The sequence below is a fragment of the Curtobacterium sp. ER1/6 genome (assembly GCF_001742745.1).
Classification (GTDB): Bacteria; Actinomycetota; Actinomycetes; order Actinomycetales; family Microbacteriaceae; genus Curtobacterium; species Curtobacterium citri.
On sequence record NZ_MJAK01000001.1, the window covers coordinates 457655 to 572433 of the forward strand.

The following is a 114779-nucleotide window of genomic DNA, read 5'->3' on the forward strand; positions in this document are numbered from 1 at the left end:
TCACGGACGAGTGCCAGGGTGCTGTGTGCCTCCAGGCCGTCGAAGCCGGGGGTGACGAGCACGACGTCGGCGGTGTGGACGGCGAAGGCGACCGCGTCCGCGCGGTGGGCGAGCGCGAAGACGGGGGGACGCCCCTGCGGCGACCGCGGCACGATCGACGCGCCGTGCACCGAGACGTGCTCGCCGACGAACTCGGCGCCGTGGATGCGGTCGCGGTCGATGAAGCGGCCGGTGGTGACGTCGCGGATGATCGCGTCGTCGTCCCAGCTGTCCCAGAGGCGGCTGACGACCTCGGCGACCTCGCGTGCCTCGGCGAAGAGGACGGTCGTGTCGTCGCCGCCGGGGCGGCGGCCGAACAGCGCGGCCTCGCGGGTCGTCGGGCTCACCTGGATCCGCCACCCGGCTCGCCCGAGCGAGACGTGGTCGAGGGTCTGGAGGCCCGTGGCGACGTGGAAGGGCTCGGTGTGCGTCACCGAGACGGTCGGGACCAGCCCGATCGAGCGGGTCGCGGGGGCGACCGCGCTCACGACGAGCAGGGCGTCGAGTCGGCCGACGACGGTGCTGGTGTCGAGGTCGCCGCTCGCGTCGACCGGGCCGGCCGTGAAGGAGTCCTCGACGGTGACGGCGTCGATGCCGAGGCGATCCTGCTCGACGATCACGTCGCGCCAGTGGTGGAGACCCGTGGGCCGCGCGGCGGCAGCCCCCGGCACCCGCCAGGCGGCCGGGTGCCAGCCGCTGCCCTGGAGAGCGGTGACGAGGACGGTGCGGTCGGGCATGGGCTGCGTCCTCCGTGCGGGGCGGTCGATCACACGGCGACGCTACGTGGGCCGGCCCGCGCGGTCGACGACTGTTGCGGCGCGTGAACGGAGGTTGCGCCGTGTGACGTCGACCGGCAGGCGGTCGTGTCAGCCGCGTCCGGACGCCCCTGCGACCTCGTGCTCACGCCGGTCGAGCTCCGCCAGCATGACCTCGGTGTTGCGCAGCACGCGCGGGGTCGTGACAGCCGTCGCGACCCCCACGCCGACGAAGAAGACCGCGCCGATCCAGAACACCGGCTGGCCGGTGACCGCCAGCCACACCGCGAGTGCGGTCATCGGCAGGTAGAGCAACGGAGCCGCCCACCGCAGCGGCCGGTACTGCCGACGGTGGTGCGTCAGCGCGCGGCGCCACTCGTCGACGTCGGCGTCGGGCGGGAGGACGCCGCGCCGGACGGATCGTGCGAATCCCGGCCGACGGGCCGCCGCGCCGTACCGGCGGCGGTTCCGTCCGAATAAGAAGCCCATGCCGACCCCGTACAGGGTCCCGACGAACGCCGAGGTGAGCGCCCGCGCCCCGAGGCCGGTCTCCGGCGTGGTGAGGAACGTGGTGCCGAACCACGCGACGGCGAACGCGACCGCCATCACGAGCCCCGCTGTCCACGTCGGCATGCGCTGCATCCACCCCATGGGGCCAGCCTGCCAGGACCACCGTGGTGACCGCTGGCAGACTGGGACCGAGGGACGGCGCGACGGTCAGTGCACGCTGAGCTCGTCGTAGGTGGCGGTGTCGAGCTGCTCGACCGCGCCGCCCGAGGCGGGGACGCGCACGAGCCCGGTGTTCGGGCCGTCCGTCGGCGAGACGAACACGTCACCCGCGCTGTCCGCGGCGGCCTCGGCGTCGGATCCGATGTCGAGCCCGCTGATCGGCACGGTGGTCACGCTCCCGGACGCGGTCCGCTGCCACAGGGAGCTCACCCGCGTGTCCGGGGTGCACGAGCCACTGGCTCGGGACGGCGCGGCGCACCACGTCGTGGTTCGCAGTGCACTGAGGACGTCGGTCCGGGAGAGGGCGACCACACCGTCGGGTTCGAGCAGGCTCGTCAGGGACGACGATCCCGACGGGGCGACGTCCACCGAGAAGTAGCCGCTCCCGCCCGTCGACCGGTTCCTGATGTAGACGTTCCCGGAGGTGTCGACGCCGAGGGCGACCAGGTAGTTGTAGACCCCACCCGGGATGCTCTGCCAGACACCGGACGGGTCGTACACGAGCACGGCCGCACTCTTGGTCTGCGCAGTGAGCCACCCGTTCGGGCTGACTGCCACGACGTCACCCGGTCCCACCGTCCGGGTGGTGGCCGACCCGTGCGGCAGTTCGATGATGGACCACGACTGGGTGAAGAACAGGTCTCCGGCGTCGTCGGCGAGCAGCGCCCGGCCTGCCACCGAGACGCCGGTCGCGACCACCTTGCTGCCACCGCTCTCGGGGTAGGCGGTGATGGTGCGCCCGTCGGCGCTGGCGACGTAGGCGGTCCCCGCTCCGTCGACGGCGTACCCGGAGCCGGACCCGGTGATCGTCTGCCACGTCCCGCCGGCGACCGGGCGCCGGACCAGCGCACCGGCCTCGTTGATCGCGTAGAGCGACTCGACGTGCGCAGCGGGTCGGGTGTACCGGACCGAAACTGGAGCGCTCAGCGTGCGACCGCTCTTCGCGCGCACGGTGAACGTGTAGGTCGTCGCCTCCGCGAGGTGTCCGAACCGGGCCGAGAACGTCCGCGGTCCGACGGTCTCGGTGCTGTGGTGTCGGTGTCTCGCCGTCGGCGTCACGGACACGGTGTACCCGGTCACGTGCGCTCGCCGGACCGGCGGACCCGCCGACCAGGTCACGGTCGCGGAGTCGTCCTGACCGGTGACCGCCACGTGCGCGGGCGGTGACGGCTGCGAGGGCGCGGCGTCCGCCGGAGCGGCGGTCGTCAGCACGGCGACGGCGATGAACGCGGTCGCGACGGCGAGCAGAGTGGGTCGTTGCATGGTCTCCCCGATGGTCGGTGCTCGACCTCCGTCGGTCGCGCCCGGGACGAGGGTGGCACCAGGACCGGCTCGACGGAACACCCCTGAGGCATCCGTACGGAACACCGCAACGACCCAGCACCGCACGGTCCTCGTCCGACCGACCGACCCGTCGGTACCGTCCGACCGCGTGCGGCGTACGCTCGCCCACGTCAGCACGCTCCTCGACGACGAGAGCAGGTCACACCGTGCGCCGACCCATGCAAGCGATCCTCACCGTCGCGACGGTCGCGGCGCTCGCCGCCACGTTCCTCCAGGCCGGTGCCGCCACCGCACCCGCGGTCGCCAGCACCACGTCGGCACGTGGTCCGGCCGCGCCGGACCACCAGAACCCCATGACGCTGTCGCTGCCGGACGGGCAGACCGCCGCGAGCTGCGCCGACCCGACGGTCGTCCACGGCGTGGGGCGTGACCGGAACTGGTACCTCTACTGCACCACTGACGCGCTCACCGCGACGGACAAGACCCCCGACGGGTCGCTCGTCCAGCACGTCGTCCCCACGTACCGTTCGACGGACCTGTCCCACTGGACGTACTTCGGTGATGCCTTCACCACGAAGCCGGCATGGGTCGGGGACGCGAACGGCGTCTGGGCACCGGACGTCGTGTACCGCGACGGCCGCTGGTTCCTGTACTACGCGGCGTCGGACACCCCGACGGCGATCGCGCCCACGGGTGGCGGGTCGGCCGTCGGTGTCGCCACGAGCTCGAGTCCGACCGGACCGTGGACCGACTCGGGCGGCCCCGTCGTCGCTCCGCAGGCCGCGCCGAACGGCACCGGGCAGCGATGGGAGTTCGACCCCGAGGTGATCACCGACCGAGGAGCCACGTACCTGTACTTCGGCAGCTACTTCGGCGGGGTGAACGTGCGACGCCTGACCTCGGACGGGCTGCGCTCGGTGCCGTCGAGCGAGCGCGAGATCGCGATCGACAACCGCTACGAGGGCACCTACCTGATGCGCCACGACGGGTGGTGGTACTTCATGGGGTCCGCCACGAACTGCTGCAACGGTGCCCTCACCGGCTACGGCGTCTTCGTCGCCCGGTCCCGCAGCCCGCTCGGTCCCTTCACCGACCGCGACGGTGTCGCGATCACGGCGACCCGGGTCGGCGGCACCCCGCTCCTCGCGCAGAACGGCAACCGCTGGGTCGGCACCGGACACAACACGGTGGTCACGGACCTCGCCGGCCAGGACTGGATCGTGTACCACGCGGTCGACCGCGACGACCCCTACTACGCCGGACAGGGCACCTACACGAAGCGTCCCGTGCTCATCGATCCGCTCGACTGGATCGACGGGTGGCCGGTCGTCCGCGGCGGCGCCGGTCCGTCCGACACCGTGCAGCCCGGACCGGTCGCCCAGCCCGGCGAGCGGCCGACCTACCGACCGAGCCGTGCTGCGACGGACGTACCCGGCCGACTGCTGCGCTCCGCGTCGACGTCCTTCGACGGCTCCTCGCTGCCCTCGACCCTCTCCTGGGTCCGCGAACCCGACCCGGCCACGTGGACCGTCGGCGGCGGGGAGCTGCGCTGGCAGACCCAGGCCGCCGACATCCACCCGCCGACGACACCCCTCGCGTCCGTGCTCGCCGAGCCGGCACCGAGCGGGGACTACGTCGTCGAGACGACGGTCGCGGTGGACACCCCGGCGACCGGCGACGGGGTGAACTACGTGCAGGGCGGCCTCATCGTGTACGGCGACGAGGGCAACTACGTCCGCCTCACCTCGAACTCGATCTTCGACACCCGGCAGACCGAGTTCGGCAAGCAGGTCTCGCCGCAGCCCGCCGGGTCGCCGACCTACGGCAACATGGTCGTCGGACCGGTCGGTGACCGCACCACGCTGCGGATCGTGCACCGCGTGGTCGGCGGCCAGCACCGGTACACGGCGTACACGAGCGACGACGGGCGGCACTTCGTCCGGGGCGGCACGTGGACGGCGGACCTCGGGGCGCACCCGCGCATCGGCCTGATCTCGCTCGGTGGTTCCGGGTTCACGAGCACGTTCGACGACCTGCGCGTGAGCACCGTCCGGAGCGTCCACCGCTGATCCGCGGACACGCGGACACAGCCGCGGAAAACACGAAGACCCCCGGTCTCCCGGGGGTCTTCTCGTGGTGGGCGATACTGGGATCGAACCAGTGACCTCTTCCGTGTCAGGGAAGCGCGCTACCGCTGCGCCAATCGCCCAGAGGAGTGTGGAACTGGAGGTGGGGACGGGATTCGAACCCGCGTGGACGGCTTTGCAGGCCGCTGCCTAGCCTCTCGGCCACCCCACCATCGAGGTTCACGTCTCCGTGAGTACCCGAACGGTGGGATACCCTCTGGTGAGTCGTGGTCGTCCGAGGACTCCCACACTCGAGCGGATGACGAGATTCGAACTCGCGACCCTCACCTTGGCAAGGTGATGCGCTACCACTGCGCCACATCCGCACTTCGAGAGCCCCGCTGATCTTGCCTGGCCGGGCCGCTCCTGTCTGCCCGCTGTCGCGGCGACGAGAAGAACTCTATACGAACCGGGACCCATCCGCCAAAATCCTCCCCGTTCACCGGGCGTGTCCCCCGTGTTCACGCCGATCGGGGCCCTCGGGAGCGCGGGGCGGACGCATGCCGGCGCCCGTTCCTTCCCATGACGACTGCGATGCCGAGCGGGAACGGGCGTACCTGGCGATCCCGATCGACCAGGTGTGCCCGGATCGACCAGGGATGCCCGCTCCGACCAGGCACCCGGACGCCCGGATCGACCAGGCACGCCCACTCCGACCAGGCACCCGGGACGCCCGCCCGCGACGGAGCACGAGCCCGCTCCGACCGCACCCGAGCGACCGCGCCACACCCGGGGCGCACGCCGTGTTCGGTCGAGTGCCGAACGTCCGCTACTATCGACTGGCACGCAAGTGCAGGGGGCGATTGGCGCAGTTGGTAGCGCGCTTCGTTCACACCGAAGAGGTCATCAGTTCGAGTCTGGTATCGCCCACGTGCTCATCCAGAGCCTGAAGAACACCCAACAGGAGCCCGGCGCCCACGCGTCGGGCTCCTGTTGTTTCTCCGATCACACGCACCACCCAAGGACCCATGACCGACGTCGACCTCGAGTTCTCCCGCGTGCGCGCGGTGCTCGACCGCCCGACCCTCCGGCTCATGTCCCGTCCCACGAGCGCCGCCGTCATCGCTGTGTTCCGGACGGTGTTCGACCGCGACGTGCAGTACGTCCCCGCGGACCGGATGCACCTGCAGGTCGAGGAGCACGTCGCCCGGCTGCAGGCCACCGGTGCCCGGGTCCCGGCGAGCGACCAGGCCGAGGGCGACGTCGACGCGCGTCCGAACGGCCGCGCGCTCTGCCGTGACTGGGTCGCGGCGCAGTGGCTCGTCCGCTCGAACTCACCCGACGGCGACGAGCAGTACTCGCTGACGAGCCACGCCCTCGAGGCCCTGAGCCTCGTCGACGCCCTGAGCGCCGACCGTGCCCTGATCAGCGAGAGCCGCCTGGCGATGATCGTCGACGCGGTGCACCGGTGGGCCGCCCGCGCCGAACCCGACCCCGAGGTCCAGGTGCGGCGGCTCGACGCGCAGATCGCCGAGCTGCAGGCCGAGCGTGACCGGCTGGTGCGCGGCGAGGTCGTCGAGGCGGTCGACGACGCCCGGATGCGGGACGGCTACACGAACATCTCGGACCTCATCCGCCAGCTCCCGAGCGACTTCAAGCGCGTCGAGGAGGCGGTCGCGACCATGCACCGCTCCATCGTCGAGGACTTCCGGCAGGAGGTCCGGCCGATCGGCGAGATCCTCGACGACTACCTCGCCCGCACCGACGACCTCATGCAGGCCACGCCCGAGGGCCGCGCCTTCGAGGGAGCCTTCGAGCTGCTGCGCGACGACGCCCTGCTCGTGCGACTCCGCGACGACATCGCCGTGATCCTCGCGCACCCGTTCGCCGAGTCCCTCGGCGCGGGCGAGCGGCGGGCCTTCCGGAACACGGTGAGCATCCTCCGCCAGGGCATCGAGGACGTCCTGGCCCAGCGCCGTCAGCTCACCGCGACCCTCCGCGACCAGATCGTCGCGCACGACGTCGTCCGCGACCGCGAACTCGAGGCCGTCCTCCGGTCGGTGAACCGCGGGCTCGCGGCGTGGATCGACTCCGGGACCGCCCGCGACCGCGTGCCGCTCGGCCTGCTGCCCGCCACCGCCGAGGTCGGCACGCTCCGCGAGCGTCTGCACGACCCCGACAACGACACGGTGCCGCCGCCGATCGAGGAGCCCGACGACGACGTCTTCGAGGAGCTCGACGTCGAGTCGCTCCGTCGGCACGGCGGCCCGCTGCTCGCCGAGCTCCGAGCGGCCCTCGGCAGCGCCCCGGACAGCGCGGCGGCGTTCCACGCCCTCCCGCCGGAGCAGCGCCGTCCCGTCGAGCTCTTCGGCCTCGCGCACCTGCTCACCGGCAACGACGACTTCGAGACGGCCGCGCACGTCGTGCCGCACCGCACGGTGCGTCCCGACGGCGAGACGGTCACCTTCCACATGCCGGTCGCCGCACTGACCCCCGCGCGGCCGGACGACCAGCACGACGACGACAACGGCCTGGAGGCACGGTGAGCGACACGACGCCGGCTCCCGTCGACGAGACGGACCCCGACACCATCGACGCGGCCCCCGCGGACGGCTTCCGGACGGACGACGTGGACGACGAGCGCGACGAGACCAGCTTCGCCCTCTTCGAGGGCGACGAGGGACGGCTCGACGAACCGCAGCGGCGCGCCCTGGTCGCGCTCCTCCGGCACACCTACGTCAGTGCGCGGACGCACGCTGACGAGTGGCGCGCGATCACCGACGGCGAGCACCAACTCCGGTCGCGGCTCAACGACCTGTTCCTCGAGCTGCACGTCGACCGCGACCGCGAGGTCGCGTGGAAGCGCCAGGCCCGCTCGGAGAGCCAGCGCCGCGCGTTCCCGACGCTGCTGCGCGACGTGCCGTACACCCGCGAGGAGACGATCGTCCTCGTCTGGCTGCGCATGCGGTTGCGAGCCGACACCCGTCCCGGCCTCGACCAGGTCGTCGTCGACCGGTCGGAGATCCTCGGGCACGTGTCCGGCTTCCTCCCCGCGACCACCGACCGCACCCGCGACGAGGCCCGGGTCGCGAAGGCCGTCGAGCGCCTCGTCACGGCCCGGATCCTCATCCGCACCACCGACCCCGACCGCTTCCGCGTCGCGAGCGTCGTGGAGGTGCTGCTCCCCCTCGAGCAGCTCCGCGAACTCGACCGCTGGCTGACCAGCGCGACCACCGACCGTGGCGAGCCGACCGACGGCGGCGACCCGGGCCTCCCGGCCGACCCGACCGACACCGACGACGAAGGCGAGACGGACGCATGACCGACACCGCGATCGACGGCTCCGTCATCCCCGCGCTGTTCGACACCGTCGCGCAGTGGCGCGCGGAGTCGATGCAGGTCGTCAACTGGGGCGGCTTCCACGGCCACCGGCACGTCGAGCTGTCCGGCACCGCGACGCTCATCTCGGGCGCCTCGGGCACGGGCAAGTCGACGCTCATGGACGCCTACCTCGCCGTCATGATGCCGTCGGACGTGCCCTTCAACGGGGCCTCGAACGACGCGACGACCGGCCGCGCCCGGAGTGCCGACCAGCGCAACCTGCTGACGTACCTGCGGGGCAAGGTCGACACCCGTCGCGACCCCGAGACCGGTGCACTGCGCGACGTGAACCTCCGCGGCGACGACCAGACCACCTGGGGCGCGGTCGCGGTGACCTTCCGCAACGACGACGAGCGGCGCTTCACCGTGCTCCGCGCCTACCTCGTCCCGAAGCGGGCACGCGGCGTCGGCGACATCCAGATGACGATGGCGACCGTCGACGACACCTTCGACCTGCGCCGGCTCGAGGAGTTCGTGCCGTCGCGGTTCCACCACCTCGAGCTGACCGGCCGGGTGCCGGGGCTCGTCGTGCGCGACACCTACCAGGAGCTCGCGTACACGCTGCAGACGCGGCTCGGCATCGGTGACTCGGGTGGCGGCAACCGGGCGATGCGGCTGCTCGCCCGCATCCAGGCGGGGCAGCACCTGCCCACCGTCGACGCGCTGTACAAGTCGCTCGTGCTCGAGACCCCCGGTACGTACGAGGCCGCCGACCGGGCACTCGCGCACTTCTCCGCGCTCGACGAGGCGTACGAGGCGATGGACACCGAGGAGCGCAAGGTACGCATCCTCTCGCCCATCGTCGGACTGCACGACGAGATCGCCCGCGCGAAGGCGGCCGCCGACGCCCTCGACGGCATCGCCACGGGTGCCGAGGTGTCGCCGTTCGCGCACTGGACCGCCTCGCGGAAGCGCGCGCTGCTCGACGCCGAGGTCGAGCGGAACGGCCGGGAGCGGACGGCGGCACGCGCCGACGTCGCCGCGACCGAGGCACGCCACGGCGCACTGGAGGTCGAGCTCCGGGAGGCCGAGGGACGGCTCCGCGACCAGGGCGGCAACGCCCTCGCCCAGCTCGAGGACCGGATCGACCGCCGCACGCGCGAGCGGGACGTCGTGGCCCGGGCACGGCGGACCTTCGACGAGCGCACGGCGACCCTCGACCTGTCGCTCGCCACCGAGGCCGACTTCACGCGGGCGCAGGGCGCGTCGCACGGGTTCCTCGGGGCGTACGCCGCGGCCCGTTCCGAGCTGGACGACCGACGCGACGCCCTGACCCGCGAGGAGTACCCCCTCCTCGACCGCGAGCGGACCCTCCGGCAGGAGCGCCGGTCGCTCGAGCACCGGCAGGGCGCCATGCCGCTGCCGATGCACGAGGCCCGGCTCGCGATGGCCCGGGCCGCCGGGATCGCCCCGGAGTCGCTGCCCTTCGTCGCCGAGCTCCTCGACGTGCTGCCCGCCGAGGAGCAGTGGCGCACCGCGATCGAGTCCGTCCTGGCCCCGGTGGCCCGCACGCTGCTCGTCGACGCCGACCAGCTCTCGGCCTTCAGTGCCGCGATCGACTCGCTCCAGCTGCCCGTGCGGGTGCAGTTCGAGGGCGTGCCGACGGGGCCGCACCTCGACCTCGACGGCGACCCCGCGATGGTGTCCGGCAAGCTCGCGGTCAAGGACTCGCCGTTCAGCACCTGGGTGCGCGAGCGCATCGAGTCCGACCGGATCGACGCCCGGTGCGTCGCATCGGCCGCCGAGCTGGGCGGCGAGGGTCGTCGGGTGACGCTGTCGGGCCAGCTCCGCGACGGGCGTCGCGGCGCGCACGGTGACCGGCGGCAGTCGAACGTCATCGGCTTCACCAACGAGGCCCGGGTCGCGTCCGTCGAGCAGGAGCTCGCGGCGATCGCGCAGGACCTGACGACGCTCGAGGCCCGCCGCACCGACGTCGCCCAGGACATCGCCGCGCTCGACGCCCTGCGCGCCGCACACCAGCACGTGGTCGACACGACGTGGGACGGCATCGACGTCGTCGGCATCGAGGAGTCCCTCGCCCGGCTCGACGCCGAGCGCCAGGCGCTGCTCGCCGCCGACGACGGCCTCCGCACCCTGCGCGAGTCCGTCGCCCGGCTCCGACGCTCCCTCGACGAGGCGGCCGACCGCCGCGCGGCCGCACGGCTCAGCGTCACCCGGCTCGAGGAGCGCCACGCCGTGCTCGTCGACGGGCAGGACGCCGCGGCCGAGATCCTGGCGCGCTTCGAGGACACCCCGGAGTCGCTGCCGGACGCCGAGCAGTCGCGGCTGCTCACCGAGACGTTCGCGGAGGTCGGCGCCCCCGACGGCATCGACGGCTTCGACGACGCCACCCGCCGGCTGCGCCGACGGCTCGAGGAACGGCTCGCGCAGGCACTCGACGGCGCCGCGGCGGCGTCGACCGCGCTCACGCTGACGTTCCAGCGCTACCAGGACGCGTGGCCCGACCCGAACCTCGGCACCGGGGTCGCCTCGTACCCGGACTACGCCGCCATCCTCGACCAGATCGTCGCGACGGGCCTCCACGCACGCCGCAGCGAGTGGCGTCGTCGGCTGTCGCAGTGGAGCGGCGAGGACCTCGTGCCGCTCGCCGGGGCCTTCGACCGGGCGGTCGTCGAGATCGAGGAGCGGCTCGAACCGGTCAACGAGATCCTCCGCGAGCTGCCCTTCGGTGCGAACCGGGACCGCCTGAAGATCCAGATCCGCCGGGTCACCCGCGAGGACGTCACCGCCTTCCGCCGGGAGCTCCGGGCGCTCTCGGCCTCGGTGGACACCGAGCTCACCGACGACGTGCTCGAGACCCGGTTCCGCCGGCTCCGGCGCTTCATGGCCGTCATCCGGCCCGAGCCCGGTGCCGCCCGCGGGCGCACCACCCAGCGCGACGCCGTGCTCGACGTCCGCCGGCACATGGAGATCACCGCGGTCCGCTACGACACCGAGGGCAACGACCTCGGCGTGTACTCGTCGCTCGGCGACAAGTCCGGCGGGGAGACGCAGGAGCTCGTGGCGTTCATCGTCGGGGCGGCACTCCGCTACCAGCTCGGCGACGAGACCCGGCCGCGGCCCCGCTTCGCGCCGGTGTTCCTCGACGAGGCGTTCATCAAGGCGGACTCGGAGTTCGCGGGGCGAGCCGTGACGGCGTGGCTCCGGCTCGGGTTCCAGCTCGTGGTGAGTGCCCCGCTCGACAAGGTCACCGCGCTCGAGCCGTCGATGGAGCGCCTGCTGTCGATGCGGAAGCACCCCGAGACGGGCCACTCCTCGATCACGGAGATCGCCCGGGCGTAGGGCGGCGCGGCGGGGCCGGGTGGCGGAGGCGGAGCGAGCGGGCAGGATCCGTCACGCTCGACGCAGTCCTCCGACAGAAGCCGCCCGCTCGACGGACCGCGCGCGGCGTGTCCCGCCCATCTGCCGGACGGGAGGCGCGGTGCCAGCCCGCCCCGCGCCTCCCGTCCGTCGCGTCGCCGGTGCCCCGCCGCGGACCAGCGAGCGGGCGATTTCCGTGACGCTCGACGCACCCTGGCGACGGAGAACGCCCGCTCGGCGGACCGGCCGCGGCGCGTCCTGCCCGCTCGCCGGACGGGAGGGGCGGTGCCAGCCCGCCCGGCGCCTCCCGTCCGTCGCGTCGCCGGTGCCACGGCGAGTCCCGGCGAGCGGGCAGGATCCGTCACGCTCGGCGCAGCCTGGCGACAGGGAACGCCCGCTCGGCGGGACGCGCGCGGCGTGTCCTGCTCGATCGCGCGCCCGGCGGTGTGGTGGCGGCGGCGGCGGCGCACGGTACGGTGGGCGCGTGTTCGGACGACGCTCCCCCGGCCCCCGCCCCGACGACTCCGGCGGGCTCGGCATCGGTGCCCTCGTGCAGGTCGTCGCCCTCGAGCACGGCGGCGAGCAGTGGGCGGACGAACCGATCGGGGTGATCGTCGCACCCGGCGGCGTGCAGCTCGGCGGCCTGCAGCGCACGTGGACCGTCGCCTTCGACGAGCCCGCGTACACGCAGGACGGCCGCGGCCCCTTCGAGCGCGCGACCGTCCTGGGTCGTCAGTTGGTGCCGGTCGAACCGGCAGCGGTGGACGAGGCCTAGTACTCCTCGTTGCCGCTCTTGAGCATGGCGGCGACCGCCATGCAGAGGCCCACGCCGCCGAGCACGCCGACGCCGATGATGATGCCTGCGATGAGTTCGAGCATTGTGACTCCTTGCGTTCCGGGGCCGGTGTGGCGGTGGCCGTCCTGGCCGGTGTCCAGGCTACCGGATCACGCCTCCGGCACCTGGACACGACGAGCCGTCAGCGGATGCCGCGCATGAGCCGCAGCACGGGCTTCGCGCAGAGCAGCAGGACGACGCCGACCGCGACCGCGACGAGGCCGAGCACCGTGAAGTAGGGCGCCTCGTTCGTGGGCGAGTAGTACTGCGAGAGCACCCCGGTCGCCGCCGTGCCGAGCGAGACCGAGAGGAAGAACAGCGCCACCATCTGCGTCTGGAAGCGCGGCGGCGCGAGCTTCGTCGCCACGGACTGCCCGACCGGGGACAGCAGGAGCTCGGCGATCGTGAAGACGAGCAGGATCGCGACGAGGGCGAGCAGCGGCGTGCCGTTCTCGCCGGTGCCGGTGAAGGGCAGGAACAGCAGGAACGCGATGCCCATGATGCCGGTGCCGAGCGCGAACTTCGTCGGGGTCGACGGCTGGCGGTCGCCGAGCTTCGTCCAGATCGCCGCGGCGACCCCGGAGAGCACGATGATGAACACCGGGTTGATCGACTGCACCCACGACACCGGCATCTCCCACCCGCCGAGGGACCGGTCCAGGCGCTGGTCGGAGTACTGCGTCACGACGGTGAACTGCTGCTGGTAGAGCGACCAGAAGACCGCGCTCGCGATGAACAGGGGGATGAACGCGAGCACGCGGGAGCGCTCGTCGGCAGTGATGCCGCTGGTGAGGATCACGACGAAGTAGGCGATGGTCGCGACCACGACGACGGCGACCACCACGGTCGGCAGGTTGCCGACGTTCAGCAGACCGGTCAGCACGGCTGCGACGACCACCGCGAGGGCGACGACGACGAGTCCGCCGACGAGCGGCAGGCGACGACGCTCGACCGGGTTCGTGACGTGCCGCACGGACTCGGGCAGCTTCCGGCGGCGGATGCCGTACTGCACGAGGCCGGCGGCCATGCCGACCGCGGCGAGGCCGAAGCCGAAGTGGAACCCGAGCGTCGACTGCAGCAGGCCGGTGAGGAGGGGGCCGGCGAACGCGCCGAGGTTGACGCCGAGGTAGTAGAGCGAGAAACCGGCGTCCCGTCGCGGGTCGTCGCGGCTGTAGAGGCCGCCGACGATCGTCGTCGCGGTGGCCTTGAGCCCGCCGGACCCGAGGGCGATGAGCACGAGCCCGACCCCGACCCCGGTCACGCCCGGGATGAGCGCGAGCGCGATGTGCCCGGCCATGACCACGACGGCGCTGCCGAACAGGGTCCGGTCGGCACCGATCAACCGGTCGGCGACCCAGGCCCCGATGATCGTGAAGAGGTACACGGCTCCGCCGTACGCGCCCATGATGCCGTTCGCGATCCCCTCGTCGATGCCGAGACCGCCGCGCGTGACGGTGTAGTACATGTAGATGAGGACGATGCCCTGCATCCCGTAGAACGAGAACCGCTCCCAGAGCTCCACCGCGAAGGGCGTCGACAGCTCGAAGGGCTGCCCGAAGAAGGTGCGTGGCTGCGCCGGAGCGCTCGCCGGGGTGGTGCGGGACATCCCTCCATCGTGCCCCGCCCCACCGCCGACGGGCCAATCGGGTCGGGGTCCGCACAACCCGGCTCCGGCGGGTCTTGGAGGGTTCCCACGACCGTGGTCGGGGTCCGCCCGTCCCGCTTGTGCACCCGCACGGCGTTCGACGAACACACGGTCGCAGTGCCTAGCGTGTGGAGTGCAACACGGTCAGCGCAGTCCAGGAAGGCTCCCCCATGGTCGACACCGCTCCCGCACACCTCACCTCGACGCCCGCGGCCGAGGCCCCCGACGCCGACGCCACCGGCGACGCGGCGGCGGGCACCCCGGTCGGCGCGACGGACACCGACGTCCACATCGACACGACGCTGCTCGGCGAGCTCCTGCTCGGACGCTGGGCCGAGGACCGCCGGATCTCCCGTCGGCTCACCCTCGACCCGGGCCTGCACAAGATCGAGGGCCAGCCGGTCCCCGAGCACCGCGCCCGCACGCTCGAGCAGCTCCGCGTGCTCGTCGACGCGGGGGCGATCCAGCGGCCGTACCCGACCGAGTTCGGCGGTCAGGAGAACCACGGCGGCAACCTCGCGGCGTTCGAGGAGCTGACGACGGCGGACCCCTCGCTGCAGATCAAGGCGGGCGTGCAGTGGGGCCTGTTCGGCTCCGCCGTCCACCACCTCGGCACCGAGCGCAACCACCGGGAGTTCCTGCCCGGCATCATCCGGTTCGACGTGCCCGGCTGCTTCGCGATGACCGAGACCGGGCACGGCTCGGACGTCCAGAGCATCGCCACGACCGCCACCTACGACGCGGCGACGCAGGAGTTCGTGGTCCACACGCCGTTCCGCGGCGCGTGGAAGGACTACATCGGCAACGCCGCGCTGCACGGCCGGGCGGCCGTCGTGTTCGCGAAGCTCGTCACGCAGGGCGTCGACCACGGCGTGCACGCGTTCTACGTCCCCCTGCGCGACGACGCGGGTGCGTTCCTGCCCGGCGTCGGCGGCGAGGACGACGGCGTCAAGGGCGGCCTGAACGGCATCGACAACGGCCGCCTGTGGTTCGACCACGTGCGGGTCCCCCGGACGAACCTGCTGAACCGCTACGGCGACGTCGCCGAGGACGGCACGTACAGCTCGCCGATCGCCTCGCCCGGTCGTCGGTTCTTCACCATGCTCGGCACGCTCGTGCAGGGGCGGGTGTCGCTCGACGGTGCCGCGGTCGTGGCGCAGAAGCTCGCGCTGCAGATCGCGCTGACGTACGCCGCGGAGCGTCGGCAGTTCCCGACCGGTGGCGGTGACGAGGGCGTCCTGCTCGACTACGGGCGCCACCAGCGTCGACTGATCCCGCGCCTGGCCACGGTGTTCGCGCAGTCGTTCGCGCACGAGCAGCTCCTGCAGACGTTCGACGACGTCTTCAGCGGACGGAAGGACACGCCGGAGCGCCGCGAGGACCTCGAGACCCAGGCGGCGGCGTTCAAGTCGATGTCGACCTGGTCGGCGCTCGACACCCTGCAGGAGTGCCGCGAGGCCTGCGGCGGGGCCGGCTTCCTCGCCGAGAACCGCCTGACCGGGCTCCGTGCGGACCTCGACGTCTACGTGACCTTCGAGGGCGACAACACGATCCTGCTGCAGCTGGTCGGGAAGCGACTGCTCACCGACTTCCGCGCCCGGGCTCCGCGCGACGCCGCATCGACCGCGCGGTTCGTGGCCGCCCAGGCCGCGTCGAAGCTCGCGGACGCGTCCGGCCTGCGACGACTCGGGCAGACCGTCGCCGACCGCGGGTCCCTCGCGGCGAGCGTCAGCGACCTGCAGGACCCGCGCACGCAGCGCGCCCTGCTCGCCGGCCGCGTCGACACGATGGTCGCCGAGATCGGCATGCGCCTGGCCTCGGCGGGCAAGGACCGCGCCCGCGCCGCGAAGCTGCTGAACCGCTCCCAGCACGAGCTCATCGAGGCCGCGAAGGCGCACGCCGAGCTCATGCAGTGGGACGCCTTCACCGAGGCCATCGAGTCGGTCGCCCCCGGGGACACCCGCCGTGTCCTGGTCTGGCTCCGTGACCTGTTCGCCCTCGGGCTGCTCGAGCAGCACCTCGACTGGCACCTCCTGCACGGTCGGCTCACGGCGCAGCGCGCCCGTGCGGTCTCGGCCTACGTCGACCGCCTCGTCGCCCGGATCCGTCCGGTCGTGCCGCAGCTCGTCGAGTCGTTCGGCTACGCCCCGGAGCACGTCCGCGCGCCGATCGCCCTCGGCGAGGAGCGTGCCCGGCAGGAGGAGGCCGCCGCCTGGTTCGCGGCCGAGGCAGCAGCGGGACGGCTGCCCGAGCAGGAGAAGAAGCCGCGGCCGTGATCAACCCCGGAGGGTTGATACCGCCGGAATCAACCTTGTAGGGTTGACGGTGGAGGCGATGTGTACGCGGTGACGGTGGACCAGGTGGGGAGTCGCTCGGACGACGACCGTGTCGAGACGGCGATGCGCTCGGTCCGCGACGTCGTCCGCGACCGGTTCGTCCTCGCACCCGAACGCACGGCGGGCGACGAGTTCCAGTTCCTGCTCGACGACGCGGCCGCCGCGCTCGACGTCGTCCTCGCCCTGTCGCGTGCGGGCGGCTGGAGCGTCGGCGTCGGCATCGGGGACGTCGAGGAACCGCTCCCGGAGTCGACGCGGGCGGCCCGGGGCGAGGCCTTCGTCCGGGCGCGCGACGCGGTCGAGCGTGCGAAGGAGGTCCCCGAGCACGTGGCGCTCGAGGTGGCGGGTGACCGGCGCCTCCGCACGGCCGACGTCGAGCCGCTCGTCGCCCAGACCGTCCGGGCGCGCGAGCGCCGGTCCCCCGAGGGCTGGGAGCTGGCCGACCTCGTGCGCGACGGCCACTCGCGGACCGAGGCCGCGCGACTGCTCGGGATCACCCCGCAGGCGGTCGCGAAGCGGTGGACCGCCGCGGACCTCCGCTCGGACGACGCCGTCCACGCGGCCCTCGTGCGCCTGCTCGCCGAAGCGGACCAGCCCGCATGACGCCCTGGATCGTCGGGTCGGTCGTCCTGTTCGTCGTCGCCGTCTTCAGCGTCGTGCACCGCGTGCCGCCGCTCGTCCGGGCCGTCCCGGCGCTCGTCGCCGTCGTCGTCGTGCTGGGCGGGCACCTGCTCGAGCTCGTCCCCGCCGCCCCCACGACGGCCGTCCGCGTGCTCGCCGTCACCGCCGTCGCGGCCGTCGGGGTGCTCGCGGGCAGTGCCGTCACCGGGGCCGTCCTGACGCTGGCGGTCCGCGACGGGGTCGAACGCGGTCCGCACGGGGGCATCCTCGTCTCGCGTGCCGACGAGCCGGCCGTCGCGCGCCGCCGTCCCGAGGTGCTCCGAGGCGGTGCCGCGATCGGCTTCCTCGAACGCTTCGCGGTCGTCGGCGCCGTGCTGGTCGGTCGGCTCGAGATCGTCGCCGCGGTGATCGCGGTCAAGGGCCTCGGGCGCTTCAGCGAACTCGACTCGGCGGAGGCGCGGGAACGGTTCATCGTCGGCACGCTCACCAGCATCTGCTGGGCGGGCCTCGCCGCCTGGGCGGCGATCGGTCTGCGGTAGACCGGATCAGGCGTCGTCGCGGCGCCGACGCTCACCGAGCGCGGCACGCAGGCGCGCCTCGGCGTCGTCCGCCCCGACCGACCCGGTCCCGCTCGCGGCGGCCGCAGCGGCCTCGGCGTTCGCCTCGATCACGGCGCGGACGACCTCCTCGCGCTGGATCTTCACCCCGCGCGGCGCGTCGATGCCAATCCGGACGCCGTCGCCGCGGCTGTCGAGCACCGTGATGACGATGTCGTCACCGACGAGGATCCGCTCGCCGACCTTCCGCGTGAGTACCAGCACCCCGTCAGCCTAGCGACAGGACGGGCACCCCCATCAGGTGCACCGACTCCGGCGTGGCGGTCTCCCCCGCCCCGATCGCGACGACACCGGCGACCGTGGTCCTCGCGGCGACCGCGGCGACCATGCTCCGCGTGTCCTCGGGCTTCCGTCCGACGTCGACGACGACCCACACCTGGTCGGCCGCCAGCCCCTCCGTCGTGGCCGCGTCGTCCCAAGCGGCGACCCCGAGCAGCGCGTGGCCGTTCCGGACCCCGTCGGCGCGCGCGAGGATGCCCGACCGCCGGTCCGCGGCGTCGGTCGGGCGCAGGCCGTACCGTCCGGCGAAGACGCCGGCCGCCGCGTCGACGTCCGTCGGCCGTCCCACCAGCAGGACGAGGTCGCCGTCCGCGGCGAGCACGGCCGGCAGCGGAAGCACGGCCGGCAGCGGGAGCACGGCCGGCACCGGGAGCGCCTGCACCGGGAGCGCCGTCGGGACCGGCGGGACGGGCAGCACCGGCGGCAGGGCGGTGACCACCGGCACGTCCGTCACGGGCGCGGTGACCGGCACCGCGCCTCCCGGCAGCTCCGTCCCGTCCTGGAGGCGCGCCCCACCCCCGTCCACCCGGCCCGCGTCGGCGACGGCCCGGTCGGGGCGCGGGGCGCCCGTCGTGATCCCGTCCGCCGCGAAGCCGTCGAGCACCGACGCGAACGCGTCGGCCCGCGTCGTCGCCGTGCCGTCGCCCGCGGCGATCCGCGCCTCGGCGGCCTCGGCGTCGGCGAGGAGCGCCGCGATGCCGACGCGCACGACCGGCCCGTCCGCGATCGCGACGCGTGCGGTCGGCGGGTCGAGCGGGTCCGGGACCTCGACGACGGCCTCGACGTGCGACCGCCGGAACATCCCCCCGATGCCGGGCGACGTGACGCGCTCGGCGGAGACGATGCGGGCGCCGGCACCGAACTCGGCCCGGACGGCGTCGCGCACCGCCTCGAGCGTCGGGCCCTCACGCAGCGATCGGATCGGCGGCACGGACCACCCCCACGGTCTCGATGGTGGAGCCCGCTGCGGTGGCCTCCTGGTACGACAGCACGGGCAGCCCGTTCGCCTGCGCCGACACCATCCGGTGCACGGCGGGGCGGAGCTGCGGCGCGCAGACGAGGACGGCGGACAGGCCCTGCTCCTCGACGCTGCGGACGGCGTCGCGGAGCGAGCCGAGCACCTGCTCGATGCGGTGCGCGTCGAGCACGATCTGGCTGCCCTGCTCGGACGGGCGGAGTCCCTCGAGCATGGCCTGCTCGAGCAGCGGGTCGATCATGATGACCCGGAGCGTCCCGGCCTCGGCGTGCCGCGCGGGCAGCGCCGGACCGAGGGCGGCACGGGCGGCCTCGACGAGGCCCTCCGGGTCGGTGGAGACCTTCGCGCGGAGCGTCAGCGCCTCGCAGATGCGGCCGAGGTCGTTGATCGGCACGCGCTCGACGAGCAGCCCCTGCAGGACGCGCTGGACCTCGGCGAGGGAGAGCATGCCGGGCACGAGCTCCTCGACCGCCGCGGGGTTGACCTGCTTGACGCCCTCGGTGAGCACCTTGACGTCCTCGCGGGTGAGCAGTCGGGCGGCGTTGTCGCCGATCACGGCCTGCAGGTGCGTGACGAGCACGGAGACGCGGTCGATGACGGTCGCGCCGGTCATCTCCGCGGCGTGCCGGAGCTCGGCGGGCACCCACTTGCCGGCGAGGCCGAACACCGGCTCGACGGTGACGGCGCCGGGGAGCCCGTCGAGCTGGTCGCCGAGCGCCAGGACGCTCCGGGCCGGTGCGGTGCCCCGACCGGCCTCGACGCCGGCGATGCGGATCGCGTAGGTCGACGGCGGGAGCTCGATGCTGTCCCGGGTGCGGACCGGCGGCACGACGATGCCCATGTCGACGGCGATCTTCCGCCGGAGCGCGCGGACCCGGCCGAGGAGGTCGTCGGACGAGCCGGACACCATGTCGACGAGGTCGGGGGCGAGCAGGATCTCGAGGGCGTGCACGCGCATCTGCTCGAGGAGGTCCTCCGGCGAGTCCGACGAGGGCGCGGCGGCCTCGAGGGCCTGCTGCTGGGCGGCGGCCGCCTCCCGCTCCTTCGCCTGCCGCGACAGCCGCCAGCCGGCGAACAGGAGCCCGGCGCCGATGAGCAGGAACGGCACGATCGGCATGCCCGGGATGAAGCCCATCGCGATCGCGGCGACACCGGCGATCATCAGCGCGTTCCGCGACTGCGTGAGCTGCGTCGTCGCGGAGGCACCGATCTCGGTCTCCGCGCCGGACCGCGTGACGATCATGCCGGTCGACACCGCCATGAGGAGCGCGGGGATCTGCGTGACGAGGCCGTCGCCGATGGTCAGGATGCCGTACTTCGACAGCGCGTCGGTGACCGAGAGCCCGTTCTGCAGCATGCCGATCGCGATGCCGCCGACGAGGTTGATGACGATGATGAGGATGCCGGCGATGGCGTCGCCCTTGACGAACTTCGACGCACCGTCCATCGCGCCGTAGAAGTCGGCCTCGGCGGAGACGGCCGCGCGGCGTTCCTTGGCCTCGGCGTCGGTGATGAGTCCGGCGTTCAGGTCGGCGTCGATCGCCATCTGCTTGCCGGGCATCGCGTCGAGGGTGAAGCGGGCGCCGACCTCGGCCACGCGCTCGGCGCCCTTCGTGACGACGACGAACTGGATGACGACGAGGATGAGGAAGACGACCGAGCCGATGATGATCGACCCCGACACGGCGACGTGCCCGAACGCCTGGATGACGTCGCCGGCGAAGCCCTCGCCGAGCACCAGGCGGGTCGACGCCACGTTGAGGCCGAGGCGGAAGAGCGTCGCGACGAGCAGCAGCGACGGGAACACCGAGAAGTCGAGCGGCTTCTTCACGAACAGCGTCGTGAGGAGGATCACCAGCGCCAGCAGGATGTTCAGGATGATGAGCACGTCGAGCAGGAACGACGGCACCGGCAGGATCAGCAGCAGGACGATGCCGACGATGAAGACCGGGACGGCGAGCTTGGGGAGGTCCTTGCGGTTCATGCGGGTGCCCCTTCGGTGGACGGGCTGGTGGAACGGTCGGTGGGACGGGGTGCGCGGAGGCGCCGCGGGCGGGCGTCGCCGCTCAGCGTGGCGGGGTCGAGCACGGTGGCGACCTCGTCGGGCGTCGTCGGGCGCGGGGCCGCGTGCGTGCCGGACGCGGCACCGCGGGCCTTGAGGGTCATCACGAAGGACAGGACGCGGGCGACGGGCGTGTAGAGGTCGACCGGGACCTCCTGCCCGAGGTCGCACGCGGCGTGCAGCGCACGGGTGAGCGGGACGTCGCGGACGATGGGCACCCGGCACTCCTCGGCCTTCGCGCGGATGACGTCGGCGACCGGACCGGCGCCCTTCGCCGTGACGCGGGGAGCCGACTTCCCGGGCTCGTACCGGAGCGCGACGGCGAAGTGCGTCGGGTTCGTCATCACGACGTCGGCGTCACCGATCGCCGCGACCATCCGGTTGCGGCTCATCGCGAGCTGTCGGGAGCGTCGCTGGGACTTCACGAGCGGGTCGCCGTCGGTGCGCTTCGACTCGTCCTTGACCTCCTGCTTCGTCATCATCGTGCGCTTGCGGTTGCGGCGCACGACGACGAGCACGTCGATCGCGGCGAGCAGCAGACCGGCCGCGACGGCGGCGCGGAGCAGGGTGCCGGCGCCTCCCTTCGCCGCGTCGAGCACGGACGACAGCGGCAGGGAACCGCTGGACATGAGGACCGGGACGAGCGACTGCACGGCGAACCAGAGCACGAGGCCGACGACCGCGGTCTTCAGCAGGGCCTTGACGCCGTTCCAGAGCGCCTGCACGCCGAACACGCGCTTCACACCGGCCACCGGGTCGAAGTGGTCCGGCTGCGGGGCCATCCGTCGGAAGTGCACGCCGCCCTGCGCGACCGAGACCGCCGCGACGGCCACCGCGACGACGGCGAGCATCGGGCCGATCGTCCCGCCGATCGAGGCGAGCGCGTCGGCGAGGGCCTCGCGCACGGCCGGCACCGTCGGGTCGGCGATCACCCGCTGCACCACGCGGAGCTGCTGCTCACCCGCACCGGCGGCACTGCCGATCGTCGCGGGCATGACGAGCGCCGCCACCGCGATGCCGATCCAGGCGCTGAGGTCCTGCGACCGGCCGAGCTGCCCCTTGCGGTGCACCTCGCGCATGCGCTGCTGGGTCGCCTGCTCGGACCGCTCGCCGCTGCCACCGTCGGACACGTCGCCTCACCCCCGCCCGGTGATCGCGGCCACCGCGTCGCCCGTGAGCGAGGACACGACGGCCGGGAGGGCCATGAAGAGCGCACCGGCGAACACCACGGTCAGCCCGATCTTGATCGGGAAGCCCATCTGGAAGGCGTTCAGCGCGGGGGCGACACGGGTGAGCAGACCGAGCCCGACGTCGGCGAGGAAGAGCACCACGACGAGCGGCCCGGCGATCTGCAGGGCGGACAGGAACATCTGCCCCGCCGCCGCGACCAGGACGGACGCGAAGCCGCCGAGCGCGAAGGTGCCCGGGCTGCCGTCGGCGGTGACGAGGGGCACGGCGTCGAACGACCGCACGAGCCCGGCGACGATGAGCTGGTACCCGCCGCTGGCGAACAGGAGCGCGAGCGAGGCCATCTGGAACAGGCGGGTGAACTGCGCACCGTTGACCTGCGACTGCGGGTCGTACGCCTGCGCGAGGGTGAAGCCGCCGAACAGGTCGACGAGCCCGCCCGCGGACTGCACGGCCGCGAACACCAGGTAGACGAGGAAGCCGAGGCCGAGCCCGACGACGAGCTGGGTGAGCAGGGCGAGCAGGAAGCCGGCCGTGTCGAGCGACGTGTAGCCGAGCCCGACGCGGGGCGCGACACCGATCGCCAGGCCGAGCCCGAGGATGATCTTCACGGTGCCGGGGAACGCCTTGTACGCGAACGGCGGCGCGATAACGAAGAAGGCGACGAGGCGCACGCCGGTGAGCATCGTGGCCTCGATCCGGTCCGCGTCGATGACGAGGTCCACGGCTAGGTCCCCAGCAGCTTCGGGATCATGTCGAAGGCGACGTGGGTGAACGCCACCATCTCCGCGATCATCCAGTTGCCGCAGACGACGAGCGCGATCGCGACGGCGACGGCCTTCGGCACGAACGAGAGCGTGACCTCCTGGATCTGCGTGACCGACTGGAACAGCGAGATCGCGAAGCCGACGACGAGCGACGTGACGAGCACCGGCGCCGCGAGCTTCGCCGACACCAGGAGCGCCTGGAGGGTGAGGTCGATGACCGCCTGCTGGTTCATCAGCGCACCACCTGGTAGCTCTCGATGAGGGACGTGATGATGAGTCCCCACCCGTCGACGAGCACGAACAGCAGGATCTTGAACGGCAGCGAGATCATCACCGGCGGGAGCATCATCATGCCCATCGACATGAGCGCCGCGGAGACGACGAGGTCGATCACGAGGAACGGGATGAAGATGACGAACCCGATGATGAATGCGCTCCGCAGCTCGGAGATGACGAACGCGGGGATGACGGTGGTCATCGGGACGGCGTCCAGGTCCTTCGGGTTCGCCTGACCGGCGGCGCGGGTGATGAGCGCGACGTCCTCCTCGCGCGTCTGGTGGAGCATGAACGTCCGCAGCGGCTTCGTGCCGACCTCGACCGCCTTCGCGAAGTCGATGTGCCCCGCCAGGTAGGGCTGCAGGGCGTCGTCGTTGATGTGCCCGAGGACCGGCGCCATCACGAACAGCGACAGGAACAGCGCCAGTCCCGCGATCACCTGGTTCGGCGGGATGCCCTGGAGGCCGAGGGCGTTCCGGGTCATCGCCAGCACGACGAAGATCTTCGTGAACGACGTCATCATGAGCAGCAGGGCCGGGGCGACGCTCAGCAGCGTGATGCCGAGCAGGGTCACGATCGCGGACGACGGCGCGCCGTCGGGGCCGTTCACGCTGACGCTGAAGTCGCCGTTCGTCGGGGCCGTCGGCGTCGCGGGTGCGGTCGGTGCGGTGACACCGGCGGCGTGCGCACCGCCGGCGGTGAGGAGCAGGAAGCCGGCGACCATCGCCAGCCCGAGGACGACGAGGGTGAGGGTGCGGCCGGTCCGCAGCGCGGCCGTCACCCGGCCCGCCGGCCCCGGAGCGCGGCCGCGGCCTGCCGCCACGTGTCCGCGGACAGGACGGAGCCATGCAGCTGCTGCGCGGTGGGCACGACGGCGCGGCCGGGGCGGCGGGCCGATCCGCGGGGGCGCATGGGCAACGGCGTCGCCGTGTCGGCCGGGAGGACCGTGGCGGCCCGGTCCTGCCGCTCCAGTTCCGCGCCGAACCGGTCGGCGGACGGGGCCGCGGGTGCGGGCTCGGGCGCGACGGGTGCGACGGGTGCGACGGTCGGCAGGACGACCGGACCGGTGACGATGCTGAGCTCGGGGGCCGGGGTCGGGCCGCTCCGCAGCAGCGAGACGCTCTGCTCGGAGACGCCGAGCACGAGGCGCTCGCCCTCGACGTCCACGACGACGACGCTGGCCTTGCCGCCGATGCCCTGGCGACCGACGACCTCGACCGCGGCGGACCGACGACCGCGGCCCTTCGCCGCGGCCCCGAGGCCGCCCTTCGTCGCGCGACGGTGCAGCACCCACATCAGGGCGAGCACGACGCCGAGCGAGACGGCGACCCGGAGGGCCATCCAGAGGGTGTCCACGGATCAGACCGTCTCGGCGACGTCGAGGATCTTGGTGATGCGGACCGCGTAGTCCTGGTCGACGACGACGACCTCGCCGTGCGCGATGAGCCGGCCGTTCAGGAGGACGTCCGCGGGGGCGCCGGCGCTCCGGTCGAGCTCGACGACGGCGCCGGGCTCCATGCCGAGGACGTCGCGGACCGACATCCGGGTGCGCCCGATCTCGACCGTCAGGGTCATCTCGACGTTGTTGATCCGGCCGAGGTTGCCGGTGGGCAGCGCCCCCGCGACCGCCGGTGCCGACACGGTGCCGTTCTCGCGGACCCGGATGCCGAACCAGCCCCCGGCGACGCCGCCGGCGGTGAGCTCGAAGACCACCGTCTCGGGGTCGGCGAACAGGGACGCGGCGGACTCCCGCCGGGCGTCGCCGAGCACCCCGACGCCGAGCACGCCGGCGGCGGCCTCGAGCGACGGACGGAGCACGTCAGTCACGTCGACCAGGGCGGCGTCGGCACCACCGGCGGCGACGACCGCGGCGAGGTCGGTGAGGACCAGCGCGAGGTCCGCGGAGAGCCCGCCGACGAACGACGCGACCACGCCGTCCACCGCGGCCTCGAGGGCGACGGGAGCCGCGCCTCCCGGCAGGAGGACGGCGGTCAGCGGGGCGGCCGTCGGGAGCTGCGCCGCGAGCGACTCGGCCGCGGTGGCGTGGAGGGTGGTGGTGGCGCTCATGCGTGCTGCTCCGGATCGGTGGTGGTGACGACGATGCCGGCGAGGCACGAGCCGTTCGCGCCGACGGCGGCGGTGCCGACGGGTTCGCCGTCGACCGCGATGGTGAGGGGGCGGTGCTGCGGGTGCGGCAGCGGCAGGACGTCGCCGACGGCGAGCCGGAGGACCTGCGTCGGCAGGACCGCGGCCGGCGCGAAGTGCAGGCTGACGCCGACGGGCACGTTCGCGAGCTGGGCGTCGAGCAGGACCTTCGCGTCGGCGGCGGAGACGCTCGTGGTGTCCTCGCCGAGCTGCGGGAGCACCGCCTCGGCGGGCAGCGCGAGCGTGCCCGGCGCCACGCGGTCGCCGACGCGGATCGAGAAGGACGCCACGATCATCAGGTCGCCCTTCTGCGCGGCCTGGGCGAACTGGCTGTTGAACTGGAAGCCACCGGTCGTGACGTCGTGCGCGAGGAGGCCGCCGAACGAGTACCGGAGGTCGTCGAGGGCGTCCTCGACGATCTTGCGGACGAGGGCCTGCTCGATGGGGGTGAAGGTGCGCTCCGGGGTCGGCAGCGGCTTCGACGCGCCGAGCGCGTGCGACACCCACGTGAGCGCGGCGTCGAGCGGGACCTGCAGCACGCCCTTCGGAGCCGTCTCCGCGATCGGCAGCAGCACCATGCCGGTCAGGGCGGGCAGGGAGGCGGCGTACTCGTCGTACGTCGTGAGCTCGACCTGCTCGCACGTGACCTGGCTGACGGCGCGCACCTTGGCCGTGAGCTGCGTGCCCCACTGGCGTGCGAACGTCTCGAACGCGAGCTCGAGGACCCGTGCGTGCTCGCGGGCGAGCGTCGACGGGCGCGCGAAGTCGTACACCTCGGGCGCGGGCAGGGTCTCGGTCACGGGTGCGTCTGTCGGCCGCTGTGCATCGGCCGTCAGTGCTGTACCCCGTACTGGGGCGGTGGCGACACGGGTGCCGGTACCGCCCCGACGCGCGGCGCGGCGGGGTGGGAACGGGTGGTGCGGATCCTGTCCGCGAGCGGTCTAGCCCTGTCGTGCTCCGTCCTGCGCCTTCGCCAGCGCCGGCATCAGGGCGCTCACGTCCTGGTCCTGGTTCGACAGCACGACGATGTCGACCCGACGGTTGAGCGTGTTGTCCGCGTCGCTGACGCCCCGGGCCAGCGGGCGGCTCGACCCGAAGCCGACGCTCTGCACGTGGTCCGCGGGCATCCCGCCGCGCTCGACCAGGTCACGGAGCACGCCCGTCGCCCGGGCTGCGCTGAGCTCCCAGTTCGTCGCGTAGGGCGCGGTGGAGTTCCGCTGATCGGCGTGGCCCTCGACGCTGACGTCGTGGGCGCTGCTCTTCAGCACCGGCGCGATGGCGTCCATGATGCGACGCGCCTGGTCGGACAGGTCGGCGCTGTTCGTGGCGAAGTACGTCTCGCTGCCGACGAGGCGGACGGTGAGCCCGCGGTCGTCCACGGCGAACTGCACCTTGGACGACTCGCCGGCCTTCTGCAGGTTGCCCTGGATCGCCGCCTCGATCGCCTTCAGGTCGTCGAGCTCGGACTGCGCCGCCGCGAGGTCGGCCTTCGTCGCGACCGGGGGCACCGCCGTCGACGCCGGGTCGACGTTCGTGTCCTCGGCACCCGACGCCGCCGTGGAGTGGTCGGCGTCGGACTTGTCGGTCGCGTACCCCTTGCCGTCCTTCGTGACCTGGGACTTCGACACGATCGTGCCCGACGCGGTGTCGACCTTCTCGGACTTGACCTCGCCGAAGCCGGTCGCGAGCGAGTTCTTCAGCGCGATGTACTTCTCCTGGTCCACCGACGACATGGCGAACAGCACGAGGAACATGCACATCAGGACCGTGATCATGTCCATGTACGACGCCATCCAGCGCTCGTCGGGGTGCTCGGCCTCGTCGTGACCGCCCTTCTTCCGACCGCGTCCACGCCCGCGGGGGTTCGCGCTCACGGTCAGGCCGCCAGCTGCTGGTCGTCGACGCTGGCCTTCGCGCCCTTGCCCGCCTTGCCGGCCGCACCGCGTGCCGCCGGCGGCACCATGGCCGTCAGGCGCTCACCGAGCAGGCGGGGCTGGCTGCCGGCCTGGACCGCGAGCAGGCCCTCCATGAGCAGCGTCTGCCGGTCCGCCTCGAGCTGCGCGAGCTTCCGGAGCTTCCCGCCGAAGGGCAGCCAGAGGAAGTTCGCGGTGAGGAGGCCCCACAGCGTCGCGACGAACGCGCTCGCGATGAGCGGGCCGAGCTCGTCGGGCTTGCCGAGGTTGGCGAGCACGTGCGTCAGCGAGACGACCGTGCCGATGATGCCCACCGTCGGGGCGAAGCCGCCGAGGCCCATGAAGAAGGCGCTGGCGCTCCGCATCGGCGCGGCGTTCGACTCGATCTCGTCCTCGAGCAGGATCCGCAGCTCGTCGCCGTCCGTGCCGTCGGCGATGTTCTGCAGGGCCTTCTTCATGAAGGGGTCGTCGTGCTTGTCGGCCTCCTGCTCGAGCGCGAGCAGGCCGTTCGACCGCGCGGTCTCGGCGAGTCCGACGACGTCGTCGATCACGGTCTGGGGCGGGGTGACCTTGCCGGTGAACGCCTTGGGCACGGTCTTGAACGCGGCGAGGGCGTCCTTCATGGTCGTGCTCGCGACGCCGCAGCCGATGGTGGCGACGAACACGAGGAGCATCGGGGCGGGCAGGAAGAGCCCCGCCATCTCGACGTGCTCCATCTGCGCCATGCCGAACAGGGCGCCGAAGGCCAGCAGGATCCCGACGATGGTCGCGATGTCCATCTCAGCGCCCCCCGTCCAGCGTGCGGGCACCGTCGCGACGGCCGGTCGCGACCAGCGGGGCGACCGGGGCGAGGGTGGGCTGCGGGCCCGTGACGTTCGACGGGAGCTCGGCACCGTAGGCCATGCCGACGATCCGGGCGCGGTAGGCGGCCACGGCGTCGATGACCTCGGCCATGGACTCGCGGACGATGTACTTCGCACCGTCGACCATGATGAGCGTCGTGTCCGGCGTCTCCTGGATGCGCTCCACGAGGTCGGGGTTGACAGCGAATGCGCTGCCGTTGAGTCGTGTGACGACGATCATGGCCCGTCCTGGTTCTCGATCGTCCCGCCGCCGTCCGTGGGGCGGGATGCAGACCCGTCCGTGGGTGTGCACCGGTGCCTATCGGCGCGGCGGGCCGACGCGTTAGCGGCGGTGTGCAGACCGACGGTCGCCGAGGTCTCGGGAACTCATGGATGAGTTGAACCGCGGTCGTACCTGCGAAGAAGCCGTGACCGGGACGCTGTTTTATCTCACCACCGTGTTACCGTGGCGTCCATGTCCGACACCACCACCGTCGTCACGCCCGCCGACCCGGCGGCCGCCACCTCGGCCGCCGCGCCCCTCCGCGAGGTCGGCGCCCTCATCCGCGGTGCCCGCAAGGGCCGCAGCATGACCCAGTCCCAGCTCGCCGAACGCGTCGGCACCAGCCAGAGCGCGATCAACCGGATCGAGCAGGGCGGCCAGAACCTCTCCCTCGAGATGCTGACCCGGATCAGCGACGCCCTCGACCAGCAGATCGTCTCGATCGGCGGCGCCCCGCAGCGGGCGCACCTGCGTGTGCAGGGGGGTCGGAAGCTCAGCGGGTCGATCGCGGTGAACTCGAGCAAGAACGCCGCCGTGGCACTGCTCTGCGCGTCGCTCCTCAACCGCGGGGTGACCCGCCTGCACCGCGTGGCCCGCATCGTCGAGGTCGACCGCATCATCGACGTGCTCCGCAGCCTCGGCGCGACCGTCACGTGGTCGGCAGACGGCGAGACGCTCGAGATCGTCGCTCCGGCCGACCTGCACCTCGACGCCATCGACGCCGACGCAGCCCGTCGCACGCGCAGTGTCCTCATGTTCCTCGGTCCGCTGAGCGGCCGCTACGGCTCCTTCCGCCTCCCCTACGCGGGCGGCTGCGACCTCGGCACCCGCACCGTCGAGCCGCACCTCATCGCGCTGCGCCCCTTCGGCGTCGACGTCGAGGCGACGTCCGGCTGGTACGAGGTGGACGTGGCGAACACCGCCGTGCCGACGAAGTCCGTCGTCCTGACCGAGCGCGGTGACACCGTGACCGAGAACGCGATCCTCGCCGCGGCCGCCCGCGACGGCGTCACCACCATCCGGAACGCCAGCCCGAACTACATGGTGCAGGACCTCTGCTTCTTCCTCGAGCTGCTCGGCGTGCAAATCGAGGGCATCGGCACGACGACGCTCCGCATCACCGGCAGGAGCCGCATCGACGAGGTCGTGGACTACTGGCCGAGCGAGGACCCGGTGGAGGCGATGAGCCTGCTGACCGCCGGCATCGTGACGTCCTCGACCCTGACCGTCACGCGGGCGCCGATCGAGTTCCTCGAGATCGAGCTCGCGACCCTGGCCGAGATGGGCCTGCGCTTCGACGTCAGCGAGGAGTACCCAGCGGCGAACGGCCGCACGCGCCTCGTCGACATCACCGTGCACCCGTCCGAGCTGCACGCGCCGATCGACAAGATCCACGCGATGCCCTTCCCCGGCCTGAACATCGACAACCTGCCGTTCTTCGTCGTGATCGCGGCGATGGCCGAGGGCACCACCCTCGTGCACGACTGGGTGTACGAGGGCCGGGCCATCCACCTGCTCGACCTCACCCGCCTCGGCGCGAGCGTCACCCTCCGCGACCCGCACCGGCTCGACGTCACCGGGCCGACGCACTTCTCGGGTGCCGAGGTCAGCTGCCCGCCGGCGCTCCGCCCGGCGGTCGTCATCCTGCTGGCGATGCTCGCCGCGAAGGGCGAGAGCGTGCTCCGCAACGTGGGCATCATCGCTCGCGGGTACGAGCAGCTGCAGGAGCGCCTGAACTCGCTCGGCGCGTCGATCGAGACGTTCCACGACTGACGCCACCGGCACGGTCGTGCCGGCCACCGCAGCCTCCGCGTCCGGCGCACCGACGGCCCGTCCCCGCAAGTGGGGACGGGCCGTCACCCGTCCTGCGGAACGCACCGGTGCCTCCAGGCCGTCTGCCAGCCCGGACGGACACGTCGTCCAGGTGCCGCGGGCTGCATGGGGTGATGGCCACGAGATCGCTCCTGACCCTGCCGCTCGTCCTCACCCTGTCGGCGGCCGCCGTCGCGTGGGTCGTCCTCGGCCCCGCCGCCGCCCTGGCGTTCGCGGCGCTCGCGCTGCTCGAGATCGCGATGGCGGCTGACTCGTCCGTCCCGATGGCGGGGATCGCCGGCCGCCTGCACTCCCCCGCACGGCGCCTGTTCCTGTCGCTCGGCATCGTCGCGGGCGTCCTCGCGATGCGACTCGCCCTGCCGCCGGCGGCGGTCGCCGTGGGCGGTGTGACCGACCCCGCGTCGGCGGTCGACGAGGCGGTGTTCGCGCCGGGGTCGTTCACCGCGCACCTCGCCGAGGTCCGTCCGGCCCTCGCCGCCTTCGGCGCCGCGTTCATCTGGCTCGTCTTCGCCGAGTACCTCTTCAACACCGACCGCCTGTCGCGTCGGTCCTGGTTGGGCGGCCTGGAAGCGCGGCTCGCCCGGGTCGCGCGTCCTCGCGTCTGGGCGCTGGTCACCGCCGTCGCCGGGGTGCTGGTCACCACGTCGCTCGTCGGAGCCGAGGACGGCTGGTCGGTCACCACGGTGCTCCCGGTCGCCCTGGGCGGGGTCGCCGGCACCGGCGCATACCTCGGGTCGAAGCGCGTCGCCGCGTGGTCGTTGCGCGGCCTCGGTGGGACCGACACCGGGTCCGTCGCGACGGCAGGTTCTTGGCGCGTCCACACCTACGCCTCGACGGTCGTGTTCGAACGCGGGCTCGTCGTCTTCATGCTGTTCGAGATCCTCGACGGCGTGTACAGCCTGTCCGGCTCCGGGCTGCTCGGCGGTGACGGGCTCGGCGCGCTCGAACAGGCGACGGTCGCGGTCGCGGCGATCGGCGTCGGCGCGGTGTTCCTGGCGCGGCTCACCTCGCGGCTCGACCAGTCGGCCGGGCTGCAGCGGCTGCGGTACCTGAAGGCCGGCGCCGCGTACGTGCTCGGCGTCCTGGCGGTGCTGCTCTGGACGAGCCTGCTCGTCCCGGTCCCCGGGATCGTCGTCGCGTGGTTCGGCAGCGTCGTGATCGGGCTCGCGCTGGCCACCTCGCTGCCGTGGCGGGCGTGGGCGCGACGGCTCCGACGACGACGGGTGGCCGCGGGCTGAGTCCCGAGGACGCGGATCGGGAAGGTCTCGCAGTACCGGCGGCGTTGACTGACGCGTCCGACGAACCGCGAGGAGATCCGTGCTCGGTCCTGAACTGGTGGTCGCCCTCGGCCTCGCCATCGCCCTGACGGCGGCCGTCGCCGACCGCATCCGGGTGGCCCCTCCCGTGCTGCTGCTCGTGATCGGCGCGCTGCTCGCCTTCGTGCCGACGTTCGCCCGCGTCGAGCTGCCCGCCGACGCCGTCCTCCTGCTGTTCCTCCCGGCGCTCCTGTACTGGGAGAGCTTGACGACGTCGCTCCGCGAGATCCGCAAGAACCTGCGCGGCATCGTCCTCATGGGCACCCTGCTCGTCGTCGTGACGGCCGGGGTCGTCGCCACCCTCCTGCACCTGCTCGGCATGCCGTGGGGGCCGGCCTGGGTGCTCGGCGCGGCGGTCGCGCCCACCGACGCCACCGCCGTCGGCGTGCTCACGAAGATGCTGCCGCGACGCAACGTCACGGTGCTCCGCGCGGAGAGCCTGGTGAACGACGGCACGACGCTCGTCGTCTACGGCATCGCGGTCGCCGTGACGGTGGGCACGCAGGAGCTGACGTTCTGGAACGTGTCCGGCATGCTCGTGCTCTCCTACGTGGGCGGCGTGGCGGCCGGGCTGCTCGCCGCGTGGCTCGGGTCGCTCGTGCTGCGTCGCGTCGACACCGTCGTGCTCGAGAACATGGTCACGCTGCTCGTGCCCTTCGCGGCCTTCCTCGGCGCCGAGGCGATCGGTGCCTCCGGCGTGCTCGCCGTCGTCGCCGCCGGCATCGTGGTGAGCCAGGTCGCGCCGAAGCTCGACCGGGCGGAGACCCGCCAGCAGGTCCGCGCCTTCTGGTCGTTCCTGACGTACCTGCTCAACGGCGCGTTGTTCGTGCTCGTGGGCATCGAGGCGATGGTCGCCGCGCGGCAGCTCGAGGCCCGCGAGCTGTGGACCGGCGTCGGGCTCGTGCTCGCCGTGTCCGTCGTGCTCGTCCTCGTCCGGTTCGCCTTCGAGGGCGCCCTCGGCGGCACCGTCTGGCTCGTGACCCGACGGTTCGGCGGCGAGCCCCGCGAGGGACGGCGCGACCGGCTCGTGAGCGGGTTCGCCGGCTTCCGCGGCGCGGTGTCCCTGGCGATGGCGGTCGCGGTCCCCCGAACGCTCGAGTCCGGCGGGGCCTTCCCCGACCGCGACCTCATCGTGTTCGTCACCGCCGGTGTCGTCGTCGTCACGATCGTCGGGCAGGCGCTCGTCCTGCCCGCCGTGCTCCGTCGCGCGGCCCTCCCCGAGGACGAGTCGGTCGGCGAGGAGCGCCGCTACGCCGAGCGGACGGCGGTCGAGGAGGCGCTCGACGCGCTCCCTCGACTCGCTCGCAAGGCCGGGGCCGACCGAGCCGCGGTCGAGCGGGTGCGGAAGGACCTCGAGGCGCACCTCGACGTCATCCAGGCCCGCGAGGAGGACGACGACGACCACCCGGCGCTGCAGCGGCACGACACGACGGTCGCGCTCGAGCTCGCGCTGGTCCGGCACAAGGCGGCGACGCTCCTGCGGCTCCGCGACGCGGACGAGATCGACGACCTGGTGCTCCGGCAGGTCCGTGCGGGATACGACGCCGAGGAGGCGCGGCTCGAGGGGTCGACGCCGCCCTGAGTCCGCCACGGGGCGGCTCGAGGTCGTCACGGGTGTCCGTGTGCCGCGGCGCCTCAGATGTCCAGGACGCCGTCAACCGCGGCGTCGCGCGACGGGATGTGACAGGATGCGACGTCCTCCTCGAGGTGCACCGTCACGTAGGGCCACGAGAGCGGTCGCCCGGTACCGTCGAACACCCGGTACCGGCGGCGCAGTCGCAGGAAGGGCACGGCGCTGTGCTCGAACGACACGACGAGCGCAGTGTCCGGCCCCGCTCCCTCGACCTCGACGACGACGTCGCGGTAGTCGCTCCGGCGGCGCCGGGTGTCACCGGTCGCCGGCGTCCAGACCAGGTCCGGTCGATCGAGGCCGACGAACTGCGCCCGCAGTCGCCCGACCTGTCGCTCCACCCAGACCGCGTCGGCGTCGTACCTCGGCCAGGTGGAACCGGCGACACCGGCGAGGTCGAGGCGGTCGATCCACCGTGCACGACGCGCCTCCCGTTCGCCCACTTCGCGCTCCCAAGCGTCGTCCGTCGCCTCCACCACCGCGAAGGACGGCAACGCCTCGGTGGTCACCGTCGCGGGGAGCCCGGCCGAGACGTCGACGCGGACGGTCCGCGGCTCGTACACGACGCCCCAGCCGTCGGGGTCGCTGCGCGGCCCGGAACGGTGGAAGCGCAGCGTCAGAACGGCGTCGTCGAGCCACACGCCGTCAACGAGGTGGTCGACGTGCACGACTGAGCGAGAGCCGTCCGGCGCGATGCGCACGACGTCGGTGGGCCCGGTACGGCCGGGTTCCGGCGGGTCCCACGCAGCGGCGGCATCGGCGAGGAGGTCCGGGTCACCGAACTCGATCGACCACCCTGCAGTCGTCGCGCCCGCGTCCTCGTCCGCGTCGTCGTCCTCGTCCTCGTCCTCGTCCGCGTGTTCGTCCTCGTCCGCGTCCGCGTCCCGTCCCACCGCGGGCTCCGGATCGTGGTCGGCAGACTCGGTCCACGTCGACGGGTCCGGCCAGAACGGTCCGGCGTCGATCCAGTCGAGGGACTCCTCGTCGGCGACGGAGAAGCCGGTGTCGTCTTCCTCGGCGCCGTCGTCGTCGCCGACCGGGAGCCCGTCCCATGCCGAGGCGTCCCGCGGGTCACCGACCCACAGTCCGTGGTCATCCGCCCCGACGGGCTGCCGATCACCGAGGGTGACCGATCCGCTGATGCCGTCCGGGCGGACGAACACGGCAGTCCGGGTGACCTCGTCGATGTCGTCGGATCGGTACACGATCCACACGCCGGTCGACGTGGCCCACGCCTCCGCCTCCTCGATCGCTCGTTCCGGGAGCAGAGCATCCGGCCACGTCAGCCACTCGACCACGTCGGGGCCGCCCGCTGCGAGCACCACGGCGGCGACCGGTCGGAACGCATCGGGAACGAGGAGGTCGTCGCCGACCCGGACGACGTCGAGCGGGAGGAGGTGATCGGGTTCGACGGACACGGGCCGAGGCTACTCGAGCAGTCACGCCCGCCGGAGGTGACCCCGAAGTACTCGGGGTCGAGGACGTCAGCGTCCGCAGCGGCACCGGCCTTCGCGACCGATGACCGCCCGTCGTCTGGTCACGTCTCAGCCACGACCGTCCGACCGTTCCGACGTCCCCGCCGGCCAGTGGTCGCGCGCGACCTCGGTCATCGGGGCGTCCCGCCGGTCGCTCGCGTTCGGGTCCTTGCCCTCCGCGGTCCAGAGCGGCGGGTACATCGAGAAGCCGCGGTCGAGCGCCAGGGCAGCGACGTCAGCAGCCCACCCGTCCCACCGGAGCGATCCGTGTAAGTGCCCGATCGCGTCGGTGAGCATCGCCGTGAGGAACTCGCTGTGCGTGAGGTCGAGGCCTTCCCACCGGAGGCTGTCGGGGGCGAAGTAGTGCACGCGCCCGTCCCCGACACCGAGCGAGCCGCCGTCGAGCGCGAACACGCCACCGAGCACGTCGAAGCCGACGACGCACCGTCCCGACGAGTCCGTGTTGGCGTCCAGCACCGACGGGAGCCGTCCCCCGGCACCGCCGAGGAGGCGGAGCCAGCCGTGGTCGACGGTGATCCCCCCGGTGTGGGTGATCAGGGCGCCGAGGTACGACCGTTCGGTGAGGCCGAGGTGTGCCCGGTCTGCGGCCGACCCGCCCTCGAGGACCTGCGCGGCCGGTGCCGCCGCGATCAGGCCGGACAGTTCGGGCCAGGCGTCCTGCGAGAGCTTCGTCACCCAGGGATCGTCGCACGGAGCCCGGGACGCATCGGTGTGATCAGGTCCCGTGTAGACACGCAGTCGTGAGGAACGACGGAACGGGGCCGGACGGCCGCTGGGCGGTATCGCTGCGCCGCGTCTTCCCCTGGTGGTACCTGATCGGCGCGGCGGCGACGATGGTCGCGCTGGTCCTGCTGGACCCCGAGGGTGGGCAAGCGGTCATCGCCCTGTGGGGTCCGGCGGTCGGCATCACCATCCGCGACCGCGAGAAGGCCGCGCGCGAGCGGCTGGACCAGGGTCTCCCCGTCGACCGAGCATCGTTGCTGTCGCCGCTCTGGCTCGAACCGGTGTGCGCAGCGCTGATCGCCGGGTTCGCCATCGGCATCGGCCTCCTGCTCGATGCACTCTTCGGCCACCGGACGTTCGTCACGGTGCAGGTGGGGCTGAGCATCCTCGTCAGCAGCGCGGTCGGGTTCGTGCTGCTGCTCGTCATCCTCCGCGCGCGCCGTCGGCGGAGAAGGACGACCGTCTCAGTGCCGGATCTTCCGCTGCACGCTCCGCAGGAGCGTGAGTGCGACGGCGTCAGGGACACCGGTCGTCGTCTCCCAGTCGACCCCCGACCCGACGACGTCTGAAGCGAAGGCCACCTCCGTCGCCAGGAGCGCCCGACGCCAGTCGGTCGGCGGCAACGCCGCGCCGCGTTCGAGCGACTCCCGGATCCTCCGGCTCTGCTCGAAGAAGTCCGTTGCACCCGCGAAGCCGAACGCCCGGGCCAGGGTCTCGGTGAGGTGTGCTGGTCCGCCCCATTCCCGCAGGCCCGCGAGCACGAGCTGTACTTCGTCCTCGATCAGTCCGAGGTCCTCCGCAGATGCCACGGCGTCACCTTCTCACGCGGACGTCAGTGCTCCGACTCCGCAGTCGTCGGCCTGCTGAACAGGTTGACGACGTTGCCGTCGGGATCCCGCACGAGTGCCGAGCGGTTGCCCCACGGCATCGTGGTCGGTCCGAGGACGACGTCCTCCGCCGCGGGCTGGAGCCGGGCGAACTCGCCGTCGACGTCGGCGACCTCGAACTCGATGAACACGGAGCGGTTCGTCGCCGGGACGAGCGTGCCGCCGAGCATCGCGACGGTCGCGGTGCTGGCGATCGCGAGGACCGCGCCGGTGTCACCGAACTGCGCGAAGACCGGAGCGGGGCGCTCGGCGTGCTGGCCGGTGAGGTTCTCGTAGAACGTGACGAGACCGTCGAGGTCGTCGGTGACGATGCGGACGGATGCGAACGACATGGGGCTCCTTCGGTGGTGCTGATGGTGTCCCACCAGCGTCGCCGGTCGTCGCGACACCGTCCTGTCGGTGTTTCCGGGATGGGTGTCGGTGATCAGTCGTCGACGACGGATCGGAGCCGTCCGTACTGGATTGCGAGGTCCTCGGCGCGGAGGGTGCGCGTCTGCGGCCGCTCGTCGGTCACCGTGATCGAACGCATCCGGTCTGCACGGAAGGCCCGCACCCCGTCACGGAGGCGGCACCAGGCGATGAGGTACCACTGCCCGTCCTTCTCGATCGACCCCAACGGCTCGACGTCGCGACTGGTCTCCGCACCGGCGGCGTCCAGGTAACGCAGCTGCACGACACGGTCGGCGCGCAGGGCCTCGGCGAACTCGACCGGCGCGGTCGGCTCCTCGTCGCGCTCGAGGAAGTGCACCCGGGACGCGAAGGCGCTGGCGCGTGCCGCGTCCGGGTCCGGCATGACCGCGAGCAGCTTCCGCGCGGCGGTCCGAGCGGAGTGGCGGAAGGGGCTGTGACGGAGCGCGCCGAGCCCGATCAGCACCGCGAGGGCTTCGTCCGGCGTGAACCCCGCCGGGCCGAGCGTCGCCGACGCGTCGATGACGTAGCCGCCGGTCCGTCCGGGTTCCGCCCAGATCGGCAGCCCCGACTCCTGCAATGCCGCGAGGTCCCGCTCGACGGTCCGGACGGACACCTCGAAGCGTTCCGCGAGTCGTCGCGCGCTCCGTGGCCGCGGTGACGCGGCGCGCAGTTCCTCCACGAGGCCGTAGAGACGATCGGTCCGGTTCACCGACCCATCATCCGACACGGCGACCAGCGCGGCGTCGGGACCACCCCGACCGCTGCCACGAGCACGAACTGACCGGCTCCCCGAAGGAGGTGACGACAGCCCCTCCCGGCGGCCTCCCCGCAGTCGTACGGTCGGGACATGACCGCCGAACCTGCAGCCCAGCGTGAGCGCGACGAGGAGCCCGCATGACCGACGAGACGTTCGAGCAACCGTTCCCGATCGGCGAGGAGAACGCCGCCTACGCCCAGTACTTCACCGGCCGGAGCTACCTCGCGCCCCTCACCGACGGTGTACCCGTCGTCAGCAACGTCACCTTCGAACCCGGCTGCCGCAACGACTGGCACGTGCACCACGGCACCGACGGCGGCGGCGACCAGATCCTCCTCTGCACCGCCGGCTCCGGCTGGTACCAGGCCGAAGGCTCCGACCCCGTCAGCATGACCCCGGGCACCACCGTGCGCGTCCCTGCCGGGACCAAGCACTGGCACGGTGCGAAGGCGGACTCCTGGTTCTCCCACATCGCCTTCACCACGCCCGGTCCGGACGTGCGCAACGAGTGGCTCGAGCCGGTCGACGAGGACACCTACGGGCACCTGCCCGCCACCTCGGCGCCCTGAACACGCCGACCCCGACACCACTCACGCCGAGGAGGCGCTGCTCGCCGACTCCGCGCCACCCCCGGTCGGCGGGACGGTCGAGTCCACGCCCCTGCCGCACCCCGTTCGACGAGCGCACCCATCTCCGGGTCGTCCTCCACCACCAGGATGTCCGCCACGTGCGCTCCTTCCGTGCGGCAATCATGCCCGACACCGCTGCCGCCCGCAGCGCGCGGCACCGAGCACGACCGGGTCGGCCCCGGGACACCGACCGCGACCGGGTCAGCCCCGCGGCACCTGGCCCGCCCGCAGCATCGCCCGCTCGAGCAGCTCGAGGTCGATCCCCACGTGCCGACGGGCCACCACCCCGGCGTCCCCCGGACGGCCGTCGCAGACCGCGTCGACGAGCTCCTCGTGCTCCCGGAGCGCCCGCGCCTCCATCTCCGCCATGCCCTCGGCCGTGCCCCACAGGTGCGCGGGTGCGGCGATGGACACCTGCGACTCCAGTCCGGCGAGCGTGGCGGCGAGCACCTCGTTGCCCGCGGCGTCGATGATCGTGCGGTGCAGGACGGCGTCCGCCTGCTGCTTCTCGAACCCGGAGGTGGCCGCCCGGAAGGCGTCCAACCGGTCGCGGAGCGCCGCTCGTCCGTCGTCGTCGATGCGCTCGGCGGCGGCGGTGGCGAGCGCACCGTGCAGCAGTGCGATCGCGTCGGCGGTGTCGCGGATGCCCGCCCAGCGTGCCAGGAGCGTCCGTCCGACGGCGTCCGACGACGTGTCGGGCCACTGCGTCCTCACGAAGGTGCCGCCGCCGCGGCCGCGGCGGGTCTCGAGCAGGCCGCGGTCGACGAGCCGGGCGAGTGCGGCACGGACGGTCACGCGTCCGACCCCGAGGAGCACGGCGAGCTCACGCTCCGGCGGGAGCCGTGACGCCGGCAGGTACTCCCCGACGGCCACGGCCGTGACGAGCCGGTCCTCGACCTCGTCGACCCGGGTCTCCGTCGCGCGATCTGGCACTCCTGCCCCTCCCTGCGTTTCGTCCACGTTACGGGACCAGGAAAGGTATTGCAGGGAACCTTTGGGCGGGCCATGCTGTGCGTCATGTCCCGCATCACCGAAGGCACGATGCCGTTCCGCGACGGCCACACCTGGTACCGCGTCACCGAACCGGACACCCCGGTAGCGGGTGCGCTGCCCCTCGTCGTCCTGCACGGCGGTCCCGGCATGGCGCACGACTACCTCCGGAACCTCGCGGCCCTGGCCGACGAGACCGGCCGGACCGTGGTGCACCACGACCAGTTCGGCTGCGGCCGGAGCTCGCACCGCCCGGACGCCCCGGTCGACTCGTGGACGCCGCAGCTGTTCGTCGACGAGTACACCGCCCTGGTCGAGCACCTCGGGCTCGGCGAGCACCACGTCCTCGGCCAGTCGTGGGGCGGCATGCTCGGGTCGGAGATCGCGGTCCGCCAACCGGAGCACCTGCGGTCGCTCGCGATCTGCAACTCCCCCGCGTCGATGCAGCTCTGGGTCGACGGCGCGGCCGAGCTCCGGGCGCAGCTGCCGCAGGACGTGCAGGACGCCCTCACCCGCCACGAGGACGCCGGCACCGTCGACGACCCCGAGTACCTCGCCGCCACGGAGGTCTTCTACGAGCGCCACGTCTGCCGCGTCGTCCCCATGCCGCAGGACTTCGTCGACTCCGAGACGCAGATGGAGCAGGAGCCGACGGTCTACCACACCATGAACGGCCCGAACGAGTTCCACGTCATCGGCACGATGCGCGACTGGACCGTCGTCGACCGTCTCGACCGCGTGGTCACCCCGACCCTCGTCATCGCCGGCGAGCACGACGAGGCGACCCCCGCCACCTGGCAGCCCTTCGTCGAGCGCATCGCCGACGTCCGCCAGCACGTCTTCCCCGGCGCGAGCCACTGCTCGCACCTGGAGCAGCCCGAGGAGTTCCGCCGCGTGATCGCGGCCTTCCTCGCCGAGCACGACGACCAGCCCACCGGCTGAGCCGACCGACCCGCCGGCCGGGAGGCGCGCACCCACCCCGCCACGCGCCTCCCGGCCGCCGCCCCTCCGGACCCGACCGGCGCGCCCACCCAGCCACGCGCCCGGCGTCCGGCATCCCCTCCCACGCACCGTCTCCCCGAACGGAACCACGATGTCGCAGCAGCACAGCGAGCTCTCTGCACAGCACCAGCTCGAGGCCTACGGCTACAAGCAGGAGCTCAAGCGCTCCGTCTCCACCACCGACCTGCTCGTCTACGGGCTCGTCTTCATGGTGCCGATCGCCCCGTGGGCGATCTTCGGCACCGTCTACAACGCCTCGAGCGGCATGGTCCCGCTCGTGTACATCGTCGGCCTCGTCGCGATGATCTTCACCGCGCTCGCCTACGCGCAGATGGCGAAGTCGATCCCCCTCGCCGGCAGCGTGTTCTCCTACGTCGGCCGCGGCATCCACCCGACCGCCGGGTTCTTCGCGGGCTGGGCGATCCTGCTCGACTACCTGCTCGTCCCGACGCTGCTCTACGTGTTCGCGGCCGAGAGCATGGTCGGAATCTTCCCCGGCACGCCCCGTTGGCTGTGGGCGCTCGTGTTCGTCGCGATCAACACGGTGATCAACCTGCTCGGCGTCTCGTCGCTCAAGGTCGCGAACCGGGTGTTCCTGCTGATCGAGCTCGTGTTCGTGGCGATCTTCGTCGTCATCGCGATCGTCGCCCTGACCGGCGGCACCGTGCCCGGCGCCTCGTTCAGCACCGACCAGGTGTGGGACCCGTCGAAGGTCTCGGCCCCGCTCATCGCCAGCGCCCTGTCGATCGCGGTGCTGAGCTTCCTCGGCTTCGACGGCATCTCGACGCTGTCCGAGGAGTCGACCGGTCGCCGCGGCGGTGCCGGGACCGCGATGATCCTCGCGCTCGTGATCGTCGCGTTCCTGTTCGTCCTGCAGACCTGGCTCGCCTCCGCCCTCGCCGCCGGGCGGGACGCGTTCCCGGAGGGCGAGGCCGGCAACGCGTTCTTCACCATCGTCGAGCAGGCCTCGTCGAGCGGGTGGGCGACCGCGTTCTTCGCGGTGAACGTCCTCGCGGTCGGCATCGCCAACGCGATGGCCGCGCAGGCCGCGACGAGCCGCCTGCTCTTCTCCATGAGCCGCGACCGACAGCTCCCGGCGTTCCTGCACAAGCTGAACGGCCGGCTCGTCCCGCAGAACGCGATCATCGTCGTGTCGGTGCTGTCGGCGATCCTCGTGCTGTTCTTCGTCGGGCAGATCGACACGATCTCGTCGCTGGTCAACTTCGGCGCGCTGTTCGGCTTCATGCTCCTGCACGTGTCGGTGTTCGTGCACCACGTCGTGAAGGGTCGGTCGCGGAACTGGCTGCTGCACCTGGTCGTACCGCTGATCGGCTTCCTCATCATCGGGTACGTGCTGCTCAACGCCGCGGTCGAGGCGAAGGTCGGCGGGATCATCTGGCTCGTCGTCGGTGCCGCCGTCTTCCTCTACTACCGCTCGACCGGCCGATCCACCGAGGTCGGCTCCGAAGGAGACCCCGCATGACACCCGACCACCACCTGCCGAACACCCTCGGCGTCCCCGGGTTCGACCCGGCCCGCGAGCCCGTGCTCCGCATCACGCCAGGCACCGGCGAGACGATCGGCTTCGAGACGACCGACGCCGTCTACGCCGAGCTCGACCGGCACCACGACCTCGCGAAGCTGGAAGCGCCCATCAACCCGGTCACCGGGCCCGTCTGGGTCGAGGGGGCGATGCCGGGCGACACCCTCGCCGTGCACATCCACGACATCCAGCTCACGACCCACGGCTGGTCGGTCTCCCTCCCCGGCTCCGGCGCGCTCCAGCACGTCATGCCCGAGGGGGTGTTCGCGCGCCGCTGCCCGATCGAGGACGGCGTCGTCCACGTCACCGACCGGCACGCGTTCCCCGTCCGGCCGATGATCGGCTGCATCGGCGTCGCACCGGCAACCGGGACGAACTCGACGATCATGCCGGCGTACGCCGAGGGCGGGAACATGGACGTCACCGAGGCCCGGCCCGGCTCGACCGTGTACCTGCCCGTCCGGGTTCCCGGCGCCCTGCTGTCGATCGGGGACGTCCACGCGATCATGGCCGAGGGCGAGTCGTCCTTCGTCGCGATCGAGGCGCAGGGCACGGCGATCGTGTCCGTCGACCTCGTGCAGGGCGGCCCCGTGCTCCGGGCACCGCGCATCGAAACCGACGACGAGTGGCTCTTCGTCGGCCTCGGCGACCCGGTGCAGGAGAGCGTGCGGCGCGGGTACGAGGACGCCTTCGCGTTCCTCGTCGACGAGCACGGGTGGAGCGCCGAGGACGCGTACGCGGTGCTCAGCGCCGTCGGCGACTCGAAGCTCGGCGGGCCGACCGGGTCGGGCGACCCGGACCCGCTGCACCCCTTCGCGGCCGTCGGGGCGGTGACGCTGCACCGGGTGCCGAAGGCGGTGCTGTAGCGCGACGAGGACGGACGAGAGGCGCGTGGCGGGGCCGCCACGCGCCTCCCGTCCGACGAGCGGTCGGGCTGACCACGACCGCTGCGCGCTCAGTCGTAGCCGAGCACCACCGTCAGGTCCTCCGGGTCCGGGTCGACCGGCCCGGTCGCCGTCCCCACGACGGCGGTCACGAGTGGGCCGCCCGACGGGTCGTCCGCGCGCGGGAACGATGATCCACTCGCTGCGGCCGAGCGGGCATCGCCTCCCAGACCTGCCCCCAGATCGCCTCGTACTCGACGCGGGAGAGCTGCCCGCGCCGCACGGCGGTCTCGGCGAGGCAGAGCAGGTCGAGCGAGGTCTCGAGGAGCCGCACGTCGCCGTGCACCTCCGGGCGGCCGTTGCCGTGGAAGACCGTCACCGTCAGCGTCCGGACGTCCGGACGGAACCGACGGGTGGCCCGGGCGAGGACCGCGAACCCGGCGACGTAGGCGACGACCGCGAGCGCGACCCCGACGACCGGCGCTTCGTGTGCCGCGACGACGACCCCCACCGCGCCGACGGCTCCGCCGACGCCCCACGCCTGCAGGGCCCGCAGCAGCAGGTGCTCGCCGGTCGTGGTGCCCGGCGGGTGGACCTCGAGCGTGCGGCCGCTCCACAGGGCGCGGGTGACGGGCTGCACGGCGCAGCGGCCCCAGGGGTGCCAGCCGGTCCGTGCGACACGGTGCGGCGGTCGTTCTCGGTGCATGTCCACGACGGACAGCCTCGTGCAGCGCGCGCCGCACCGTGCCGGTCCTGACGGCTCCCTGACGGACGACCGGCGCTTCCGAACGGCACCCGTGCGCCCCGCCCGGTCCGAGGGACGGTGCCCGGTACCGTGACCGGATGGACGACCACGCCCTCGCCGCCGCCCTCGTGACCGACGCCGCCCGACTCGCCGCCGAGATGCGCACCACCGGCACCGAGGCCGAGCGCAAGACCTCGGCCGCCGACCTCGTCACGGCAGCCGACCGTGCCGCGGAGGACCTCGTGCGCCGGCTGCTCCGGGAGCACCGGCCCGACGACGGAGTGCTCGGCGAGGAGGGCGCGCAGGTCGAGGCGGCCACCGGACGGCGTTGGACGGTGGACCCGATCGACGGCACGTTCAACTACGTCGCCGGACTGCCGGCGTGGTGCAGCGCGGTGTCGCTCGAGGTCGACGGCGTGCTGCGCGTCGGTGCGGTCCGGCGGCACCTGCCCGACGAGACCTGGGTCGCGTCCGACGGCCGGACGACGCGCGACGGTGAGCCGGTCCCGGACGTGCCCGACGTGGCGCTCGGCACCAGCAGCGTCGCGACCTTCCTGAACGCCTCCCACCTCCGCGACGACGCGGCTCCCACGGTGTTCGCGCTGCTCGGCGCCGCGGCGACGATCCGGATCAGCGGATCCGGGTCGTGCGACCTCGTCGACGTGGCCGCGGGCCGGATCGGGCTGTGGGTCCAGACGGACTGCGCCGACTGGGACTGGTTGCCCGGGCGGGCGCTCGTCGAAGGCGCCGGCGGGGCGGCGACGGTCGTGACGGCGCACGGCCACGACTGGCACCTGGCCGGCGCGCCGACGGCGGTGCGGCAGGCGGTCGCCCTGCTGACGGCAGGGTCGGACGGCGCCGCCTGACACCAGGGGCCGCCCCAGCCACCCCACCCGGCGGCTCCGGTGCGCCAGGATGAGCACGTGACGACTGCCGCCCAGCCGCCCGCCCGCGGCCTCGCGCCCCTCTACCTCGCCGGCTACACCACCGCGTTCGGCGCGCACGGCGTCGGGAGCGTCCTCGGCGCCGAGACCGACGACCTCGGCCTGACGCTGGTCGGCCTGGGCCTCGTCCTCGCCCTGTACGACCTCGCCGAGGTCGTGCTGAAGCCCCTGTTCGGCGCACTGAGCGACCGCATCGGCGCGAAGCCGGTGATCGTCGGCGGCCTGGTCGGCTTCGCGCTCGCGTCGCTGCTCGCCCTCGTCCAACCCACGGCGCTCGTCCTCGCACTCGCCCGGCTCGGCCAGGGCGCGGCGGCGTCGGCGTTCTCCCCCGCGTCCTCGGCGGCCGTGGCGCGGCTCGCCGGTCGGGAGCGCCTGGGACGGTACTTCGGCCGGTACGGCGCCTGGAAGAGCACCGGCTACGTGCTCGGACCGGTCCTCGGCATCCTGCTCGTGCAGGGCGTCAGCCTGCAGGCGCTCTACGTCGTCCTCGCGGTGCTCGCCGCCGGCGCCGCGCTGTGGGTCGCGCTGTCGATGCCGGCGCTGCCCGTGCAGCCACGCCGCCGGACCACCGTGGTCGACCTCGTCCGCCAGACCGCGGACCGCGCGTTCCTCGTCCCGACGGCACTGCTCGCGACGACGACCGGCGTGCTCGGCGTCGCGGTCGGCTTCGTCCCGCTGCTCGCCGTCCGCCTCGACCTGCCCGCCGTGGTCGGGGCCGTCGCGATCGCGGCGATCGCGGTCGTCTCGTCGGCGCTGCAGCCGCTCACGGGTCGGTTGCGCGACCAGGGGCGGCTCGCGACGCGCGGGGGCAGCACCGCGGGGCTCCTCGTCGCGGCGGCGGGTCTCGCGGTCCTCGCCGCGGCTCCCGGCGCGGTGACGCTGTTCGTGGCGGCGGTCGCGATCGGCGTGATGCTGGGGACCGTGACCCCGCTCGCCTTCGCGCACCTCGCGGCGTCGACCCCGGACGACCGGATGGGTCGGACGATGGGCAACGCCGAGCTGGGCCGCGAGGTCGGCGACGCCGGCGGCCCACTGCTCGTCGGGGCCGTCGCCACCGCGTGGACGCTCCCCGGCGCGATCGCGGTGCTCGCGGCCGCCACAGCCGCCGCGGGTGCGGTGAGCTGGCGGGCGCTCCGCGCGCCGACACGTCCCTGACCGCCGCTCCGCCCGCCCACCCGCTGCAGCCGTGGCACCGATCGCCGGGCTGCTCCGCTGCGTCCCGACGGCCGTCCTGCTGGACACACCCTCAGCCCCGCCGGCCACCGTCCCGGCTGCCTGGCGGCCGGTCGCGGGAGGCTGCGCGGCGTGAGCCAGCCCGCGTCCCCGTCGCCGTCCACCCCGCCGCAATCCACCCCGCCGCCGTCAGCCGCGCCGCACGTCGGCCGGACCCGCCGCTACCGGGACCGCCTCGTCCTGATGGTGGTGGTCGGCGCCGTCGTCGCGGGCGTCACGAGCGTCACGGTCGGTCCGCGCTGGGCGGCGTCGATCGGGTGGGCGGCCGCGTGCGCGGTGTACGTCGTCACCGCGCTGCCCCTGCTCCGGGCGGACGCCGACCGGACCGCGCGGCTCGCCTCACGGGAGGACCCGCGGCGGACGGTCTCCGACCTGCTGCTGGTGGGCGCCGCCGGTGCGAGCGTCGTCGCACTCCTGGTCGTGCTCAGCATCGCGAAGGGGCTGCACGGTCCGTCGCAGGACCTCGCAGCGGCACTCGGTGTGGTCAGCGTGGCCCTGTCCTGGCTGCTCGTGCAGACCCTGTTCACCCTGCGCTACGCCGAGCTCTGGTACAGCGGGACCCCGGGCGGCATCGACTTCAACCAGCAGGAACCCCCGCGGTACTCGGACTTCGCCTACTTCGCCCTGACGGTGGGGATGACGTACCAGGTGTCGGACACCTCGATCACGGAGAGCAGGATCCGGGTGGTGACGCTCCGGCACGCGTTGCTCTCGTTCTTCTTCGGGACCGTCGTCATCGCGAGCGTCGTCAACCTCGTCGCAGGACTCGGCAACTGAAGGATCCGAGCAGTGGCCTGAGGATGTGCTCAGCCGCGGGTGCCCGCTCCCAGCCTGGGGAGTGGGGCGAAAGGGGGACCGCGCAGGGGTGACACGACACCTTCTTCCCCCCGTTCGGGGGTGGTACAGGAGGTACCGTTCCGCCGCGCTTCACCCCACCGGAGGGCCGCGCACAGGGAAACGACAGGGAATCAACTACTCACATGAAGAACGACACACGGAACACGAGCGGGCGACGGAAGCGTCGCATCGCCACCGGCGCGGCGTTCGCGGCGGTCGGCGCACTCGTCATCGGCATCACGCAGCAGGCGGCACCCTCGGAGGCGGCGACGGACTCGCTCACCGCGATGCCGAAGGGCGACCTGTACTCGAACGGCCGCACCTGGAAGCAGTCGTACGCGGAGGACTTCGACCGCGACGCCCGCCTGGGCAGCGTCCTGCGGGAGTACCCGGAGATGCAGGCCTACTCCGGCTACTCGGACACCAGCGGGCGCGGGTACTACGACCCGGACAAGGTGCTCAGCGTCGCGAACGGCAACCTCGACTTCCGACTGCACACGGAGAACGGGCGCCCGCTCGTCGCCACCGTGCTGCCCGACGGGTACGCGCCGCACGAGACCGGTCGGGTCTCGATCCGGTACAAGACGACGGACACGCCCGGCTACAAGTTCGTCGGCATGCTCTGGCCCACCGACGACGACTGGAACAAGGGCGAGATCGACTGGCCCGAGGGTGACCTCAACAGCACGGTGCGCCCGGCAGCGGCGATCCCCGGGACGTGGTCCCGGGGCATGATGCGCTTCGACTCGAGCGTGCAGCGGCACACGTCGACGACGCAGAGCAGCGGCTACCACGTCGCGACGACCGAGTGGGACCACGGCGTGGTCCGCTTCTACTGGGACGACCAGCTCGTCTCGCAGACCTGGTCGGGTGTACCGAAGGACCCGATGCGCGTGACGCTGCAGGCCGAGACCGCGATCACCGGTGACGTCCCGTGGTGGGCCGACGGCCACGTCGACATCGACTGGATCTCGATCTGGGACTGATCGCGTCCCGACGCGACCGGTGACGGACGGGAGGCGCGTGGCGGCCCCGCCACGCGCCTCCCGTCCGTCTGTCGGTCCGCTCCCGACGACGTCAGGCCGGCAGCTCCGCATCCTGCGCGACGGAGTCCTGCTGGACGGCGAACTGGGTCCGGTGCAGCTCCTCGTACCGGCCGCCCGCGGCGAGCAGTTGCTCGTGCGTCCCGCGCTCCACGATCGAGCCGTCCTCGACGACGAGGATGAGGTCCGCACTCCGGATGGTCGACAGGCGGTGGGCGATGACCATCGCGGTGCGCCCCTCGAGCGCCTCGCTCAGCGCGGCCTGCACCGCCGCCTCCGACGTGGAGTCGAGCGCCGCGGTCGCCTCGTCGAGGATCACCACGCGCGGCTGGGCGAGGAGGAGGCGCGCGATCGTCATGCGCTGCCGCTCACCACCCGACAGGCGGTAGCCGCGCTCCCCCACCATGGTGTCCAGCTGGTCGGGCAGCGACCGGACGAGCGGCTCGAGCCGTGCCCGGCGGACGGCGTCCCAGACCTCGTCGACGGTCGCCTCCGGTCGGGCGAGCCGCAGGTTGGCGAGGATCGTCTCGTGGAACAGGTGCCCGTCCTGGGTCACCATGCCGAGGGTGCGACGCATGGAGGCGAAGCTGACGTCCCGCACGTCCGTACCGCCGAGCCGGACGGCGCCGCTGTCGACGTCGTAGAGGCGCGCGAGCAGCTGGGCGACGGTCGACTTGCCCGCCCCGGACGTGCCGACGAGGGCGACCGTCTGTCCCGGCTCGATCCGGAACGAGACGCCGTGCAGCACCTCCTCACCGCCGCGGGTGTCCAGCGTCGAGACCTCCTCGAGGGAAGCGAGCGACACCTTGTCCGCCGACGGGTAGGCGAAGCGCACGTCGTCGAACTCCACCGCCACCGGGCCGTCGGCGACCGTGACGGCGTCCGGCTTCTCCGTGATGAGCGGTCGGAGGTCGAGCACCTCGAACACCCGCTCGAAGCTCACCACCGCGCTCATGATCTCGACGCGGGCGTTCGCCAGGCTGGTCAGCGGCGCGTAGAGCCGGGTGAGCAGGAGTGCCAGGGTGACGACGTCGCCCGTGTTGAGCTGCCCGCCGAGTGCGAGCGCGCCGCCGAGCCCGTAGACGAGCGCGAGGGCGAGCGCGGCCACGAGGGTCAGCGCCGTGACGAAGACGAACTGCAGCATCGCCGTCCGGACACCGATGTCGCGGACCCGTGCCGCGCGGACGCGGAACTCCTCGGCCTCCTCGTCGGGGCGTCCGAAGAGCTTGACGAGGGTCGCGCCGGGGGCCGAGAAGCGCTCGGTCATCTGGGTGCTCATCGCCGAGTTGTGGTCGGCCGCCTCGCGGCGGAGCGCAGCGAGCCGGGTGCCCATCCGGCGTGCGGGGACGAGGAAGAGCGGGAGCATGACCACCGCGAGGACGGTCACGAGCCACGACGTGCTGAGCATGACGGTCAGGGTGAGGATCAGCGCGACGAGGTTCGTGACGACGCCGGACAGGGTCCCGCTGAAGGCCTGCTGCGCGCCGATCACGTCGTTGTTGAGCCGGCTGACGAGCGCCCCCGTGCGGGTGCGGGTGAAGAACGCGATCGGCATCTTCTGCACGTGGTCGAACACGGCCGTCCGGAGGTCGAGGATGACCCCCTCACCGATCCGCGCCGAGTACCAGCGCGTCGCGAGCGAGGCACCGGCGTCGGCAACCGCGACGACGGCGATCAGGACGGCCAGCGCGACGATCGTGCCGAGCGCCCCGCGGGCGACGATCACGTCGACCACGCGACCGGCCAGGACCGGTGTCGCGACCGCGAGGAAGGCCCCGACGACCGACAGCAGGATGAAGACGACCAGTTTCGACCGGTACGGCACGGCGAACGTCATGATCCGTCGGAACGACTCGCGCGAGAACCCGCGACCGCTGTCCTTCGCCGACGAGATCTTGTACAGCGAGCTCCAGGCTGCGCCTTCCATGCTCATGGCAGTTCCTTCCCGGGGCGCCGGGCCCGGTTCGACGGGCGTGGGCCCGGTGGTCACGTCACGGCGACCGTGCGCCGCGGACCCGAGCCAGCCTACGTCCGCGATCAGTGCTGCGGATGCGTCGTCCGTCCGCGGTCAGCGCTGCGGTGCGTCATCCGTCCGCGGTCAGTGCTGAGGGTGCGTCCCGAGGAGGAGGTGCGCATCGAGGAGCGGTGCCGCCGTGGCGGAGCGGACCAGCGCCTCCGCTGCCCGTCGCACCGCCCGTCGTTCGTCCTCGGACATCCGGCGGAGCGCCCCGCGGAACTCGGCGGCGCGGCGATCGAGCACCTGCTCGACGAGGGCGGTCGACGCGGGCTGGGCCGTGACGGTGACCTCGCGTCCGGACACCCGTCTGCTGACCCAGCCGTCGCGGACGAGCCGGTCCACCATCCTCGTGATGCCGGACGGCAGCAGGCCGAGCTCGTCGGCCAGGTCTCCCGCGCGCATCGGGCCGCGGGTCACGAGCAGCACGAGGATCCGGTACTGCTGCAGGGTGACGTGCTCGAGGGCCGGGGCGAGCGAGCGCAGCACGATGCCGAGCCCGACGACCGACGCGTCGACGACGACCGACTCCGTCCCTGCTGCGGACTCCTCGGCACTGGTCACCGGGTCAGCCTAACGGCGTCCCGCGCTCGTCCTCGAGGAACGCTCGTCGTGGACGACCACGCTCACCGGTCGGTGCTGCGGTGGTCCGGCCGGAACCCGTTCTCGGTCCCCCAGAGCACGGCGTCGACCCGGTTCTCCGCCCCGATCTTGCTGTAGAGCGTCCGGATGTGGGTCTTGACCGTGTTCGGGCTGAGGTGCGTCAGCTCGGCGATCTCCGTGTTGCGCTTGCCCTGGGTGATGAGCGCGAGGATCTCGGACTGGCGGTCCGAGATGCCCTCCGCGCGACCGGGCCACCGCACCCCGGGACCGCTCGGCACCCGTCGTCGGGGCGACTCGAGCACGCGCTCGCCGGCAGCGACCCGCTGGAGCCCCTCGGCGAGGTGCTCGGCGGTCGAGCTCTTCGCGAAGTACCCGGTCGCGCCGCGCGCCACCGCCGCGTCGATGAGGTCCTGGTCCATCTTCCACGTGAAGACCGCGACGGTCCGGATGCGCGGGTTCGATGCGAGCCGGTCGATGTCCTCGTCGTCGGGTTCAGGCTGCGCGAACGTGTCGTAGAGCGCCACGTCGACGTCCACCGTGACACGGCGTCGGGCGTCGAGCTGCACGACGTCGATCCGGTCGGCGAAGGGCGCGAGCATGTCCGCCAGCCCACGCAGCACGAGCTCGTAGTCGTTGACCAGGGCCACGCGGATGCGGTCGGACATTCCGTTCCTCTCAGGACCACCCCTGGGGGTGAGACGAGCGCCGGACGGCGCTGATTCGTTCGGATGTACCACGCTACTGACGCCGTTGTACCCCGATCCGAGCACCCGCTGGGAACAGGGATGGTTGCCCAGGAGCAAGTTTCTCTGGTCGGCGACGAACCGCCACCACCACCCACCGGAAGGACCCCCATGTCGGACGCACTCGCTCCGTGGAACGCGACGCTCTCGCTCGCGGAGCACTCGATCATCGTCTACGCGCTCTCCGTCGCCGGACTCGCGCTCTTCGCGTTCTTCGTGAAGTCGCTCGTGTCGACCAACGAGGTCAGCGGCCGGTACCGCGCCGGCGTGTACGCCGGCATGACCATCACCGGTATCGCCTTCCTGTCGTACGTGCTCCTGGTCGTCGAGTTCGCGCTGGGCTACGAGCGCCGGGGCGACTCGTGGGTGCCGAACGCGAACGCGATCCTGTCGTGGGCGCCGCGCTACTTCGACTGGACCGTCACGGTGCCGCTCCTGGTGATCGAGCTCCTCGCGGTGGCCACCCTCGCCGGCGCGGCGGCCCGCCGTCTCCGCGCCGTCGGCATCGCCGCGGCGTTCCTGATGATCAGCACCGGCTTCATCGGCGGCGTCGCCGTCGACTCCGGCACGAACACGGGCGCGCTCTGGCTCTGGGGCGTCATCTCCGGCGTCTTCATGGTGATCCTGTACGTCCTCGTGATCTACGTGGTCGTCAAGGGCGGCCGTGACCTGGCGGGCACCCCCGCCGCTGCGACGCTCCGCAACGCCGGCATCCTGCTCATCGTGACGTGGCTCGCCTACCCGATCATCTTCGGCCTCCAGGGCTGGGGCCACGGCGGTGCGGTCATCACCTGGATGCAGGTCGTCCTGTCGGCCGCGGACATCGTGGCGAAGGTCGGCTTCGGCTCGATGATCCACAAGATCGCCAAGCTCCGTTCCGCCGAGGACGTCCGTGCCGGCGTCGACACCCTGCCCGAGGCGCTCTGGATCTCGTCCGAGAAGCTCTCGGACGGCGTCCTGCCCGGCACCGTCGCCGTGGACGACACCGCGCTGTCCGGTCGCGGCGAGCGCCGTGTCCGTCGCTGACACCGGCACGACGACGACACCGGGGGCCGGAGCGCGCGTCGCTCCGGCCCCCGGCCCGGTCCGGACGACCCTGCCGGAGCGCGTCGACGTGGCCGTCGTCGGCGGCGGGTGCTCGGGGCTCTCGACAGCCGTACGGCTCGCAGCGCTCGGTGACCGTTCCGTCCTGGTGCTCGAGGGCCGGGCAACCCCGGACCCGCGGTCGTGGTGCTCGTGGGACGACGGCACCGACCCGCTCCCCGAGGCCCGCTCGGCGTCGTGGGACCGGTGGGAGGTCCGGACCGAGGACGGGACGAGTGTCGGCTCGGATCCCGACCACCCGTACGTCCTGGTGCGGGCGTCCGACCGGTCCGCCGCCGTCGCTTCCCGTGTCGCTTCGGACGGGCGGCTCCGCATCGTCCGAGGTGTCCCCGTCGCAGCGGTCCGACGCAGCGACGCCGACACGACCGACGACCGGGACGTCGTGGTGCACACCACCGACGGTCCCGTCCGGGCCGGCCGCGTCCTCGACGCCCGCGGACCCCGGTGCCCCACGGACGTCCCGGCCGGTCGGGTGCTGCTCCACCAGCGCTTCGTCGGACGGTGGGTCACCACGAGCCGCCCGGTGTTCGACACGACGACGGTGACGCTCATGGACTTCGGCGGCGAGGAGCCGGGCGGTCCCGTCCGGTTCGTCTACGTGCTGCCGGTCACACCGACCGAGGCGCTCGTGGAGAGCACGCTGTTCACGCCCGACCCCGCGGACGCGTTCGACCACGAGGACCACGTCGCCCGCTACGTCTCGCGACGGTGGGGTCTCCGGGCGGACGAGTGGCACGTGACCGACGAGGAGCGCGGGTGCATCCCGATGACGGACGCCCCCGCGCCGCCGGACGCCCGGTGGGCCGCTGCGGACACCGTGACCGGGACCACCCGTCCCAGCAGTGGCTACGGGTTCGCGCGGAGCAACCGGCACAGTGCGGTCGTCGCCCGGCACCTCGTCGACGGCACACCCGTCCCCGCGTTCTCCGACCGGTTCCGCACGCGCTTCCTCGACGCGGTGTTCCTCCGGTTCCTGCGGGACCGCCCCGAGCAGGCCGCGGAGGCGTTCCGTCGCCTCTTCGCGCTGCCCGGTCCGCTCGTCGTGCGCTTCCTGTCGGAGCGCTCGTCGGTGGCGGACGACCTCCGGATCGTGCTCGCCCTGCAGAAGCGTCCGTTCCTCGCCGCGCTCGTGCGGACCCTCGCCGACGCCGTCGCGCGCCGGCGCGAGGTCCGGCCGTGACGGCGGAGACGGCGGCGACGGCCGTCGACCGGAGCACGGACGTGGCGCCGGACGCGGCGGTCCCGCCCGCACTGCGGACCTGGGTCACCGACCGGGTCCTCGCGCCGGTCACCACGGCCCTCGCCGCGGTAACCCTGACGTGTGCGGTGCTCGACCTGACTGGCGTGGCCGTCCCGATGGCCGTGCAGCTGGTGCCGTTCGCCGTGAGCGTGCTCGTCTTCGGGCTGCCGCACGGCGCCCTCGACCACCTCGTCCCGGCACGGCTGCGCCCGGGGACGAGCACCGTGCGGTCCGTCGTCGCCGTCGTCGTGCTCTACCTGGTGGTCGGCACGCTCACCGCGGCGCTGTGGGTCGTCGCCCCGCTGCTCGGCTTCGCGGTCTTCGTCGGCATCACCTGGTTCCACTGGGGCCAGGGTGACCTGTTCGTCGACCGGCTGCTCGGGGACGGTGCGCCCGGTCCGCTCGGGTCCGTCCTCACGGTGGCCCTGCGCGGTGCCGTGCCGATGGTGGTCCCGTTCGTCGTACAGCCGGACGCGGCGCTCCACGTCGTCGTCGACACCGCGGCGGTCGTCGGCGGCGGGAGCGGTCCGTCGGTGCTGACCGTCGCCCCGGGCGTCCGGATCGCCGGGGCGGTCCTCGTGGTCCTGCTCGTCCTGCTGCACGCCGCTGTCGTCCGCCGGGCGGGCGGTCCCCGCTGGCGGCAGCTCTCGGAGGACGCCGTCCTGGTGCTGTTCTTCGCGGTGGTCCCGCCGGTCCTCGCCGTGGGCCTGTACTTCACGCTGTGGCACGCGGTGCGGCACGTCCTCCGCCTCGAGCTCACCGACCCGACCAGCGCCGAGCTGCTGCACCGCGGTCGCCTGCTCGCGCCGTTCCTCCGGTTCCTGCGGCAGGCCTGGCCGATCACGGCGATCGCGATCGCGGCCCTCGTCGTCCTCGCCGTCGTCGTCCGACGCGCGGACCTGGGGGTCTACCTCGCGCTCATCGCCGCGCTGACGACCCCGCACACCGTCGTCGTCACCTGGATGGACCGCGTCCAGCACACCTGGGGCCGGACGCCGTCCGACCTCGTCCCGTCGCCCACAGCCCCGGAGGGCACCCCGTGACCGTCTCGAACCCCGCCCCTCGTCCGTCCGGGCTCCGCACCGGTGCCGTCTTCGCCGGACGGGTACTGGTGATCGCCGCCGCGGTCGGCCTGGTCGGGTGGATCGCCGTCACCCTGGCCAACGTCGTCGTCCCCCTGCTCATCGGGCTGGTCGTCGCCGCGCTGCTCGTCCCCTTCAGCGCCCTGCTGCAGCGGCACGGGGTGCCGAAGTGGCTCGCGATCGTCCTCGCGCTGCTGTCGCTGGTCGCCGGCGTCGCCCTGCTCGTGTTCCTGGTCGTCTGGCGCGTCAGCGAACAGTTGCCGAGCCCCGAGGACCGGACGGTCTCGCTCATCGCGAACGTCCAGGAGCTGCTCCGGCACCCGCCGATGGGGCTGCCGTCGGTCGACCTCGACACCGTGTCGACCGATGCCCGGACGTTCGTCGAGCGGCACGCTGCCGACCTGCAGCGCGGGGTCGTGGTCGCCGGCGCCACCCTGGTGCACCTCGGCGAGGGGCTGTTCATCGTCACGTTCGTCACGATCTTCGCGCTCACCGGCGGACGGCGGATGTGGGAGTGGGTCGTCTCGCTCTTCCCGCGGGCCGCACACCACCGACTCGGAGTGGCGGGCGAGGCCGGGTGGACCACCCTGACGCACTTCATCCGCGTGCAGGTCGTCATCGCCGCGACCGACGCGATCGGCATCGCCCTCGGCGCCGCCCTGCTCGGGGTCCCGCTCGCGGGGCCGATCGGGGTGGTCGTCTTCGTCGGGGCGTTCATCCCCGTGGTCGGCGCGTTCGCCGCGGGAGCGGTCGCGGTGCTCCTCGCCCTGGTGTTCCAGGGCTGGGTGGTGGCCCTGGTCATGCTCGGGGTCGTCGTGCTCGTGCAACAGTTGGAGGGGCAGGTCCTGCACCCGTTCCTGACCGGGTCGGTCGTCGCCGTCCACCCGTTGGCGGTGCTCCTCGCCGTGATCGCCGGCACGACGATCGGTGGCATCGCGGGCGGGTTCTTCGCGGTGCCGCTCGCGGCGACCGCGAACTCCATGATCCGCGCCGCGCGGCAGGACGGCCCTGACGTCGAGGTCGCCCTGCCGATCCCGCGGAGCGCCGAACCCGCGGCGTGACGGCGGCGGGGCCATGCTGGCAGCCGTGAGCGAAGCCTTCGACCTCGGACCCGTCCCGCAGCGCGTCCCCGTCGACGCGCAGCTCGTCGCGACGCTCGTGGCACGGCAGTTCCCGCAGTGGCGCGACCTGCCCGTGCACCCGGTCGCGGACGACGGCTGGGACAACCACACCTTCCGCCTCGGCGACGCCCTGTCGGTCCGCACACCGAGTGCGGCGGCGTACGCGCTGGCGGTCGAGAAGGAACACCGGTGGCTCCCCCGGCTGGCCCCGCAGCTGCCGCTCCCGGTCCCGGTGCCCGTCGCCACGGGCCGACCGGACGCCGGGTACCCCTTCCCCTGGTCCGTGTACCGGTGGCTGGCGGGCGAACCACTCACCACGGCACCGGTCGCCGACCCCGGACGACTCGCGGAGGACCTCGCCGGGTTCCTCCTCGCCCTGCGCGCCGTGGACCCCGAGGGAGGCCCGGGACCCGGTCTGCACGACTGGTTCCGCGGTGGACCGCTGCGGACCTTCGACGGTCTGGCGACCGAGGCCCTGCACGTACTGCGGGGTCGGGTCGACCTCGACCTCGACCTCGCCCGGGCGGTCTGGACGGATGCACTCGAGACGCCCTGGGACGGCGTCCGGACCTGGTTCCACGGCGACCTCGCCCCGGGCAACCTCCTGGTGCGGGACGGCCGGCTCGGTGCGGTCATCGACTTCGGCACCTGCGGCGTCGGCGATCCCGCGTGCGACGTCGCAGCCGCCTGGACCCTCCTCGACCCGGCCGGGCGGCAGGTGTTCCGCGACCGCCTGCAGCTGGACGACGACACGTGGACGCGCGGACGCGGCTGGGCGCTGTGGAAGACGCTGACGACGGTCGCGAGCAGCACCGGCCGCGACGACGGGACCGCTGCCCGCTCCCTGGCCGTCCTCGACGGCCTGCTCGAGGACGCCCGGTCCCCACGCTGACAGCGGTCGGACACGCGCACCGGTGGGACGGACGGGAGGCGCGTGGCGCAGCCGCCCCGCGCCTCCCGTCCGTCAGCGGGCCACGTCGGTCGGTCGCACCGTGACCGGAGCCAGCCAGCGGGTGAGGCACACCGCCGTGCAGGCGCCCGCGGCCGCGATGGCCGCGAGGACGACGATCTGGAACCGACCCGCCTCGATCGGGGACAGCCCGCCGAACACCGCACCGACGAAGGCGCCGGGCAGGGTCACCAGCCCGGTCGTCTTGGTCTGGTCGACCGTCGGCACGAGCGCCGCGCTCACCGCTCGGCGCACCAGACGCTCGGTCGCACGTCGCGGTGCGGCCCCGAGTGCGAGCCGACCCTCGACCTCGTCCCACTGGTCGGACACGAGCTCGCGGAACCGGCGTCCGCTGATGGTCGCGATCGTCATGGCGTTGCCGATCACGATGCCGCCCACCGCGAGGGCGTAGCGGGGGCTCAGCTCGATGGCGCCGGTGCCGAACACGACGACCCCGGTCACGACGATCCAGGCGCCCATCGACGCCCCGACCGGCAGGGCGGCGCCGGCGATCCCGCCGAGGCGTCGGGCGGCCGTCAGGACCGCGACCGTGAACATCACCAGGAGGGCGACCGCGATCAGCGCCGGCGAGCGGATCACCCCGGACAGCACGAGGCTGACGACGGCCAGCTGCGCCGCGCCGCGGACCATCGCCAGGGCCGGTGCCCAGGGCGCCTCGGCCCGCGCCAGCGCGAGCACCGCCGTCGCGACGCCGATGAGCAGCAGGACGCCCGACAGCGTGGGCACCAGGTGACCGGTCACTCGCACCCCTCCTGCGCCGGTCGCACCCCGGCGCGCCGCCGTCCTCGTCCTCCCAGTCAACATGACCGGCGGACCGACGGACCGGCGCGCTGCGAGCACGGCCGACGGATCGGCGTCGGCGACGAGGGACGCGCGAGGGCGACCGTCGGCGTTCGGGTCGGTGACGGTCGCCCTCACGCGTGGACGACTCGGCGGCGCCGTCTCGGTGAGGGCTCGTTCGTCGTCGAACGTGGGCGACGGTTCGGGTCCGTGCAGCTCCCCCACGAGGAGGGTACGACAGCGACGCGACGGATGCTCATGGATGACTCGGCATCGTGCGGGAACCCGCACGGCGTCCGACCGGGGGCTTGCCGACACCTGGCGCGACACGCCGCCGAACAACGGGAGGCACCCCGCACCACGGAATCCCGTGGCGCGGGGTGCCTCCCGTTGTGCAGACCGCGACCCGCCCGGCCAGCCGTGCCCCGACCAGCCCGACCCGCCCGACCCGCCCTACCGCTTCAGGTTCGTCAGCTCCTGCAGCACCTCGTCCGAGGTCGTGATGATGCGCGCGTTCGCCTGGAACCCGCGCTGCGCCACGATCAGGTTGGTGAACTCCTGCGACAGGTCGACGTTCGACATCTCGAGCGTGCCCGAGGCGAGCGAGCCGATGCCGGCCGACCCGGGGACGCCGACGTTCGCGTTGCCCGAGTTCGCGGTCGCGCGGTAGCCCGACGCCCCGGTCTTCTCGAGGCCCGCGGGGTTGGCGAAGGTCGCGAGGGCGATGCGGCCGATCGCGAGCGAGGACCCGTTCGAGAAGGAACCGACGAGCGTGCCGTCCTTCGAGATGGAGTAGCCCTGCAGCGAGCCGGCCTCGTGGCCGTTCTGCGACGAGATCGACGCGGTGTTGAGCGTCGCGAAGCCGGACAGCTGCGTCATGTCGACGGTGATCCCACCCACCTGCATGGTCTGGCCACTGGTGATCTTGCCGTCCGCGCCGAAGGTGATCGCACCGGTGGCCGAGGTGCCCTGCCCGTTCGAGGCGGAGACGGACCAGCCGCCGGCGGTGCGGGTGTAGCCGAGCGACAGCGTGTGCTTGGTGCCGTACTGGTCGTAGACCGTGGCGTCGCGGTTCAGCGTCTGGCCGACGGCGGTGTCCGACGGCAGGTTGCCGCTGACCGTCGCCGAGCTCGTGGCGGTCGCCGGGGCAGCCGCGTCGACCGGCAGCATGATGTCGCTCAGGCCGCCGCCGTCGTTGACGACGCCGTTCGTGGCGGAGTAGCCCTGGACGATCTTGCCGTCGGCGGTGACCAGGCGGCCGTTCGCGTCGAAGTCGAACGCACCGGCCCGCGAGTAGACGGTGTCGTTGCCGAGGCGCGTCACGAAGAACCCGTCGCCCGAGATCATCAGGTCGGTGGCCTTGCCCGTGGCCTGCGCCGAACCCTGGGCGAAGTTGGTCGAGACGCCGGCGACCTGCACGCCGAGGCCGATCTGCGCGGGGTTCGTGCCGCCGATGCCGGTCTGCGGTCCCCCGGCGCCCTGGGTCATCTGCGACAGGGTGTCCTGGAAGACGGTGGTCGACGACTTGAAGCCGACGGTGTTGACGTTGGCGATGTTGTTGCCGGTGACGTCGAGCATCTGCTGGTGCGAACGGAGACCGGAGATGCCGGAGTAGAGCGAGCGGAGCATGGTGCGACCTTTCGTGGAAGGAAGACGAGGTGGGGAAGAGGGAGGAGGGAGCGGGTCAGGCGGACTTGATACCGGAGATCACGTCGAGGTCGACCTCCTTCCCGTTCACGGTCACGGTCGGCACGCTCGCGGCGTACGACACCGCGGTGGCGGTCCCCGAGACCGCGGTCCCGGTCGTGGCGTCGGTGTAGCTGACCTGCTTGCCGACGAGGTTCGCGGCGGCCATGCGCATCTGCAGCGAGAAGTTCTCGTTGGCCGTCGTGGTCTGGTTGCTGACCTGTTCCATCATCGCGAGCTGCGTCTGCTGGCTGATCATCTGGTTGGTGTCCATCGGCGACGACGGGTCCTGGTTCCGGAGCTGCGTGACGAGCAGCTTCATGAACACCTCGGAGTCCATCGTCTGGGACTTCTTCGCGCTCGCGGTCTGCGCGACCGCGGCGGCCTGGGTGGCCGCGTCCACCGATCCGGTGATGCCGTCGAGGGGCATGGTGGTCCTCCTTCGGTCCGCGTCAGGCGAGGACGTCGAGTCCGACGGATCGGACGGTGGTCGGGCGGGTGGTGACCGGTGCGGTCGTGGTGGGGCGGGCCTCCGGGCCGGCTTCCGGTCGGAACCCTCCGGGCGTCCGCCGGTCGTCACGGCCGGGCTGCGCGTCCGGGTGGTTCTGCGACGACAGGTCGAGCGTGGTCGCGACCGTGCTGCCGGCGGCGTCGCGGCGGAGGTCGGGCAGCACCTGGCGGACCGCGTCACGGCCCGCGTCCGACGCCGCGAACAGCTCGACGTGCATCCCGTGCGCGGTGACGTGGGCGCGCACCGTCACCGGACCGAGCGCGTCGGGCGAGACCTGCACCGTCACGACGTGCTCCCCCGGGCCCGCCTGCGCGAGCGTGAAGAGCGGACGTGCGAGCTGTTGTGCGAGCGGGGCCGGAGCGTTCGCCGTCGCGGAGCCCGCGACGGTCGCCGGCGCAGCCGATGCGGGGGTGGGGACCACGAACGGCGTCTCGCCGCCGCGGGTCGGGAGCACGGCCGGGAGGCCCGGGTCGCCCTGCCCGCTCGGCCCGCGGTCCGCCCCGTGGCCGGTCCTGCCCCCGGTGGCCGGTCCGGTCGACACGACCGGGGCCCCGGTGGTCGCGGCCGTCGCCGCCGCGGCCGGCTGTCCCGGACGGACGGCCTCCGCGGCGTCGCGTTGCGGAGCGGCGGCCGGGAGTCCGCCACCCGGCGTCGGGGTCGCCGGGGCGGCGGCGAGGGCGGGTGCATCCGCTGGGGCGTCGGCCGGGGCCGGGGTCGCCGGACCGACCGGCTGCGCCGCGGGGACACGTCCGGGCATCCCGGTCGCGGTCGTGAGGGGGCTGCTCGTCGCCGCTCCGCTCGCCGCTCCGCTCGCCGCCGGGGCGGTGCTGCTGCTTGGGGTCGAGGGCACGGGCGCCGGCGCCGGGGGCACCGACGCGGAACCGGCGCTGCCGGCGATCTCCTCGGTGGTCCGGCCTGCGGCCACCACGCCGAGGGCGGCGACGGCCGCGCCCGCGGGTGCCGGAGCGAGGGCTGTGGCCCCCGCCGCGGGGGCGGTCGGCGCGCCCGTCGCGGAGGCAGCAGCGTCGACGAGGTCGGTCGGCGCCGGGGCCGGCACCGGGAGCGCCCCGAGCAGGGCCGGGTCGACGAGCGAGGCCGACACGGTGACGATCGGAGCGGCGACGGTGGGAGCGGTCGTGGTGGCGTCCTCCGTGCCGGCGCGATCCGGGCCGGGCTGCTGCGCGGAGTCCGCTCCGGTCCCGGTGACGGCGGCGAGGGCTGCGTCGAACGGCACGGACGACGTGCCCGCACCGGAGTGCGCGCCGGCGGGGCCCGCAGGAGCGGCGGGGCGTGCGGGAGGGGCCGCGACCGTCATCGTGCTCACGCGGCGCTCCCCGATCGCATCATCGACAGCAGGGCCGCCGTCTGCAGGTCCGTCGCGGACTGCAGTGCGGTCGCCGACGAGGCCGTCGGGACCGCAGCGGGTGCGGCCGCCTCGCTCGGGACGATGCGACGGATCGTCGCGATGTCCGAGTCCTTGTACCAGTTGTCGACGATGCGGACGTCCTTGCCCGGACGCGGTGCGTGCAGGACCTTGCCGTCGCCGACGTAGATGACGATGTGCTGCTCGCCCTTCGGGATGATGAGGTCGCCGGGCTTCGCGTCCGCGAGCGACCCGACCGGCACGCCCATGTCCGCCTGGTCCGGCACGACGCGGGGCATGGAGACCCCGAGGTCCTTGAACACCGTCTGCACGAGGCCCGAGCAGTCCATCCCGGAGCGGCTCTCCCCACCGAACACGTAGGGCACCCCGAGGTACTTCTTCGCGGCGGCGACCACGTCGGACCCGGTGGCGCCGCTGCCGGTGGCGAGGGTGCCGCGCCCGGCGTCGACCGAGGTCGCGGGGGCGGCGGTCGCCGGTGCCGCACCCGCAGCGGTCGCGGCGGCGGATGCGCCACCGGGAGCGGACGCGGTGGCGAGGGCGTCGGCGAACGCGCCGGTCGTCGCCTCGGTCGAGGCGGTCGAGCCGGTCGTCGGGCCGCTCGTCGAACCGTTCGTCCGGGCGGTCGACGGTGCGCGCAGGGCGTCGATCTGCGTGCGGATCTCGGCGATCCGGGAGAGCACGGCGTCCACGCTCATCGGGCACCACCTTCCGTGCGGCGTCGTGCCGCGATCTCGTCGAGGGCGTTCTGTTCGGTCCGCAGGTCCTCGGCGGCCTGCTCCCGGTCGTGGTGCGCCTCGAGCTTCTCGAGCCCCAGGGCGGCACGCCGCGCGGTGTTGTACGTGGTCTGGGCCTCGTCGGCCTCGGTGCGTCGCGACCGCGCGACGGCGTCGAGCTCCTCGAGCATGCCCCGGGTCGAGGCGCGCGCCGCGGCGAGGGCACTGAGCGTCGCCGCGTCGGTCACCGCGCTGGTCTCCTCGCGGTCGGCGAGGTTCCGGCGGGCCGCGATCCGCGCGTCGGCGGCGTCCCGGACCCGGTCGTTGGCGGCGGCGAGGGCGGCCGCCGCGCGGTCCTGTTCGGCGTGCCGGAGGCGGAGGAGCCCGGCGAGGGGGAAGCGTCGGGCCATCAGGCGGCCACCCCCAGCCGTGCGACGAGGGCGTCGAGCGCGCGCCACGACGTGTCGGCGTCCGCCTGCTCGTCCATCCCCTGGCGCAGGAACGCGTCGATGGTGTCCTGGTGGTCCACGGCGGCGTCGACGAGGGGGTTCGATCCGCGCTGGTACGCCCCGACGTCGAGCAGGTCCTGGGCGTTCCGCCGGGCCGCCATCACCTTCCGGAGCGCCGTCGCCGCGGTGCGCTGCCACGGCTCGGTGACCTTCGAGGCGACGCGGGAGATCGACCCGAGGGCGTCGACCGACGGGAAGTGTCCGGTGACGGCGAGCTTCCGGTCGAGCACGACGTGCCCGTCGAGGATGCTGCGGGCACTGTCGGCGATCGGCTCGTTGTGGTCGTCCCCGTCGACGAGCACGGTGTACAGCCCGGTGATGCTCCCGACGCGGTCGGTCCCGGCGCGCTCGAGCAGTCCGGCGAGCACCGAGAACGTCGACGGCGGGTACCCCCGGGTGGCCGGTGGCTCCCCCACGGAGAGGCCGATCTCGCGCTGTGCCATCGCGACGCGGGTGAGCGAGTCCATCATCAGCACGACGTCCTGGCCGGCGTCGCGGAACGACTCGGCGATGCGGGTCGCGACGAACGCGGCGCGCAGGCGCATGAGGGCGGGCTCGTCGGAGGTCGACACGACGACGATCGAACGGGCGAGCCCCTCGGCGCCGAGGTCGTCCTCAAGGAACTCGCGGACCTCGCGCCCGCGCTCCCCGACGAGGGCGATGACGTTGACCGCGGCGTCGCTGCCCCGGGCGATCATCGACAGCAGCGACGACTTGCCGACACCGGACCCGGCGAACAGGCCCATGCGCTGCCCGCGCCCCACGGTGGTCAGGGTGTCGAGCACCCGCACACCGAGCTGCATCGGCGCGTCGATCCGGGTCCGCGCCATGGCGTTCGGGGTCGGGTGGTCGAGCGGCACCCAGCCGTCGGTGTCGAGCGGCCCGCGGTCGTCGATCGGTCGGCCGAGGCCGTCGAGCACGCGCCCGAACAGCCCGGCACCGGTCGGCACGAGCACCGGACGACCGGTCGGACGCACCGGGGTCCCGGCGGTGACGGCGACGAGGCGGCCGAGCGGCATGCACCGGACACCGGTGGCGTCGGTGGCGACGACCTCGACGGCGGTCTGCGGGCCGTCGTCGGCGCCGACGGTGACGACGTCGCCGATGCGGACGTCGAGGCCCGCGACGGTGAGCCCGAGGCCCACCGCACTGGTGACGACGCCGACGCGCTGCGGGCCGGCCTGCGCGACGGCCTCGTCGAGGCCGCGCGGGCGAAGGAGCGTCGCGGTCACCGGGTCACCCCGAGGGCGTCGCGGGCGCGGTCGAGCGCGGCGCCGAGCCGCGCGTCGAGCATCCCGTCCGGCAGGTCGACGACGGCGTCGCCGTCGCGGAGCGACGGGTCGCCGACCACCGGCACCGCGAACCCGGCGTCGGCCACACGCGCGGCGTCGGCGGGGCTGACCCGGACGGCCAGGGCGACCGTCGCGTCGACCGCGGCGAGTGCGCGCCGGACGGTGGCCTCCGCACCGGGGGCGGGCAGCGCCTCCCGGCCGTCGTCGACACCGTCGGCCGCCGACCTGGCGGTGCGGACCGAGTACCCGACGACGGCCTCGGCGAGGTCGAGGGACGCCTGCACGAGCGACTCCTCCGCGTCCCGCAGGACCGGCACGACCTGCGACAGCAGCGCCGCGGTGGCGGCGTCGAGGACCTGCACGCGACGGACCGCCTCGGCGTGCAGCGCGGCGAGGCGCGCGGCGTGCTCGGCCTCGAGCCGAGCGCGGAGCGCGTCGGTCTCGGCCTGCGCGGCGCGGAGCCCGGCCGCGTAGCCGGCGGCGTGCCCCCGGACGTCCGCGGCGGCGGCGAGGTCGCGCGTGGTCGCGCTCCCGAGGACCGGGAACGCGACGCGCTGGACGACGATGTCAGTCAACGAGCTCGTCCTCCTCGGCGCGGTGGACGGTGATCGTGCCCTGGGCCTCGAGCTCGCGGACGGAGCGGACGACCTCGGCGCGCGCCTCCTCGACCTGCGACACGCGGACCGGCCCCATGTTCTGCAGCTCGTCGTCGAGCACCGAGCGGTTGCGCTCGGAGACGTTCGCGCGGATGGTCTCGACGACCGGCGCGGGTGCACCCTTCATCGCGGTCGCGAGCAGCTTCGAGTCGATACCGCGCAGCACCTGCTGGATGTCGCGCGACTCGAGCTTGACGATGTCCTCGAAGGTGAGCATCCGCGACCGGATGTCCTCGGCGAGCTCGGGGTCGCGCGCCTCGAGTCCCTCGAGGACCGCCTTCTCGGTCGCGACGTCGGAGCGGTTGATGATCTCGACCAGCGGCGCGATGCCGCCGACGACCTCGATGCTCTCGCGCGGGGACACGACCGCGCCGGCGCGCTGCCGCAGCACCCCGGCGACGATGCCGACGGCCTCGGGTGTGGCGGTGCCCATCGTCGCGAACGCCTGCGCGACGTCCGTCCGCGTGCGGTCGTCGACGCCGGCGAGCACGGCGCTGGCCTGCCCGGGCTTCAGGTGCGCGAGCACGAGGGCGATGGTCTGCGGGAGCTCACCCTCGAGCAGGCTGACGACCTGGCCGGGTTCGGCGTCGTCGAGGAACTCGAACGACTGGCCCGCGAGGTTCGACGCGAGCCGGTCCATCACGCCTGCGGCGCGTTCGGACCCGAACGACGCCTCGAGCAGCCCGAGCGCAGCGTCCTTGCCGCCGCGCTTCTGCACGCGACCGCGCTGGGTGATGCGGTGGAACTCGGACATCGTCCGGTCCACGACCGTGTCGTCGACCCGACGCATGCGGACGATCTCGGCGGAGATCTCCTCGGCCTCGAGCTCGGTGAACTGCTTCATCACCTCGGCTGCACGCTCGGTCTCCATCTGCATGAGGATGAGCGCGACCTTCTGCGAGCCGGTCAGGGCGCGGTCGGCGGTCCCGCCGCCCGCGGGGACCGGGACGAGGGCGCTCACACCGAGGTCCGGTCGTCGAGCAGCCCGCGGAGGAGGTCGGCCGTGCGCTTCGGGTCGCGCTCGGCGAGGGCGGAGATCTCCTGGCGGCGACGCTCGGCGCTGATCTCGTCGGTCGTGAGCACCTCGGTCGGGGCGTCGTCGTGCGGCAGGGTCGGCAGGGCGACCGTCGGCGCGTCGACGTCGCCGAGTGCCAGGTCGTCCTCGACGCCGAGCGGCAGCTCGAACGTCTCACCGGCGAAGGCGTCGAGCTCGCCGACGTCCACCGCCTCGCGGGACTGGCGGCGACCACGACGGGCCAGGACGATCGCCAGCACGACCGCGGCGGCGAGGACCGCGGCGACGATGCCGGCCGTGCGGATGGTCGACCACATGGCCTGCTGCTGCTCGTCCTGCTGCTGCTGCTGCAGTGCCTTCGCGGCGTCCTTGGCGGCGGTGTCGTCGAAGTCCATCATCGCGACGCGGACCTGGTCGCCGCGGGTGTTGTCCGCTCCGGCCGCCGCCGACACGAGGTCGTTGATGCTCTGCAGGTTCGCGTTCTGCACGGACTGGGCACGGGAGTTCAGCGCGACCGAGATCGTCTGGCGCTGCACGCCACCGGCCGGGATCTGCGTCGTCTCGGTCGTCTTGTCGACGGCGTTGTTCTTCGTCGCCGACTCGTTCTCGTAGCCGCCGTCGCCGGAGGCCGTGGTGCCGTTCGTGCCGTTCGCGGTGCCGTTCGGCACGGCGATGTTGTCCGGGCCGAGGACCCCGGTCGCACCCGCACCCGCGCCGGACCCGGAGCCGTACTGCTCCTTCGTGCTCGACTCGTTGAGGGCGACGGGGCCGCTCGTGGGCTGCGCGAAGCTCTCCGACGTCCGGGTGCCGGACTCCTGGTTCATGGTCGCCGAGACGACCACGCTCGCGTTGCCCGGGCCGAGCGTCGTGTCGAGCAGGTCCTGGATCTTCTGCCGCGTCGTGGTGTCGTAGTCGGCGGCCTGGTCGGCCCCGCTGCCGGTCGCGCCGGTGCCGACGGCCGAGAGGGTCTGCCCCTTCTGGTCGACGACCGACACGTCGGTGGGCTGCATGCCCTCGACCGCCGCGCTGGTCAGGTGCACGATCGACTGCACCTGGTCCGTCGTCAGCTGGGTCCCGTTCTCGGTCGCGACGAAGACCGACGCGGTCGGGTCCTTCTCCTCGGACACGAACACGGTCTTCTCCGGGATCGCGAGCTGCACGGTGGCGGTCTTGACGCCGTCCATCGCCGAGATGGTCTTCGCCAGCTCGCCCTCGATCGCCCGCTTGTACGTGACGTCCTGCTGGAACTCGGAGCTCGTGACGCCCATCTTGTCGAGCAGCGAGTAGCCGCCCTCGTTCGACGACGGCAGGTTGTTCGACGCGGCCTTGAGCCGCTCCGAGTACACCTTGTCCTGCGGCACGAGGATCGTCGCGCCGCCGTCCGTCAGCTGGAACGGCACGCCGTCGGTCTGCAGCTGGTCGGTGATCGAGCTGGCGTCCGCCGCGGCGAGGCCCGTGAAGAGCGGCGCGTAGGACGCCTTGCCGAGGAAGCTCGCGAGCGCGACGCCACCGAGCACCAGCGCGGCGATGCCGATGACGGCGATCGTGCGCTGTGCGGCGGAGAAGCCCTTGACGTAGCCCGTCAGGCGGGCCCACGCGTTCTGCATCGCGGCGGGCATCAGGCCTGCATCCGCATGATCTCGTTGAACGCGTCGACGCCCTTGTTGCGGACGGCGGCGACGAGCTCGAGGGTGACCTGGGCGCGCGTGGACGCGATGGTGGCGTCGTGGATGTCGTCGAGGTTGCCCGTGACGGCCTTGAGCGCGAGGGTCTTCGACGTGCTCTGCAGCTCCTGCAGGCCGTCGACCGCGTTGGTCAGGCTGCTCGCGAACCCGTCCCCGGTCGCGGTCGCGGCGCCGGTGCCGGTGGTGCCGGTCGAGGGCGCGGTGCCGGTGACGTCGGTCCCGCCGAAGGCGCGGGTCATCGCGTTCGTGGTCACACCGTTCAGTGCGTCGATGGGCATCAGTTCTTCCCGATCTGCAGTGCCGCCTCGTAGGCGGTCTTCGCACGGTCGACCACGGCGGCGTTCGCCTGGTAGCCGCGCTGGGCCATGATGAGGTCCGCCATCTGCGTGCCGAGGTCGATGTCCGGCATGCGGACGTAGCCCTCGGCGTTCGCGAGCGGGTTGTCCGGGTCGTACGTCACGCGGCCGGCGGCGCTGCCGAACGCGGCTCCCTTGACGTAGGCGCCCGAGGTTCCGGCGCCCTCCTGGACCTCGACGTAGCGGGCCTGGAAGGCGGAGTCGTCCATCGACCGGACGGTGTTGACGTTCGCGATGTTGTCCGAGATCGCGTCGAGCCACTTCCGGTGCACGGTGAGGCCGGTGCTCGCGATGCCGATCGCGTCGAAGGTCGTCACGAGTTCGTCCGCATCGCCGTGCGCAGGCTCGTGGCCTCGCCACCGACCGCCTGCGTCGCGAACTGGTACCGGAGCACGGTGTCGATGTTCGACAGCGTCTCCTGGTCCAGGTTGACGTTGTTGCCGTTCGTGTTCGTCGGCTCGAGGCTCCGGGCCGTCGTCGCCGTCGCGTGTCCGTCGCCGTGCACGATCGAGTCCGCGAGGGCGTCCTCGAAGCGGACCTTCTCGGCGCGGTAGTTCGGCGTGTTGATGTTCGCGATGTTGTTCGCGATGGTGCGCTGTCGCAGCGACAGCCCGTCGAGCGCACTCTGCAGCGCGACGCTCGTCACGGAATCGAACACGTGGGACCGGTCCCCTCGGTGCGCGACGTCGTCCGACGTCGCCGGGTTGGAGGTGGCCGATCCGTGGCCGGGAGTGGTGAGCGATCCGTGCTCGAGGTGCGCTATCGACGGCGGCCGTCGGCGGCGTAAGTGCTCGCCCCGAACGGGGGGCCGGGTGCGCTCGCGCGTTGTCGGCGCGCGTCCTGCGACACAGCACGTGTCGATCGACACGCGCACCGTCGCGGTCCGGTCAGGCGGAGGCGTCCAGGTACACGGACCCGCGCGGCTCGTCGGTCGCCGCGACCCGGCGGAGCGCGCCGAGGTGCTCCAGCGTCCGCCGTCGCTCCGTCTCGAGGTCGGCGGAGCGGTCACGCTGCGCGGCGAGCAGCCGGGAGGCACGCCCCACCAGGTCGCGCGGCACCGGTCCCAGCCCGGTCGGCTCGGTCCACCTCGTGGTCGCGTCGGCGGACAGGTCGCGTTCGAGCACGTCCAACGTCGCGACCCAGGCGTCGTGGGCCGCGGCCTCCTGCTCGTGCACCGGTGCCGACACGGGCGCGGGCGTCTCAGGCGACACCGAGCGCTCCCCCGGTGCCGGTCGACACGGTCTGCGCCGCCGGCAGCGCCGCGGCGGCCTCGTGCCACGACTGTCGGAGCGGTTCGAGGATCCGGATGCAGTCCCGCGTCGCCTGCACGTCACGGTGCACGTTCGCGGTGATGAGCGAGGTGGACGCGTAGTTGTAGATCGCCAGCAGTCCCTCGCCGCCGTCCCACACGTCGATGCGGAGCGTCGAGGACAGCTCGCCGACGATGGCCTGGGCGTGCAGGAGCTGCTCGCGCGCGGTCTCCCAGTCGGACGTCGTCTGCGCGGCCTCGGCACGGTGCAGGTCGAGGAGCAGGCGGTCGTACAGCATGGTCACGAGCTGCGCCGGCGTCGCCGAGAGCACGGCCTCGTTCGTGTACTGCGCGCGACGCTGGTCGGTCACGGTGCGGGGCTGGGCGGCCTGCCGGAAGGCGGCGGACTGCAGGTCGAACGCGTTCATGGTCGTTCCCGTCACTTCGACGTCGCCGCCAGCTGGCCCGAGAGCCACGCCGACTGGGACTGGAGCTTGCTGAGACTGGTCTCGAGGGCCGAGTACTGCGCCTGCAGCGTGGCGCGGCGCAGGGTCAGCCGATCGGTCCAGCTGTCGATCTGGGTCGTGAGGTCCTTCGCCACGGACTGCTGCCCCGTGATGGACGTCGTGATCGACCCGTTGTACTTGTCGGACGCGGCCGTGGCGGCGGCCCCGACGTTCGCCGCGACGCCGGACAGGACCGCCTGGGTGCCCGCCGGGTCCGACGCGAGCGCGTTCTGGAACGCCGTGGCGTCGAAGGTGAACGAGCCGTCCTTCGTGATGACGATGCCGATGCTCGACGGCGACTTCCCGTTCACCGGCGCCGACATCGAGGCCGTCAGGCGCTGCACGACGTCGCGCGTGGTGCCGTCGCCGCTGAGCACGCCCGCGGTCGTCGAGGTCGTCCCCGTGGTCGGGCTCGTCGTGCTCGTCACCGCGGTGTTCGACGCGTAGTACGAGCTGACGGCGTTCAGGGCGTCGACGAGACCTGAGGCGACCGACTGCGCCTTCGCGGTGTCGCGCGCGACGGTCACGGTGACCGGGTCGGTCGTGGGCTGGGACACGGTGACGTCGACACCGGGCAGCAGGTCCGTGAAGGTGTTCGACGCACTCGTGATGGTCTGGGCGGCGGCGGTGCCGGCCCAGAGGGTCACGCTCGCGTCCTTCGCCGGCGTGACGACCGCTGCTCCCGGCTGGGCGAAGACGTCGGTCGCGGTGCCCGCCGTCACCGCGTCGCCGGTGCCCCGGTAGAGCGAGAAGGCGCCGGCTGCGCCGGTCGTCGTGGCGGTCAGCTGCAGCCGGAACGTCCTCGTGCCGTCGGCGGCGCTGCCCGAGGCGACCTTCGTCGCGGTGACACCGGCGCCGGCCTTGTTGATCGCGGCGACGGCGTCGTCGAGGGACCCGGACGCCGGGGTGAACGTGGTCTGCTTGCCGTCCGCACCGACGAGGGTCAGCGGCTCGGCGGCGGACGACCACGTCGTCGACGCCGCGGTGACCGCGACCTGCGCGGAGGCCGTGGAACCGACCTGGAAGCTGAGGGAGCCGGCGCTCGCGTCCGCGCCCGTGGTGACGCTGACGCCCGCCGACGAGCTCTTCGCGGAGAACACGTCCAGCGAGGCGGCCTTCGACGCGTCCCCGGCCTTCGTCGCCAGGGTCTGCACCAGCGAGTTGATGGTCTGCAGCGACGAGATGAACGAGTTCGTCGAGGTGAGCTTGCTCTTCAGCAGGGTCTGCGGGACCTGCTCGATCGTCATCAGCGAGTTGATGAGGTCGGTGGTCTTGAGACCGCTGACCAGGCCGTCGATCGCGAGACTGTTGCCCGACACGGACGACGTCGACATCGGTGGCTCCCTGCCGTGGGGTGGTGGACGTGGTGGGGGTACGGCGACGCCGCCGCCCGGAGGACTCGAACTCCCCCGGACGACGGCGTCAGGTCCGCTAGCGCAGGAGCGAGAGCACGCCCTGCGTGCTCTGGTTCGCCTGCGCGAGCATCGAGGTGCCGGCCTGGCTCAGGATGTTGTCGCGGGTGTACTTGACCATCTCCTGCGCCATGTCGACGTCCGTGATGCGCGAGCCGGCGGCCGTCAGGTTCTCCTTGGCCACGTTCGTCACGTTGATGGCGTGGTCGAAGCGGTTCTGGACCGCACCGAGGCTCGAACGAGCCGACGACACCGCGGAGATCTGCTGGTCGATCAGCTTGATCGCGGCCTGGGCGTGCTCGGCGGTGTCGAACTGCACACCACCGGCGACCGCGGTGCCCTCGACGGCAGCGCCGAGACCGTTGGCGGTCGCGTTGTCGGCCGTCTTCAGGGTGCCGCCGTCCTTCGCGCTGACGACGATGCCGGTGCCCTGGCCGTTCGCGTCCTTCTGCACGCTCACGGTGAAGTTGGCCGAGAACGCCTTGTCGCGCTGGAGTGCCGCGGCGTAGTCGTCGACGCTGGTGAACTTGGCCGTCTGGGCCGTGCCGTCCGCCTTCGTGAGGGCCGCGGTGTTCACCGTGGTCTTCACGCCGTTGGCGTCCGTCGAGACGAACTTCGACGAGGCGGTCGGGTCGACGGCGGTCAGGTCGACCGTGAAGGAGCTGCCGGTCGCGGCGGTGGAGCCCGAACCGAGCGTCTTGGCGATGTCCGAGACGTTCGCCGCCGACAGGTCGACGACGATCTGGCTGCTCTTGTCGCCGTTGGCGCCGACCTGGAACGCCAGCTTGCCGGTGCCGCCGTTGGCGGACCCGTCGAGCAGGTTGATGCCGTTGAAGTTCGTCGACGACGAGATGCGGCCGAGTTCCTTCTGCAGCTCGCCGACCTCGGTGGAGATCGCCTTGCGCGAGGCGTCGTTGTTCGAGTCGTTGCCGGCCTGGACGGCCAGGTCACGCATGCGCTGGAGGATCGAGTGGGTCTCGGTGAGGCCACCTTCAGCGGTCTGCACGACGGAGATGCCGTCCTGCGAGTTGCGGGCCGCGACCGTGAGGCCACCGACCTGCGACTTGAGCCCCTCGGAGATCGACAGACCGGCAGCGTCGTCGGCAGCACGGTTGATGCGGAGACCGGTCGAGAGCTTCTCGAGGGACTTCGACAGGTCGTTCTGCGTGGAGCTGAGGTTCCGGTACGTGTTGAGTGCCGAGAGGTTGGTGTTGATGGACATACCCATGGTGGTTTCCTCCGTGAATCCTTGGGTGGTGGTGCCTGCCCGTCCATGGGCTGACATCCGGGACTCTCGGCCGTCGGGCCGAGGTCGTTAGGGGATCGGCGAGATTTCCCTCGCCGAAGGGCTAGCCCGCGGCGACGGCCGTCGGCGCAGCGGCGTCGTGCACGGCCCGCGCGACGCCGGCGGCGGCGTTCGCGGCGACTCGGGCGAGGTACGCGCTGCGGCGGGCGGCGGTGGTGCGGGAGACCGGCTCGACCGCGGTGCCGTCGCCGTAGTGCTCGGCCAGGCCGTCGCGCAGGAGCCGCATCGCCTCGGAGCGCTGCTGCGACACGGCGGAGTGCGTGATGCCGAGCTCCGCGGCCACCTCGGTCACCGAGCGGTCGCCGAAGTACACGTTCTCGACGACGTACCGCATGCGCTCCGGCAGCGCGGCGACGGCGGCGCGCAGGTAGCGGCGCTTCTCGGCCTCGAGCAGGTCCTCGCCGGGGAGCGGCTGGTCGGTCGCCACGGTGTCGTGCACGGTCTCGTCGATGGGGCTGACGGTGCGGGCGGCGTCGGCCATCGCGGCGGCGGCGGTGTCGCGGTCGACGCCCATGGCATCGGCGATCTCCTGCACGCCGACCGACCGACCGAGTCGGGCGGAGAGCGCCTCCTGCGTGGCGAGGGTCTCGCGGATGCGCTTCCGGGTGCCGCGGGAGGCCCAGTCGGCGGAGCGCATGTCGTCGGCGATCGCGCCGTTGATCCGGGTGCGGGCGTAGGCACCGAACGGCACGCCGAGGTCCGGGTCGAACGACTCCGCTGCGGCGACGAGCGCGAGGGACCCGACGGCGGCCAGGTCGTCGCGGTCGAGGTGGGTGGCACGCGCCCGGACGTCGGCGACGATGTAGCCGACGAGCGGCAGGTGCTCCACGATCATCGCGTTGCGTGCGTTGCGGTCCATGTGTGTTCCCCTGGTCGACCTGCTGACTGACCCGTCCGTGGGCACGACGGACACCGGCCCTCGGGAGGCCGGCGCGGTCGTCGAAGAACCACCCGGATCCTCCGGGCGGTGCGTCCCGCGTCCCTGCGACGCGGTGCGGGGTGTCCCCCGCGGTGCGGTTCGAATGTATCGGCTGGGAAAGTCCCCGGGGAGGCTGGGAACGTCCCCAGTGCGGGGGGACGGCGGGCCAGAGCGGTCCGCACTTCGGCGGACATCCGCCCCGGAGCCGCCGATCTTGTCCCCCGATCTGGGTCCGGTACGGCCGGACGGGAGGCGCGGCTCGGCCGGGTCCGGATCGGCGCGCTGTCCGGAAGCCGCTTACGTCGCGCCCCGCCGGACCGATAGTCGTCGGTGTCCACCGGAAGGCGGACCGGAACGACCCGAACGTCGCCGACACCGAACCCGTACCGGGAGGAGCCATGAGCGTGAACGACCTGTCCGCCGTCCTCTGGCGCGAGCGCGAACTGCTCGAACTGCTGACGTTCAAGCTCGAGGAGGAGCAGCTCCTGCTCGCCGCCGGCCGCTCCCGCTGGGTCTCGCACGCCAGCCGAGAGGTCGAGCAGGTCCTCGAGCGCCTCCGCAGCACCGGCCTCGAGCGGGCCGCGTCGAGCGCCGCCGTCGCCGAGGAGTGGGGCGTCGACCCCGCTGCTCCCCTGCGCGACGTGATCGCCGCCGCGCCGAACGGCCCCTGGGGCGAGATCCTCGCCGCGCACCTGACGGCGATGGTCGAGCTGACCAGCCAGATCGGCGCGCTCCGCGACGAGAACGACCGCTTCCTCCGCACGGCCGCCCAGTCCACCGAGGAGACCCTCGCCGGGACCGTGACCGACGCCGCGACGTACGACGCATCGGGGACCTCCGGCTCCCGCGCCGACGGCGCCCGCCTGTTCGAGGGGACCCTGTAGCACCGTGGTGAGCACCTTCGGATCCCTCGCGACCGCCTACTCCGGCCTGACCGCCGCACGCGCCGGCATCGACGTCACCGGACAGAACATCGCGAACGCCGGCACCGTCGGCTACACCCGCCAGCGCGTGACGCAGTCGGCCGTGCCCGCCGTGCAGACCGGGTTCGTCCGCGGCACCGCTGCCCTCGCCGGCCAGGGCGTGTCCGTCGACGGCATCGCCCGCCTCGGCTCCCTCACCCTCGACGCCGGGGTCCGTGCCGCGACCGGTTCGTCGTCGTGGGCGCAGACCCGGGCGACCGCGCTGTCCACGCTCGAGGGCGGCCTGCAGGAGCCCGGGAAGAACGGCCTCGCCACGAAGCTCGACGGCTTCTGGTCGTCGTGGGGCGACCTGGCCGCGCACCCGGACGACCCCGGTGCCGCGTCCGCCGTCATCGCCGCGGCGTCGACCGTCGCGAGCACCCTCGCGAGCGGTTCGCGGGCCGTCGACGACCAGTGGACCACCGTCCGTGCCACCGCCGCCACCCAGGTCGGCCAGCTCAACGACACCGCCGCGCAGGTCGCCGACCTCAACGGGAGGATCCGGGCGACGCTCGCCGGCGGCGGGAACGCGAACGAGCTCCTCGACCAGCGCGACCAGCTGACGCAGCAGATCGCGGGCCTCGCCGGCGGCACCGTCCGCACGAACACCGACGGCACGGTCGACGTGCTGCTCGGCGGCAACCCGCTCGTGCAGGGCGACACCGTCCGCACCGTCGCCCTCGAGGGCGGCGCACGCCTCGCCGACGGGCAGCCCGTCACCCTGCGGTGGACCTCCGGCAGCGCCGGCACCGTCGGCCTCGACGGCGGGTCGATCGGCGGGGCGCTGACCCTGCTCGCACCGGCCTCCGGCGGCACGGGCGGCGCACTGGCCGAGGCTTCCGCGTCCTACGACCGGGTCGCGACGCAGCTGGCGTCGACCGTCAACGCGGCACACGCGCAGGGAACCACCCCCGGTGGCGCCACCGGCGCGCCGTTCTTCGCGCTCGCGACGGGGACCCCGGCCGCACGCGGCCTGTCGGTCGTCCCCACGGACGGCAGCGGCCTGGCGACGCGGAACGCGGCGGGGGAACTCGACGACTCGTTCGCCGACGCGCTCTCGCGACTCGGGTCGGTCGCCGGTGGTGCGGACAGCACCTGGGCGACGTTCGTGGCGGGGGTGGGCAGCGCCTCCCGGACGGCCGCATCGGAGACGACGCTGACCGGGCTCGCGCTCACCAGCGCCCGCACGCAGCAGCAGTCGGGTGCCGGCGTGGACCTCGACGAGGAGAACGTGAACCTGCTCAGCTACCAGCACGCCTACCAGGGCGCGGCGCGCGTCCTCACCGCGGTCGACGAGATGCTCGACACGCTCATCAACCGCGTCGGCATCGTCGGGAGGGGCTGACCGTGATCACCCGAGTGACCACCCAGATGACCATGGCGGCGGCCGGCGAGCGCCTGCAGGCGAACGCCGCGCGCGTCGCCGAGGCGACCCAGCGCGCCACCACGCTGCAGGCGATCGCGAAGCCCTCCGACGACCCGGTGGGTACCGGTGCCTCGATGCAGGTGCGGAAGGAGCAGGCGGCCGCCGCGCAGTACACGCGGAACGCGGACGACGCCGTCGGCTGGCTCGCCACGACCGACAGCACCCTCGGCAGCGCGTACTCCGTGCTGACGAAGGTCCGCGACCTCACCGTGCAGGCCGCGAACTCCGGCACGATGGGCGACACCGACCGCGACGCCTTCGTGACCCAGTTCCGTGCCCTCAAGGCCGACCTCGAGGCGACCGCCAACACGAAGTACGGCACCCGGTCGGTGTTCGCCGGGTCGTCCACGGCCGCTGCCGCGCACTCCGACGACGCCGGGTGGGCCGCCGCCACCACCGCGGTCACCCGCCGCGTGGGCGACGACCGGACCATCCGCGTCGACACCTCCGGCGCCGCGGCCTTCGGCACCGGGGACACCTCGGCCTTCGCGGCGATCGACCGCATCGTGGCGGACCTCCAGGACGGCGTGAACGTGAACCCCAGGCTGAACGACCTCGACACCGCGATCGACTCGGTCCGCGCCGCACAGGTCGACGTCGGGGTCCGGCACGCCGCCGCCCTCGCCGCACAGGACACGCTGAAGACCGCCTCGGTGTCGCTCGAGAACCGCCGCGCCGGGATCGAGGACCTCGACCTCGCCGGGGCCGTCCTCGACCTCCAGGTGCAGCAGACCACCTACCAGGCAGCCCTCGCCGTCACCGCGAAGGTCCTGCAGCCGACCCTGATGGACTACCTCCGATGAGCATCGACCTGACCTTCCCCGTCCCGCCGTTCGGGCTGTCGCCGGAACCCGTCTTCGCGCTCGCTGCGGTCGAGGGTGCCGAGGGGCTCTTCGCGCTCACCGGCGGCGACGCCCGGCTCTACCTGCTCGACGCGGCCGTGCACCTGCCGGACTACGCGCCGGAGCTGACGGACGAGCAGGCGACGACGATCGGGCTGACCGACGCCGCCGACGCGATGCTGCTCGTCGTGGCGAACCCCGGCGAGGACGGGACGACCGTGAACCTGCTCGCGCCCGTCGTGGTGAACGGCCGCACGGCGGTCGGCGCGCAGTTCATCCTCGAGGACCAGGACCTGCCGCTGCGCGCGGAGCTCGCCCGGCGGTAGGGCTCGGGGTCCGGCGCGCGGCGCTCGGCGTCGCACGCGTTCTGCGACATCGCGCGCGTCGATCGACACGTGCAACGTCGCTTCCTGCGTCCGCATCGGATGCGCGTGCATCGTGCGACATGCCGCGCGTCGATCGACGTGTGCCGTGTCGGATGATGCGCGGGCATCGACGGCGCATCGTCCTGCACAGGACGCCGTCCGGTCGTCGTTCCCCACCGGCAGCGCCGTCGTCCTGCGGCGCTGCTCCCCCGCCACCAGGCTCGGAGCATGACCGAGGCGGACGACATCGACGTGGTGCGGACGGCGCACCGGCCCAGCGCTGAGCGACGCGCACTCGAACGAGCGACGGCGCGCGGCGAGTACGAACGGATCCGCCCCGGGGTCCTCGTCCGTCGCGGGAGCACCACCGGGCTGCGACCGGATCAACGGCACGTGCTGCTCGTCCGCGCCTCGCTCCCCCGGCTCCGCGCGCAGGACCGACTCAGCCACGAGTCCGCCTGTGCCGTGCTCGGCCTCCCCGTCGTGGGCAGCTGGCCGTCCCGGGTGCACGTGGCGGACCCGACGGCCGACGGGCACGCGTGAGTGCCTGGTTCGTGCGGCACGGTGTGGCGAGCAGGCCGCCGTCCGGACACCGGGACCACCGGGGACTCCCGGCGACGTCCCCGGCGCGGACGGCGGTCGACATCGCCTCGAGCCGCCCGTTGCTGCTCGCACTGCCCGTGCTCGACCACGTCCTGCGGTGGCGGTGCGCCACGGCCGAGGACCTCGGTCGTGAGGTCGCACTGCTCGGGCCGAAGGGTCGGTCGAAGGCGGCGTCCGCCGTGGCGATGGGGTCGCCGCGCTCGGACTCGCCGGCGGAGTCGATGTGCCGCGTGCGCTTCCGGCTGCTCGGGACGCCGGAGCCCGTCCAGCAGCACGTCTTCTCGCGGCGCGGAGAGCGCACCGCCGTGGTCGACTTCTGGTTCCCGGACCACGGCGTCGTCGTCGAGGTGGACGGTCGCGCGAAGTACGGCACCGCCGCCGCGGACGTCGCCGCCGCGCACTGGCAGGAGAAGCAGCGCGAGGACTTCGTCCGCTCGTTCCCCGAGGTACGGACGGTCGTCCGGGTGGTGTGGACGGACCTCGTGGAGCCGGAACGCCTGCGCGCGAAGCTCCTCCGGGCGGGGGTGCCGTGCTCGTGAGACCCGCGTCCGCGGTGCCGCCGGCCGAGGATCCCGGAGGAGTTCCCACCGCCCGGGCGTACCGTCACCCGCATGGCCCGACAGCACAACGACGGGGCGATCGTGCCGATGCCGCCCGCCCAGGTCCAGCCCCACTCCCGCGACGACCGGACCCCCACGCCGGACGGTCCCGGCGGGTGGACGAAGATCCTCGACCGCGTCATCGCCGTCCAGCGCCCCGTGGTCGTCGCGCACGTGAACGCCCTGCGCCGCCGGCACCCGGACGCGAGCCCGGCCGAGATCGTCCAGATCCTCGAGCGGCAGTACCTGACCGCCGTCACGACGGGTGGTGCCGCCGTCGGTGCGAGCGCGGTGATCCCCGGCGTCGGCATGGTCGCGGCCCTGGGCCTGAGCGGTGCGGAGACCGTCGGGTTCCTCGAGACGACCGCCCTGTTCGCACAGTCCGTCACCGAGGTGCACGGCATCGCCCTCGACGACCCGGAGCGGTCGCGCACGCTCGTGATGGCCCTGATCCTCGGCGCCCCGGGGACGCAGCTCGTGAAGCAGCTCGCCGGCCAGGCCGCGGGTGGCCCGGCACGGAACGCGTTCTGGGGCGAGATGGTGACCTCGACACTGCCGAAGCAGGTGGTCAGCGGCATCGGGGGCAAGGTCCGCGACCAGTTCATCAAGCGCTTCGCCGCCCGCCAGGGCACGTCGGTACTCGGTCGTGCGCTGCCGTTCGGGATCGGCGCCGCCGTCGGTGGGCTGGGCAACCACGCCCTCGGCAAGCGGGTCATCCAGGCATCGCGCGAGGGCTTCGGCCTGCCGCCGCGGCACTTCACGGTCGTGCTCGAGGCGAAGCCGACGAAGGACCGGAAGGCGTCGGACAAGGCGGACAAGGCGGGCGACCGCGAACGCCGTGCGCTGCCGTGGCGTCGGAAGGACCGCGACGACGAGGACCTCTGGGCGGAGACGCCGCGCCGCGACGACCGCGACTGACCGTCCGGCCGGCCGAGCCCAGTCGAGCGCAGCCCGGCCGCACGCAGCCCGGCCCACCCGGGTGCGCGACGACGGACGGGAGGCACGGTGCCAGCCGGCACCGCGCCTCCCGTCCGTCAGCCCCTCACGCCGTCACGCGCGCCGCTTCGGCGTCCGCACCACCTGCCCGGCGTGCGCGAACCCACCCCCGAAGCCGAACAGCAGCGCCAGCGCGTCCTCGGGCAGCTCCCCGCGCTGCCACGCCTTCGACAGGCCGAGCGGCACGCTCGCCGCGGACGTGTTCCCCGACTCGACGACGTCCCGCACGACGTACTTGTCCGCTCCGCCGAGCGCCTCGGCCAACGGCTCGATGATCCGCAGGTTCGCCTGGTGGAAGGCGAAGACCTCGATGTCGTCCATCGTGAGCCCCGCGGCCTCGACGACCGCACGGGCGTGCCCCTCGGCCTCGGTGATGGCCCAGCGGTAGATCGAGCGCCCCTGCTGGGTGAAGTACTCCGGGTCGCGCGTGACGAGCACGGCCTCGTTGAGGTGCGGCACGCTCCCCCACGAGACCGGCCCGATCTCCGCGGTGTCGGCGACGCCGAGCACGGCCGCACCGGCTCCGTCGCCGACGAGCACGCAGGTCGAGCGGTCCGTCCAGTCGGCGATGCTCGACAGCGTCTCCGACCCGATCACGAGCGCGGTGTCGGTGGCGCCGACCCGGATCGACTGGTCGGCGAGGGCCATCGCGTACTCGAAGCCGCTGCACGCGGTGTTGATGTCGATCGGCGCGGGGCCGTTCGTCATCCCGAGCGCGGCGGCGACCCGGCCGGCGGTGTACGGCGACCGCTCCCGGTGCGTCGTCGAGGCCACGATGACCAGTCCGATGTCCGACGGCTGGAGACCGGCGTCGGCGATCGCGTTGCGGCCGGCCTCGATCGCCAGGGACACGACGCTGTCGTCCGGCCCCGCGATGCGGCGGGTCTTGATGCCGGTGCGGGTGGTGATCCACTCGTCGTTCGTGTCGACCATGGTCGACAGCTCGTCGTTCGTCAGGACACGGGAGGGCTGGTGGTGGCCGAACCCGAGGATCCGGCTGCCACGGAGTGCTGGGGTGTTCATCCGCGGCACGCTACTCCCCCGACCAGACCGCTCATGCGGGGCAGGGCATGCACCGGCTCACTTCCGCGCGGCCGCCGTCGCCCGGTCGTTCGCGTGCTTGATGGCCTGCACGAGCTCGTCCTTGTCCATCGTCGACCGCCCGTGCACGTCGAGCCGCTTCGCGACCTCCATGAGGTGTGCCTTGGTCGCGTTCGCGTCGACACCGCCCTGGGTCTCCCCGGACCCGCGGGTGCCGGCTGCGCCGTCGTCGGACGGGCCGGAGGACTCCTTCTCCTCCCAGTGGTCACCGACCTTCTCGTACTCGTGCTTGACCGCGGCGAACGCCGTCCGGTGCGCTCGCTCGCCGGGGCCGTACGTCTCGTTCGCCGAGTCGAGCGTCTTCGCGAAGATCTCCTGCGCGTGCTCCGGCGACCGCTGCAGGGTGCTCGGGATCTCGTCCTTGGCCGGCATGGCGGCTCCTTCCGTCGGGACCTCCCGTTCTACGCCCCGCACGTGACCGGTACCCGCAGGGCCTGGTCCGCACACCGCGACGCGCGTAGACCGGGGTGATGGACTACACACACCTCGGACGGACAGGGCTGTCGGTGTCACAGGCGGTGCTTGGCACCATGAACTTCGGACCGGAGACCAGCGAGGACGACTCGCACGCGATCATGGACCGGGCCCACGAGCTCGGCGTGAACTTCTTCGACACCGCCAACGGCTACGGCGGCTCAGTGGGCAAGGGTGCCACCGAGGAGATCATCGGCCGCTGGTTCGCGAAGGGCGGCGGCCGGCGCGAGAAGACCGTCCTCGCCACGAAGGTCTACGGCGAGATGGTCGACTGGCCGAACGGTGGCAAGCTCAGCGCGCTGAACATCCGGCAGTCGCTCGACGCCAGCCTCCGCCGGCTGCAGACCGACCACGTCGACCTGTACCAGTTCCACCACGTCGACCGGGCGACCCCGTGGGACGAGATCTGGCAGGCGATCGACGTCGCCGTGCAGCAGGGCAAGGTCCTCTACGTCGGCTCCTCGAACTTCGCCGGGTGGCACATCGCCCAGGCGCAGGAGGCCGCCGCCCGTCGTGGCACGCTCGGCCTGGTCAGTGAGCAGTCGATCTACAACCTCGTCGTCCGCGACGTCGAGCGCGAGGTCCTACCGGCCGCCCGCGAGTACGGCCTCGGCATCATCCCGTGGTCGCCGCTGCAGGGCGGCCTGCTCGGTGGCGTCATCGAGAAGACCGAGAACGGGTCCCGTCGCCTCTCCGGCCGCAGCGCCGAGTACGTCGAGGGCCACCGCGACCAGCTCACCGCCTACGAGTCGTTCGCGAAGGAGCTCGGCCACACCCCGGGCGAGCTCGCCCTGGCGTGGCTGCTGCACCAGCCGGGCGTCACCGCGCCGATCACCGGCCCGCGCACCATGGACCAGTGGGAGTCGGCGGTCCGCGCCGTCGACATCCGTCTCGACGAGGCGGCGCTTGCGCGCCTCGACGAGATCTTCCCGGGGCACCAGACCTCGCCGGAGGACTACGCCTGGTGAGTCGCTGACGCGACCGTCGGACGGGAGGCGCGGTGCGGGTCGGACCCGCACCGCGCCTCCCGTCCGTCCAGGCTCCACGTCGTCATCGACGACGGGACCGGTGCACTGCTCCGGATGCTCTGACGATCGTGCCGACGAGGTCGTCCAGGCCCGTCGCAGTCGCGGCACCGACCACCTCGATCCAGGTGCCCCCGTCCGACTCGGTGGTCCGCACGAGCTCCGACGTCGACACGTCGCGCGCAGCGAGGTACGTCACGACCCCCAGTTCGATCGACAGCTCCAGATCGAGGAACACGTCCTCCGCCTCCGCCAGGAAGACACCCGCCGTGTCCGGCTCCCAGATGGCGACGAGTTCCCGGAGGACCCCGACCCCTCCGTCCTCGGCGAAGAACCCGGTCCCGATCAGCTCGTCGGAGAAGGTCTGCGACACCGAGACGCTGAGTCGGTTGCCGGCCGAGAACCGGGACCGAGTCGCAGCGAAGCGACCCACCACCCGTCCCGAGAGTGTGGCGCCAGGAGCGGTCTCGAGACGGACGGAGTACCCGTCCTGCGGGAGCGGAGCGCCGTCCTCGTTCCGCGCGACACCCAGCTCGAGGGCCGAGACCAGTGCCGTGTCTGCCAGGTCCGGCACGGTCCCGAGCGCGTTCCCGTCGGGGTCGACGACCGCGAGTGATCGTCCGAACGGCGCGTGCAACCTCCGGACGACGGCGTCCGTCGCCCGGAGCTTCGCACCGACGGCATCGAGTCCCTCACCCCTCGGTCCCCAGCTGAGCCGCAACGACAACTCCCCACCGAACGGGAGCGCCTCGGTCATGCTTCGTCCTTCCACGCGGTGGGTCGTCATCGAGCGAGGCCGAGGCCACCGGCGTCTTCGATGGCGTCCGCGATCGCCACGATGCCGGCAGCGGCGGCCACGAGGTCATCGCTGCCGACGTCGACGGTGAGCCACGTTCCACCGTCGGCCACGGCCGTTCTCGCCGATGTGGGGAGGTCGATCGAGGAGAGCAGGGAAGTGTGGTCACCGCGGAAGAAGTTGGTCAGCCCGACGAGGGTCGTGAACCCTCGCTGACTCCGGTTCGCGTCCCGGATGGTCACCTGCGCCAGATCGGCACGCCAGAGCTCGACGAGTCGCCGAAGGACCTCGCCGTGGTGCTCACCGTAGCTCTGCCGGAGATCCATCGACGCCCCGGGCTGCACCGCCCGGAGCGACACGGCCACCTCGTTCACGATGTACTCGCTCACGGTCGCGCCGACGTGCAACCGCATCGAAGCGCCGACCGATCCGACGAGCTTCCCGACCAGGGACACGCTGTACCCGTCCCGCGGGAACGGCTGTCCGTCCGCGATGCGAGCGACCCCGCGGTGGATCAAGAGGCTCACCTCGTCGTCGGTGAGATCACCGACGAACGACCCGTCCGCGTCCTCCGACGACGGGTCCAGGAGCTTCCACGGACCGGCGAACGGCGCGCCGCAGCACGCCAGGACCGCCAGCGTCTCCCGCAGGGCCCCGATGGCGTCGTCCGGCTCGAACGGTCGGGTTCCCCACTGCACGCGCATGGCAGGCTGCTGCGTGGTCCAGATCGAGGTCACGGCTCTCCAGGTGTGGTCGAGGTCGTCCGGTCGAACACGGAGGGTACTCGAGCTGGGCGACGGGACCCAGCGCTTCGGGTCGGCCCTGCGTCGGTCGAAGTGCTCCGGGACCGCGTCTCGTCGACGCCCGCCTCGCTCCTGCGACTTCGACCAGTCGGGACTCCCAGCGGACGGGACGGCTCAGACGGAACGATCTGGCGCGTCGAAGCGTCGCGTCAGGACCGCCTCCGACAGGCGTCGGAAGAATTCTCGGCCGCTCAGACCGAGATGCCGCTCCGGATCGAGGTTGGCGCCGAGGTTCACGAGGATCGCAGAGAAGTCATCATCACGCGCCCCCGGATGCAACACCGTGTCGACCTCATCCTGGATGGCCGTCGCCGTTCCTTCCGAGAGCCCCTCGAGTGCATCGTCGAGGGCCTCGACGGCATCCCTGTAGTCCGACTCCCAGCTCGAGTACAGGGCGCCCGGAAGCCACCCGGCGAGGGCCGGAAGGGCGCGCCGCAGTCCCGAGGCATCAAGATGGTTCACCGGTGCCACGGCTCTCCTCCTCGATCGATGGATGCGCAGACTCGACGAAGAACACCTGTGGCGTGCGGGAACTCCGTGTCAGTCAACGTGCTTCAGCATCGCGCCGTGTTCCAGTTGCCCCACCCGTTCGCCGATCTGCGCGAGCATCTGTCGTCCGCCGCTCGGCCCCTGATCGGATCGGTAGTTCGCGTTCATCCGGTGCAGGAAGGAGTTGATGTCCTCGTCCTGGGCATCGTCGATGTCGAGCGAGCGGTACTCACCCGCCATGACAGCGATCTCGTCGCGGGAGAACCCGTCGAGGTAGAAGTCAAGGTAGTCAGCCACCGACGAGTAGTCCTCCCACCAGAACGGGAACAGATTCTCGATGAATCCGCCGATCAAGGGGATGCGGTTGCCGTAGTTCGCGAGATCGATCTCGTTGAGTAGTCGCATGTGGACGCCGTTGCACCGATCAGGTCAGGAGTTCGCCACGAGCGCGATCAGTCACCCGGACGTCCGTAGCGTTCCAGACTTCGCTGATCGACCGAGCACACAACGCGAAGTTGCTGTACTCGAATCCTAGCCCGTCGATGCTCGGTGTCTCGCCGAGCGTCGCGGACAAGAAGTCCAACGTCACGCTGTTCGACGCACTTCTCCTACTTTCATGAGTAGCGCCAGCTCGCACGCGTACCATCGCATGGACGCCGCGAACAGAGGGCGAGATCAGCGCGAAGCTGATGCCTCGAGTCGGATCTGGCGCTCCACTGGTGCGGACGACGCTCGCGGTCACGAACGACGAGAACTCCGGAGAGCGAAGATCGACCGTCCTCTCGGCACTACTTGCGTGCCACGTGCCGCTGAACTCTTCGAAGGCGGAGACGAAGCGATCACAGGTCTGAGAGGTTGCGCGCACGATGCTGTCGACGGAGTCACTCCGTGTCACCCACCGCAGACTCGCGTGCCATCCCGAAACGTCCATCATGTTGCGCATCAACCTCCGACTGCAGCAGCGACGGTATTTCTCTCACGATTGCAACCACATCTGGCCCTCGTCGAACTGATCAGCCAGTCGCGATTCCACTTCTCCACCGTGATGACAGGACGACCGGCCACGCTGCGGCGGCATCTCGTTCATCAGGCTGCCACGACGTTCGCGATCTCCTGAGTTGCGAGCTGGTCGATCAGATGCGTCAGCACAAGGATGTTCTGCCGGAACACATCGTCCTCCTGGAGGATCTCGCTGGATGGTCGGCTTCCATCCGATCGCAGCGACGCCGGTTCCTCCGCAAGGCCAGCGGCCGATGCATCGCGCAGAAGTCGCATCAGTTGACTTGCTCGCGTCGAGCCGATGAGGTCGCTGCTGACGCCTTCTGCAACGACGTCACTCTCGAGAAGGGGCTGGCTGTCATCGCCGATGACCTGGATCACGTCACGCACCATGTCGCGGACGATGTTCCAGTTCGGGCTCTCCGCCAGTGGCGCGAGGGTCTCAGTCCATCGGTCTCGGAAGCCGATCGGGGCTGATCCGAGTCGTTCGACGAGCCATGCGGGGGTGTGAGGAGCAGCCCGCGGATGCATCGAGAGATCTTCGCGGAGCTCCGCCGTCTCGACCGGAAGTGACTCGAGGAGGTTCCCCTCGATGTCGATCAACAGCGGCCAACGCGGCTCGTCGTCCCGGACGAACTCGAACCGGTAGGCGCCAGTCGGTTCGAGTCGGAGGACACCGGTGAACCACGCGCCGCGCTCCTTCTCGGTCATTGCCTCTCGCAGCGCGCTCCACGCCTCGAATTCGGCAAGGTCAGCCGGCGGGCCATGCGTGACGGTTCCCGCGGTTTCGACCGCACGTTCGATCCGAGCGGTGACGCCGAGGCTGACGAACACGCTCGTCGCTCTCCTCCAACCCGTCTCCAACCGGTCGAATGTGAGGATCGCAAGCGTGTTCTGAGATTCGTAGTAGTCCGCTGATGAACTCAATCGGCCAAACCTCCGGTGCGCGTCGCCGCCTCGCAGGAGCCCCCCGGGGTCCTCGGTCAGCAGCCGTCTCATCTCGTCCTCGATCCGACCAACCTCAACAGGTGGACAGTGCATGCGCGCTGAATGGCCAAGATGATCCCGGTGGCGAACCGCCGAAGCCGTCGAGACGATCAAGCGGTGTCTTCCGTCAGGTCGAAGATCAGCCGCGCGAACACGCGTCCACTCATGTGCAGCTCTGACTCGATCCAGAGGTCCGCTCCCGACAACTCGAGGAAGTGCTCGACCTGCGAGTCAGTCACATCGTTCGCGAGCAATTCCGCGGCTTCCTCGTGCACCAACTGCCTGTCTGGATCTCCGTATCGCGACAGGTCCGCTTCCAGAGCCTCGCGAGCGCTGTCGAAGTCGTCGCGCCAGTCAGCGTGGAAAACGGCGTTCAGGAGAGTCCACAGAGCGGGCGCTCCGCGCTTCACCTCCGCGTTGGTCAATTCTCGAGGCTTCATGCTCATCCTCCTGCTCCCGACATCGGTCAAACGCTGGCCCGCGACTCATCCGTATTCGACACGGAGGTCCCCAGCGGCCCAGATGCGCTGGATCTCAGCGCCGAGCTGTCCGAACCGTCGCCGGGCTCGCTCTGGCAGATCGACCTCGATCCGAGCGTTGAACGGATCCGCCACGAAGTCAAGAGCGAACTCATTCGGCTTGTGCAGCGTGGTCTGGAAGATGGCACCAGCTGTGATGACCGCCCGAAGGAAAGTCCCACTCTCGAACTCGGAGACCAAGGAGAGGGCAGATCCACGAGCGGGTTCCGCCACGCCATCGACCCGGTAGGGCGAGGCGGCGATCACCCCTCCCCAGGATCGTGCATCCGCGCCGGGGATCGTTCGGTCGTGAACAGTCCAGGTGTCGTTGAAGGAGGGAAATGCCTCGAGCACCGCGGCCGAAGACTGGACGATGCGAGCAGCTGTGGCATCAGCTGATTCAGCTCGAGCATCCCATTCTGCGACGAGCAGCCAACCACTGACGTCGATCACCACAGTCACCTTCCTTCGACACTCAGCTGACCCGGGCAGGCTCCCCGAAGTGTTGAGTCAGGACCCGCTTGTGAGTCTTCGAAAGAACCCCGCCGCTCATTGCGCGTTGCCGCCTAGGAGCCCCCCTCCCATCAGGCCGAGCGTAGCACCTGAACAAAGCACTGTTGCCCGTACCCCCGATCAATGTCAGTGAGCCGGAACGACGTTCCCGAGTTCCTGAGCCGCTAGCGACAGAAGGGGCTGGAACAAGGCGTCGAACCGTTCTCGGAATGCTTCGTCAGCCAGGAGTGCGTTCCGTGTCTTCGTGGATGATTCGCTCGACGCCTCTGGAAGGTTCGGGACGAGCCCCAGTCCAGTCGCGTCTCGGTACAGCCTCTCGATCTGGCCGACGGTCGTCGAGGCGGCCAACTCACTGGACACAACCTCCGCAACTTGATCCGCTCCGACCGCTACTCCGCGATCATCGGTGCCGGCTTGTACCGCGTCTCGTAGCATGTCCCTCACGATCAGCCAGTCCGAGTGGTCCGCGAGTGCGCGGAACTCCTCGAGCCAGGTGTCAGCGAAGCGCAACCCGGTGGACACCAGTCTTTCCCCGAGCCACGAGGGAATGAATTCGGCAGTGCGCGGATACCGCTGGAGATCCTTGCGAAACTGCGACGTTTCAACGCGCTCGCTCTTGACGATGTTGCCGTCGAGGTCGACTTCCACGGGCCAGGAAGGTTCCGAGTCCCAGTCGAACTCGAACCGATACGCGCCGGTCTGTTCGAGGCGAAGACGTCCACTGAACCATGCTCCACGTGAATTGTCCGCCATGAGTTCACGGAGATCGATCCACGCCTGGTACTCCGTCAGGTCCGCAGGGGGCGAGTACACCAATGACGTCTCGCGAAGTACAGCACGCTGCAATCTGGAAGTGACACCGACGTCCACGAACACAGAAGTCGCTCTGGACCATCCAGGGTGTAGGCGGTCGAAGGTGATGATCGCAAGTCGGTTCTGCAGATCGTGAAGTTCAGTCAACGAGCTCACTCTCGTAGCCCCCAGCCTTCCCCGACGCCTCGAACGAGACAGGATTCTTGGTGATGACCTGCCGCCGACTCTCCGCGCCATGGCGGCTTCAGCTCACCAAGAATACGGCGGCCCTGGCTGTGGCAGCGTCCGGATCAGCAAGCCAGGAGGCCGGAAGTCTGCGGCGCGCACCGGAGGAACGCACCGCGGTGCGCTGAGAACGCGACTCAATCAAGTGCAATCCGGTGCTCTACGGCGCTCGAGATGCGCTGAAGCCCCGCACCGAGCTGCTCAAAGCGCTCCCGCGCCTGCTCTTGTCGCCCATCTCGAGTGCGATGGCCTTCCTGATGAGAACCTGCTACAAACGGTCGCTGACCGTCACGGACTTGAGATCGAGGGCTCGGCGTCACGCCGCAACCTCCTCACGCGTGATCGGTCTCCGCCGAGACGACGACGCGCCGCTCGAAGGCCGTGAGGGCCTTGAGTGCATCACGAACCACCTCGACTTCGGCAGCGGTGTTCTGATTCCCGAACAGCATCTGGCGCGCGTTGCCGGAGAGTTCGATACCGGACGTGTCCGGTTCACGCTGATCGATGACGCTGGACCGAACCGCCGCTGCCATGGAGAGAAAGCGCCTCGCATCGACTCCGTTGAGGACATCCTGCAACAGACCATCTGCCAGCTCGTCATCCTCGACAAAGTCGAGTTCATCATCGAGGATGGCATCACTGATCAGACGTTTGATACCCTCGGCGACGACAATCCAATCCTCGTTCTCCTGCATAGCGCGAAGCTCGTCCGGCCAGACGTCATCTCGGAACACGGGACGCGGCGCAGCCTGAAGGTTCGCCATCCACACCGGGGTCATGCGCGCTTCGCGAGGAAACCTGCGCAAGTCGTCGAGCAAAGCGGAGCGCTCAACGTCTCGCCCGTTGTGGATCGTCCCCTCTGGGTCGACCGCAACCGGCCAAACGGGTCGTTCGTCCCAGTCGAAGTCCATGCTGTAATGCCCGTCGCTGGACACACGCAGATGCCCGGTCATCCACGCGCCACGATCCGGACCTGACATCACCTCACGGAGATGCCCCCATGCCCGGTACAGCTCGAACTCAGGTGCCGGCCGACGCACGGATTGACCGTCGGAGGTCAGGAGGATGCCATTGAGTTGCTGCGTGTTCGCTACTTCAACAAACACGTCGGTACACGACGCCCATCCTTGCCCGAGCGTGCGAAGAGTGAGCGAAGCCACTGCATTCTTTGCTGCGACCTCAGCTTCCAACTTCCCCAAACCCGCCTCCGTTCAACGACCGAAGAATTCATTGTTGCTGATCACGCTCACCTCGGGCTCATCCAGCACGAGCCGCGTCTCCTCCGTCACCCCGGTGGCCGAGCGTTCGACGCGGAGCTGCACGGACGCGACTCCGCCGGCGGTGGGTGCCACGGCGACCAGGCGTGTTGGTCGGGGTGCCCGGCGCTGGGCGAAGGCGGTGACCTCGGCAACGCTCCAGGCGAGCGTGGCGGGCTCCACCGTGCCTTAGGCCTCGGGGCCGACGTCGCCGACGTCGGCGAGGCCGGCGAGGCCGGCGAGCAGGAGTTCCGCGGTCCGCCCGAGGGTCGCGGCCTCCGATGCCGGGTGGTGCACCGAGACGAGCGCCTCGACCCACGGCACCGCGCCCGGCCCGATCGTCGCCGAGCGGGTGACCGTCTGCGGCGCGAGCATCGCGGTGGCGACGTCGTCCGCCACGACGTCCGACCCGGCTGCGCGGTACCGGTCCCCCTCGCGGACGACCCAGCTCGACGCCGTGCGGCGGAGCATCGCGGACATCGCGACGGTGAGCCGGGACGATCCGGGCGTGAGCAGCACGGCGACGACCCCGGCGCGGCGGGCCTCGAGGAGGAGTCCGGTCCGCTCGCTCGAGCACTCGACCACCGCGGCGTCCGTCTCGTGCACGACGAACCCGGGACCGACCGCGTCGACGAGCGGGTGCGCGAGGGTGACGTCGTCCACGGCGCCACCCTACCGAGCACCCGCCCGCAGCCCCGCACGACGACGGGCCCCGCGCTGGTGTGCGCGGGGCCCGTCGTCGTGCGGGGTGGACGGTGCTAGCGGACCGAGACCGGGGTCTCGTCGCGCTCCTCGTAGAGGACGTAGCCCTCCTCACCGTGGACGGCGGTGTCGATGCCGGCGACCTCGTCCTCGGTCTTGACGCGGAAGCCGATGGTCTTCTCGATCGCGAACCCGATCACGAAGGCCAGGACGAACGAGTACACGAGGACGGCCGCGGCGGCGACGGCCTGCTTGCCGAGCTGCTCGAACGAACCCGAGTAGATGAGGCCGGTGCCGTCGGCGAAGATGCCGAGGTAGAGCGTGCCGAAGATGCCGCCGACCAGGTGGACGCCCACGACGTCGAGCGAGTCGTCGAAGCCGAGCTTGTACTTCCAGTCGATCGCGAAGCAGCAGACGATGCCGGCGAGGAAGCCGAGCAGGATGCCCCAGCCCGGGGTCAGCGCGGCGCAGGCCGGGGTGATGGCGACCAGACCGGTGACCGCACCCGAGGCGGCGCCGACCGAGGTGGCCTTGCCGTCCTTGATCTTCTCGATGAGCAGCCAGCCGAGGATCGCGGCGGCCGGGGCGGCGAGGGTGTTCACCCAGGCGAGTGCGGCGACGCCGTCGGCAGCGCCCTCGGACCCGGCGTTGAAGCCGAACCAGCCGAACCAGAGGATCGCGGCGCCGAGCAGGACGAAGGGCGGGTTGTGCGGCTTGTGCGCGCCCTTGGCGAAGCCGACGCGCTTGCCGAGGACGATCGCCAGCGCCAGACCGGCGGCTCCGGCGTTGATGTGGACCGCGGTGCCACCGGCGAAGTCGATGACACCCCAGGTCGCGAACATGCCCGAGGTCAGGTTGAAGACCCACGACGCGACGGGGAAGTAGACGACGGTGACCCAGACGCCCGCGAAGACCATCCAGGCGCCGAACTTTGCGCGGTCGGCGATGGCACCGGAGATCAGGGCGACGGTGATGATCGCGAAGGTGGCCTGGAAGCCGACGAAGGCCATCGACGGGTACGCGGCGTTGATGGTCGACGCCTGCGACTCCTCGAACGCCTGACCGAGGCCGATCTGGTTCCAGTCGATGCTGAAGAAGCCGACGATGCCCGCGACGTTCGTGCCGGCGCCGTGGTTGGCGAACGCGATCGCGTAGCCGTAGAGCACCCACAGGACGCCGACCAGGGCGATGGCCCCGAAGGACATCATCATCATGCTGATGACGGACTTGGCCTTCACCAGGCCGCCGTAGAAGAAGGCCAGGCCCGGTGTCATGAACAACACCAGCGCCGCCATGATCAACACGAATGCCGTGTTGCCCTGATCAAGCATCTGTTCACCTCTCGCGATTGCAGTGCGGCTCTCGGGACCGCCCTCGGGTGTTCAGAGTCTGGCGAGGTGAGGTTTCGCGAGGGAGCACGAACTGTTTCGCGGGTGTAACGCGACGGGTCCCCGTGTAAACGCTGTGTTTCGGGGAGCCGGGAACGGGCGGACGGGAGGCGCGGTGCGGGCCCGCCACGCGCCTCCCGTCCGTCGCGCGGTTCAGTCGGCGGCGCGGGAGAGCGCGACCACGCGCGACGCGGCCCGCAGGTACTTCTTGCGGTACCCGCCGTCGAGCATCGCCTGCGGGTACACCTGGTCGAGCGGCGTGCCGGACGCGACGATTCGCACCTGCGCGTCGTAGAGGCGGTCGACCAGTGCGACCCAGCGGAGCGCGTCGGTCTGGTCGGTGAACGCCTGCACGTCGGTCAGCCCCACCGCGTCGAGCCCGTCGACCAGCGCGACGTACTTCGAGGGGTGCACGCTCGCCAGGTGACCGACGACCGCGCGGAAGTCGTCGAGTGTCGTCGCGCCGGCCGGCAGTCCGGCGACGACGTCGTCGACCACACGGGCCGACTCGTCGACCGCTCGACGGCGGTAGTCGAGCCCGTCGATGCGCATGGTGTCGAACCGGTCCGACATCGCCTGGATCTCACGGAGGAAGTCCTGGGCGGCGAAGCGGCCCTCGCCGAGCGCTCCCGGCGGCGTGTTCGATGTGGCGGCGAAGCGGGTCCCCGTCTCGGAGAGCTCCTTGATGAGGCGCGTCATCACCATCGTGTCGCCCGGGTCGTCGAGCTCGAACTCGTCGATGCAGACGAGCGACGTCCCGCGGAGCAGGTCGACGGTGCCCTGGAACCCGAGCGCGCCGACCAGGGCGGTGTACTCGATGAACGTGCCGAACGTCTTGCGTGACGGCTCCGCGTGGTAGGCCGCCGCGAGCAGGTGGGTCTTGCCGACACCGAACCCGCCGTCCAGGTAGACGCCCGAGCGCGCCGGCCGGACCGGCTCGCGCCGCCGGCCGAACAGCCCGCGCTTCGCCGGCTCGGGGCGGGTCGCGACGAACCGCTCGACGGCGTCGCGCACGTCCGCCTGCGACGGGTACTCCGGATCGGGTCGGTAGCTGGCGAACGACGCGTCGGCGAACTGCGGCGGCGGCACGAGCGCAGCGGCCATCTGCTGCGGGGTGACCTGCGGGTCGCGGTCGACGAGGTGAGCGGGCAACGGGTCCTCCGGAGGGAAGCAAGTAGGCGGGTGTCACGTTGCAGGAGTCGAACGGCACGTCCGCGTACCGTTGCCCACAGGCACCGACGACCGATCCTAGTCCGGTGCAGCCGCACCCCCTGGAGGTACCCCCGATGACCGCACCGGTCGACCCGTCCGAGAAGTTCGCCGCCTACGCCCACCCGGAGCGCCTGGTGTCGACCGAGTGGCTCCAGGAGCAGCTCGACGCCGGGGCCGGCTCCCCGGACCTGGTGGTCGTCGAGTCCGACGAGGACGTCCTGCTCTACGAGACGGGCCACGTCCCCGGTGCGGTGAAGATCGACTGGCACACCGACCTCAACGACCCCGTCCAGCGGGACTACATCGACGGCGATGCCTTCGCGGCGCTCGTCGGCGGCAAGGGCATCGGTCGCGACACCACGGTCGTCATCTACGGCGACAAGAACAACTGGTGGGCCGCGTACGCCCTCTGGGTGTTCACGCTGTTCGGCCACGAGGACGTCCGCCTGCTCGACGGCGGCCGGGCGAAGTGGATCGCCGAGGACCGCGCGGTCACGACCGACCGCACCGAGGTCACCCCGGTCGAGTACCCCGTCGTGGCGCGCCGCGACGAGCAGGTCCGCGCGTTCAAGGAGGACGTGCTCGACCACCTCGGCAAGCCCCTCATCGACGTGCGGAGCGCTCCGGAGTACTCCGGTGAGCGCACCACCGCGCCGGACTACCCGGAGGAGGGCGCCCTGCGCGCCGGCCACGTGCCGACCGCCGTGAACATCCCGTGGGCGACCGCGGCCGCCGCCGACGGCACCTTCAAGAGCCGCGAGGAGCTCGACGCCGTGTACCGCGAGGGTGCCGGCATCGGCGACGCCGACGAGGTCATCGCGTACTGCCGCATCGGCGAGCGGTCGAGCCACACCTGGTTCGTCCTGCAGCACCTGCTCGGCTACGAGAACGTCCGGAACTACGACGGCTCGTGGACCGAGTGGGGCAGCGCCGTGCGCGTGCCGATCGCCGTCGGCACCGAGCCGGGGACCGTGCCCGCCCGATGAGCGAGGAACTCCCCCGTCCCCTCGCCGAGATCCGCGACGACTTCCTCGAGCTGTCCCAGCAGGACCGGCTCCAGCTGCTGCTCGAGTTCTCCGACGAGCTCCCCGCGCTGCCCGAGCGCCTGCAGGGGCACGAGGACGAGCTCGAGCGCGTCGAGGAGTGCCAGTCCCCCGTCTTCATCACGGTGACGGTGGGTGCGGACGGCGACGCTCCCGACGTCGTCCGGATGCACGCGACGGCACCCCGCGAGGCGCCCACCACCCGGGGCTTCGCGTCCATCCTCGCGCAGGGGCTGTCCGGGCTGACGGCGCCCGAGGTCCTCGCGGTCCCGGTGGACTACCCGCTGACGCTCGGGCTCACCGAGGCGGTCAGTCCGCTGCGGATCCGGGGCATGGTCGGCATGCTCGGCCGGGTGCAGCGACAGGTGCAGGCGGCCGCCGCGGCCTGAGACGCAGCACCGGACGGACGGGAGGCGCGTGGCGGGTCCGCCACGCGCCTCCCGTCCGTCCAGCGTGCCGGCTACCGGGCGCTGGTCGCGTCCGTCGGCTGCACCACCTCGGTCAGCCACGCGAGGATGCGGGCGTCGAACCAGTCCGCGTCGTGGTTCCAGAGCTTCGTGTGCCGGGCGGTCGTCTGGACCTCGAGCCGGACGATGTCGGGCCGGACCCGCGCGAGCTCGTGCGACGCCGAGGACGGCACGAACCCGTCGTCGTCGCTGTGCAGGATCAGGATGGGCACCGTCAGCTCGTCCGCCCGGGCGACCATGTCGAGCTCGCGGAGGTCGACCGGCTGCTCCAAACCGACCACGCGGTGCAGGACCGGGGTCCGGAGGAGCCGCTGCGCGACCTTCCGGACGGGCCGCGGCAGCTTGAGCACCCGGCTCTGCGACTTGAGCACCTCGTGCCAGTCGACGACGGCCGACTCCAGGACGACGCCGTCGACCATCCCGGCGAAGCGCGAGCGGACGAGGGTCTGCAGCACGACCGCACCGCCCATCGACCACCCCATGAGCACGACGCTCCGGGCGTTCCGGGCGGCGAGCCAGCGGAGCACGGCGTCGACGTCCTCCCATTCGGTGGTGCCGAGCCCGTAGCGGCCGTCGGAGCTCCGCGGTGCGACGCCGTCGTTCCGCCACGACGCGAGCACGACCGAGTACCCGGCGGCGCGGAACACGGGCACGGCGCGGATGGTCTCGGCGCGGGTGACACCGCGGCCGTGCACGAGGACGGCCCACGGGGCGTCGGGGTCGTCGGCACGGACGATCCAGGCCGGCGAGGGCCCGTTCGGGGTGGGGATGTCGACGTCCTCGACGGGCACGTCGAGCTCGCCGGGGTTCAGGTAGAACCAGCCGCCCCAGCGTCCCCGTCGAGCGGTGGTCGGGTCGCCGGCGTCGACGGCGATGATGCGCCGCGTGACGGTCGTCTCGGTCGTGCCGAGGACCTCGCCGATCCGCATGTGCCCGGTCCCGCCGCCGAACCACAGGCTGTAGCGGCCCTGGAGCTCGGTGTCGGCGGTGCGTTCGAGGGTCACGGTCATCCGGTCCGGGTCGACCGCGTGGATCGGGACACGCTCGGCGCGCTTCCGGTCGGGGGTGACGACGGCCCGGGCGACGGCGGCGACGAACCCGCCCACCACGGCGGTGCCGATCGCGGCGGCGGCGACCCCCGCCCCGAGTGCGACGAGGCCCGCTGAGCGCACGGCTTCCTGGGCGACGTCCTCGGCGGGTCGCGCTGATCGGGACATGGTGCGGAGCCTAGTCTGCAAGCGTGTCCGAATCCGCTGAGCCCGAGGCCTTCGCGCGACTGCGCGCGCTCGTCGCGTCGGGCGGCACCCGCACCGAGACGACGGTGACCGAGATCCCCTCGCCCTCGCGGATCGCGCCGCACTCGATCGCCCTGGCCGCGGACGTCTCCGGTGCGGTGCACGGCATCGACTCCGACCTCGGCACCGGCCGGTTCATCGCACTGTACGACCCCGCAGAACCCGAGGGGTGGGGCGGCGCGTTCCGCGTGGTGACCTTCGCCCAGGCACCGCTCGAGCCGGAGATCGGCGTCGACGAGTTCGTCGCGGACGTCACGTGGAGCTGGCTCGTCGACGCCCTCGAGGCACACGGGGCGAGCTACGACCGGGCGTCGGGCACGGCGACCAAGATCATCTCGCGCGGCTACGGCGACCTCGCCGCCCAGGGCGACGGCGCACAGCTGGAGCTCCGGGCGTCCTGGACGCCCCGTGACGAGGACCTCACCGCGCACGTCGAGGCCTGGGAGGAGATCGTCGCGATGCTCGCGGGGCTCCCGCCGGCGTCGGACGGCGTGACGCTGCTGGCCCCGAGGAGGACCACGAAGTGACCGACCCCGCCGATCCCGCATTCGAGGACGCGCACGACGCCGTCCACGTGATCGAGGACCGCGACGAGTACCTCGAGGCGGTCGCCGCGATCGCCGCCGGCCACGGCCCGGTCGCCGTCGACGCCGAACGCGCCAGCGGCTACCGCTACTCGCAGCGCGCCTACCTCATCCAGGTCTTCCGCCGCGGTGCCGGCGCCTTCCTCTTCGACCCGATCGCGATCGGCGACTTCGCCGAGTTGCAGGACGCCGTCGTCGACGAGGAGTGGCTGTTCCACGCCGCCTCGCAGGACCTGCCGTGCCTGCAGGAGGTCGGACTCGTGCCGACCCGGATCTTCGACACCGAGCTGGGCGCCCGCATCGCCGGCTTCCCCCGCGTCGGACTCGGTGCCGTCGTCGAGCAGCTGCTCGGCATCACGCTCGCGAAGGCGCACTCCGCCGCCGACTGGTCGACTCGTCCGCTCCCCCAGGCCTGGCTCGTCTACGCCGCGCTCGACGTGGAGCTGCTGCCGGACCTCCGCGACGCCCTCGCCGCCGTGCTCGACGCCGCCGGCAAGTCCCGGATCGCGTCGGAGGAGTTCGCCGCCGTGCTCGGTCGCGCCCCGAAGCCGCCGAAGGCCGAGCCCTGGCGTCGGCTGTCCGGCATGCACGCGCTGCGCGGTGCACGGGCGCTGGCGATCGCCCGCTCCCTCTGGCTCGCTCGCGACGCGTACGCGCGCGAGGTCGACATCGCCCCCGGTCGGCTCGTGCCGGACTCGGCGATCGTCGCGGCCGCGGCGGCCGCCCCGACGTCGCGGTCGGAGCTCGGCGCGGTGAAGGCGTTCACCGGGCGCGCGAGCCGGTCGGAGCTCGACCGGTGGTGGGCCGCCGTCGACGAGGGTCGGACGACCGAGGACCTGCCGAAGCTCCGCGGGACCGGCGAGGCCACGCTCCCGCCGCCCCGCGCCTGGGCCGACCGCAACCCCGACGCGGACCGCCGGTACAAGGCCGCCCGTGCCGCCGTCGTCACCCGTGCCGAGGAGCTCGACCTGCCCGTCGAGAACCTGCTCACGCCGGAGACCCTCCGCGTGGTCTCGTGGGAGCCGCCGACGCCGATCGCGACCGAGACCGTCGGCGCCGCGCTCGCGTCGCACGACGCCCGCCCCTGGCAGGTCGAGGAGACGGCGTCGATCATCGCGCACGCCTTTGTCGACGCCGGACAGCAGCCTGCTGCCGAGAGCAACACCGGCTCGTAGGAACACCCCAACGGGCATGCGTCCGTCCAGCCTCCGGGCATAGCGTCTCCGGTGTCGCCGGGCGCTGCCCGGCCGGTCGGGGCGGAACGCGTCCCGACCCGATCGAAGTGGATCTGGAGGCCCCGATTGCCCAAGGCATCAGACGTCGTGTTCGTGGACGGTGTCCGCACCCCGTTCGGACGAGCCGGTGAGAAGGGGGTGTTCTGGGAGACCCGCGCGGACGACCTCGCGGTCCACGCCATGCGCGGCCTGCTCGACCGGAACAGCCAGCTCGACGGTGCGGCGGTGGACGACGTCGCCGTCGCCGCCACCACCCAGCAGGGCGACCAGGGCCTGACCCTCGGCCGGACCGTCGGCATGCTCGCCGGATTGCCGAAGTCGGTCCCCGGCTACGCGATCGACCGCATGTGCGCCGGCGCGATGACGAGCGTCACCACCCTCGCCGGCGCCATCGCCTTCGGTGCCGCGGACGTCGCGATCGCCGGCGGCGTCGAGCACATGGGCCGCCACCCGATGGGCTTCGGCGCCGACGTCAACCCCCGCTTCATCGCCGAGCGCATGGTGGCGGGCGACGCCCTCGTCATGGGCAGCACCGCCGAGCGACTGCACGACCGCTTCCCCGCCATCACGAAGGACCGCACGGACGCCTTCGCCGTCCAGTCGCAGCAGCGCTACGCCGCCGCGTGGGCGGCCGGCAAGCTCCAGCCCGACGTGGTGCCGGTCGAGGTGAACACCGGCGAGGGCTGGGACATCGTCGCGAAGGACGAGCCGCCGCGACCAGGCACCACCCTGGAGGCGCTGGCCGGCCTGAAGACGCCGTTCCGGCCCCACGGACGGGTCACCGCGGGCAACGCGGCAGGCCTGAACGACGGTGCCACCATGAGCCTGCTCGCGTCCGAGGACGGCGCGAAGCAGCACGGCCTGCCGACCAAGATGCGTATGGTCTCGTTCGCCTTCGCCGGCGTCGAGCCCGAGGTCATGGGCGTCGGCCCCGTCCCCGCGACCGACAAGGCGCTGCGCAAGGCGGGCCTGACGATCGACGACATCGGCCTGTTCGAGATCAACGAGGCGTTCGCCGTGCAGGTGCTCGCCTTCCTCGACAACTACGGCATCGCGCAGGACTCCCCGAACGTCAACGCCTGGGGCGGCGCGATCGCCGTCGGGCACCCGCTCGCGTCGAGCGGCGTCCGGCTGATGAACCAGCTCGCGGCGCAGTTCGCCGAGCGTCCGGACGTCCGGTACGGCATCACGACGATGTGCATCGGGCTCGGTCAGGGCGGCACCGTGATCTGGGAGAACCCGAACTTCAGCAAGAGCGCGGCACGGAAGGCGGCCTGACGATGACCACCACTGCGATCGACCAGCTGACCGCCCTGAGCGAGGACGAGGTCGTCACCCACTCCTACGTGAAGCACGTGGCGCTGCCGTCCGGCGGCACCCTGGCGCTCATCACGCTCGACAACGGCAAGGACCACAAGCGCCCGTCGACGCTCGGCCCGCGGACCATGCGCGAGCTGTCCGACGTGCTCGACACCCTGCGCGCGGCGGCGAAGGCCGGCAGCATCCAGGCGGTCGCCGTCACCGGCAAGGAGTACTGCTTCGCCGCCGGTGCCGACCTGTCGCAGGCGGCCGCGCTGCCCTCCCGCGAGGTCGCGCACGAACTCGGGTCACTCGGGCACGCGACCCTCCGCAAGCTGACCGACCTCGGTGTGCCGTCGTTCGCGTTCGTGAACGGCATCGCGCTCGGCGGCGGCCTGGAGATCGCCCTGCACTGCACCTACCGCGTCTTCTCGTCGGCGGCGCAGGGCATCGGGCTGCCCGAGGTCTTCCTCGGCATCATCCCCGGCTGGGGCGGTGCCACGCTGCTCCCCCGTCTGATCGGTCCGGAGAAGGCCCTCCGGGTCATCGTCGAGAACCCGCTCAAGAACAACCGCCTGATGGACGGCCCCGCCGCGGTCGAGATCGGCATCGGTGACGCGCTCATCCCGTCCGTGACCTTCCTGCCGTCGGCGGTGGCGTGGGCCGACGGCGTCGTGTCCGGTCGCACCAAGGTCGTCCGGAAGAACGAGCCCGGCATGATCGAGAAGGCAGCGTGGGGCACCGTCGTCAAGGTCGCCCGGTCGCAGGTCGCGTCGAAGATCGGCACCGTCCCGAAGTCGCCGTTCCGCGCCCTCGACCTCGTCGCCGCGGCGAGGTCGGGGTCGCTCGACGACCGCTTCGCCGACGAGGACGACGCCCTGGCCGACCTGCTCGCCGGCGACCAGTTCGCCGCGTCGATGTACGCGTTCGACCTCGTGCAGAAGCGTGCGAAGAAGCCGGTCGGTGCTCCCGAGGGCGTCGAGGCGAAGAAGATCACGAAGGTCGGGGTCCTCGGTGCCGGCCTCATGGCGTCGCAGTTCGCGCTGCTGTTCGCCCGTCGTCTCGGCGTCCCCGTCGTCATCACCGACGTCGACCAGTCGCGGGTGGACGCCGGCGTCGAGCGCATCCGGTCCTCGGTCGACGAGCTGCTCGCCAAGCAGCGGGTCTCCCCGGACGACGCCAACCGCATCGAGGCCCTCGTCAGCGGCTCGGTGTCGTACGACGCCTTCGCGGACGCCGACTGGGTGATCGAGGCCGTCTTCGAGGAGATGTCGGTCAAGCAGGACGTCTTCCGCAAGATCGAGCAGGTCATCGCCCCCGACGCGATCCTGGCCACGAACACCTCGTCGCTGTCGGTGACCGAGATGGGCTCGGTGCTCTCCGACCCGTCGCGGCTCGTCGGCTTCCACTTCTTCAACCCCGTCGCGGTGATGCCGCTGCTCGAGGTCGTGCGCACCGCGTCGACGTCGGACGAGACGGTCGCGACCGCCCTGGCCGTCGCGAAGACGCTGAAGAAGACCGCGATCGTGACCGCCGACCAACCCGGCTTCGTCGTCAACCGCGTGCTCGCCCGCGTGCTCGGCGAGGCGATGCGCGGCGTCGAGGAGGGCACGCCCTTCGAGACGGTCGCCGAGGGTGCGGCGCCGCTCGGCCTGCCGATGTCGCCGTTCGAGCTGCTCGAGCTCGTCGGCCTGCCGGTCGGCGCGCACGTGCTCGACTCGCACCACGCCGCATGGCCGGAGCGCTTCTACCCGGGTGACGGGCTGAAGCGGATCGCCGAGCACGGCACGATCCTGACGCGCGACAAGAAGGGCACCGTCACGGGGTACGACCCCGCCGCCGTGAAGCTCGTCGCACCGTCGAAGAAGGACGCGAAGCCGGTCGACGCGGCGACGATGCAGCAGCGGTTCGAGGACGCCCTGGCGGACGAGGTGCACCGGATGCTCGAGGACCACGTGGTCGAGCACGTCGAGGAGATCGACCTCGGTCTGATCCTCGGCGCGGGCTACCCGTTCCAGGCCGGCGGCATCAGCCCGTACCTCGACCGCTCGGGTGCGTCCGAGCGGGTCTTCGGCGGCCGGTTCCACGACCCGGCGATCGTCGGCCCCGCCTCGCGCTAGCGCGGCGGTACCGCCGACGCCGCGGTTTCCCGGCGTCGAACCACGGAAGCGACGTCGAACCAGCCACAGCGGTTGGTTCGACGTCGCTTTCCTGGTTCGACCCGGGCAATGACGCACGCCGACGGCGACCGCCAGCCTCAGCGGTCCGCCGACTCCCGCGTCCGCGCCGGCTTCGCCTGGGGCAGCTTCGTCCCGACCACCTGGTCGATCACGTCGCGCGCGATCGCCTGCGCCGTCAGCCCGACGTCCGCCAGGATCTCGGAGCGCGAGGCGTGGTCGATGAACTCGTCCGGCAGCCCCAGCTCGTTCACCCCGGTGTCGACGCCCGCCGCGCGGAGGTCCTGCCGCAATCGGGTGCCCACGCCGCCGACGCGGACGCCGTCCTCGACGGTGATGACGAGCCGGTGCTCGCGCGACAGGTCGATGAGCGACGCCGGGATCGGCACGACCCACCGCGGGTCCACCACGGTGACGCCGATGCCCTGCGCCTCGAGCAGCGCGGCGGCCTCGAGGGCGACCGGCACCATCGAGCCGACGGCGACGAACAGCACGTCGGGTTCCTGCCCCTCGGCGGGGTCCCGCAGGACGTCCACGCCGTCGTGCAACCGTCGGAGCGCGGGGACGTCCGGCCCGACCGACCCCTTCGACCAGCGGAGCACGGTCGGGGCGTCGTCGACGGCGACGGCCTCGCCGAGTTCCTCGCGCAGCGTGGGCGCGTCACGCGGCGCCGCGATCCGGATGCCCGGCACGACCTGCAGCAGCGCGAGGTCCCACATGCCGTGGTGCGACGGCCCGTCCGGCCCGGTGACGCCCGCGCGGTCGAGCACGAACGTCACGCCGGCACGGTGGAGCGCCACGTCCATGAGCACCTGGTCGAACGCCCGGTTCAGGAAGGTCGCGTACAGCGCCACGACGGGGTGCAGCCCGCCGTACGCCAGCCCCGCAGCCGAGGTCACCGCGTGCTGCTCGGCGATCCCCACGTCGATGACCCGGGACGGGAACCGCTCCTGGAACCGGTGGAGGCCGGTCGGACGGAGCATCGCCGCCGTGATCGCCACGATGCGCGGGTCCGCTGCGCCGAGGTCGGCGAGCGAGGACGCGAACACCGACGTCCACGACGGCCCCGCGGAGACGTCGAGCGACTCGCCGGTCTCGGGGTCGATGTGCCCGACGGCGTGGAACTGGTCCGCCTGGTCGCGGAGCGCGGGCTCGAAGCCGTGGCCCTTCTCGGTGATGGCGTGCACGATCGTCGGCGCACCGTAGGCCTTCGCCTGCCGCAGCGCAGCCTCCATCGCGCGCTCGTCGTGACCGTTCACCGGGCCGATGTACTTGATGTCGAGGTTCGAGTACAGCGCCTCGTTGTTCGTGAACCGCGAGAGGAACCCGTGCATGCCACCGCGGAGCCCGCGGTAGAACGCCCGGCCCGGCGCCCCGAAGTGCGACGCGACGGCCTGGGACTTCTCGAACAGCGCGCGGTACTCGCGGCGCGTGCGGACCGAGCTGAGGAACCGCGCCATGCCGCCGATGGTCGGAGCGTACGAGCGCCCGTTGTCGTTGACGACGATCACGAGCCGGCGGTCGTTGCCGTCGGAGATGTTGTTGAGCGCTTCCCACGTCATGCCGCCGGTGAGCGCGCCGTCCCCGACGACGGCGACCACGGTGCGGTCGTCCTGCCCGGTCTGCCGGAAGGCACGGGAGATGCCGTCCGCCCAGGACAGCGACGACGACGCGTGCGACGACTCGACGATGTCGTGCTCCGACTCGCTGCGCTGCGGGTAGCCGGCGAGCCCGCCGCGCTCCCGGAGGTGCGAGAAGTCCTGCCGCCCGGTGACGAGCTTGTGCACGTAGGACTGGTGCCCGGTGTCGAAGACGAACGGGTCGTGCGGGGAGTCGAACACCCGGTGCATCGCGAGCGTCAGCTCGACGACGCCGAGGTTCGGCCCGAGGTGCCCACCGGTCTTCGCGACCTCGGCGACCAGGAACCGGCGGATCTCGGCGGCGAGCTCCGTCATCTGCACGTCCGACAGACGCTTGAGGTCGCGCGGCGAGGAGATGCTGCTCAGCAGGCTCACGGGCGCTCCTTTCGTGGGGCAGGCCCCCACCCTAGCCGCGCAACCAGGACACGGACGGGAGGCGCGGTGCCAGCTGGCACCGCGCCTCCCGTCCGTGTCTCGGTCGCCTCAGCGACCCGTGCTCACGTCGCTCAGACGAGCGAACGGAGCACGTACTGCAGGATGCCGCCGTTGCGGTAGTAGTCGGCCTCACCGGGGGTGTCGATGCGGACGACCGCGTCGAACGCCACGGTCTGCTTGCCCGCCGGCGAGTGCTCGCTCGGCTCGGCCGTGACGTGCACGGTCTTCGGCGTGCGGCCCTCGTTCAGCTCGGTGAGCCCCGAGATCGAGACGACCTCGGTGCCGTCGAGGCCGAGCGACTCGACCGTCTCGCCCGCCGGGAACTGCAGCGGGACGACGCCCATGCCGATGAGGTTCGAGCGGTGGATGCGCTCGAAGCTCTCGGTGATCACCGCCTTGACGCCGAGCAGGTTCGTGCCCTTCGCCGCCCAGTCGCGCGACGAGCCGGAGCCGTACTCCTTGCCGCCGAAGATGACGAGCGGGATGCCCTGCTCCTGGTAGTGCTGCGACGCGTCGTAGATGAACGACTGCTCGCCGTCGGGCGTCGTGAAGTCACGGGTGTACCCGCCCTCGACACCGTCCAGCAGCTGGTTGCGCAGGCGGATGTTCGCGAACGTGCCGCGGATCATCACCTCGTGGTTGCCGCGACGCGAGCCGTAGGAGTTGAAGTCCTTCCGGTCGACGCCGTGCTCGGCGAGGTACTGCCCGGCGGGGCTGTCCGCCTTGATCGACCCGGCCGGCGAGATGTGGTCGGTGGTGACCGAGTCGCCGAGCTTCGCCAGCACGCGGGCGCCGGAGATGTCCGACACCGCGTCCGGCTGCATCGTCATGCCCTCGAAGTACGGGGGCTTCCGCACGTAGGTCGACTCGGTGTCCCACTCGAAGGTGTCGCCCGTCGGGGTCGGCAGGTTCTTCCAGCGGTCGTCGCCCTCGAACACGGAGCCGTACTCGTGGGTGAACATCTCGGTGTCGATCGACGTGTCGATGACGTCCTGCACCTCGGCCGCGTCGGGCCAGATGTCCTGCAGGTAGACGTCCTTGCCGTCCTGGTCGGTGCCCAGGGCGTCCTTGTCGAAGTCGAAGTGCATCGACCCGGCCAGGGCGTAGGCGATGACCAGCGGCGGGGACGCCAGGTAGTTCATCTTCACGTCGGGGTTGATGCGCCCCTCGAAGTTGCGGTTGCCCGAGAGCACCGCGGTGACGGCGAGGTCGTTGTCCTGCACGGCCTGCGAGATCTCCTCGGGCAGCGGGCCCGAGTTGCCGATGCACGTCGTGCAGCCGTAGCCGACCGTGTAGAAGCCGAGGTCCTCGAGGTAGCTGGTGAGCCCGGCCTTCTCGTAGTAGTCGGTGACGACCTTCGAGCCCGGCGCCAGGGTCGTCTTGACCCACGGCTTGGCCTTGAGGCCCTTCTTCGCGGCGTTCCGCGCGAGGATGCCCGCGGCCATCATCACCGAGGGGTTCGACGTGTTCGTGCACGACGTGATCGCCGCGATCGCGACGGCACCGTGGTCGATCGTGAAGGGGTCGCCGTCGGCGACGGAGACCGACGTCGGCTTCGACACCGTGCCCGGGGCGCTCGACGCGTGCAGCGGGACCTCGGACGGCGGGGCGTCCTGCAGGTCGTCGACCGCGTGCTCGTCACCGGGGGCGGCCGCGACCGGGTCCGACGCCGGGAAGGTGTCGGCGACGGCCTTGTCCTCGTGCGTGTGGTCGATGCTCGCGTAGTTGGCGAGGTCGACCTCGAACTGGTCCTTCGCCTTCGAGAGCTCGATGCGGTCCTGCGGGCGCTTCGGTCCGGAGATCGACGGCACGACCGTCGAGAGGTCGAGCTCCATGTACTCCGAGTAGGCGGGCTCGACCGACGGGTCGTGCCACAGGCCCTGCGCCTTGCTGTACGCCTCGACGAGGGCGATCTGGTCCTCGGTGCGGCCGGTCAGGCGCAGGTAGTCGAGCGTGACGCCGTCGACCGGGAAGATCGCGGCGGTCGACCCGAACTCCGGAGACATGTTGCCGATGGTCGCGCGGTTCGCCAGCGGGACCTCGGAGACGCCCTCGCCGTAGAACTCGACGAACTTGCCGACCACGCCGTGCTTGCGGAGCTCCTGCGTGATGGTGAGCACGACGTCCGTCGCGGTCACGCCGGCCGGGATCGACCCGGACAGCTTGAAACCGACGACCTTCGGGATGAGCATCGACACGGGCTGGCCGAGCATGGCGGCCTCGGCCTCGATGCCGCCGACGCCCCAGCCGAGCACGCCGAGGCCGTTCACCATCGTGGTGTGCGAGTCGGTGCCGACGAGGGTGTCCGGGTACGCGTACAGCTCGCCGTCGAACTCGCGCGTGTAGGTGACCTTCGCCAGGTACTCGATGTTGACCTGGTGGACGATGCCGGTGCCCGGCGGGACGACCTTGAAGTCCTCGAACGCGGTCTGGCCCCAGCGGAGGAACTGGTAGCGCTCCCCGTTGCGCTCGTACTCGAGGTCGGTGTTGCGCTGCAGCGCGTCCTCGCGACCGAAGAGGTCGGCGATGACGGAGTGGTCGATGACCATCTCGGCCGGCGACAGCGGGTTGATCTTGTTCGGGTCGCCGCCGATCTCGGCCATCGCCTCGCGCATGGTGGCGAGGTCGACGATGCACGGGACGCCCGTGAAGTCCTGCATGACCACGCGGGCCGGCGAGAACTGGATCTCGGTGTCCGGCTCGGCCTCGGGCCGCCACGAACCGAGCGCCCGGATCTGCTCCTCGGTGACGTTCGCGCCGTCCTCGGTGCGGAGCAGGTTCTCGAGCAGCACCTTCAGGCTGTACGGGAGCTTCTCGTGCCCGGGCACGGTGTCGATCCGGTGGATCGCGTAGTCGACACCCCCAACCGACAGTGTGTCCTTCGAGCCGAAGCTGTTGACTGCAGCCACTGTGCCGCCTCCCTGGTGATCGGTGTGCCCTCATCCTCGTGGGCCGCGGAACGTCCCACCAGCAAGGCAAACCTAATCCCGGCCGCGTCGGAGCGTCGCCGGGAAAGTGTCTCGATGTCGAGACAACCCTACACCGCGGCGGTGTCCTCACGCCGCACGAACACCGTGCGGACGAGCAGCCAGGTGACCCAGAGCACGGCGGCGTAGAGCGGCACGCCGAGGACGAGCTTCACCGCGGCGAGCAGCTCGACCTGGGCGGTCAGGTACAGCGGCACCTCGACGGCCAGTCGGAGCGCGAAGAGCCCCACCCAGACCCAGGTGGCGACGGTCAGCACGCGGCGCTTCGTGGGGTCCGCGCGCCAGTCCACGTGCGAGCCGTCCTCGTCCGCCGGCAGCAGGAAGCCGACCACGACGCCGATGAGGGGCCAGCGGACCGCGAGGCTCACCAGCAGACCGACCAACCACACCGAGTTGATGACGATGCCGGGGATGAAGTTCGTCTCGGCACGGCCGGTGAACAGTGCGAGCGCCGCGGAGACCACCACACCGGCGATGCCCGCGAAGGACATCGTGAGCGACTGCCGCTGCAGCAGGCGGAGCACGACGAACACCAGGCCGACGACGACCGGGATCACGACGCTCGGCACGAGCTCCTTCGTGATCGCGTAGACGACCAGGAAGGCGAACCCGGGGAGCACCGACTCGGCGAGGCCGCGCACACCGCCGACGGCGCCGAGCAGTGCCCGGCCGGACGGCGCCTCCCCCGGGGCGACCCGTGCGATCCCGGCGTTCTGCACCGCGGCGCGGAACTGCGCCGAGAACGACGGCGCGACCTCCGGCTCCGGTGCCGGAGCCGGCACGGGACCGGGGGTCTCGTCGGTTGCGTCTGCGCGACGCGGGGTGTCGTCGTGGTCCGGCACCGTGCCTCCAGGCCGTGTCGAGTCGAGCGGGGACGTACCGGGCGTCAGACGGCGGACTGCGTCGACTTCGGCATGTGCAGCGGGATGAGGTCACGGGGCGGCATCGGCGTGGTGCCGCGCACCACGACCACGCTGCGGAACAGCTCCTCGATCTCGGCGGCGTCGTCGGGCTGCTCGGCGGCCTTGCCGGCGATCACGCCGCGCAGGAACCACCGGGGGCCGTCGACGCCGACGAACCGCGCCGCCCGGGCGCCGTCGGTCGAGCCGGAGCCGTCGGTGACGACCGGGACGAGCGCACGGAGCTCGGGGCCGAACGGCCCGTCGACCTCCTCGACGCGGCCGCCCTGCCGCTCGATCTGGTCCGCGATCTGCGCGCGGATCTCGTGCCAGAGGCCGGTCGACCGCGGGGCGGCGAACGGCTGGACCTGCAGCGTCGACTCGTCGTAGTCGAGCCCGACCGCGACGACGCGCTGCGAGCCCTCCTCGACCTCGAGGCGCAGGTGCAGGCCCTCGCGCGGGAGCACCTTCACGCCGCCCAGGTCGACGTAGGGACGGACCAGGTTCGCCTCGGTCTCGTCGTGGGGGCCGTTCTCGGCCCGGTCGGCCGGGGCGGACTTGTCCGTCGGTGCGACGGCGTCCACCTCGTCGAGGTCGGCGTCGGCGTCGGTCGCGATGTCGACCTCCGGCGTCGTCTCCGCGATCTCGGCGTCGTCGACGACGGCGTCCGCCACCTCGACCTCGTCCCGCTTGCGTCGGCCGAACTTCATGCGTCCGTTCCTTCCTGGAAGTCGTCGGCGGCGCCGTACAGGGCACCACCCCGGTCACCGTAGCCCGAGGACCCGAACCCGCCCTCACCGCGCACGCTGTCCGGCAGTGCCTCGACGCGCGTGTACGTGACGCGGGGCACCGGCATCACGATGAGCTGTGCGATGCGGTCACCGGTCCGGACCTCGTACGCCTCGGCGGCGTCGGTGTTGAGCAGCGCGACCCCGATCTCGCCGCGGTAGCCCGCGTCGACGGTGCCCGGCGCGTTCACGATGGTGATGCCGTGCTTCGCCGCGAGCCCGCTGCGGGGGACGACGAACCCGGCGTACCCCTCGGGCAGCGCGATCCGCAGGCCGGTGCCGACGAGGCGTCGCTCGCCCGGCTGCAGCACGAACGACTCGGTGGAGACGAGGTCGGCACCGGCGTCCCCGGGGTGGGCGTGGCCGGGAGCGTTCTCCCCGGTCCAGAGCACGTCGACTGGTTCGGTCACGAGACACGAGGGTAGTGCAGCCGTGACCGTTCCGTGACCTCGGACCGGCGAGGGCGGGATGTCGTGGTGGGATGGAGGGGTGACCGTGTACCGCGAACGACTCTGGGCCCCGCCCGCCCTGTACCTGGCGACGGCGCTCGTCATCCCCGCGAGCCTGCTCGTGTTCCTGCCCATCAGCGTCCTCGCCGGGGTGCTCGTGGCGATCGGGATGTACGCGGGCGTGCTCGTCCTGCTCTGGGCGCTCGCTCCCACCATCGAGGTCACGGACACCGAGTTCCGCGCCGGCAGGGCGCACCTCCCCCGGGCGCTCGTCGGCGAGGCCGCCGCCTTCACCGGCGCAGCGGCCACGGACCAGCGCGGGCCGGCGCTCGACGCCCGCGCGTGGACGCTCTTCCGCGGCTACGTCCGGGGCGTCGTGCGCGTCGAGGTCGCCGACCCCGCGGACCCGACGCCCTACTGGCTGGTGAGCGCGCGGAATCCGCAGGCGGTCGTGGACGCGCTGCGTTCCTGACGTCGGCTCGCGCCCGTCGCGTCTCCCGAGGGGCGGCGGGGAGGCGCGGCGCACGCCCGCCACGCCCGTTCCTCCCCAGGACGGTCGCCCGGACGGGAGGCGCGGCGCACGCCCGCCATGCCCGTTCCTTCCCAGGACGGTCGCGATCCAACGGGATTCCGGGCGTACCTGGTCGTTCAGGACGACCCGGTACGCCCGATCCCGCCAGGTACGCCCGTTCCTGCCCGACACTCGCGTACGCCCGATCCCGCCAGGTACACCCGGCACCGGCACCGGCCGCCCGCGCCCGGCCCGCCACGCGGAACGGCCCGCCACCTCGAGGGGTGACGGGCCGTTCGTGATCACGTGCCTAGAGCGAGGCGCACTCCGCGCAGACGGGGCCGAGCTTCGACTCGTGGTCGAGCTGCGAGCGGTGCTTCACGAGGAAGCACTCGACGCAGGTGAACTCGTCGACCTGCGGGGGCAGCACGACGACGTCGAGGTCGACGTCGCTGAGGTCCTGTCCGGCGAGCTCGAAGCTGCCGGGGTTGTCCGAATCATCGTCGACGACCCCCGACATCTTGTCGGGCACGCGCTCCTTGAGGGCCTCGATCGACTCCGAGTCCGTGGAGGAGTCGTCGGTCTTCCTGGGGGCGTCGTAATCGGTGGCCATGCCCATCCGTTTCTCGTGTCGAGAGGTCGTCGCCGGTGATCGGCGGCGACAGTTTGCACCACGACCCGCGAGAGCGCAAACCGAACGCCGTGCGGGATCGTCAGGCGCTGCAACCCGTTGCCCACCCCGGACATTCCCGCACGCCGGGCACCCTCCCGGGCGTCCCGGTGCGACCCGCTCGGGCGCTCGTCGTCCCGGGAGTCCGCGGCACGCCCGTGCGCCTCCGCGGGAACGGGCGCGCCCGGCTGCATACTCCTGCAAGGTACGAGCACGACCGTACGCAACGCTCGGGAGGCGCAACCATGCAAGACGTGAGAGTCATCGGGGTCGAGTCCGGGGCGCTCCTGCTCGCGACCGACGGCGGCACCGAGTTCCGGTTGCCGGTCACCGCGTCGCTGTCGAGCCAGGTGCGCCAGGCGAACCCCGACGCCGGTCCGCACAAGCGCGTGTCACCGAAGGACGTGCAGGCGCGCATCCGGGGCGGTGCCGACGCCGCCGACGTGGCCGCCGCGCTCGACGTCGACGTCGAGTACGTCCGACGCTTCGAGGGTCCCGTGCTCGCCGAGCGCGCGTTCGTCCTCGACGCCGCGCGCCGGGTCCCGGTGACGCCGGCCGACGACGAGTCCCCCGACACCTTCGGCGCGGCCATCGAGGCCAAGCTCGAGTCCGGCGACGCCCGGTCGGTGGCGTGGGGCTCCTGGAAGGACCCCGAGCAGGGCTGGCAGGTGCGCGTCCGCTACACCGCGTCCGAGGTCGAGCACGACGCGCAGTGGCTGTTCGACCCGAAGACGTCGACGCTCGTCCCCGACAACGGCGACGCACACCGGCTCTCGCACACCGAGGACGAGGGCATCGCGCCGCGCCTCCGCGCCGTCGAGAACGACCACCAGGACACCGACGGCACGCGGTTCGACTCGGGCGCGTTCCGCGTCGAGCAGGACGACCACGACGCCGTCGAGCCCGAGGTGCAGGACCGTCCGCTCCGTGCGCCGCTCCCCCGCATCGGCGCCGCGCCGGTCGAGGAGCGCTCGCCCGGCAACGAGACCGCCGACCTGCTCGAGGCCCTCCGGCGTCGTCGCGGTGAACGTGAGGCCGCGTCCTTCACGGAGCAGCAGGACGAGCCGCGCGGTACCTCCATCAGCGTCGTCGACGTCCCACTGCAGGGTTGGGACGCCTCCCCCGCCTCCGCTCCCGAGCAGGAGGACCGCCCGACGTCGGCCCCCGGGTCCGAGAACCGTCCGGAGCGCAAGAAGCGCAACCGCCGCTCGATGCCGAGCTGGGACGAGATCGTCTTCGGCACCCGCCCGGAGGACCCGGCCTGATCCGCTCCCTCCCGAGCCGCGCCCGTCGGACGGGAGGCCCGGTGCAGCCCCGCAGCGTTCGTCGCGCTGCGGGGCCGCTCCCGTTCCGGTGCCGGGTCAGCCCGCGAAGGCACCCGCCAGTCGGAGGGGCACGAACACCTCGTCGTCGGTAAGGGCGCCGTGTTGTCCGATCATCCGCTTCGGCTCCTTCCGCGGGTCGAGCTCGCGGTCGTCGTTGAACGCCCACGACCCGCGTGCGACGACCACCACGTCACCGATGCGCGGGAGCACGCGGTCGTCGACGGCGCCGAACCAGCCCGCTGCGACCGCCTCGTCGCGGCTCGCGACGTACGCCTTCTTGCCGTAGCGCGTGCGCCAGGCCGCCACGAGCGCGGGGACGTCCGTGTCCGGCCGGACGGCGAGCTGACGGCAGCGCGGGTCCCCGGCGATCGCGACGACGTCGACGAGCAGCGCCGGGTCCATCGCGATGTTCGCCTCCGGCGGCACGTCGAGCACGCCGTGGTCGGCCGTGACGAGGATCCCGACGTCCGGGCCGCTGCGTGCCGCGAGCCGGGCGAGCTCGCCGTCGAGCTGCTCGAGCGCCGCGGTCCAGCGGTCGGACTCCCAGCCGCGCTTGTGGCCGATGGAGTCGAGCTCGGGCACGTAGAGGTACACGAGCGACCGGCCCGCGGCGGTCTCTGCCAGCGCTGCGTCGACCCGCTGCGGGATGCTGTCCGCCGCCGCGTACCGGGCGCCGCCGAGCACGTTCGCCGTCATGCCCGACGACTCGTACCGAGCCGGGCCGACGACGACGGGCTCGACCCCCAGTGCCACCGCCTCGGTGAAGACCGTGCTCGCGAGCAGCCACCCGGCGGGTACCTCGTCGTCCCACCCGCTGAGCAGGTTGACCACCCGCTCGGTGCCGGGCTCCCAGCCGCTGTAGCCCACCACGCCGTGCGTGCCGGGCGAGCGACCGGTGGTCAGCGTGCTCAGGGCCGCGGCGGTCGTCGTGGGGAAGCCGCTCCGCAGGCGCTTCAGCGTGCCGCCGCCCGTGGCGGCGGTGAGCCAGCGCGCGTGGCCGGCGCGGGCCGACAGTGCCGACGAGCCGAGGCCGTCGACCAGGACGACGACGACGGAACGGGCGGGGCGGAGCGCGATCCGCGCCTCCCGTCCGGTGGCACGCAACCAGGCGTCGTCGGCGGCGCCGAGCGCGACGAGGCAACTCGGGAGCACGTCGGCGAGGTTCGCGGTGGCGTCGGGGGCGCTCGGTACGCTGGGGGGCACCCCACGATCCTCCCAGAAAGGTCCCATGGCACGCACGGAAGCAGTCGGCCTGCCCGACGGTGAGCGCATCGAGGACGTCGACGTCTCCGAGGAGATGCAGGGTTCGTTCCTCGAGTACGCGTACTCCGTCATCTACTCGCGGGCCCTGCCGGACGCGCGTGACGGCCTGAAGCCGGTGCAGCGACGCATCCTGTACCAGATGGCCGAGATGGGACTGCGGCCGGACCGGGGGCACGTCAAGAGCGCCCGCGTCACCGGCGAGGTCATGGGCAAGCTGCACCCGCACGGCGACAGTGCGATCTACGACGCCCTGGTGCGCATGGCGCAGTCGTTCACGATGCGCGTGCCGCTCGTCGACGGACACGGCAACTTCGGGTCGCTCGACGACGGGCCCGCCGCCGCGCGGTACACCGAAGCGCGACTCGCCGAGCCGTCGATGGCGATGACCGAGGGCCTCGGCGAGGACGTCGTCGACTTCGTCCCGAACTACGACAACCAGATCATGCAGCCGGGCGTGCTGCCCGCGGCGTTCCCGAACCTGCTCGTCAACGGCGCGTCCGGCATCGCGGTCGGCATGGCGACGAACATGGCGCCGCACAACCTCGGCGAGGTCGTCGAGGCGGCGAAGCACCTGCTGATGAACCCGCAGGCGACGCTCGACGAGTTGATGGAGTTCGTCCCGGGTCCCGACCTGCCCTCCGGCGGCACGATCGTCGGGCTCTCCGGGGTCCGCGACGCCTACGCCACCGGCCGCGGTTCCTTCCGCACGCGCGCCAAGGTGAGCATCGAGAACCTCACGCCGCGCAAGGTCGGCCTCGTCGTCACCGAGCTGCCGTACCTCGTCGGTCCCGAGCGGGTGATCGAGAAGATCAAGGACGGCGTCCAGGCGAAGAAGCTCGTCGGGATCTCCGACGTGAACGACCTCACCGACCGGAACCACGGGCTGCGGCTCGTCATCGGCATCAAGTCCGGCTTCAATCCGTCGGCCGTGCTCGAACAGCTGTACAAGCACACCCCCCTCGAGGACGGCTTCGGCATCAACAACGTCGCCCTCGTCGACGGCTCGCCCCGGACGCTCGGGCTGCGGGAGCTGCTCGACGTCTACGTGCGGCACCGTCTCGCCGTCGTCACGCGCCGCTCCGAGTACCGCCTGGCCCGACGGCGCGAGCGGCTGCACCTGGTCGAGGGGCTCCTCGTCGCCATCCTCGACATCGACGAGGTCATCGAGGTCATCCGGTCCTCCGACGATTCGGAGGCGGCGCGCACACGGCTGCAGGACGTCTTCGACCTCTCCGAGGTGCAGGCCGAGTACATCCTCGAGCTGCGCCTCCGCCGCCTGACGAGGTTCTCGCGGCTCGAGCTCGAGGGCGAGCGCGACCAGTTGCTCGCCGACATCGCCGCGCTCGAGGAACTGCTCGCCTCCGACGACCGGCTGCGCGCCCAGGTGGCCCTCGAGCTGACCGAGGTCTCCGATCGCTTCGCCACCCCGCGTCGCACCCTGCTCACCGAGGCCGACGCTCCGGTGAAGGGCGGGCGGAAGGCCGCCGTCGACCCCGAGTCGCTGCAGATCGCGGACGCCCCGTGCCGCGTGCTGCTCTCCACCACGGGCCGCCTCGTGCGGGTCGACGTCCCGGACACCGACCTCGGCATCGTCCGCGTCCCCCAGCGCTCCAAGCACGACGCCGTCCGCTCGACGGTGTTGTCGACGGTGCGCGGGCAGGTCGGCGCGCTGACGTCCACCGGGCGCGTGCTCCGCTTCTCCCCCGTCGACGTCCCTGCCGTCCCGCCCGCCTCGGTCCGGCTGGATGCCGGGGTCCGGGTGGCCGACTACCTCGGCATCACGCGGACCGAGACGGTCGTCGCACTCGTCGACCTGTCGACCGGCGCCGCGGACTCCGTCGCGATCGGCACCGCGCAGGGCACCGTCAAGCGCGTCGCCACGGGCGCCTGGCCCGACAAGGACGAGTTCGTCGCGATCGGCCTGAAGCCGAAGGACACCGTCGTCGGGGCCGCGCAGGCACCCGAGTCCGATGACCTCGTCTTCATCACGTCGAACGCGCAGCTGCTGCGGTTCCCGGCGTCGGGCGTCCGCCCCCAGGGCCTGCCCGCGGGCGGCGTCGCCGGGGTCTCGCTGGCCTCCGGCGCCACGGTGATCTGGTTCGGGTCCGTCGCCCGCTCGGACGACGCCGTGGTCGCGACCGTGTCGACGGCCTCGGGTGCCCTGCCCGGGACGGACGCCGGACGCGCGAAGGTGTCGGCGTTCTCCGAGTTCCCGGCGAAGGGTCGCGCGACCCAGGGCGTCCGGGCGCACGCGTTCCTCAAGGGCGAGGACGGGCTGACCGTGGCATGGGCCGGCATCGCACCGCCGCACGCGGTCGGGGTCGACGGGGCCGCACGGACGCTGCCGGACTGGCTCTCGAAGCGCGACGGGTCGGGGGCGCCGCTCGAGGCCGTGATCGACTCGATCGGCGGGAGCGCCGCGGCGCTCGACGGGACCGCGGGCGAGGCGTAGGCGCGCGGGCTGCGGCCGCGTGCCGACCGGCGCTACGCGTCGATGCGGTCGCGGTCGAGGCCCTCGCCGGCGAGGATGAACTCCTTGCGCGGCGCGACGTCGTTCCCCATGAGGAGTTCGAAGACCTTCGCAGCGCCCTCGGCGTCGGTGACGTTCACTCGGCGGAGCGTCCGGTGCGTGCGGTCCATCGTCGTCTCGGCGAGCTGGTCGGCGTCCATCTCCCCCAGGCCCTTGTACCGCTGGATCGGCTCCTGGTACTTCTTGCCCTGCTTCGCCAGCTTCTTCAGCACGGCCTGCAGTTCGGCCTCCGAGTAGGTGTACAGCGTGTCGTTCGGCTTCCCGCGGTTGACGACGACCACCCGGTGCAGCGGCGGGACGGCGGCGAACACCCGACCCTGCTCGATCATCGGCCGCATGTACCGGAAGAACAGCGTGAGCAGCAGCGTGCGGATGTGGGCGCCGTCGACGTCGGCGTCCGACATGATGATGACCTTGCCGTAGCGCGCCTGGTCGATCTCGAACGAGCGGCCGGAGCCGGCGCCGATCACCTGGATGATCGAGGCGCACTCAGCGTTGGACAGCATGTCCGACACCGACGCCTTCTGCACGTTGAGGATCTTGCCGCGGATCGGCAGCAGCGCCTGGTACTCGCTGTTGCGGGCGAGCTTGGCGGTTCCGAGCGCGGAGTCGCCCTCGACGATGAAGAGCTCGGTGCCCTCGGCGTCCTGCTTGCGGCAGTCGGCGAGCTTCGTCGGCAACGAGGAGTTCTCGAGCGCGTTCTTCCGGCGCTGGGTCTCCTTGTGCGCCCGGGCCGAGATGCGGGTCTTCATCTCGGCGACGACCTTCTCGAGCAGCGTGGCGGCCTGCGCCTTCTCGGTGCGCTGCGTCGAGGTCAGGATCTCGGTGAGGCGCTTCGACACCACCTGGTCGACGATCTTCCGGACCGCCGGCGTGCCGAGGACCTCCTTCGTCTGCCCCTCGAACTGCGGCTCGGGCAGGCGGACGGTCAGCACGGCCGTGAGCCCGGCGAGCACGTCGTCCTTCTCGAGCTTGTCCTGGCCGACCTTGAGCTTGCGGGCGTTCGCCTCGACCTGGGTGCGGACGGCCTTCACCAGCCCCGACTCGAAGCCGGTCAGGTGCGTGCCGCCCTTCGGGGTCGCGATGATGTTCACGAAGCTGCGCTCGACGGTCTCGTAGCCGCTGCCCCACCGCAGCGCGATGTCGACCTGGCACTCGCGGTCGACCGAGGTCGACACCATGTGGCCCTTGTCGTCGAGCATCGGCACGGTCTCGGTGAACGTCCCCGTGCCCTCGATGCGCCAGACGTCGGTCACGGCGGTGTCGACGGCGAGGTGCTCGACGAACTCGCTGATGCCGCCCTCGTAGCGGAAGCGCTCGATCACGGGTCCGGACTCGACGGGCGCGCCCGTGGCGACCGCCCGTGCGGCCGCGGCCTCGATCGACGAGGGCCGCTCGTCGGTGATGGTGATGCCGAGGCCCGGTACGAGGAACGCCGTCTGGCGCGCGCGGCTCACCAGGTCGGTCGTGCTGAACTTCGCGTCCGCGGTGAAGATCTGCCGGTCGGCCCAGTAGCGGATGCGGGATCCGGTGACCCCGCGCTTCACCTTACCGACGACGCGCAGTTCGCTGCCGGACGTGAACGGGGAGAACGGCGCGTCCGGGCCGTCACCGGCGAACGCGCCGGGCTCACCGCGGTGGAACGACATGGCGTAGGTCTTGCCGCCGCGGTCGACCTCGACGTCGAGCCGCTCGGACAGCGCGTTCACCACCGAGGCGCCCACACCGTGCAGGCCACCGGACGCGGCGTACGACCCGGAGCCGAACTTCCCGCCTGCGTGCAGCTTCGTGAAGACGACCTCGACACCGGTCAGCCCGGTCTTCGGCTCGACGTCGACCGGGATCCCCCGGGCGGTGTCGCGGACCTCGACCGAACCGTCGTCGTGCAGGACGACACCGATCTCGTCGCCGTGGCCGGCGAGGGCCTCGTCGACGGAGTTGTCGATGATCTCCCAGAGGCAGTGCATGA

108 protein-coding genes, 4 tRNA genes and 1 pseudogene (2 of these 113 running past the window's edge) are annotated in these 114779 nt (G+C 72.1%); 43 read left to right on the forward strand and 70 right to left on the reverse strand.

What is annotated here, in order from left to right:
* The 3 genes from Cus16_RS02080 to Cus16_RS02090 form a co-directional block, all read right to left on the reverse strand.
* Positions 1-776, reverse strand: the 5' portion of a protein-coding gene (locus tag Cus16_RS02080; RefSeq protein WP_069710933.1) for an LLM class flavin-dependent oxidoreductase. The gene continues 436 nt to the left of window position 1, outside the view; the window shows 776 of its 1212 coding nt (coding positions 1-776); its start codon is at positions 774-776; its stop codon lies off the left edge, out of view.
* Positions 777-905: 129 nt separating this feature from the next.
* Positions 906-1427 carry a hypothetical protein gene (locus Cus16_RS16500; protein ID WP_189319504.1) on the reverse strand — a complete coding sequence of 174 codons (522 nt, stop codon included), beginning with the start codon at positions 1425-1427 and terminating at the stop codon, positions 906-908.
* A gap of 84 nt (positions 1428-1511) precedes the next feature.
* The gene (locus Cus16_RS02090) at positions 1512-2786 is read right to left on the reverse strand and encodes a fibronectin type III domain-containing protein (RefSeq protein ID WP_141718761.1); all 1275 of its coding nucleotides are present in this window, start codon (positions 2784-2786) and stop codon (positions 1512-1514) included.
* A gap of 239 nt (positions 2787-3025) precedes the next feature.
* Here Cus16_RS02090 and Cus16_RS02095 point away from each other — a divergent pair, with 239 nt between their 5' ends.
* A complete protein-coding gene (locus Cus16_RS02095) occupies positions 3026-4876 on the forward strand; it encodes a family 43 glycosylhydrolase (protein WP_083263626.1) in 1851 nt (616 codons plus the stop codon).
* 65 nt (positions 4877-4941) lie between these two features.
* On the opposite strand, the gene Cus16_RS02100 is transcribed toward Cus16_RS02095, so the two are convergent.
* From Cus16_RS02100 to Cus16_RS02110, 3 genes are all read right to left on the reverse strand, one after another.
* Positions 4942-5016 (reverse strand) — tRNA-Val (locus Cus16_RS02100).
* 15 nt (positions 5017-5031) lie between these two features.
* Positions 5032-5105: transfer RNA gene (locus Cus16_RS02105), tRNA-Cys, on the reverse strand.
* A gap of 82 nt (positions 5106-5187) precedes the next feature.
* A tRNA-Gly gene (locus tag Cus16_RS02110) sits at positions 5188-5259 on the reverse strand.
* Positions 5260-5730: 471 nt separating this feature from the next.
* On the opposite strand from Cus16_RS02110, the gene Cus16_RS02115 reads away from it, so the two are divergent.
* From Cus16_RS02115 to Cus16_RS02135, 5 genes are all read left to right on the forward strand, one after another.
* Positions 5731-5803, forward strand: a tRNA-Val gene (locus tag Cus16_RS02115).
* Positions 5804-5901: 98 nt separating this feature from the next.
* Positions 5902-7419 carry a DUF3375 domain-containing protein gene (locus tag Cus16_RS02120; protein WP_069710936.1) on the forward strand — a complete coding sequence of 506 codons (1518 nt, stop codon included), beginning with the start codon at positions 5902-5904 and terminating at the stop codon, positions 7417-7419.
* Positions 7416-8195, forward strand: a complete 780-nt coding sequence (locus Cus16_RS02125; protein WP_069710937.1) for a DUF4194 domain-containing protein — start codon at positions 7416-7418, stop codon at positions 8193-8195. Before Cus16_RS02120 ends, Cus16_RS02125 begins: the two co-directional genes overlap by 4 nt.
* Positions 8192-11557 (forward strand): ATP-binding protein, encoded by a 3366-nt coding sequence (locus Cus16_RS02130; RefSeq protein WP_069710938.1) that lies wholly within the window; start codon positions 8192-8194, stop codon positions 11555-11557. The genes Cus16_RS02125 and Cus16_RS02130 overlap by 4 nt, the downstream gene beginning before the upstream one ends.
* Positions 11558-12059: 502 nt before the next feature.
* Positions 12060-12350, forward strand: a complete 291-nt coding sequence (locus Cus16_RS02135) for a hypothetical protein (protein WP_083263627.1) — start codon at positions 12060-12062, stop codon at positions 12348-12350.
* A 202-nt stretch (positions 12351-12552) separates the two neighbouring features.
* Here the strand turns inward: Cus16_RS02135 and Cus16_RS02140 are convergent, their stop codons facing one another.
* Entirely contained in the window at positions 12553-14016 is a 1464-nt protein-coding gene (locus tag Cus16_RS02140) for a peptide MFS transporter (RefSeq protein ID WP_069710939.1), read from the reverse strand.
* Between the two features lie 209 nt (positions 14017-14225).
* Between Cus16_RS02140 and Cus16_RS02145 the strand changes: the two genes are divergently transcribed.
* From Cus16_RS02145 to Cus16_RS02155, 3 genes are all read left to right on the forward strand, one after another.
* Complete coding sequence (locus Cus16_RS02145) at positions 14226-16331, forward strand: acyl-CoA dehydrogenase (RefSeq protein WP_069710940.1); 2106 nt, start codon at positions 14226-14228, stop codon at positions 16329-16331.
* 84 nt (positions 16332-16415) lie between these two features.
* Positions 16416-16994 carry a hypothetical protein gene (locus Cus16_RS02150; RefSeq protein ID WP_141718762.1) on the forward strand — a complete coding sequence of 193 codons (579 nt, stop codon included), beginning with the start codon at positions 16416-16418 and terminating at the stop codon, positions 16992-16994.
* Entirely contained in the window at positions 16991-17551 is a 561-nt protein-coding gene (locus Cus16_RS02155; protein WP_069710942.1) for a hypothetical protein, read from the forward strand. The genes Cus16_RS02150 and Cus16_RS02155 overlap by 4 nt, the downstream gene beginning before the upstream one ends.
* Positions 17552-17557: 6 nt before the next feature.
* On the opposite strand, the gene csrA is transcribed toward Cus16_RS02155, so the two are convergent.
* From csrA to Cus16_RS02220, 13 genes are all read right to left on the reverse strand, one after another.
* Complete coding sequence (gene csrA / locus Cus16_RS02160; protein WP_069710943.1) at positions 17558-17833, reverse strand: carbon storage regulator CsrA; 276 nt, start codon at positions 17831-17833, stop codon at positions 17558-17560.
* A 4-nt stretch (positions 17834-17837) separates the two neighbouring features.
* Positions 17838-18839: a hypothetical protein gene (locus tag Cus16_RS16505; RefSeq protein WP_069710944.1), complete on the reverse strand. Its 1002-nt coding sequence runs from the start codon at positions 18837-18839 to the stop codon at positions 17838-17840.
* On the reverse strand, positions 18814-20868 hold the full coding sequence (locus Cus16_RS02170) for a flagellar biosynthesis protein FlhA (RefSeq protein WP_069710945.1): 2055 nt from the start codon (positions 20866-20868) through the stop codon (positions 18814-18816). Before Cus16_RS02170 ends, Cus16_RS16505 begins: the two co-directional genes overlap by 26 nt.
* Complete coding sequence (locus Cus16_RS02175) at positions 20865-22076, reverse strand: flagellar biosynthesis protein FlhB (RefSeq protein WP_069710946.1); 1212 nt, start codon at positions 22074-22076, stop codon at positions 20865-20867. Before Cus16_RS02175 ends, Cus16_RS02170 begins: the two co-directional genes overlap by 4 nt.
* A 6-nt stretch (positions 22077-22082) precedes the next feature.
* A complete protein-coding gene (locus tag Cus16_RS02180) occupies positions 22083-22859 on the reverse strand; it encodes a flagellar biosynthetic protein FliR (RefSeq protein ID WP_069710947.1) in 777 nt (258 codons plus the stop codon).
* A 2-nt stretch (positions 22860-22861) separates the two neighbouring features.
* On the reverse strand, positions 22862-23134 hold the full coding sequence (locus tag Cus16_RS02185; protein WP_069710948.1) for a flagellar biosynthetic protein FliQ: 273 nt from the start codon (positions 23132-23134) through the stop codon (positions 22862-22864).
* On the reverse strand, positions 23134-23901 hold the full coding sequence (gene fliP, locus Cus16_RS02190) for a flagellar type III secretion system pore protein FliP (RefSeq protein WP_141718802.1): 768 nt from the start codon (positions 23899-23901) through the stop codon (positions 23134-23136). Before fliP ends, Cus16_RS02185 begins: the two co-directional genes overlap by 1 nt.
* A gap of 53 nt (positions 23902-23954) precedes the next feature.
* Positions 23955-24533, reverse strand: coding sequence for a FliO/MopB family protein (locus Cus16_RS02195; RefSeq protein WP_069710949.1), 579 nt, complete (start codon positions 24531-24533; stop codon positions 23955-23957).
* Between the two features lie 3 nt (positions 24534-24536).
* Positions 24537-25244, reverse strand: a complete 708-nt coding sequence (fliN, locus tag Cus16_RS02200; RefSeq protein ID WP_069710950.1) for a flagellar motor switch protein FliN — start codon at positions 25242-25244, stop codon at positions 24537-24539.
* The gene (locus Cus16_RS02205; protein ID WP_069710951.1) at positions 25241-26122 is read right to left on the reverse strand and encodes a flagellar motor switch protein FliM; all 882 of its coding nucleotides are present in this window, start codon (positions 26120-26122) and stop codon (positions 25241-25243) included. Before Cus16_RS02205 ends, fliN begins: the two co-directional genes overlap by 4 nt.
* Positions 26123-26263: 141 nt before the next feature.
* Positions 26264-27196: a flagellar motor protein MotB gene (locus Cus16_RS02210; RefSeq protein ID WP_069710952.1), complete on the reverse strand. Its 933-nt coding sequence runs from the start codon at positions 27194-27196 to the stop codon at positions 26264-26266.
* 2 nt (positions 27197-27198) lie between these two features.
* Positions 27199-28014: a motility protein A gene (locus Cus16_RS02215; RefSeq protein ID WP_069710953.1), complete on the reverse strand. Its 816-nt coding sequence runs from the start codon at positions 28012-28014 to the stop codon at positions 27199-27201.
* 1 nt (position 28015) lies between these two features.
* A complete protein-coding gene (locus Cus16_RS02220; RefSeq protein WP_069710954.1) occupies positions 28016-28318 on the reverse strand; it encodes a flagellar FlbD family protein in 303 nt (100 codons plus the stop codon).
* Between the two features lie 234 nt (positions 28319-28552).
* Here Cus16_RS02220 and Cus16_RS02225 point away from each other — a divergent pair, with 234 nt between their 5' ends.
* The 3 genes from Cus16_RS02225 (at position 28553) to Cus16_RS02235 (ending at position 33091) form a co-directional block, all read left to right on the forward strand.
* Positions 28553-30133, forward strand: coding sequence for a helix-turn-helix domain-containing protein (locus tag Cus16_RS02225; protein ID WP_223246491.1), 1581 nt, complete (start codon positions 28553-28555; stop codon positions 30131-30133).
* Positions 30134-30306: 173 nt separating this feature from the next.
* Entirely contained in the window at positions 30307-31431 is a 1125-nt protein-coding gene (locus Cus16_RS02230; RefSeq protein WP_069710955.1) for a DUF475 domain-containing protein, read from the forward strand.
* A 79-nt stretch (positions 31432-31510) separates the two neighbouring features.
* Positions 31511-33091, forward strand: a complete 1581-nt coding sequence (locus tag Cus16_RS02235) for a Na+/H+ antiporter (protein WP_069710956.1) — start codon at positions 31511-31513, stop codon at positions 33089-33091.
* A gap of 53 nt (positions 33092-33144) precedes the next feature.
* On the opposite strand, the gene Cus16_RS16510 is transcribed toward Cus16_RS02235, so the two are convergent.
* Positions 33145-34557 carry a hypothetical protein gene (locus Cus16_RS16510; protein ID WP_069710957.1) on the reverse strand — a complete coding sequence of 471 codons (1413 nt, stop codon included), beginning with the start codon at positions 34555-34557 and terminating at the stop codon, positions 33145-33147.
* Positions 34558-34683: 126 nt separating this feature from the next.
* Positions 34684-35310: a DUF2625 family protein gene (locus tag Cus16_RS02245; protein WP_069710958.1), complete on the reverse strand. Its 627-nt coding sequence runs from the start codon at positions 35308-35310 to the stop codon at positions 34684-34686.
* Positions 35311-35375: 65 nt separating this feature from the next.
* On the opposite strand from Cus16_RS02245, the gene Cus16_RS02250 reads away from it, so the two are divergent.
* A complete protein-coding gene (locus Cus16_RS02250) occupies positions 35376-35927 on the forward strand; it encodes a hypothetical protein (protein ID WP_069710959.1) in 552 nt (183 codons plus the stop codon).
* 263 nt (positions 35928-36190) lie between these two features.
* Here Cus16_RS02250 and Cus16_RS02255 read toward each other — a convergent pair whose 3' ends face one another.
* Together Cus16_RS02255 and Cus16_RS02260 are read right to left on the reverse strand one after the other, a co-directional pair.
* Entirely contained in the window at positions 36191-36577 is a 387-nt protein-coding gene (locus tag Cus16_RS02255; protein WP_069710960.1) for a VOC family protein, read from the reverse strand.
* A gap of 92 nt (positions 36578-36669) precedes the next feature.
* Positions 36670-37365, reverse strand: a complete 696-nt coding sequence (locus Cus16_RS02260) for a helix-turn-helix transcriptional regulator (protein WP_069710961.1) — start codon at positions 37363-37365, stop codon at positions 36670-36672.
* A 185-nt stretch (positions 37366-37550) separates the two neighbouring features.
* Here Cus16_RS02260 and Cus16_RS02265 point away from each other — a divergent pair, with 185 nt between their 5' ends.
* Positions 37551-37982, forward strand: coding sequence for a cupin domain-containing protein (locus Cus16_RS02265; RefSeq protein WP_069710962.1), 432 nt, complete (start codon positions 37551-37553; stop codon positions 37980-37982).
* 261 nt (positions 37983-38243) lie between these two features.
* Here Cus16_RS02265 and Cus16_RS02270 read toward each other — a convergent pair whose 3' ends face one another.
* Positions 38244-38975, reverse strand: coding sequence for a FadR/GntR family transcriptional regulator (locus Cus16_RS02270; protein ID WP_083263629.1), 732 nt, complete (start codon positions 38973-38975; stop codon positions 38244-38246).
* 84 nt (positions 38976-39059) lie between these two features.
* Here Cus16_RS02270 and Cus16_RS02275 point away from each other — a divergent pair, with 84 nt between their 5' ends.
* From Cus16_RS02275 to Cus16_RS02285, 3 genes are all read left to right on the forward strand, one after another.
* Positions 39060-39974: a proline iminopeptidase-family hydrolase gene (locus Cus16_RS02275; protein ID WP_223246492.1), complete on the forward strand. Its 915-nt coding sequence runs from the start codon at positions 39060-39062 to the stop codon at positions 39972-39974.
* 151 nt (positions 39975-40125) lie between these two features.
* Entirely contained in the window at positions 40126-41517 is a 1392-nt protein-coding gene (locus Cus16_RS02280; RefSeq protein ID WP_069710964.1) for an APC family permease, read from the forward strand.
* Positions 41514-42443, forward strand: coding sequence for an acetamidase/formamidase family protein (locus Cus16_RS02285; RefSeq protein WP_069710965.1), 930 nt, complete (start codon positions 41514-41516; stop codon positions 42441-42443). The genes Cus16_RS02280 and Cus16_RS02285 overlap by 4 nt, the downstream gene beginning before the upstream one ends.
* A 166-nt stretch (positions 42444-42609) precedes the next feature.
* On the opposite strand, the gene Cus16_RS02290 is transcribed toward Cus16_RS02285, so the two are convergent.
* Positions 42610-43167 (reverse strand): DUF6611 family protein, encoded by a 558-nt coding sequence (locus Cus16_RS02290; RefSeq protein ID WP_317614856.1) that lies wholly within the window; start codon positions 43165-43167, stop codon positions 42610-42612.
* A 137-nt stretch (positions 43168-43304) separates the two neighbouring features.
* Here Cus16_RS02290 and Cus16_RS02295 point away from each other — a divergent pair, with 137 nt between their 5' ends.
* The 4 genes from Cus16_RS02295 to Cus16_RS02310 all read left to right on the forward strand — a co-directional run bounded on the left by Cus16_RS02295 (position 43305) and on the right by Cus16_RS02310 (position 47206).
* Positions 43305-44072 carry an inositol monophosphatase family protein gene (locus tag Cus16_RS02295; RefSeq protein WP_069710967.1) on the forward strand — a complete coding sequence of 256 codons (768 nt, stop codon included), beginning with the start codon at positions 43305-43307 and terminating at the stop codon, positions 44070-44072.
* A gap of 57 nt (positions 44073-44129) precedes the next feature.
* Positions 44130-45305: an MFS transporter gene (locus Cus16_RS02300; RefSeq protein WP_069710968.1), complete on the forward strand. Its 1176-nt coding sequence runs from the start codon at positions 44130-44132 to the stop codon at positions 45303-45305.
* Between the two features lie 150 nt (positions 45306-45455).
* Complete coding sequence (locus Cus16_RS02305; protein WP_223246493.1) at positions 45456-46160, forward strand: DUF1345 domain-containing protein; 705 nt, start codon at positions 45456-45458, stop codon at positions 46158-46160.
* A gap of 203 nt (positions 46161-46363) precedes the next feature.
* Positions 46364-47206, forward strand: coding sequence for a glycoside hydrolase family 16 protein (locus tag Cus16_RS02310; RefSeq protein WP_069710970.1), 843 nt, complete (start codon positions 46364-46366; stop codon positions 47204-47206).
* Between the two features lie 91 nt (positions 47207-47297).
* Here Cus16_RS02310 and Cus16_RS02315 read toward each other — a convergent pair whose 3' ends face one another.
* The 3 genes from Cus16_RS02315 to Cus16_RS02325 form a co-directional block, all read right to left on the reverse strand.
* Positions 47298-49196, reverse strand: coding sequence for an ABC transporter ATP-binding protein (locus Cus16_RS02315; RefSeq protein ID WP_069710971.1), 1899 nt, complete (start codon positions 49194-49196; stop codon positions 47298-47300).
* A gap of 165 nt (positions 49197-49361) precedes the next feature.
* Entirely contained in the window at positions 49362-49841 is a 480-nt protein-coding gene (locus Cus16_RS02320; protein WP_069710972.1) for a MarR family transcriptional regulator, read from the reverse strand.
* 62 nt (positions 49842-49903) lie between these two features.
* On the reverse strand, positions 49904-50545 hold the full coding sequence (locus Cus16_RS02325; protein WP_069710973.1) for a response regulator transcription factor: 642 nt from the start codon (positions 50543-50545) through the stop codon (positions 49904-49906).
* Between the two features lie 189 nt (positions 50546-50734).
* Between Cus16_RS02325 and Cus16_RS02330 the strand changes: the two genes are divergently transcribed.
* The 5 genes from Cus16_RS02330 to Cus16_RS02350 are packed head-to-tail and all read left to right on the forward strand — an operon-like array spanning position 50735 to position 56062.
* The gene (locus Cus16_RS02330; RefSeq protein WP_069710974.1) at positions 50735-51649 is read left to right on the forward strand and encodes a bacteriorhodopsin; all 915 of its coding nucleotides are present in this window, start codon (positions 50735-50737) and stop codon (positions 51647-51649) included.
* Positions 51636-52907, forward strand: coding sequence for a lycopene cyclase family protein (locus Cus16_RS02335; RefSeq protein WP_069710975.1), 1272 nt, complete (start codon positions 51636-51638; stop codon positions 52905-52907). The genes Cus16_RS02330 and Cus16_RS02335 overlap by 14 nt, the downstream gene beginning before the upstream one ends.
* Positions 52904-54010: a Brp/Blh family beta-carotene 15,15'-dioxygenase gene (locus Cus16_RS02340; protein ID WP_083263632.1), complete on the forward strand. Its 1107-nt coding sequence runs from the start codon at positions 52904-52906 to the stop codon at positions 54008-54010. Before Cus16_RS02335 ends, Cus16_RS02340 begins: the two co-directional genes overlap by 4 nt.
* Positions 54007-55110, forward strand: a complete 1104-nt coding sequence (locus Cus16_RS02345) for an AI-2E family transporter (RefSeq protein WP_069710976.1) — start codon at positions 54007-54009, stop codon at positions 55108-55110. The genes Cus16_RS02340 and Cus16_RS02345 overlap by 4 nt, the downstream gene beginning before the upstream one ends.
* A gap of 25 nt (positions 55111-55135) precedes the next feature.
* Entirely contained in the window at positions 55136-56062 is a 927-nt protein-coding gene (locus tag Cus16_RS02350; RefSeq protein ID WP_069711400.1) for an aminoglycoside phosphotransferase family protein, read from the forward strand.
* Positions 56063-56134: 72 nt separating this feature from the next.
* Here Cus16_RS02350 and Cus16_RS02355 read toward each other — a convergent pair whose 3' ends face one another.
* From Cus16_RS02355 to Cus16_RS02440, 18 genes are all read right to left on the reverse strand, one after another.
* Positions 56135-56887 (reverse strand): ABC transporter permease, encoded by a 753-nt coding sequence (locus tag Cus16_RS02355; protein WP_069711401.1) that lies wholly within the window; start codon positions 56885-56887, stop codon positions 56135-56137.
* 486 nt (positions 56888-57373) lie between these two features.
* Positions 57374-58549: a flagellar hook protein FlgE gene (locus tag Cus16_RS02360; RefSeq protein WP_069710977.1), complete on the reverse strand. Its 1176-nt coding sequence runs from the start codon at positions 58547-58549 to the stop codon at positions 57374-57376.
* 55 nt (positions 58550-58604) lie between these two features.
* Complete coding sequence (locus Cus16_RS02365) at positions 58605-59036, reverse strand: flagellar hook assembly protein FlgD (RefSeq protein ID WP_069710978.1); 432 nt, start codon at positions 59034-59036, stop codon at positions 58605-58607.
* Positions 59037-59058: 22 nt separating this feature from the next.
* On the reverse strand, positions 59059-60432 hold the full coding sequence (locus Cus16_RS02370) for a flagellar hook-length control protein FliK (protein WP_223246517.1): 1374 nt from the start codon (positions 60430-60432) through the stop codon (positions 59059-59061).
* A 5-nt stretch (positions 60433-60437) separates the two neighbouring features.
* Positions 60438-61196 (reverse strand): C40 family peptidase, encoded by a 759-nt coding sequence (locus Cus16_RS17045; RefSeq protein WP_083263634.1) that lies wholly within the window; start codon positions 61194-61196, stop codon positions 60438-60440.
* Positions 61193-61624: a hypothetical protein gene (locus Cus16_RS02380; protein ID WP_069710981.1), complete on the reverse strand. Its 432-nt coding sequence runs from the start codon at positions 61622-61624 to the stop codon at positions 61193-61195. Before Cus16_RS02380 ends, Cus16_RS17045 begins: the two co-directional genes overlap by 4 nt.
* The gene (locus Cus16_RS02385; RefSeq protein ID WP_069710982.1) at positions 61624-62955 is read right to left on the reverse strand and encodes a FliI/YscN family ATPase; all 1332 of its coding nucleotides are present in this window, start codon (positions 62953-62955) and stop codon (positions 61624-61626) included. The genes Cus16_RS02380 and Cus16_RS02385 overlap by 1 nt, the downstream gene beginning before the upstream one ends.
* Positions 62952-63590: a hypothetical protein gene (locus tag Cus16_RS02390; RefSeq protein ID WP_069710983.1), complete on the reverse strand. Its 639-nt coding sequence runs from the start codon at positions 63588-63590 to the stop codon at positions 62952-62954. The genes Cus16_RS02385 and Cus16_RS02390 overlap by 4 nt, the downstream gene beginning before the upstream one ends.
* Entirely contained in the window at positions 63583-64632 is a 1050-nt protein-coding gene (gene fliG, locus Cus16_RS02395) for a flagellar motor switch protein FliG (RefSeq protein WP_083263635.1), read from the reverse strand. The genes Cus16_RS02390 and fliG overlap by 8 nt, the downstream gene beginning before the upstream one ends.
* Positions 64629-66305 carry a flagellar basal-body MS-ring/collar protein FliF gene (fliF, locus tag Cus16_RS02400; protein ID WP_069710984.1) on the reverse strand — a complete coding sequence of 559 codons (1677 nt, stop codon included), beginning with the start codon at positions 66303-66305 and terminating at the stop codon, positions 64629-64631. The genes fliG and fliF overlap by 4 nt, the downstream gene beginning before the upstream one ends.
* A complete protein-coding gene (gene fliE / locus Cus16_RS02405) occupies positions 66305-66649 on the reverse strand; it encodes a flagellar hook-basal body complex protein FliE (RefSeq protein ID WP_069710985.1) in 345 nt (114 codons plus the stop codon). Before fliE ends, fliF begins: the two co-directional genes overlap by 1 nt.
* Positions 66649-67044 (reverse strand): flagellar basal body rod protein FlgC, encoded by a 396-nt coding sequence (locus Cus16_RS02410; RefSeq protein ID WP_069710986.1) that lies wholly within the window; start codon positions 67042-67044, stop codon positions 66649-66651. The genes fliE and Cus16_RS02410 overlap by 1 nt, the downstream gene beginning before the upstream one ends.
* On the reverse strand, positions 67041-67385 hold the full coding sequence (locus Cus16_RS02415; protein ID WP_069710987.1) for a flagellar basal body rod protein FlgB: 345 nt from the start codon (positions 67383-67385) through the stop codon (positions 67041-67043). The genes Cus16_RS02410 and Cus16_RS02415 overlap by 4 nt, the downstream gene beginning before the upstream one ends.
* A 229-nt stretch (positions 67386-67614) precedes the next feature.
* Complete coding sequence (locus tag Cus16_RS02420; RefSeq protein WP_141718764.1) at positions 67615-67938, reverse strand: hypothetical protein; 324 nt, start codon at positions 67936-67938, stop codon at positions 67615-67617.
* Positions 67928-68404 carry a flagellar export chaperone FliS gene (gene fliS, locus Cus16_RS02425; RefSeq protein WP_083263636.1) on the reverse strand — a complete coding sequence of 159 codons (477 nt, stop codon included), beginning with the start codon at positions 68402-68404 and terminating at the stop codon, positions 67928-67930. Before fliS ends, Cus16_RS02420 begins: the two co-directional genes overlap by 11 nt.
* Positions 68405-68415: 11 nt before the next feature.
* Entirely contained in the window at positions 68416-69816 is a 1401-nt protein-coding gene (gene fliD, locus Cus16_RS02430; protein WP_069710989.1) for a flagellar filament capping protein FliD, read from the reverse strand.
* A gap of 97 nt (positions 69817-69913) precedes the next feature.
* Positions 69914-71122, reverse strand: coding sequence for a flagellin (locus Cus16_RS02435; protein WP_069710990.1), 1209 nt, complete (start codon positions 71120-71122; stop codon positions 69914-69916).
* A gap of 121 nt (positions 71123-71243) precedes the next feature.
* Positions 71244-72059: a sigma-70 family RNA polymerase sigma factor gene (locus Cus16_RS02440; RefSeq protein ID WP_069710991.1), complete on the reverse strand. Its 816-nt coding sequence runs from the start codon at positions 72057-72059 to the stop codon at positions 71244-71246.
* A 458-nt stretch (positions 72060-72517) separates the two neighbouring features.
* Between Cus16_RS02440 and Cus16_RS02445 the strand changes: the two genes are divergently transcribed.
* The 7 genes from Cus16_RS02445 (at position 72518) to Cus16_RS02475 (ending at position 77834) form a co-directional block, all read left to right on the forward strand.
* Positions 72518-73003 carry a flagellar protein FlgN gene (locus Cus16_RS02445; RefSeq protein WP_069710992.1) on the forward strand — a complete coding sequence of 162 codons (486 nt, stop codon included), beginning with the start codon at positions 72518-72520 and terminating at the stop codon, positions 73001-73003.
* Positions 73004-73010: 7 nt separating this feature from the next.
* Complete coding sequence (flgK, locus tag Cus16_RS02450) at positions 73011-74426, forward strand: flagellar hook-associated protein FlgK (protein ID WP_069710993.1); 1416 nt, start codon at positions 73011-73013, stop codon at positions 74424-74426.
* 2 nt (positions 74427-74428) lie between these two features.
* Complete coding sequence (locus Cus16_RS02455; RefSeq protein WP_069710994.1) at positions 74429-75310, forward strand: flagellin; 882 nt, start codon at positions 74429-74431, stop codon at positions 75308-75310.
* Complete coding sequence (fliW, locus tag Cus16_RS02460) at positions 75307-75675, forward strand: flagellar assembly protein FliW (protein WP_069710995.1); 369 nt, start codon at positions 75307-75309, stop codon at positions 75673-75675. The genes Cus16_RS02455 and fliW overlap by 4 nt, the downstream gene beginning before the upstream one ends.
* Positions 75676-75942: 267 nt before the next feature.
* The gene (locus tag Cus16_RS02465) at positions 75943-76257 is read left to right on the forward strand and encodes a hypothetical protein (RefSeq protein ID WP_069710996.1); all 315 of its coding nucleotides are present in this window, start codon (positions 75943-75945) and stop codon (positions 76255-76257) included.
* Entirely contained in the window at positions 76254-76856 is a 603-nt protein-coding gene (locus tag Cus16_RS02470) for a hypothetical protein (RefSeq protein WP_069710997.1), read from the forward strand. The genes Cus16_RS02465 and Cus16_RS02470 overlap by 4 nt, the downstream gene beginning before the upstream one ends.
* A 72-nt stretch (positions 76857-76928) precedes the next feature.
* Entirely contained in the window at positions 76929-77834 is a 906-nt protein-coding gene (locus tag Cus16_RS02475; protein WP_189319505.1) for a hypothetical protein, read from the forward strand.
* Positions 77835-77966: 132 nt separating this feature from the next.
* On the opposite strand, the gene Cus16_RS02480 is transcribed toward Cus16_RS02475, so the two are convergent.
* On the reverse strand, positions 77967-78935 hold the full coding sequence (locus Cus16_RS02480) for a beta-ketoacyl-ACP synthase III (protein WP_069710998.1): 969 nt from the start codon (positions 78933-78935) through the stop codon (positions 77967-77969).
* 57 nt (positions 78936-78992) lie between these two features.
* Positions 78993-79385 (reverse strand): ChaB family protein, encoded by a 393-nt coding sequence (locus tag Cus16_RS02485; RefSeq protein WP_069710999.1) that lies wholly within the window; start codon positions 79383-79385, stop codon positions 78993-78995.
* Between the two features lie 98 nt (positions 79386-79483).
* Between Cus16_RS02485 and Cus16_RS02490 the strand changes: the two genes are divergently transcribed.
* On the forward strand, positions 79484-80455 hold the full coding sequence (locus Cus16_RS02490; RefSeq protein ID WP_069711000.1) for an aldo/keto reductase: 972 nt from the start codon (positions 79484-79486) through the stop codon (positions 80453-80455).
* Between the two features lie 82 nt (positions 80456-80537).
* Here Cus16_RS02490 and Cus16_RS02495 read toward each other — a convergent pair whose 3' ends face one another.
* The 12 genes and pseudogenes from Cus16_RS02495 to zapE form a co-directional block, all read right to left on the reverse strand.
* The gene (locus Cus16_RS02495) at positions 80538-81269 is read right to left on the reverse strand and encodes a hypothetical protein (RefSeq protein ID WP_069711001.1); all 732 of its coding nucleotides are present in this window, start codon (positions 81267-81269) and stop codon (positions 80538-80540) included.
* A 26-nt stretch (positions 81270-81295) separates the two neighbouring features.
* A complete protein-coding gene (locus tag Cus16_RS02500) occupies positions 81296-82045 on the reverse strand; it encodes a hypothetical protein (RefSeq protein ID WP_069711002.1) in 750 nt (249 codons plus the stop codon).
* A gap of 180 nt (positions 82046-82225) precedes the next feature.
* Positions 82226-82582, reverse strand: coding sequence for a hypothetical protein (locus Cus16_RS02505; RefSeq protein WP_141718765.1), 357 nt, complete (start codon positions 82580-82582; stop codon positions 82226-82228).
* A gap of 69 nt (positions 82583-82651) precedes the next feature.
* Positions 82652-83005, reverse strand: coding sequence for a hypothetical protein (locus Cus16_RS02510; RefSeq protein WP_069711004.1), 354 nt, complete (start codon positions 83003-83005; stop codon positions 82652-82654).
* 681 nt (positions 83006-83686) lie between these two features.
* Positions 83687-84700 carry a hypothetical protein gene (locus tag Cus16_RS02515; protein ID WP_141718766.1) on the reverse strand — a complete coding sequence of 338 codons (1014 nt, stop codon included), beginning with the start codon at positions 84698-84700 and terminating at the stop codon, positions 83687-83689.
* Complete coding sequence (locus Cus16_RS02520) at positions 84697-85026, reverse strand: contact-dependent growth inhibition system immunity protein (protein ID WP_141718767.1); 330 nt, start codon at positions 85024-85026, stop codon at positions 84697-84699. Before Cus16_RS02520 ends, Cus16_RS02515 begins: the two co-directional genes overlap by 4 nt.
* A gap of 45 nt (positions 85027-85071) precedes the next feature.
* Positions 85072-85560, reverse strand: a complete 489-nt coding sequence (locus Cus16_RS16160) for a hypothetical protein (protein WP_141718768.1) — start codon at positions 85558-85560, stop codon at positions 85072-85074.
* Between the two features lie 183 nt (positions 85561-85743).
* Positions 85744-86577, reverse strand: coding sequence for a hypothetical protein (locus Cus16_RS02530; protein WP_141718769.1), 834 nt, complete (start codon positions 86575-86577; stop codon positions 85744-85746).
* Positions 86578-86987: 410 nt separating this feature from the next.
* Positions 86988-87815, reverse strand: a complete 828-nt coding sequence (locus tag Cus16_RS02535; RefSeq protein WP_141718770.1) for a hypothetical protein — start codon at positions 87813-87815, stop codon at positions 86988-86990.
* A 51-nt stretch (positions 87816-87866) separates the two neighbouring features.
* Positions 87867-88574, reverse strand: a pseudogene (locus tag Cus16_RS02545) (DUF6177 family protein).
* A gap of 95 nt (positions 88575-88669) precedes the next feature.
* Entirely contained in the window at positions 88670-89944 is a 1275-nt protein-coding gene (locus tag Cus16_RS02550; protein ID WP_069711012.1) for an ammonium transporter, read from the reverse strand.
* Between the two features lie 210 nt (positions 89945-90154).
* Entirely contained in the window at positions 90155-91105 is a 951-nt protein-coding gene (gene zapE / locus Cus16_RS02555; protein WP_083263685.1) for a cell division protein ZapE, read from the reverse strand.
* 182 nt (positions 91106-91287) lie between these two features.
* On the opposite strand from zapE, the gene Cus16_RS02560 reads away from it, so the two are divergent.
* Positions 91288-92199, forward strand: coding sequence for a sulfurtransferase (locus tag Cus16_RS02560; protein ID WP_069711014.1), 912 nt, complete (start codon positions 91288-91290; stop codon positions 92197-92199).
* Complete coding sequence (locus Cus16_RS02565) at positions 92196-92645, forward strand: SufE family protein (protein ID WP_069711405.1); 450 nt, start codon at positions 92196-92198, stop codon at positions 92643-92645. The genes Cus16_RS02560 and Cus16_RS02565 overlap by 4 nt, the downstream gene beginning before the upstream one ends.
* A 71-nt stretch (positions 92646-92716) precedes the next feature.
* Here Cus16_RS02565 and Cus16_RS02570 read toward each other — a convergent pair whose 3' ends face one another.
* Entirely contained in the window at positions 92717-93940 is a 1224-nt protein-coding gene (locus tag Cus16_RS02570) for an alpha/beta fold hydrolase (RefSeq protein WP_069711015.1), read from the reverse strand.
* 23 nt (positions 93941-93963) lie between these two features.
* Between Cus16_RS02570 and Cus16_RS02575 the strand changes: the two genes are divergently transcribed.
* The 4 genes from Cus16_RS02575 (at position 93964) to Cus16_RS02590 (ending at position 99256) form a co-directional block, all read left to right on the forward strand.
* A complete protein-coding gene (locus Cus16_RS02575) occupies positions 93964-94545 on the forward strand; it encodes a DUF3000 domain-containing protein (protein ID WP_069711016.1) in 582 nt (193 codons plus the stop codon).
* Positions 94542-95777, forward strand: a complete 1236-nt coding sequence (locus Cus16_RS02580; protein WP_069711017.1) for an HRDC domain-containing protein — start codon at positions 94542-94544, stop codon at positions 95775-95777. The genes Cus16_RS02575 and Cus16_RS02580 overlap by 4 nt, the downstream gene beginning before the upstream one ends.
* Positions 95778-95903: 126 nt before the next feature.
* Positions 95904-97115, forward strand: a complete 1212-nt coding sequence (locus Cus16_RS02585) for a thiolase family protein (RefSeq protein ID WP_069711018.1) — start codon at positions 95904-95906, stop codon at positions 97113-97115.
* A 2-nt stretch (positions 97116-97117) separates the two neighbouring features.
* Positions 97118-99256 (forward strand): 3-hydroxyacyl-CoA dehydrogenase NAD-binding domain-containing protein, encoded by a 2139-nt coding sequence (locus Cus16_RS02590; protein ID WP_069711019.1) that lies wholly within the window; start codon positions 97118-97120, stop codon positions 99254-99256.
* 137 nt (positions 99257-99393) lie between these two features.
* Here the strand turns inward: Cus16_RS02590 and dxs are convergent, their stop codons facing one another.
* The 5 genes from dxs to dut form a co-directional block, all read right to left on the reverse strand.
* Positions 99394-101328 carry a 1-deoxy-D-xylulose-5-phosphate synthase gene (gene dxs / locus Cus16_RS02595; protein WP_069711020.1) on the reverse strand — a complete coding sequence of 645 codons (1935 nt, stop codon included), beginning with the start codon at positions 101326-101328 and terminating at the stop codon, positions 99394-99396.
* 131 nt (positions 101329-101459) lie between these two features.
* Positions 101460-104297: an aconitate hydratase gene (locus Cus16_RS02600; protein ID WP_069711021.1), complete on the reverse strand. Its 2838-nt coding sequence runs from the start codon at positions 104295-104297 to the stop codon at positions 101460-101462.
* 128 nt (positions 104298-104425) lie between these two features.
* Positions 104426-105217 carry a DUF3159 domain-containing protein gene (locus Cus16_RS02605; RefSeq protein ID WP_069711022.1) on the reverse strand — a complete coding sequence of 264 codons (792 nt, stop codon included), beginning with the start codon at positions 105215-105217 and terminating at the stop codon, positions 104426-104428.
* Between the two features lie 44 nt (positions 105218-105261).
* Positions 105262-105984: a DUF3710 domain-containing protein gene (locus tag Cus16_RS02610; protein ID WP_223246494.1), complete on the reverse strand. Its 723-nt coding sequence runs from the start codon at positions 105982-105984 to the stop codon at positions 105262-105264.
* Positions 105981-106472, reverse strand: coding sequence for a dUTP diphosphatase (dut, locus tag Cus16_RS02615; protein WP_069711023.1), 492 nt, complete (start codon positions 106470-106472; stop codon positions 105981-105983). Before dut ends, Cus16_RS02610 begins: the two co-directional genes overlap by 4 nt.
* 79 nt (positions 106473-106551) lie before the next feature.
* Here dut and Cus16_RS02620 point away from each other — a divergent pair, with 79 nt between their 5' ends.
* Positions 106552-106983: a DUF3093 domain-containing protein gene (locus Cus16_RS02620; RefSeq protein WP_069711024.1), complete on the forward strand. Its 432-nt coding sequence runs from the start codon at positions 106552-106554 to the stop codon at positions 106981-106983.
* Between the two features lie 349 nt (positions 106984-107332).
* Here Cus16_RS02620 and Cus16_RS02625 read toward each other — a convergent pair whose 3' ends face one another.
* Positions 107333-107635 carry a DUF4193 domain-containing protein gene (locus Cus16_RS02625; RefSeq protein WP_069711407.1) on the reverse strand — a complete coding sequence of 101 codons (303 nt, stop codon included), beginning with the start codon at positions 107633-107635 and terminating at the stop codon, positions 107333-107335.
* A 302-nt stretch (positions 107636-107937) separates the two neighbouring features.
* On the opposite strand from Cus16_RS02625, the gene sepH reads away from it, so the two are divergent.
* Positions 107938-108957 carry a septation protein SepH gene (sepH, locus tag Cus16_RS02630; protein ID WP_069711025.1) on the forward strand — a complete coding sequence of 340 codons (1020 nt, stop codon included), beginning with the start codon at positions 107938-107940 and terminating at the stop codon, positions 108955-108957.
* Positions 108958-109053: 96 nt separating this feature from the next.
* On the opposite strand, the gene Cus16_RS02635 is transcribed toward sepH, so the two are convergent.
* The gene (locus tag Cus16_RS02635) at positions 109054-110220 is read right to left on the reverse strand and encodes an alkaline phosphatase family protein (protein ID WP_069711026.1); all 1167 of its coding nucleotides are present in this window, start codon (positions 110218-110220) and stop codon (positions 109054-109056) included.
* A gap of 25 nt (positions 110221-110245) precedes the next feature.
* Here Cus16_RS02635 and Cus16_RS02640 point away from each other — a divergent pair, with 25 nt between their 5' ends.
* Positions 110246-112732 (forward strand): DNA topoisomerase (ATP-hydrolyzing) subunit A, encoded by a 2487-nt coding sequence (locus Cus16_RS02640; RefSeq protein WP_069711027.1) that lies wholly within the window; start codon positions 110246-110248, stop codon positions 112730-112732.
* Positions 112733-112764: 32 nt separating this feature from the next.
* Here the strand turns inward: Cus16_RS02640 and Cus16_RS02645 are convergent, their stop codons facing one another.
* Positions 112765-114779, reverse strand: the 3' portion of a protein-coding gene (locus Cus16_RS02645) for a type IIA DNA topoisomerase subunit B (protein WP_069711028.1). The gene runs 103 nt beyond the window's last position; 2015 of the gene's 2118 nt are visible here — the last part of the coding sequence; its start codon lies beyond the right edge, outside the window; the stop codon is at positions 112765-112767.

Excerpts from the sequence above, each read along its gene's own strand:
- Cus16_RS16500 (WP_189319504.1), bottom strand. The coding sequence starts at position 1,427 with ATGCCGACGTGGACAGCGGGGCTCGTGATGGCGGTCGCGTTCGCCGTC.
- Cus16_RS02090 (WP_141718761.1), bottom strand. The coding sequence starts at position 2,786 with ATGCAACGACCCACTCTGCTCGCCGTCGCGACCGCGTTCATCGCCGTC.
- Cus16_RS02095 (WP_083263626.1), top strand. The coding sequence starts at position 3,026 with ATGCAAGCGATCCTCACCGTCGCGACGGTCGCGGCGCTCGCCGCCACG.
- Cus16_RS02120 (WP_069710936.1), top strand. The coding sequence starts at position 5,902 with ATGACCGACGTCGACCTCGAGTTCTCCCGCGTGCGCGCGGTGCTCGAC.
- Cus16_RS02130 (WP_069710938.1), top strand. The coding sequence starts at position 8,192 with ATGACCGACACCGCGATCGACGGCTCCGTCATCCCCGCGCTGTTCGAC.
- Cus16_RS02140 (WP_069710939.1), bottom strand. The coding sequence starts at position 14,016 with ATGTCCCGCACCACCCCGGCGAGCGCTCCGGCGCAGCCACGCACCTTC.
- Cus16_RS02145 (WP_069710940.1), top strand. The coding sequence starts at position 14,226 with ATGGTCGACACCGCTCCCGCACACCTCACCTCGACGCCCGCGGCCGAG.
- Cus16_RS02155 (WP_069710942.1), top strand. The coding sequence starts at position 16,991 with ATGACGCCCTGGATCGTCGGGTCGGTCGTCCTGTTCGTCGTCGCCGTC.
- Cus16_RS02170 (WP_069710945.1), bottom strand. The coding sequence starts at position 20,868 with ATGAACCGCAAGGACCTCCCCAAGCTCGCCGTCCCGGTCTTCATCGTC.
- Cus16_RS02185 (WP_069710948.1), bottom strand. The coding sequence starts at position 23,134 with ATGAACCAGCAGGCGGTCATCGACCTCACCCTCCAGGCGCTCCTGGTG.
- fliP (WP_141718802.1), bottom strand. The coding sequence starts at position 23,901 with ATGGTCGCCGGCTTCCTGCTCCTCACCGCCGGCGGTGCGCACGCCGCC.
- fliN (WP_069710950.1), bottom strand. The coding sequence starts at position 25,244 with ATGAGCGCCACCACCACCCTCCACGCCACCGCGGCCGAGTCGCTCGCG.
- Cus16_RS02215 (WP_069710953.1), bottom strand. The coding sequence starts at position 28,014 with ATGGACATCGCGACCATCGTCGGGATCCTGCTGGCCTTCGGCGCCCTG.
- Cus16_RS02220 (WP_069710954.1), bottom strand. The coding sequence starts at position 28,318 with ATGATCGTCGTCACACGACTCAACGGCAGCGCATTCGCTGTCAACCCC.
- Cus16_RS02225 (WP_223246491.1), top strand. The coding sequence starts at position 28,553 with ATGTCCGACACCACCACCGTCGTCACGCCCGCCGACCCGGCGGCCGCC.
- Cus16_RS02230 (WP_069710955.1), top strand. The coding sequence starts at position 30,307 with ATGGCCACGAGATCGCTCCTGACCCTGCCGCTCGTCCTCACCCTGTCG.
- Cus16_RS02255 (WP_069710960.1), bottom strand. The coding sequence starts at position 36,577 with ATGTCGTTCGCATCCGTCCGCATCGTCACCGACGACCTCGACGGTCTC.
- Cus16_RS02265 (WP_069710962.1), top strand. The coding sequence starts at position 37,551 with ATGACCGACGAGACGTTCGAGCAACCGTTCCCGATCGGCGAGGAGAAC.
- Cus16_RS02275 (WP_223246492.1), top strand. The coding sequence starts at position 39,060 with ATGTCCCGCATCACCGAAGGCACGATGCCGTTCCGCGACGGCCACACC.
- Cus16_RS02280 (WP_069710964.1), top strand. The coding sequence starts at position 40,126 with ATGTCGCAGCAGCACAGCGAGCTCTCTGCACAGCACCAGCTCGAGGCC.
- Cus16_RS02285 (WP_069710965.1), top strand. The coding sequence starts at position 41,514 with ATGACACCCGACCACCACCTGCCGAACACCCTCGGCGTCCCCGGGTTC.
- Cus16_RS02290 (WP_317614856.1), bottom strand. The coding sequence starts at position 43,167 with ATGCACCGAGAACGACCGCCGCACCGTGTCGCACGGACCGGCTGGCAC.
- Cus16_RS02295 (WP_069710967.1), top strand. The coding sequence starts at position 43,305 with ATGGACGACCACGCCCTCGCCGCCGCCCTCGTGACCGACGCCGCCCGA.
- Cus16_RS02310 (WP_069710970.1), top strand. The coding sequence starts at position 46,364 with ATGAAGAACGACACACGGAACACGAGCGGGCGACGGAAGCGTCGCATC.
- Cus16_RS02315 (WP_069710971.1), bottom strand. The coding sequence starts at position 49,196 with ATGAGCATGGAAGGCGCAGCCTGGAGCTCGCTGTACAAGATCTCGTCG.
- Cus16_RS02325 (WP_069710973.1), bottom strand. The coding sequence starts at position 50,545 with ATGTCCGACCGCATCCGCGTGGCCCTGGTCAACGACTACGAGCTCGTG.
- Cus16_RS02330 (WP_069710974.1), top strand. The coding sequence starts at position 50,735 with ATGTCGGACGCACTCGCTCCGTGGAACGCGACGCTCTCGCTCGCGGAG.
- Cus16_RS02360 (WP_069710977.1), bottom strand. The coding sequence starts at position 58,549 with ATGCTCCGCTCGCTCTACTCCGGCATCTCCGGTCTCCGTTCGCACCAG.
- Cus16_RS02365 (WP_069710978.1), bottom strand. The coding sequence starts at position 59,036 with ATGCCCCTCGACGGCATCACCGGATCGGTGGACGCGGCCACCCAGGCC.
- Cus16_RS02370 (WP_223246517.1), bottom strand. The coding sequence starts at position 60,432 with ATGACGGTCGCGGCCCCTCCCGCACGCCCCGCCGCTCCTGCGGGCCCC.
- Cus16_RS17045 (WP_083263634.1), bottom strand. The coding sequence starts at position 61,196 with ATGAGCGTGGACGCCGTGCTCTCCCGGATCGCCGAGATCCGCACGCAG.
- Cus16_RS02380 (WP_069710981.1), bottom strand. The coding sequence starts at position 61,624 with ATGGCCCGACGCTTCCCCCTCGCCGGGCTCCTCCGCCTCCGGCACGCC.
- fliF (WP_069710984.1), bottom strand. The coding sequence starts at position 66,305 with ATGCCCGCCGCGATGCAGAACGCGTGGGCCCGCCTGACGGGCTACGTC.
- fliE (WP_069710985.1), bottom strand. The coding sequence starts at position 66,649 with ATGCCCATCGACGCACTGAACGGTGTGACCACGAACGCGATGACCCGC.
- fliS (WP_083263636.1), bottom strand. The coding sequence starts at position 68,404 with ATGAACGCGTTCGACCTGCAGTCCGCCGCCTTCCGGCAGGCCGCCCAG.
- fliD (WP_069710989.1), bottom strand. The coding sequence starts at position 69,816 with ATGTCGACGTCGTCCGTGTCGGGCAACAGTCTCGCGATCGACGGCCTG.
- Cus16_RS02435 (WP_069710990.1), bottom strand. The coding sequence starts at position 71,122 with ATGGGTATGTCCATCAACACCAACCTCTCGGCACTCAACACGTACCGG.
- Cus16_RS02440 (WP_069710991.1), bottom strand. The coding sequence starts at position 72,059 with ATGGACCGCAACGCACGCAACGCGATGATCGTGGAGCACCTGCCGCTC.
- Cus16_RS02445 (WP_069710992.1), top strand. The coding sequence starts at position 72,518 with ATGAGCGTGAACGACCTGTCCGCCGTCCTCTGGCGCGAGCGCGAACTG.
- fliW (WP_069710995.1), top strand. The coding sequence starts at position 75,307 with ATGAGCATCGACCTGACCTTCCCCGTCCCGCCGTTCGGGCTGTCGCCG.
- Cus16_RS02465 (WP_069710996.1), top strand. The coding sequence starts at position 75,943 with ATGACCGAGGCGGACGACATCGACGTGGTGCGGACGGCGCACCGGCCC.
- Cus16_RS02475 (WP_189319505.1), top strand. The coding sequence starts at position 76,929 with ATGGCCCGACAGCACAACGACGGGGCGATCGTGCCGATGCCGCCCGCC.
- Cus16_RS02480 (WP_069710998.1), bottom strand. The coding sequence starts at position 78,935 with ATGAACACCCCAGCACTCCGTGGCAGCCGGATCCTCGGGTTCGGCCAC.
- Cus16_RS02485 (WP_069710999.1), bottom strand. The coding sequence starts at position 79,385 with ATGCCGGCCAAGGACGAGATCCCGAGCACCCTGCAGCGGTCGCCGGAG.
- Cus16_RS02490 (WP_069711000.1), top strand. The coding sequence starts at position 79,484 with ATGGACTACACACACCTCGGACGGACAGGGCTGTCGGTGTCACAGGCG.
- Cus16_RS02495 (WP_069711001.1), bottom strand. The coding sequence starts at position 81,269 with ATGACCGAGGCGCTCCCGTTCGGTGGGGAGTTGTCGTTGCGGCTCAGC.
- Cus16_RS02510 (WP_069711004.1), bottom strand. The coding sequence starts at position 83,005 with ATGCGACTACTCAACGAGATCGATCTCGCGAACTACGGCAACCGCATC.
- Cus16_RS02520 (WP_141718767.1), bottom strand. The coding sequence starts at position 85,026 with ATGAAGCCTCGAGAATTGACCAACGCGGAGGTGAAGCGCGGAGCGCCC.
- Cus16_RS02550 (WP_069711012.1), bottom strand. The coding sequence starts at position 89,944 with ATGCTTGATCAGGGCAACACGGCATTCGTGTTGATCATGGCGGCGCTG.
- zapE (WP_083263685.1), bottom strand. The coding sequence starts at position 91,105 with ATGGCCGCTGCGCTCGTGCCGCCGCCGCAGTTCGCCGACGCGTCGTTC.
- Cus16_RS02560 (WP_069711014.1), top strand. The coding sequence starts at position 91,288 with ATGACCGCACCGGTCGACCCGTCCGAGAAGTTCGCCGCCTACGCCCAC.
- Cus16_RS02565 (WP_069711405.1), top strand. The coding sequence starts at position 92,196 with ATGAGCGAGGAACTCCCCCGTCCCCTCGCCGAGATCCGCGACGACTTC.
- Cus16_RS02570 (WP_069711015.1), bottom strand. The coding sequence starts at position 93,940 with ATGTCCCGATCAGCGCGACCCGCCGAGGACGTCGCCCAGGAAGCCGTG.
- Cus16_RS02590 (WP_069711019.1), top strand. The coding sequence starts at position 97,118 with ATGACCACCACTGCGATCGACCAGCTGACCGCCCTGAGCGAGGACGAG.
- Cus16_RS02610 (WP_223246494.1), bottom strand. The coding sequence starts at position 105,984 with ATGAAGTTCGGCCGACGCAAGCGGGACGAGGTCGAGGTGGCGGACGCC.
- Cus16_RS02625 (WP_069711407.1), bottom strand. The coding sequence starts at position 107,635 with ATGGCCACCGATTACGACGCCCCCAGGAAGACCGACGACTCCTCCACG.
- sepH (WP_069711025.1), top strand. The coding sequence starts at position 107,938 with ATGCAAGACGTGAGAGTCATCGGGGTCGAGTCCGGGGCGCTCCTGCTC.
- Cus16_RS02640 (WP_069711027.1), top strand. The coding sequence starts at position 110,246 with ATGGCACGCACGGAAGCAGTCGGCCTGCCCGACGGTGAGCGCATCGAG.